This window comes from Pseudoclavibacter endophyticus, assembly GCF_008831085.1.
Lineage (GTDB): Bacteria > Actinomycetota > Actinomycetes > Actinomycetales > Microbacteriaceae > Pseudoclavibacter > Pseudoclavibacter endophyticus.
This window is the reverse complement of the sequence record NZ_WBJY01000002.1, coordinates 113,080-228,422: the sequence shown is the minus strand read 5'-3', so window position 1 is coordinate 228,422 and position 115,343 is coordinate 113,080. Positions and strand designations below refer to the sequence as shown.

Annotated in this window: 101 protein-coding genes, 4 tRNA genes, 1 other RNA gene and 2 pseudogenes (1 of these 108 running past the window's edge); 45 read left to right on the top strand and 63 right to left on the bottom strand. The window is 69.5% G+C overall.

Annotation, left to right across the window (positions count from 1 at the left end; all coding sequences use genetic code 11):
• The first annotated feature begins 94 nt into the window (after positions 1-94).
• Positions 95-1,327 carry an MFS transporter gene (locus F8O04_RS10760; protein ID WP_158029383.1) on the top strand — a complete coding sequence of 411 codons (1,233 nt, stop codon included), beginning with the start codon at positions 95-97 and terminating at the stop codon, positions 1,325-1,327.
• Positions 1,328-1,425: 98 nt separating this feature from the next.
• Here the strand turns inward: F8O04_RS10760 and F8O04_RS10755 are convergent, their stop codons facing one another.
• From F8O04_RS10755 to F8O04_RS10715, 9 genes are all read right to left on the bottom strand, one after another.
• On the bottom strand, positions 1,426-2,508 hold the full coding sequence (locus F8O04_RS10755) for a helix-turn-helix transcriptional regulator (protein WP_158029382.1): 1,083 nt from the start codon (positions 2,506-2,508) through the stop codon (positions 1,426-1,428).
• Positions 2,509-2,571: 63 nt separating this feature from the next.
• Complete coding sequence (locus tag F8O04_RS10750) at positions 2,572-3,927, bottom strand: thymidine phosphorylase (RefSeq protein ID WP_158029381.1); 1,356 nt, start codon at positions 3,925-3,927, stop codon at positions 2,572-2,574.
• An 81-nt stretch (positions 3,928-4,008) separates the two neighbouring features.
• On the bottom strand, positions 4,009-5,067 hold the full coding sequence (locus F8O04_RS10745; protein ID WP_158029380.1) for an endonuclease domain-containing protein: 1,059 nt from the start codon (positions 5,065-5,067) through the stop codon (positions 4,009-4,011).
• Positions 5,068-5,464: 397 nt separating this feature from the next.
• Positions 5,465-5,869 (bottom strand): cytidine deaminase, encoded by a 405-nt coding sequence (locus F8O04_RS10740; RefSeq protein ID WP_158029379.1) that lies wholly within the window; start codon positions 5,867-5,869, stop codon positions 5,465-5,467.
• A 7-nt stretch (positions 5,870-5,876) separates the two neighbouring features.
• Entirely contained in the window at positions 5,877-7,217 is a 1,341-nt protein-coding gene (locus tag F8O04_RS10735) for an ABC transporter permease (protein WP_158029378.1), read from the bottom strand.
• Positions 7,214-8,512 (bottom strand): ABC transporter permease, encoded by a 1,299-nt coding sequence (locus F8O04_RS10730; RefSeq protein WP_158029377.1) that lies wholly within the window; start codon positions 8,510-8,512, stop codon positions 7,214-7,216. Before F8O04_RS10730 ends, F8O04_RS10735 begins: the two co-directional genes overlap by 4 nt.
• Complete coding sequence (locus F8O04_RS10725; protein ID WP_158029376.1) at positions 8,509-10,008, bottom strand: ABC transporter ATP-binding protein; 1,500 nt, start codon at positions 10,006-10,008, stop codon at positions 8,509-8,511. The genes F8O04_RS10730 and F8O04_RS10725 overlap by 4 nt, the downstream gene beginning before the upstream one ends.
• Before the next feature lie 99 nt (positions 10,009-10,107).
• Positions 10,108-11,226 (bottom strand): BMP family lipoprotein, encoded by a 1,119-nt coding sequence (locus F8O04_RS10720; RefSeq protein ID WP_225735012.1) that lies wholly within the window; start codon positions 11,224-11,226, stop codon positions 10,108-10,110.
• Between the two features lie 207 nt (positions 11,227-11,433).
• Positions 11,434-12,579, bottom strand: a complete 1,146-nt coding sequence (locus tag F8O04_RS10715; RefSeq protein ID WP_158029374.1) for a mannose-1-phosphate guanylyltransferase — start codon at positions 12,577-12,579, stop codon at positions 11,434-11,436.
• Between the two features lie 101 nt (positions 12,580-12,680).
• On the opposite strand from F8O04_RS10715, the gene F8O04_RS10710 reads away from it, so the two are divergent.
• From F8O04_RS10710 to F8O04_RS10685, 6 genes are all read left to right on the top strand, one after another.
• On the top strand, positions 12,681-13,859 hold the full coding sequence (locus tag F8O04_RS10710; RefSeq protein ID WP_158029373.1) for a glycosyltransferase family 4 protein: 1,179 nt from the start codon (positions 12,681-12,683) through the stop codon (positions 13,857-13,859).
• A 329-nt stretch (positions 13,860-14,188) separates the two neighbouring features.
• Complete coding sequence (gene sdhC / locus F8O04_RS10705) at positions 14,189-14,521, top strand: succinate dehydrogenase, cytochrome b556 subunit (RefSeq protein ID WP_158029642.1); 333 nt, start codon at positions 14,189-14,191, stop codon at positions 14,519-14,521.
• Between the two features lie 13 nt (positions 14,522-14,534).
• Positions 14,535-14,978: a succinate dehydrogenase, hydrophobic membrane anchor protein gene (gene sdhD / locus F8O04_RS10700; protein ID WP_158029372.1), complete on the top strand. Its 444-nt coding sequence runs from the start codon at positions 14,535-14,537 to the stop codon at positions 14,976-14,978.
• A 34-nt stretch (positions 14,979-15,012) separates the two neighbouring features.
• A complete protein-coding gene (sdhA, locus tag F8O04_RS10695) occupies positions 15,013-16,815 on the top strand; it encodes a succinate dehydrogenase flavoprotein subunit (RefSeq protein ID WP_158029371.1) in 1,803 nt (600 codons plus the stop codon).
• Between the two features lie 10 nt (positions 16,816-16,825).
• Positions 16,826-17,581, top strand: coding sequence for a succinate dehydrogenase iron-sulfur subunit (locus F8O04_RS10690; RefSeq protein ID WP_158029370.1), 756 nt, complete (start codon positions 16,826-16,828; stop codon positions 17,579-17,581).
• A 319-nt stretch (positions 17,582-17,900) separates the two neighbouring features.
• The gene (locus F8O04_RS10685; protein WP_158029369.1) at positions 17,901-18,266 is read left to right on the top strand and encodes a VOC family protein; all 366 of its coding nucleotides are present in this window, start codon (positions 17,901-17,903) and stop codon (positions 18,264-18,266) included.
• Here the strand turns inward: F8O04_RS10685 and ptsP are convergent.
• Positions 18,263-19,921 carry a phosphoenolpyruvate--protein phosphotransferase gene (ptsP, locus tag F8O04_RS10680; protein ID WP_158029368.1) on the bottom strand — a complete coding sequence of 553 codons (1,659 nt, stop codon included), beginning with the start codon at positions 19,919-19,921 and terminating at the stop codon, positions 18,263-18,265. The two genes, F8O04_RS10685 and ptsP, sit on opposite strands and share 4 nt — an antisense overlap.
• Positions 19,922-19,994: 73 nt before the next feature.
• Here ptsP and F8O04_RS10675 point away from each other — a divergent pair, with 73 nt between their 5' ends.
• The gene (locus F8O04_RS10675) at positions 19,995-21,215 is read left to right on the top strand and encodes a YihY/virulence factor BrkB family protein (protein WP_158029367.1); all 1,221 of its coding nucleotides are present in this window, start codon (positions 19,995-19,997) and stop codon (positions 21,213-21,215) included.
• 74 nt (positions 21,216-21,289) lie between these two features.
• On the opposite strand, the gene F8O04_RS10670 is transcribed toward F8O04_RS10675, so the two are convergent.
• The 3 genes from F8O04_RS10670 to F8O04_RS10660 all read right to left on the bottom strand — a co-directional run bounded on the left by F8O04_RS10670 (position 21,290) and on the right by F8O04_RS10660 (position 24,550).
• A complete protein-coding gene (locus tag F8O04_RS10670) occupies positions 21,290-22,291 on the bottom strand; it encodes a hypothetical protein (protein WP_158029366.1) in 1,002 nt (333 codons plus the stop codon).
• An 86-nt stretch (positions 22,292-22,377) separates the two neighbouring features.
• Entirely contained in the window at positions 22,378-22,923 is a 546-nt protein-coding gene (locus F8O04_RS10665) for a hypothetical protein (protein ID WP_158029365.1), read from the bottom strand.
• A gap of 106 nt (positions 22,924-23,029) precedes the next feature.
• On the bottom strand, positions 23,030-24,550 hold the full coding sequence (locus F8O04_RS10660) for a WXG100 family type VII secretion target (protein WP_158029364.1): 1,521 nt from the start codon (positions 24,548-24,550) through the stop codon (positions 23,030-23,032).
• Between the two features lie 151 nt (positions 24,551-24,701).
• Between F8O04_RS10660 and F8O04_RS10655 the strand changes: the two genes are divergently transcribed.
• The 7 genes from F8O04_RS10655 to F8O04_RS10620 all read left to right on the top strand — a co-directional run bounded on the left by F8O04_RS10655 (position 24,702) and on the right by F8O04_RS10620 (position 32,396).
• Positions 24,702-25,955, top strand: coding sequence for a DUF6177 family protein (locus tag F8O04_RS10655; protein ID WP_158029363.1), 1,254 nt, complete (start codon positions 24,702-24,704; stop codon positions 25,953-25,955).
• Entirely contained in the window at positions 25,945-26,340 is a 396-nt protein-coding gene (locus tag F8O04_RS10650) for a hypothetical protein (RefSeq protein WP_158029362.1), read from the top strand. Before F8O04_RS10655 ends, F8O04_RS10650 begins: the two co-directional genes overlap by 11 nt.
• A gap of 10 nt (positions 26,341-26,350) precedes the next feature.
• The gene (locus tag F8O04_RS10645; protein WP_158029361.1) at positions 26,351-27,193 is read left to right on the top strand and encodes an exodeoxyribonuclease III; all 843 of its coding nucleotides are present in this window, start codon (positions 26,351-26,353) and stop codon (positions 27,191-27,193) included.
• 107 nt (positions 27,194-27,300) lie between these two features.
• Complete coding sequence (gene trpS, locus F8O04_RS10640) at positions 27,301-28,314, top strand: tryptophan--tRNA ligase (RefSeq protein WP_158029360.1); 1,014 nt, start codon at positions 27,301-27,303, stop codon at positions 28,312-28,314.
• A 25-nt stretch (positions 28,315-28,339) separates the two neighbouring features.
• Entirely contained in the window at positions 28,340-29,116 is a 777-nt protein-coding gene (locus F8O04_RS10635) for a polyprenol monophosphomannose synthase (protein WP_158029359.1), read from the top strand.
• Complete coding sequence (ribA, locus tag F8O04_RS10630; RefSeq protein ID WP_158029358.1) at positions 29,113-29,799, top strand: GTP cyclohydrolase II; 687 nt, start codon at positions 29,113-29,115, stop codon at positions 29,797-29,799. The genes F8O04_RS10635 and ribA overlap by 4 nt, the downstream gene beginning before the upstream one ends.
• A 521-nt stretch (positions 29,800-30,320) precedes the next feature.
• Entirely contained in the window at positions 30,321-32,396 is a 2,076-nt protein-coding gene (locus F8O04_RS10620) for an ABC transporter ATP-binding protein (protein WP_158029357.1), read from the top strand.
• Positions 32,397-32,407: 11 nt separating this feature from the next.
• Here the strand turns inward: F8O04_RS10620 and ykgO are convergent, their stop codons facing one another.
• The gene (gene ykgO / locus F8O04_RS10615; protein WP_158029356.1) at positions 32,408-32,530 is read right to left on the bottom strand and encodes a type B 50S ribosomal protein L36; all 123 of its coding nucleotides are present in this window, start codon (positions 32,528-32,530) and stop codon (positions 32,408-32,410) included.
• A gap of 70 nt (positions 32,531-32,600) precedes the next feature.
• Here ykgO and F8O04_RS10610 point away from each other — a divergent pair, with 70 nt between their 5' ends.
• Complete coding sequence (locus F8O04_RS10610; RefSeq protein ID WP_158029355.1) at positions 32,601-33,638, top strand: GTP-binding protein; 1,038 nt, start codon at positions 32,601-32,603, stop codon at positions 33,636-33,638.
• A gap of 133 nt (positions 33,639-33,771) precedes the next feature.
• On the opposite strand, the gene F8O04_RS10605 is transcribed toward F8O04_RS10610, so the two are convergent.
• The 8 genes from F8O04_RS10605 to F8O04_RS10570 all read right to left on the bottom strand — a co-directional run bounded on the left by F8O04_RS10605 (position 33,772) and on the right by F8O04_RS10570 (position 40,742).
• Entirely contained in the window at positions 33,772-33,927 is a 156-nt protein-coding gene (locus F8O04_RS10605; RefSeq protein WP_188726392.1) for a zinc transporter permease, read from the bottom strand.
• On the bottom strand, positions 33,924-34,250 hold the full coding sequence (locus F8O04_RS10600; RefSeq protein ID WP_158029353.1) for an ArsR/SmtB family transcription factor: 327 nt from the start codon (positions 34,248-34,250) through the stop codon (positions 33,924-33,926). Before F8O04_RS10600 ends, F8O04_RS10605 begins: the two co-directional genes overlap by 4 nt.
• A 135-nt stretch (positions 34,251-34,385) precedes the next feature.
• Positions 34,386-34,979: an isochorismatase family protein gene (locus F8O04_RS10595; protein ID WP_158029352.1), complete on the bottom strand. Its 594-nt coding sequence runs from the start codon at positions 34,977-34,979 to the stop codon at positions 34,386-34,388.
• 42 nt (positions 34,980-35,021) lie between these two features.
• Positions 35,022-36,524 carry a D-alanyl-D-alanine carboxypeptidase/D-alanyl-D-alanine endopeptidase gene (gene dacB / locus F8O04_RS10590; RefSeq protein WP_188726391.1) on the bottom strand — a complete coding sequence of 501 codons (1,503 nt, stop codon included), beginning with the start codon at positions 36,522-36,524 and terminating at the stop codon, positions 35,022-35,024.
• A 113-nt stretch (positions 36,525-36,637) separates the two neighbouring features.
• A complete protein-coding gene (locus F8O04_RS10585) occupies positions 36,638-38,212 on the bottom strand; it encodes a gamma-glutamyltransferase (protein ID WP_188726390.1) in 1,575 nt (524 codons plus the stop codon).
• A 41-nt stretch (positions 38,213-38,253) separates the two neighbouring features.
• Positions 38,254-39,048, bottom strand: a complete 795-nt coding sequence (locus F8O04_RS10580) for an amino acid ABC transporter ATP-binding protein (RefSeq protein ID WP_158029349.1) — start codon at positions 39,046-39,048, stop codon at positions 38,254-38,256.
• Positions 39,045-39,839 carry an amino acid ABC transporter permease gene (locus F8O04_RS10575; RefSeq protein ID WP_158029348.1) on the bottom strand — a complete coding sequence of 265 codons (795 nt, stop codon included), beginning with the start codon at positions 39,837-39,839 and terminating at the stop codon, positions 39,045-39,047. The genes F8O04_RS10580 and F8O04_RS10575 overlap by 4 nt, the downstream gene beginning before the upstream one ends.
• A gap of 39 nt (positions 39,840-39,878) precedes the next feature.
• Positions 39,879-40,742 (bottom strand): transporter substrate-binding domain-containing protein, encoded by an 864-nt coding sequence (locus F8O04_RS10570; protein WP_158029347.1) that lies wholly within the window; start codon positions 40,740-40,742, stop codon positions 39,879-39,881.
• Between the two features lie 187 nt (positions 40,743-40,929).
• Here F8O04_RS10570 and F8O04_RS10565 point away from each other — a divergent pair, with 187 nt between their 5' ends.
• Positions 40,930-41,664, top strand: a complete 735-nt coding sequence (locus F8O04_RS10565; protein WP_188726389.1) for a FadR/GntR family transcriptional regulator — start codon at positions 40,930-40,932, stop codon at positions 41,662-41,664.
• Between the two features lie 39 nt (positions 41,665-41,703).
• Here F8O04_RS10565 and F8O04_RS10560 read toward each other — a convergent pair whose 3' ends face one another.
• Entirely contained in the window at positions 41,704-42,285 is a 582-nt protein-coding gene (locus F8O04_RS10560; protein ID WP_188726388.1) for an SMI1/KNR4 family protein, read from the bottom strand.
• Positions 42,282-43,043 (bottom strand): Pr6Pr family membrane protein, encoded by a 762-nt coding sequence (locus tag F8O04_RS10555; RefSeq protein WP_225735010.1) that lies wholly within the window; start codon positions 43,041-43,043, stop codon positions 42,282-42,284. Before F8O04_RS10555 ends, F8O04_RS10560 begins: the two co-directional genes overlap by 4 nt.
• A 92-nt stretch (positions 43,044-43,135) precedes the next feature.
• Between F8O04_RS10555 and F8O04_RS10550 the strand changes: the two genes are divergently transcribed.
• The gene (locus F8O04_RS10550) at positions 43,136-43,840 is read left to right on the top strand and encodes a hypothetical protein (RefSeq protein ID WP_158029344.1); all 705 of its coding nucleotides are present in this window, start codon (positions 43,136-43,138) and stop codon (positions 43,838-43,840) included.
• A gap of 251 nt (positions 43,841-44,091) precedes the next feature.
• Here the strand turns inward: F8O04_RS10550 and F8O04_RS10545 are convergent.
• From F8O04_RS10545 to F8O04_RS10500, 10 genes are all read right to left on the bottom strand, one after another.
• Positions 44,092-44,164 (bottom strand) — tRNA-Thr (locus tag F8O04_RS10545).
• A 182-nt stretch (positions 44,165-44,346) separates the two neighbouring features.
• Complete coding sequence (locus F8O04_RS10540) at positions 44,347-45,951, bottom strand: alpha/beta hydrolase (protein WP_158029343.1); 1,605 nt, start codon at positions 45,949-45,951, stop codon at positions 44,347-44,349.
• A gap of 80 nt (positions 45,952-46,031) precedes the next feature.
• Positions 46,032-47,201 (bottom strand): DNA polymerase III subunit delta', encoded by a 1,170-nt coding sequence (locus tag F8O04_RS10535; protein ID WP_158029342.1) that lies wholly within the window; start codon positions 47,199-47,201, stop codon positions 46,032-46,034.
• A complete protein-coding gene (tmk, locus tag F8O04_RS10530; RefSeq protein WP_158029341.1) occupies positions 47,198-47,857 on the bottom strand; it encodes a dTMP kinase in 660 nt (219 codons plus the stop codon). The genes F8O04_RS10535 and tmk overlap by 4 nt, the downstream gene beginning before the upstream one ends.
• Positions 47,854-50,718: a type I DNA topoisomerase gene (gene topA, locus F8O04_RS10525; RefSeq protein WP_158029340.1), complete on the bottom strand. Its 2,865-nt coding sequence runs from the start codon at positions 50,716-50,718 to the stop codon at positions 47,854-47,856. The genes tmk and topA overlap by 4 nt, the downstream gene beginning before the upstream one ends.
• A gap of 151 nt (positions 50,719-50,869) precedes the next feature.
• A complete protein-coding gene (locus F8O04_RS10520; RefSeq protein ID WP_188726387.1) occupies positions 50,870-51,247 on the bottom strand; it encodes an Rv3654c family TadE-like protein in 378 nt (125 codons plus the stop codon).
• A gap of 5 nt (positions 51,248-51,252) precedes the next feature.
• Positions 51,253-51,606, bottom strand: coding sequence for a TadE family type IV pilus minor pilin (locus F8O04_RS10515; RefSeq protein ID WP_225735009.1), 354 nt, complete (start codon positions 51,604-51,606; stop codon positions 51,253-51,255).
• A 2-nt stretch (positions 51,607-51,608) separates the two neighbouring features.
• Positions 51,609-51,863, bottom strand: coding sequence for a DUF4244 domain-containing protein (locus F8O04_RS10510; RefSeq protein WP_158029338.1), 255 nt, complete (start codon positions 51,861-51,863; stop codon positions 51,609-51,611).
• A 74-nt stretch (positions 51,864-51,937) separates the two neighbouring features.
• The gene (locus F8O04_RS10505; RefSeq protein WP_158029337.1) at positions 51,938-52,864 is read right to left on the bottom strand and encodes a type II secretion system F family protein; all 927 of its coding nucleotides are present in this window, start codon (positions 52,862-52,864) and stop codon (positions 51,938-51,940) included.
• Complete coding sequence (locus F8O04_RS10500; protein ID WP_158029336.1) at positions 52,861-53,967, bottom strand: TadA family conjugal transfer-associated ATPase; 1,107 nt, start codon at positions 53,965-53,967, stop codon at positions 52,861-52,863. The genes F8O04_RS10505 and F8O04_RS10500 overlap by 4 nt, the downstream gene beginning before the upstream one ends.
• Before the next feature lie 185 nt (positions 53,968-54,152).
• On the opposite strand from F8O04_RS10500, the gene F8O04_RS10495 reads away from it, so the two are divergent.
• From F8O04_RS10495 to acs, 6 genes are all read left to right on the top strand, one after another.
• Positions 54,153-55,892 (top strand): dihydroxy-acid dehydratase, encoded by a 1,740-nt coding sequence (locus tag F8O04_RS10495; protein ID WP_158029335.1) that lies wholly within the window; start codon positions 54,153-54,155, stop codon positions 55,890-55,892.
• Entirely contained in the window at positions 55,889-56,755 is an 867-nt protein-coding gene (locus tag F8O04_RS10490) for an NAD(P)-dependent oxidoreductase (protein ID WP_158029334.1), read from the top strand. The genes F8O04_RS10495 and F8O04_RS10490 overlap by 4 nt, the downstream gene beginning before the upstream one ends.
• A gap of 132 nt (positions 56,756-56,887) precedes the next feature.
• Entirely contained in the window at positions 56,888-57,499 is a 612-nt protein-coding gene (locus F8O04_RS10485) for a TRAP transporter small permease (protein WP_158029333.1), read from the top strand.
• Positions 57,496-58,977, top strand: a complete 1,482-nt coding sequence (locus tag F8O04_RS10480) for a TRAP transporter large permease (protein WP_158029332.1) — start codon at positions 57,496-57,498, stop codon at positions 58,975-58,977. Before F8O04_RS10485 ends, F8O04_RS10480 begins: the two co-directional genes overlap by 4 nt.
• 131 nt (positions 58,978-59,108) lie before the next feature.
• A complete protein-coding gene (locus tag F8O04_RS10475) occupies positions 59,109-60,263 on the top strand; it encodes a type 2 periplasmic-binding domain-containing protein (RefSeq protein WP_158029331.1) in 1,155 nt (384 codons plus the stop codon).
• A gap of 455 nt (positions 60,264-60,718) precedes the next feature.
• Positions 60,719-62,683, top strand: coding sequence for an acetate--CoA ligase (acs, locus tag F8O04_RS10470; protein WP_158029330.1), 1,965 nt, complete (start codon positions 60,719-60,721; stop codon positions 62,681-62,683).
• Positions 62,684-62,846: 163 nt separating this feature from the next.
• Here the strand turns inward: acs and F8O04_RS10465 are convergent, their stop codons facing one another.
• Both F8O04_RS10465 and F8O04_RS10460 read right to left on the bottom strand, forming a co-directional pair.
• Entirely contained in the window at positions 62,847-63,308 is a 462-nt protein-coding gene (locus F8O04_RS10465) for a RidA family protein (protein ID WP_158029329.1), read from the bottom strand.
• Positions 63,305-63,472: a DUF4177 domain-containing protein gene (locus F8O04_RS10460; RefSeq protein WP_158029328.1), complete on the bottom strand. Its 168-nt coding sequence runs from the start codon at positions 63,470-63,472 to the stop codon at positions 63,305-63,307. Before F8O04_RS10460 ends, F8O04_RS10465 begins: the two co-directional genes overlap by 4 nt.
• Positions 63,473-63,570: 98 nt before the next feature.
• On the opposite strand from F8O04_RS10460, the gene F8O04_RS10455 reads away from it, so the two are divergent.
• The 3 genes from F8O04_RS10455 to F8O04_RS10445 all read left to right on the top strand — a co-directional run bounded on the left by F8O04_RS10455 (position 63,571) and on the right by F8O04_RS10445 (position 67,217).
• The gene (locus F8O04_RS10455; RefSeq protein WP_158029327.1) at positions 63,571-66,099 is read left to right on the top strand and encodes a transglycosylase domain-containing protein; all 2,529 of its coding nucleotides are present in this window, start codon (positions 63,571-63,573) and stop codon (positions 66,097-66,099) included.
• A 97-nt stretch (positions 66,100-66,196) separates the two neighbouring features.
• A complete protein-coding gene (locus F8O04_RS10450) occupies positions 66,197-67,066 on the top strand; it encodes a metallophosphoesterase (protein ID WP_225735008.1) in 870 nt (289 codons plus the stop codon).
• Between the two features lie 74 nt (positions 67,067-67,140).
• Positions 67,141-67,217 (top strand) — tRNA-Pro (locus F8O04_RS10445).
• Between the two features lie 255 nt (positions 67,218-67,472).
• Here the strand turns inward: F8O04_RS10445 and F8O04_RS10440 are convergent.
• The 4 genes from F8O04_RS10440 to F8O04_RS10425 form a co-directional block, all read right to left on the bottom strand.
• On the bottom strand, positions 67,473-68,744 hold the full coding sequence (locus F8O04_RS10440; RefSeq protein ID WP_158029325.1) for an ArgE/DapE family deacylase: 1,272 nt from the start codon (positions 68,742-68,744) through the stop codon (positions 67,473-67,475).
• A gap of 57 nt (positions 68,745-68,801) precedes the next feature.
• Positions 68,802-70,136 (bottom strand): MFS transporter, encoded by a 1,335-nt coding sequence (locus tag F8O04_RS10435; RefSeq protein ID WP_158029324.1) that lies wholly within the window; start codon positions 70,134-70,136, stop codon positions 68,802-68,804.
• Between the two features lie 122 nt (positions 70,137-70,258).
• On the bottom strand, positions 70,259-71,425 hold the full coding sequence (locus F8O04_RS10430) for a helix-turn-helix domain-containing protein (RefSeq protein ID WP_158029323.1): 1,167 nt from the start codon (positions 71,423-71,425) through the stop codon (positions 70,259-70,261).
• A gap of 50 nt (positions 71,426-71,475) precedes the next feature.
• The gene (locus tag F8O04_RS10425; protein ID WP_158029322.1) at positions 71,476-72,426 is read right to left on the bottom strand and encodes a TetR/AcrR family transcriptional regulator; all 951 of its coding nucleotides are present in this window, start codon (positions 72,424-72,426) and stop codon (positions 71,476-71,478) included.
• Positions 72,427-72,525: 99 nt separating this feature from the next.
• Here F8O04_RS10425 and F8O04_RS10420 point away from each other — a divergent pair, with 99 nt between their 5' ends.
• The 3 genes from F8O04_RS10420 to F8O04_RS10410 all read left to right on the top strand — a co-directional run bounded on the left by F8O04_RS10420 (position 72,526) and on the right by F8O04_RS10410 (position 74,850).
• A complete protein-coding gene (locus F8O04_RS10420; protein WP_158029321.1) occupies positions 72,526-73,446 on the top strand; it encodes an ATP-binding cassette domain-containing protein in 921 nt (306 codons plus the stop codon).
• Positions 73,443-74,294 (top strand): ABC transporter permease, encoded by an 852-nt coding sequence (locus tag F8O04_RS10415; protein WP_158029320.1) that lies wholly within the window; start codon positions 73,443-73,445, stop codon positions 74,292-74,294. Before F8O04_RS10420 ends, F8O04_RS10415 begins: the two co-directional genes overlap by 4 nt.
• A 157-nt stretch (positions 74,295-74,451) precedes the next feature.
• Positions 74,452-74,850: an MmcQ/YjbR family DNA-binding protein gene (locus F8O04_RS10410; protein WP_225735007.1), complete on the top strand. Its 399-nt coding sequence runs from the start codon at positions 74,452-74,454 to the stop codon at positions 74,848-74,850.
• A gap of 30 nt (positions 74,851-74,880) precedes the next feature.
• On the opposite strand, the gene F8O04_RS10405 is transcribed toward F8O04_RS10410, so the two are convergent.
• From F8O04_RS10405 to pta, 10 genes and pseudogenes are all read right to left on the bottom strand, one after another.
• Positions 74,881-75,501, bottom strand: coding sequence for a thymidine kinase (locus F8O04_RS10405; protein ID WP_158029319.1), 621 nt, complete (start codon positions 75,499-75,501; stop codon positions 74,881-74,883).
• 43 nt (positions 75,502-75,544) lie between these two features.
• Positions 75,545-77,047 carry a malate:quinone oxidoreductase gene (locus tag F8O04_RS10400; protein WP_158029318.1) on the bottom strand — a complete coding sequence of 501 codons (1,503 nt, stop codon included), beginning with the start codon at positions 77,045-77,047 and terminating at the stop codon, positions 75,545-75,547.
• 36 nt (positions 77,048-77,083) lie between these two features.
• Positions 77,084-78,151, bottom strand: coding sequence for an aspartate-semialdehyde dehydrogenase (locus F8O04_RS10395; protein ID WP_158029317.1), 1,068 nt, complete (start codon positions 78,149-78,151; stop codon positions 77,084-77,086).
• Between the two features lie 187 nt (positions 78,152-78,338).
• Entirely contained in the window at positions 78,339-79,262 is a 924-nt protein-coding gene (locus tag F8O04_RS10390; RefSeq protein WP_158029316.1) for an alpha/beta fold hydrolase, read from the bottom strand.
• 20 nt (positions 79,263-79,282) lie between these two features.
• The gene (locus F8O04_RS10385) at positions 79,283-80,554 is read right to left on the bottom strand and encodes an aspartate kinase (protein ID WP_158029315.1); all 1,272 of its coding nucleotides are present in this window, start codon (positions 80,552-80,554) and stop codon (positions 79,283-79,285) included.
• A gap of 228 nt (positions 80,555-80,782) precedes the next feature.
• Positions 80,783-81,367, bottom strand: a pseudogene (recR, locus tag F8O04_RS10380) (recombination mediator RecR); the annotation flags it as partial.
• A 2-nt stretch (positions 81,368-81,369) separates the two neighbouring features.
• Positions 81,370-84,096, bottom strand: coding sequence for a DNA polymerase III subunit gamma and tau (locus tag F8O04_RS10375; protein ID WP_158029313.1), 2,727 nt, complete (start codon positions 84,094-84,096; stop codon positions 81,370-81,372).
• A 25-nt stretch (positions 84,097-84,121) separates the two neighbouring features.
• A complete protein-coding gene (locus tag F8O04_RS10370) occupies positions 84,122-85,390 on the bottom strand; it encodes an MFS transporter (protein WP_158029312.1) in 1,269 nt (422 codons plus the stop codon).
• A 130-nt stretch (positions 85,391-85,520) separates the two neighbouring features.
• Positions 85,521-86,759, bottom strand: a complete 1,239-nt coding sequence (locus F8O04_RS10365) for an acetate/propionate family kinase (RefSeq protein WP_158029311.1) — start codon at positions 86,757-86,759, stop codon at positions 85,521-85,523.
• Entirely contained in the window at positions 86,756-88,924 is a 2,169-nt protein-coding gene (gene pta / locus F8O04_RS10360) for a phosphate acetyltransferase (RefSeq protein ID WP_158029310.1), read from the bottom strand. The genes F8O04_RS10365 and pta overlap by 4 nt, the downstream gene beginning before the upstream one ends.
• A 101-nt stretch (positions 88,925-89,025) precedes the next feature.
• Between pta and ffs the strand changes: the two genes are divergently transcribed.
• From ffs to F8O04_RS10325, 7 genes are all read left to right on the top strand, one after another.
• An RNA gene (ffs, locus tag F8O04_RS10355) (signal recognition particle sRNA small type) lies at positions 89,026-89,122 on the top strand.
• A 72-nt stretch (positions 89,123-89,194) separates the two neighbouring features.
• Positions 89,195-89,704, top strand: coding sequence for a mycothiol transferase (locus F8O04_RS10350; protein ID WP_158029309.1), 510 nt, complete (start codon positions 89,195-89,197; stop codon positions 89,702-89,704).
• Positions 89,705-89,790: 86 nt separating this feature from the next.
• The gene (locus F8O04_RS10345; protein ID WP_158029308.1) at positions 89,791-90,441 is read left to right on the top strand and encodes an NAD(P)H-binding protein; all 651 of its coding nucleotides are present in this window, start codon (positions 89,791-89,793) and stop codon (positions 90,439-90,441) included.
• Positions 90,442-90,487: 46 nt separating this feature from the next.
• Positions 90,488-90,572 (top strand) — tRNA-Ser (locus F8O04_RS10340).
• Between the two features lie 167 nt (positions 90,573-90,739).
• On the top strand, positions 90,740-92,833 hold the full coding sequence (locus tag F8O04_RS10335) for a RecQ family ATP-dependent DNA helicase (protein ID WP_158029307.1): 2,094 nt from the start codon (positions 90,740-90,742) through the stop codon (positions 92,831-92,833).
• A 133-nt stretch (positions 92,834-92,966) separates the two neighbouring features.
• Entirely contained in the window at positions 92,967-93,956 is a 990-nt protein-coding gene (locus F8O04_RS10330) for an ATP-binding cassette domain-containing protein (protein WP_158029306.1), read from the top strand.
• Entirely contained in the window at positions 93,953-94,789 is an 837-nt protein-coding gene (locus tag F8O04_RS10325; protein ID WP_158029305.1) for an ABC transporter permease, read from the top strand. The genes F8O04_RS10330 and F8O04_RS10325 overlap by 4 nt, the downstream gene beginning before the upstream one ends.
• 9 nt (positions 94,790-94,798) lie before the next feature.
• Here the strand turns inward: F8O04_RS10325 and F8O04_RS10320 are convergent, their stop codons facing one another.
• The 7 genes from F8O04_RS10320 to rplJ all read right to left on the bottom strand — a co-directional run bounded on the left by F8O04_RS10320 (position 94,799) and on the right by rplJ (position 102,390).
• A complete protein-coding gene (locus tag F8O04_RS10320) occupies positions 94,799-95,917 on the bottom strand; it encodes an Rv2578c family radical SAM protein (protein WP_158029304.1) in 1,119 nt (372 codons plus the stop codon).
• A gap of 134 nt (positions 95,918-96,051) precedes the next feature.
• The gene (locus tag F8O04_RS10315; RefSeq protein WP_158029303.1) at positions 96,052-97,020 is read right to left on the bottom strand and encodes a hypothetical protein; all 969 of its coding nucleotides are present in this window, start codon (positions 97,018-97,020) and stop codon (positions 96,052-96,054) included.
• Positions 97,021-97,137: 117 nt separating this feature from the next.
• Entirely contained in the window at positions 97,138-98,814 is a 1,677-nt protein-coding gene (locus F8O04_RS10310) for a polysaccharide deacetylase family protein (RefSeq protein WP_158029302.1), read from the bottom strand.
• On the bottom strand, positions 98,811-99,590 hold the full coding sequence (locus F8O04_RS10305) for a hypothetical protein (protein WP_158029301.1): 780 nt from the start codon (positions 99,588-99,590) through the stop codon (positions 98,811-98,813). The genes F8O04_RS10310 and F8O04_RS10305 overlap by 4 nt, the downstream gene beginning before the upstream one ends.
• Positions 99,591-99,761: 171 nt before the next feature.
• On the bottom strand, positions 99,762-101,138 hold the full coding sequence (locus F8O04_RS10300; protein WP_158029300.1) for a hypothetical protein: 1,377 nt from the start codon (positions 101,136-101,138) through the stop codon (positions 99,762-99,764).
• A gap of 298 nt (positions 101,139-101,436) precedes the next feature.
• Positions 101,437-101,829, bottom strand: coding sequence for a 50S ribosomal protein L7/L12 (rplL, locus tag F8O04_RS10295; RefSeq protein ID WP_158029299.1), 393 nt, complete (start codon positions 101,827-101,829; stop codon positions 101,437-101,439).
• Between the two features lie 45 nt (positions 101,830-101,874).
• Entirely contained in the window at positions 101,875-102,390 is a 516-nt protein-coding gene (gene rplJ / locus F8O04_RS10290; RefSeq protein ID WP_158029298.1) for a 50S ribosomal protein L10, read from the bottom strand.
• Positions 102,391-102,745: 355 nt separating this feature from the next.
• Between rplJ and F8O04_RS10285 the strand changes: the two genes are divergently transcribed.
• From F8O04_RS10285 to F8O04_RS10275, 3 genes are all read left to right on the top strand, one after another.
• Complete coding sequence (locus F8O04_RS10285; RefSeq protein ID WP_158029297.1) at positions 102,746-103,774, top strand: 1-phosphofructokinase family hexose kinase; 1,029 nt, start codon at positions 102,746-102,748, stop codon at positions 103,772-103,774.
• Between the two features lie 95 nt (positions 103,775-103,869).
• The gene (locus tag F8O04_RS10280) at positions 103,870-104,685 is read left to right on the top strand and encodes a YqaJ viral recombinase family protein (protein ID WP_225735006.1); all 816 of its coding nucleotides are present in this window, start codon (positions 103,870-103,872) and stop codon (positions 104,683-104,685) included.
• Positions 104,686-104,744: 59 nt separating this feature from the next.
• A complete protein-coding gene (locus F8O04_RS10275; protein ID WP_188726386.1) occupies positions 104,745-105,776 on the top strand; it encodes an NADP-dependent oxidoreductase in 1,032 nt (343 codons plus the stop codon).
• Between the two features lie 105 nt (positions 105,777-105,881).
• On the opposite strand, the gene rplA is transcribed toward F8O04_RS10275, so the two are convergent.
• The 5 genes and pseudogenes from rplA to F8O04_RS10250 all read right to left on the bottom strand — a co-directional run bounded on the left by rplA (position 105,882) and on the right by F8O04_RS10250 (position 109,139).
• Complete coding sequence (gene rplA, locus F8O04_RS10270) at positions 105,882-106,571, bottom strand: 50S ribosomal protein L1 (RefSeq protein WP_158029296.1); 690 nt, start codon at positions 106,569-106,571, stop codon at positions 105,882-105,884.
• 126 nt (positions 106,572-106,697) lie between these two features.
• Positions 106,698-107,129, bottom strand: a complete 432-nt coding sequence (rplK, locus tag F8O04_RS10265; RefSeq protein ID WP_158029295.1) for a 50S ribosomal protein L11 — start codon at positions 107,127-107,129, stop codon at positions 106,698-106,700.
• 129 nt (positions 107,130-107,258) lie between these two features.
• Positions 107,259-108,179: a transcription termination/antitermination protein NusG gene (nusG, locus tag F8O04_RS10260; RefSeq protein ID WP_158029294.1), complete on the bottom strand. Its 921-nt coding sequence runs from the start codon at positions 108,177-108,179 to the stop codon at positions 107,259-107,261.
• Between the two features lie 147 nt (positions 108,180-108,326).
• Positions 108,327-108,593: pseudogene (gene secE / locus F8O04_RS10255) on the bottom strand (preprotein translocase subunit SecE); the annotation flags it as partial.
• Positions 108,594-109,066: 473 nt separating this feature from the next.
• Positions 109,067-109,139: transfer RNA gene (locus F8O04_RS10250), tRNA-Trp, on the bottom strand.
• 268 nt (positions 109,140-109,407) lie between these two features.
• Here F8O04_RS10250 and F8O04_RS10245 point away from each other — a divergent pair.
• The gene (locus F8O04_RS10245; protein ID WP_158029293.1) at positions 109,408-110,622 is read left to right on the top strand and encodes a pyridoxal phosphate-dependent aminotransferase; all 1,215 of its coding nucleotides are present in this window, start codon (positions 109,408-109,410) and stop codon (positions 110,620-110,622) included.
• Positions 110,623-110,744: 122 nt separating this feature from the next.
• Here the strand turns inward: F8O04_RS10245 and F8O04_RS10240 are convergent, their stop codons facing one another.
• On the bottom strand, positions 110,745-111,566 hold the full coding sequence (locus F8O04_RS10240) for a hypothetical protein (protein ID WP_158029292.1): 822 nt from the start codon (positions 111,564-111,566) through the stop codon (positions 110,745-110,747).
• 137 nt (positions 111,567-111,703) lie between these two features.
• Here F8O04_RS10240 and F8O04_RS10235 point away from each other — a divergent pair, with 137 nt between their 5' ends.
• From F8O04_RS10235 to F8O04_RS10220, 4 genes are all read left to right on the top strand, one after another.
• Positions 111,704-112,594, top strand: coding sequence for an ABC transporter ATP-binding protein (locus F8O04_RS10235; RefSeq protein ID WP_158029291.1), 891 nt, complete (start codon positions 111,704-111,706; stop codon positions 112,592-112,594).
• Position 112,595: 1 nt separating this feature from the next.
• Positions 112,596-113,396, top strand: coding sequence for an ABC transporter permease (locus F8O04_RS10230; RefSeq protein ID WP_158029290.1), 801 nt, complete (start codon positions 112,596-112,598; stop codon positions 113,394-113,396).
• Positions 113,397-113,467: 71 nt separating this feature from the next.
• Positions 113,468-114,826 carry a sensor histidine kinase gene (locus tag F8O04_RS10225; protein ID WP_188726385.1) on the top strand — a complete coding sequence of 453 codons (1,359 nt, stop codon included), beginning with the start codon at positions 113,468-113,470 and terminating at the stop codon, positions 114,824-114,826.
• Positions 114,823-115,343: the 5' portion of a response regulator gene (locus F8O04_RS10220; RefSeq protein WP_158029288.1), read on the top strand. 148 nt of this gene lie beyond the right edge of the window; only the first 521 of its 669 coding nucleotides appear in the window; it begins with the start codon at positions 114,823-114,825; the stop codon falls past the right edge of the window. Before F8O04_RS10225 ends, F8O04_RS10220 begins: the two co-directional genes overlap by 4 nt.

The window sequence follows — 115,343 nt, the reverse complement described above, 5'->3', positions numbered from 1 at the left end:
CAGCGCCGAACGGTTCGCCGGATCCCGGACGCCTGGTCGCGTTGTGCGGACGTTGCGTCACATACCGGCCAATCGCCGCCGCCATGCTGAGCGCATGCCAACCGAAACCACGCCTATCCCGACCGTCGCCGCCGTGAATGCGGCCGCCGGCCCCACCGCACTCGAGCGCCCTGCCGGCATCCGCTGGCTCGCTCTCGTGGCGCTCATGGTGACGAGCTTCACACTCGTGACGGCCGAGTTCCTCCCGAGCGGCATCCTCACCGAGATGGCGGCCGACCTCGGCGTCACCCCCGGCCAGGCGGGACAGAGCGTGACCGCGACCGCCGTCGTGGGCTTCCTCGTGGCGCCGACCATCAGCATCCTGACGCCCGGCATCGATCGCCGCACGCTGCTCGTGTGGTTGACGGTGATGGCGGCCGCGTCGAACCTCATCGTCGCGATCTCGCCGAACCTCGTCCTGCTGCTCGTCGCGCGATTCCTGCTCGGCGCCGCACTGAGCGGATTCTGGGCGATGTCGCTCACGATCACGGCCAAGCTGACGGGGCCGGAGCGCCTCGGCCGCGGCATGATGCTCGTCAACGCGGGCACCTCGATGGCGACGGTCGCCGGCGTCCCGATCGGCGTCGTGGTCAGCTCGGCCTTCGACTGGCGCGTCGCGTTCATCGCGGCGGCCGTGGTCTCGATCGTCGTCGCGCTCGCGCTGCGGCTCCTGCTGCCGCGCGTGGAGGCGGCGAAGGCGCAGAGCCTGCGCCTGCTCGGCGACACGCTGCGCCGCCCCGCCCTCGGTGTCGGCCTGGCCGGCCATGTGCTCATCGTGCTCGGGCACATCACCGCCTACACCTTCATCCGCCTCGCGCTCGGGCGCGTGGACGGGCTCGACGAGGGCGGTGCCGCGTTCATGCTCGTCGCGTTCGGCATCGGCGGCCTCGTCGGGACGTTCGTGATCGGCATGCTCGTCGACCGGTACCTGTCGGTGCTCCGCTCCGTCGTTCCCGCGCTCATCGCCGTCTCGGTGCTGATGTTGGCGCTCATGTCCTCGTCGCTCGTGCTCGTCGCGATCGCGGTCTTCGCGTGGGGCATCGGATTCGGCGCGTGGCTATTGACGGTCACCACCTGGATCGGCCGTCAGGCCCCCGACCGCCTCGAGGCCGGCGGCGGGCTCGTCGTGGCCGGGTTCCAGGGCGCCATCGCGCTCGGCGCGGGCGTCGGCGGCCTGCTCGTCGACCTCCTCGGCATCTTCCCCACACTGCTGGTCGCAGTCGGAGCGCTCATCGTCGGCGGGGCGATGTTCGGGAGCGCGGGGCGCGGAGGGCGACGCCGCCGGTAGCGGACGCGGGGGCGACGGCGCCGCGCGGCGAACCGCCGATGGGGCTTCCGGCTTCCGCCGCGCGTGCCCCGGCACGTGGCGAGCCTCGGCCTGTCCGATCAGGAGGCCTCCGCGACGGTCACGGCCGTGGCGCCAGCGACCGCGCGCTGGCGCCACGCGGCCGGCGGGTGCCCGGTGTGCCGCCGGAAGGCCCGGCTGAACCCAGCCTCCGACTCGTACCCCAGCTGATGCGCGACCGCCGCGACGCTCAGCCCGTCGCGCTGCAACATGGCCTTCGCGTGCGCCATTCGCACCGCCGTGAGGTAGCTGGCCGGCGATTGGCCCACGAGGTTGCGAAAGCGCTCGGCGAACACCGAGCGCGACATGGCGCCGACGGTCGCGAGCTCGCCGACCGACCAGGCGTGCCCGGGGTCGCCATGGATCGCGTCGAGCACCCGCGCGAGGCGCGGATCGTCGGTTCGCAGGAGCCAGTCGCCCGGCGCGCAGCCGAGCTCGCTCCAGGCGCGCACGGCGACCGCGACGACGGTGGTGGCGATGTGCGCGCACACGACCGAGTCGGCGATGCGGGAGCGGCGCTCCTCGCAGCTGTTCCCCATGGCCGCGGCGAGGCCCGCGACGGCGGGTTCATGGGTCGCGAAATCGCGGACGACGAGCATCGATGGCAACGTTCCCAGGGCGAACGGGGCCGTGCCCGCGAACGCGAGATCGCTCAGAATCACGTGCGCGGCGGGATCGTCGGCGACGAGCTCGAAGGGGCGGCCCGCAACCGACAGTGCGAGGTCGCCGGCGTTCAGCTCGCGCGAGCAGCTCGCCAGCTGGCCGTCACCGGGGCCGCGTGTGCCGACCGCAGGGCCGACCGCCGCGCCGTCAACCTCGGCGACGACCCGCTGTCGCACGCGGACCGAGCCGCCCGTTACGTAAAGCATCACCGGGTGCCCGCCCCGGTGCCACGCCGGCCCATCGAGGCTCGGGTCGATGACGCGAGTTTCCGTGACGCGCCACTCGAGCGCGCCGAGAACGCGCTCGAGGGCACGCCCGGCGACCGTCGACGCGGTCGCGTCACCGGGAGCCGCGCCGAACGGCGAGGCGGTCGCGCTGGCGCGGGCGGTCCCGGTTGCGGTGAGGCCTGGCGCGGCATCGACACCGGCGCGAACACGCGACGGCGAATCGGCGATCGTCATGACCACGCCAACACCCCGGCGGTGCGGGCTATTCCGCCGGCCGCGCGGGCGGCCAGCCGGGTGCTACGCCCCGATGCGCCCCGCGATCAGCGGACCACCGTCCAGCACCTCCGACCCCTCGTCGCCGATCGCCCACGCGCCTTCGAGCGCCTCGAGGGCGCGCGGGAGGCGGGCGCCGTCGTCGGCCGACAGCGTGAAGAGCGGATCACCCGCGCGCACGGTGTCGCCCGGTTTCGCGTGCAGCTCGATCCCGGCGGCGTGCACCACCGGATCCTGCTGGCGCGCCCGACCGGCGCCGAGCCGCCAGGCCGCGACGCCGAACGGCAGGGCGAGCTGCGTCGTGAGCACACCGTCGCGCTCGGCGCGCACGACGTGCGTCTCCCTCGGTGCCGGAAGCGGGGCATCCACGTCACCGCCCTGCGCCGTGATCATCGCCCGCCACGCATCCATCGCCCGCCCCGACGAGATCGCCCCCTCGACGTCGGCGTCGGGCTGCCCCACCAGGCGCAGCATCTCGCGCGCGAGCGCGACGGTGAGCTCGACGACATCCGCCGGCCCGCCGCCCTCGAGCACCTCGACCGACTCGCGCACCTCGTTCGCGTTGCCGATCGCGCGGCCGAGCGGCACCTCCATGTTGGTCAGCAGGGCCGTCGTACGCACGCCGGCGTCCTCGCCGAGCGCGACCATGGTCTCCGCGAGCTCCCGTGACCGCTCGATGGCGCCCATGAACGAGCCCGAGCCGAACTTCACGTCGAGCACGAGCGAGCCCGTCCCCTCGGCGATCTTCTTCGACATGATGCTCGAGGCGATGAGCGGAATGCACTCGACCGTCCCGGTCACGTCGCGCAGCGCGTAGAGGCGCTTGTCGGCGGGCGCGAGCGAGGCGCCGGCCGCGCAGATCGCGCCGCCGATCGTGCCGAGCTGGGCGAGCAGCGCCTCGGCCGACAGCTCGGCCCGCCAACCGCGGATCGACTCGAGCTTGTCGAGCGTTCCGCCCGTGTGGCCGAGACCGCGGCCCGAGAGCTGAGGAACGGCGACACCGAACGACGCGACGATCGGTACGAGCGGAAGCGTGATCTTGTCGCCGACACCGCCCGTCGAGTGCTTGTCGACGGTCGGCCGGTCGAGCGTGCCGAAGCTCATGCGCTCGCCCGAGGCGATCATGGCGAGCGTCAGGTCGCGGATCTCGCGGCGGTCCATGCCGTTGAGGAAGATCGCCATTGCGAGCGCCGACATCTGCTCGTCCGCCACGTATCCGCTCGCGTAGCGCGAGACCAGCCAGTCGATTGCGTCGGTCGCGAGCTCGCCGCCGTCGCGCTTCGTGCGAATGAGGTCGACGGCGTCGAACGGCTCCGGCTGCGGCGCGTTGGCCGCGGCACCGCCGTCGGTGGGGGTTCCGGATGCCGTGGGCTCGGTCACGAGGTCTCCTTCGCTGCGCGCGTGGTTCCCCGTGCGGCCTCGCCGGCACGGGGCTTCTCAGGCTATCGGGGCCGTGCCAGCTCAGTGGCCCCTGCCTGGCATCCCGTTGGATTCGATCGTCCGCGACGCGACGTCGCGAGTCGCGGGACGAGCGGGGCGACAGCGAACGGCGAGTCGACCGGCCCCCGGGGGCGAGTCGACCGGCCCCCGGGGACTGCGGTCGATGCTGGGGCCGCGACCGCGCGCCAGATCGGGGACTGATGTGGCGAGCCTGCGGTCCCGTGACGACCACTTGTGGCATCCGGCGCGCAGCAGATGCTCGAGGACCGTCCACGTCTGCTGCCAGTCATGCCGGACCTGCTGAAACGTCAACCGGACGGTCATGTAACCGAGCGCGACAGCGATGAGGTCACGGCGCCGGTCCTCCGCGTGGTGCTCGTCTCGCGTGTGGAACGCGGCCGAGTCGCACTCGATGATCAGGCGGTCGCCGACCAGGAGGTCGACACGGCCGACTCCCTCGATCTCGGCCTGCGCGGTGAACGGCACGTTGCGGCCGCGCAGCGCGTTCCGCACGATCGTCTCCGTGCCCGACTGGCTGCGCCCGTCGGCGTGCAGAATCAGGCGTCGGACGCGTCTCGGTGCCGCGTTCGCGAGGAGATGCAACTCGTCGAGCGTGCGAAGTCGCTTGTTGACGATCGAGTCGGCCACGATGAGTGCGTCGAGGGGGTCGAGACAGCGAAACGCGCAGTGCAACGACACGTCGAGATCGTCGACCGAGTCTCGCCCGAGCGGCGAGTCATCCAACCGATGCGCCGTGACGTGGCCCGCGCGCGGCAGGGCGGCACCAGGGGCGACGCGCACATGGGTGCCACTCCGAACGGGCATCCAGACGTCCATCCGTTCTATGGTCGACACGCAGGTCAACCGTCCTCCGAGCCTGATGGCCGTCGCGATCTTCGGGTCGTGAGCTCGGAAGTGGTACCACCCGCGGTGGATGCGCCGCAGCTCCCCGCTGGCAAGCAACCCTTCGCGCTGCTTGCGCCCGATGCCCGCGTCATCGAGCGCTGCCGTCGAGACAACTCCCTCGCGACGCTGGCGAGCCAGTGCGCGCTGAAACAGTGTGATGTCATCGTCCTGCACCGCCCCATTCGAGCGACTCGGCAGACGTTGGCGCTAGGGCTCCGAGAAGTCTGTGGATAACTGCGCTGGATGACCCCGTGCGACCGCACGGCTTCGCGCCTCACCACCGCGACCCGCGCGCCCGCCGCCGCGCACGATAGAGGGGGCAGCGTGCCCACCCCGCCTCCCACAGACCACGCTCGGCAGCCCGCCCCCTCCAAACCGACGCTCAGTCGACCGGGCGCGCCCCGCCACAGCAGGACAGGCCCGGCGGACAGACCCCGCCGTCTCGTCCGCCACCGCGACCCGCGCGCCCGCCGCCGCGCACGATAGAGGGGGCAGCGTGCCCACCCTGCCTCCGACAGAGCACGCCCGGCAGCCCGCCCCCTCCAAACCGACGCTCAGTCCGCCGGCGCGACTACCGATCCGTGTAGTGGTCGAGGTCTGCCGGGCCGAACGCCTGCGGCAGCACACGCTCGAACGGCTGGATCCCGTGCGGCGTCTCGATCTCCATGCCCGGCGCCTTGAACTCGTTGAGCAGCTGCCGGCACCGACCGCACGGCATGATCACCTCGCGCGCCCCGTTGCAGCACGTGAACGCGACGAGCCGACCGCCGCCCGTCGCGGCGAGCTGCGACACGAGCCCGCACTCGGCGCACAGGCCAACCCCGTACGAGGCGTTCTCGACGTTCGCGCCCGTCACGATGCGGCCGTCGTCGACGAGCGCCGCCGCGCCAACCGGATAGTTGGAGTACGGCACGTAGGCGCGCCGCATGATGTCGTGCGCGGCCGCACGCAGCGCGTCCCAGTCGATCCCCGCCATGGCAGCCCTACCCCTTCACGTACGGGATGCCGTTCGCGGCGGGCGCGCGCGACTTTCCGACGAAGCCGGCGACCGCGAGGATCGTGACGATGTAAGGGACCATCGCCATGAACTCCGTCGGGATGTTCGCGCCCACCTGCGACACCAGTGAGTTGAGGTTGGTGGCGAACCCGAACAGCAGCGCCGCGAGCATGGCGGAGATCGGGTGCCACCGGCCGAAGATGAGGGCCGCAAGGGCGATGTACCCCTGGCCGGAGGTGATCTCTTGACCGAATGCGCCGACTGCGCCGAGCGTGTAGTAGCTTCCGCCCGCTCCAGCGATGACGCCCGAGAGCAGCACGTTCCAGAATCGGGTGCGGTTGACCTTGATGCCGACCGTGTCGGCCGCTTTCGGGTGCTCGCCGACGGCCCGCGTGCGCAGGCCCCACTTCGAGTGGAAGACCGCCCAGTACAGCAGCGGTACGAGGATGAACATGAGGAACGTGATGAGCGTGTTCGAGAACAGCAGTGGGCCGATGACGGGGATGTCGCTGAGCAGCGGTATGGACCACTCGGCGTACTTCGGCGGCTGATTGAACGCGCCCGGATCGCGCACCATGACCGCGGAGTAGAAGAAGTCGGTGAGCCCGATCACGAGCATGTTGATGACGACGCCGACGACGACCTGCGCGACGAGGTAATTGATCGAGAACACGGCGAGGATGAGCGACACCAGCACGCCTGCGGCCATCGCGCCCAGGAGCCCGAGCACGGGGTTGCCCGTGAGTGTCGCGATGAGCGCCGACGCGAAGGCGCCCGCGAGCAGCTGGCCCTCGATCGCGATGTTCACGACACCGACCCGCTCGCTCACGAGACCGGCCATGGCGCCGAAGATCAGCGGGGTCGAGATCGCGAGCGTGCCCGACAGGAGCCACGTGAGCGGCACGTTGGCGTCGGCGCCGATGAAAACGATGAGCCCGACGACCCAGAGGATGCCGAACACGATGAGCAGCCACAGCGGCGTCTTCTGGTCGCGAGCCGCGCGGGCGTACGCGAAGCCGGCGATGGCGAGCAGCACGAGGCCGAGGACGGTGTTGGTGCCGCTGGTGGGCAACAGCACCGGCGGCAGCTCGAACGGCACGAGCCGGTCGTTGAGGTCGATGCGGCTCGTGGCGTCGGCGGGGGCGAGCATGCCGAATGGGATCAGCAGGACGAGCGCGAACAGCGTGTAGGCGACCGGCGCCTTCCAGCTGCGCGTCGTCCGCACCTCGGCTTTGGTCTCGGCGTGCGCCGGGGCGACGGGGGCGGTCGACGGGATCGCCGTCTCGGCGCCGGCCGGGCCGCGCTGCTGCGGCGACTGCTCGCTCATTTCGACCCCTCCGTGCTCGACACCGTCGCGTGATCTTGGCCGTTGCCCCTTCTCGACTCGCGGGCCGCGCGAACGCGGTCAAGCAGCGAGACGCCCGTCGGCACGGGCAGGCGGAAGATCGCGCGGATCAGGGGCGGCGCCGCGATGAACAGCACGATGAGTCCCTGAATGACCGACACGATCTCAATCGGAATGCCCTCGACGATCTGCATCGGGAAGGAACCTGCCTTGAGCATCCCGAACAGCAGCCCGGCGAGCACGACGCCCACGGGGTGGTTCGCGCCGAGCAGGGCCACCGTGATCGCGTCGAAGCCGATGCCCGCGTCGACGTTCGGGTCGAAGCCCGTCGTCGCCCGGCCGAGCACCTGCGTCGCGCCCGCCAGGCCGAAGAACGCGCCCGAGATCGCGAGCGTGCAGAAGGTGGTGCGCTCGACGCTGATGCCTGCGGTGCGCGCCGCGTGCGGGTTGATGCCGACCGCGCGGATGCGGAAGCCGAGCGTCGTACGGTCCATGATGAACCAGAACGCGACGGCCGCCAGGATCGCGAGAATGAACCCGAGGTCGACGGCGCCGATGAGGTCCGGCAGGTGCGCGCTCTCGGCCACCGGTTTCGCCTTGGGGTTGCCGCCCGCGCCCTCGGCCTGGAAGACGGGGGTCTTCAGCAGGTAGGTGATGAGGTAATAGGCCACCCAATTGAGCATGATGGTGAGGATCACCTCGTGCGCGCCCGTCTGCGCCTTGAGCCAGCCGGCGATGCCCGCGTAGATGGCGCCGCCGCCGATGCCGGCGAGCACCGCGACGATGAGGTGCAGGCCCGGCGGGAGCGGCAGCGACGCCCCCACGAACCCGGCGAACAGGGCCGCGATGAGCATCTGCCCGCGCCCGCCGATGTTGAAGAGGCCCGCCCGGAAGCCGATCGCGACGCCGAGGCCGCCGGCAATGAGCGGGGTCGCCCACATGAGGGTCTGGGTGAGCGGCATGAACCCGGTGGCCGGGCTGAAGATCGCGCCCTCCCAGATCGACACGTAGGCACCGCGGATGACCTGCCACACGGCCGAGATCGTGTCGCTCGGCCGGTTGAAGAAGTACCCGGCGGCCTCTTGCACGTCTTCGCTCGTGACGACGACAAGCAGCGAGCCGATGAGCAGTGCGAGCAGGATCGCGAGCAAGGAGCGCAGCGTTCCCCCTCCGAGCACGTCGCGCCAGAATTCGTGCCAGGGATGCTCCGGGGACGTCCGTTCCGTCGGTTCCGTCGGCTCGGCCGTCGACGTTGTGGCGCGCGCAGGCTCGCTCATGCCTCGATTCCCGCCATCATCTTTCCGAGTACCTCTCTCGACGTCGTTGGTTCGACGATGCCGACGCTGCGGCCCTGATACATGACCATGATTCGGTCGGCGAGCTGCACGGCCTCGTCGAGCTCGGTGGAGACGATGATGACGGGGATCCCCGCGTCGCGCACCTGCACGATGCGCTCGTGCACGAACTCGATCGACCCGACGTCGAGTCCGCGCGTCGGCTGCGAGGCGATGAACATGCGCAGGTCGCGCCCGAGCTCGCGTGCGAGCACGACCTTCTGCTGGTTCCCGCCAGAGAGGCGGCCGGCCGCGGTGTCGATCGACGGCGTGCGCACGTCGAACTCCTCGATGCTTCGCTCGGCGAACGCGTTGATCTCGCCGAGCTTCACCACGCCGCCGACACTGAACGGGGCGCGATCGACCCGGTCGAGCACCAGGTTCTCGGCGATCGTGAACTCGCCGACGATGCCGTCGACCGTGCGGTCCTCGGGCACGAAGCCGAGGCCGGCGTCGAGGGTGCGCTTGACGGATGTGCCGATGAGCTCGCGACCGTCGAGCGTGACCGAGCCGAGCGCCCGCTTGCTGATGCCGAGGATCGCCTCGGTCAGCTCGGTCTGGCCGTTGCCCTGCACGCCCGCGATCACCAGGATCTCGCCCTGCCGCACGTCGAAGCTGAGGTCGTCGACCTGCTTGTTCCCGGCCTCGTCGAACACCGTGAGGTTCGATACGACGAACGTCGACTCGCCGAGTGTCGGCGGCTGCTTGTCGACCGACAGGTCGACCGACCGCCCGACCATCTTGGCGGCGAGCGCCTCGTTCGACTCGGTCGGCTCGGCCGTCCCGACGACCTTGCCGCGGCGGATGACGGTGATGCGGTCGGCGACGCGGCGGACTTCGCGCAGCTTGTGGCTGATGAAGACGATCGAGGTGCCGGCATCGCGCAGCTGCTCCATGATCGCCATGAGCTCGTCGGTCTCTTGCGGCGTCAGCACGGCGGTGGGCTCGTCGAGCACGAGCACTCTGGCGTCGCGCGCGAGCGCCTTGATGATCTCGACGCGCTGCTGCGCGCCGACCGGCAGGTGCTCGATGAGCGCATCAGGGTCGATGTTGAAGCCGAACCGCTCGGAGATCTCGCGCACGGTGCGGCGCGCGGCGTCGAGATCGAGGTGGCCGGCGAAACGAGTGGGCTCGTGGCCGAGCATGACGTTTTCGGCGACCGTGAAGACAGGAACGAGCATGAAGTGCTGGTGCACCATGCCGATGCCGGCGGCCATCGCGTCACCGGGTCCGGCGAAGCGCTGTTCGACGCCGTCGAGCAGGATGCTCCCCTCGTCGGCCTGGTACAGCCCGTAGAGCACGTTCATGAGGGTCGACTTGCCGGCGCCGTTCTCACCGAGCAGCGCGTGGATCTCACCGTCGTCGACGACGAGGTCGATGCGGTCGTTGGCCGTGAACGATCCGAAGCGCTTGGTGATGCCCTTGAGTTCGAGTTTCATCGTGTTCCTGTGTCGGCGGGGTCGAGTACCGATGCGTGAGCCTGCCGTGGGGATCGGGCTACCGATCCCTCCGGCAGGCTCACGGTACGGGGAAGGCCCCTACTCCTGCACCTCGGGCGACGCGTCCGAGATGCCGGTGATCGTGCCGTCGATGATGTCGGCCTTGATCTGGTCGAGCTCCTCGAGCATCCCCTCCGGCAGCTCGCCCTCGAATGCGCCGAAGCCCGAGAGGCCGACGCCCTCGTTCTCGAGCGTGCCCGTGTAGTAGCCGCCCTCGAACTCGCCGTTGAACGACTGCTCGATCGCCTCGAAGACCGTCACGTCGAGCCCCTTCATGATCGAGACCAGCACGATGTCGGCGTAGCGCTCGTCGGCGGCCGCCAGGTCGGAGTCGACGCCGAGGATCACGGCATCGCTCCCGGCGTCGAGGATCGCCTCGGCGCCGCCCTGGTACAGGGGCCCGCCGACGGGGAGGATCACGTCGGCGTTCTGCGCGAGGAAGCCCTGCGTGATCTGGTTCGCGCGCGCGTTGTCGCTGAAGTTGCCCACGAACTCGCCCGTCTGGGTGTCGGGGTTCCACCCGATCACCTGCACGTCGGTACCCTTCTGCTCGTTGTGGTACTCGACGCCCCTGGCGAAGCCGTCCATGAAGATCGTCACGGTCGGGATGTTGTCGCCGCCGTACGTGGCGACAGTGCCGGTCTTCGAGTACCCGGCTGCCGCGTAGCCGGCCATGAACGCCGCCTGTGCCGTGTCGTAGTTCAGCTGCAGCAGGTTGTCGCCCTCGAGGTAGTCGACGTCGACGATCGCGAAGTGCACCTCAGGGTTGGCGTCGGCCGCCGCCTGCGTCGCGTCGGCAAGGTTGAAGCCCACCGGCACGACGATGTTGCAGCCCTGCTGCACCATGGTCGTGAGGTTCGAGTCGTAGTCGTCGGGTGACTGCGACTCGGCCTCGAGCGTGCTGACACCGAGCTCCTCCTCGGCCTGCTCGAGCCCGTCGTGCGAAAGCTCGTTGAACGACTTGTCGTTGAAGCCGCCCTCGTCCGACACCATGCACGCGGTGAAGTCGCTGTTGTCTTCCGGTGCGGCGCCCTCGGATCCGGCGGGCGCCTCATCGGGCGCCTGGCCACACGCCGCCAGGGCGAACGCGACGACGCCCACGGCGCCGATCGCAGCGGTGCGCGTGAGCGCGGGGCGGGAGAGCAAAGAACGTGCCACGTGGCAACCTCCTGGTTGGGCTCGCCTGCCGCACGGCACCGGCGAGAACGCTGGGAATGCGATGACACTAGTCATTTCGGAGCCCGCCGGTTGCTCATTTGTGCACCTCGCAACACGACTGTTGCAAAGTTCCTCGCCGGTTCGTGCGTTCCGATGCGTTCCGAGTGCGCGCCAGCGACGTCGCTCCGTCACGCGGCACGGCGACAGCTACACCGTCGCCGAGTGCCCCGCCGTCTTGAGCGCGTCGACGATCTGCTTGACCGACTGCGCCTTTCCTCGCGTCGTCACGAGCAGCGCGTCGGGCGTGTCGACGACGACGGCGTCGTGGATGCCCGCGAGCGCGATCACGCGATCAGTTTCGGCCACCACGAGACCGGACGCATCCACGGCCACCACGTTGCGCTCGTCCGTGCCCATGACCGCGATCTCGCTGGCGCTGCCGCTTCGCGCGAGCTCTGCCTGGGCGAGGCGGGAGACGGATGCGAAGTCGCCGACGTCATCCCATTGGAAGTAACCGGGGATCACGGCGAGTCGCCCCTCGGCGGCCAGCGGCTCGGCGACGCTGTAGTCGATCGCGATCTTCTGCAGCCCCGGCCAGATGCGCTCGGTGACGGCGTCGCGCTCGGGGGTCGTCCACGCGTCGGCGATCTCGGCGAGGCCGCTGGCGAGATCGGGCGTGCTGGCCTCGATCGCGGCGAGCAGCGCATCGGCCCGCCCGATGAACATGCCCGCGTTCCAGAGGTACTCGCCCGAGGACAGGTAGGTGCGGGCCTTGGCCAGGCTCGGCTTCTCGACGAACGCGTCGACCGATCTGGCACTCGGTGCCCCGTCGACGGCGAGCGGCGCGCCGGTGCGGATGTACCCGAACGCCGTCGAGGGCTCGTACGGCTGGATGCCGAGCGTGATGATGCGGCCCGTGTCGGCGGCGGCGATGGCCTCGCGGACCGCGGCGCGGAATCGCACCTCGTTCCCGATGAGATGGTCGGCGGCGAACGAGCCGATGATCGCATCGGGATCGCGACGCACCAGGATCGCGGCGGCGAGGCCGATGGCCGCCGTGGAATCGCGGCCCTCGCGCTCAAGCACGACGTTGGCGTCGGCGAGCTCCGGCAGCTGCCGGCGCACCTCGGCGGCGTGCGAGCATCCCGTGACCACGAGCATCCGCGACGCCTCGCAGAGCGGCACGATGCGGTCCCACGTGCCCCGCAGCAGCGTCGCTCCCTGGCCGGTGACGTCACGCAGGAACTTAGGCGACGACGCACGTGAGAGCGGCCAGAGCCTGGAACCCACGCCACCGGCGGGAATCACGCCGTAGAACCGGTCGGCCGGGGAACGGTCGGAGGGGCTGTGCATGCGCGACAGCGTACGTGAACGCGCGAATGCCCCGAATTCGTCGCCGACCGTTCACCCGAGGGTCCATTGCGCGGCCGCACCGCCCACATACACTGAGCTTCATGCGCGTTGCCGTTGTCACCGAGAGTTTTCTTCCGACGGTCAACGGCGTCACCAACAGCGTGTGCAAGGTGCTCGATCACCTCGAGCGTCGCGGGCACGAGGCGATCGTCATCACGCCGGCCGCGGGGTCGCCGAAGCACTACGGCAGCTTCCGCGTGCACCAGGTGCCGGCATTCGCGTACCGGCAGTTCCCGGTGGGTCTCCCCTCGCCCCAGGTCCAGCGCCTCATCGACGACTTCGCCCCCGACGTGGTGCACGCCGCGAGCCCGTTCCTCCTCGGCGGACAGGCCCTCTTCGCGGCCAAGCTCCGGCGCGTGCCGTCGATCGCGGTATTCCAGACCGACGTCGCCGGCTATACCAAGCGCAACCGGCTCCGCGCGATGGAAGACTTCGCGTGGTGGGTCATCCGGCTCATCCACAACTCGGCAGACCTCACGCTCGCCCCCTCGTCGGCGTCGATCGCCGACCTCGAAGACGCCGGCATCGGCCCGCTCGAACGCTGGGGCCGCGGCGTCGATCTCGAGCGCTACCACCCGCGCAACAAGCTGACGGGCACGTCGCAGCGCCTCCGCAAGCGGCTGCGCGCCGACGAGAACGTCATTGTCGGCTACGTCGGTCGCCTCGCCCCGGAGAAGCAGGCCGAGCGCCTCGCGTCGCTCCGGGACATCCCGGGCATGCAGCTGGTCGTGGTCGGCGACGGCCCCTCGACCGAGTCGGTGAAGCGGGCGCTCAAGGGCATGCCGGTGCACTTCGCCGGCCGCCTCTCGGGCGCCGACCTCGCGCACGCCTACGCGAGCTTCGACGTGTTCGTGCACACGGGCACGGAGGAGACCTTCGGGCAGACCCTCCAAGAGGCACACGCCTCCGGCGTCCCCGTCGTCGCGCCGTATGCGGGCGGCCCCATCGACCTCATCGACCACGGCACGGACGGCTACCTCTTCAATCCGCGCAGCGAGGGCGATGCCGACCTGCGTCACTGGATCTCGGAGCTCGTCGCCGACTCGGACCTGCGTGCGCGCATGGGCGAGGCCGGCCGCCGCCGCGTGCTCGACCGCTCATGGGAACGCATCTGCGACGAGCTCATCGGCCACTACGAGCTGGTCATCGCCGAGCGCCAAGCGATCGAGTCGCGCCGCCCGGCCTCGCGGTTCTCGACGGCGCTGTCGCGCCGGCAGTAGCCGAATCGCGCCTTGTGCTGCGCGTCGTCGCGCACCGGACGGAGCGTCGCCAGCGCTCGGGCGAGCACGGTGCAGCCCGAGGCGGGCGGACCCACCAGGGCGCGAGCGGGAGAAGATTGAGAGTACCCTGAGAGTGTGACTCCGAACACGTTCGGGGTAAGCACTTCGGGCCCCGGCTCCGGCATGTGGGTCGTGTCTCACCGAACAGACGAAGGGGAAGTTCCGTGTCTACAGTTCAGGCGGAGCCGTCGAGCGCCCCAGGCGCCCCGGACAAGCCGGCGAAGAAGAAGAACAAGGTCGGTGGCACGCTCTACCGCGGCACCGAGGGCATGTGGTCGTGGGTGCTGCATCGCATCACGGGCATCGCTCTCTTCTTCTTCCTGCTCGTGCACGTGCTCGACACATCCCTGGTTCGGGTGAGCCCCGAGGCGTACAACGCGGCCATGCACGCGTACAAGACGCCCATCATGGGTGTCGGCGAGGTCGCCCTCGTCGGCGCGGTGCTGTACCACGCCTTCAACGGCATCCGCATCATCCTCATCGACTTCCTGCCCGGCGGCACGAAGCACCACCGGCTCATGTTCTGGATCGTCATCGCCCTCTGGGTCGTGTGCATGATCGGCTTCACCCCCCGCCACCTGATCAACGTGTTCAGCCACTAGGAGGGGGCGAGCAATGACGATTCAAGACATCGAATATCCCCGCACCGCCACGGCGGCACGTCGCGGGCCGAACTTCGAGAAGGCCGGCTGGGTCTTCATGCGCGTCAGCGGCGTGCTGCTCGTGATCCTCATCATCGGACACCTCTTCGTGAACCTCATGCTCGGCGACGGCATCTCGGCGATCGACTTCGCGTTCGTGGGGGGCAAGCTGTCGAACCCGTTCTGGCAGGTGTGGGACGCGCTGATGCTCGTGCTCGCGCTGATCCACGGCACCAACGGCATGCGCACGATCGTGAACGACTACGTCGCAAAGGCCACCACTCGGCGCGTGCTCGAGATCCTGCTCTACCTCGTGTGCGTCGTCCTCATCGTGCTCGGCCTGCTCGTGGTCTTCACCTTCGATCCGTGCCCGGCCGGCTCACCCGCAGACCTGCTCCCGAGCTTCTGCTCGGCCTAGCACCGACGCCTTCGACAGAGAGAACTCCACCGATATGGCAGAACAGTTGGCTGGCGACCGAGTCATCGACGGCGTCCACTACCACCAGAACGACATCGTGATCATCGGCGCCGGCGGCGCCGGCATGCGCGCCGCGATCGAAGCGGCGCAGGGGGCCGACACGGCGGTCATCACCAAGCTCTATCCCACGCGCTCCCACACGGGCGCGGCGCAGGGCGGCATGGCCGCGGCGCTCGCGAACGTCGAGGAGGACGGCTGGGAGTGGCACACCTATGACACCGTCAAGGGCGGCGATTACCTCGTCGACCAGGACTCGGCCGAGATCCTCGCCAAAGAGGCGATCGAAGCCGTGCTCGACCTCGAGAACATGGGGCTGCCCTTCAACCGCACGGAAGAGGGCAAGATCGACCAGCGCCGCTTCGGCGGACACACGCGCGATCACGGCAAGGCGCCGGTGCGCCGCGCCTGCTATGCGGCCGACCGAACCGGCCACATGATCCTGCAGACCCTCTACCAGAACTGCGTCAAACACGGCGTGAAGTTCTACAACGAGTACTACGCGCTCGACATGACCATGACCGAGGTCGACGGCGCCATGCGCCCCTCCTCCATCGTCGCGCTCGACCTCAAGACCGGCGATCTGCACGTCTTCCGGGCGAAGGCCTTCATCTTCGCGACAGGCGGATTCGGCAAGATCTACAAGACCACCTCGAACGCGCACACGCTCACGGGCGACGGCATGGGCATCGTCTGGCGCAAGGGCCTCCCCCTCGAGGACATGGAGTTCTACCAGTTCCACCCCACCGGTCTCGCCGGCCTCGGCATCCTCCTCACGGAGGGAGCCCGCGGCGAGGGCGCGATCCTGCGCAACGCCTCGGGCGAGCGCTTCATGGAGCGGTACGCCCCCACGATTAAAGACCTCGCGCCCCGCGACATCGTTGCGCGCTCGATGGTGCAAGAGGTCCTCGACGGCCGCGGCGGCGGGCCGAACAAGGACTACGTCTACCTCGACTGCACCCACCTCGGCGCGGAAGTCCTCGAGACCAAGCTTCCCGACATCACCGAGTTCGCGCGCACCTACCTGGGTGTCGACCCGGTCGTCGAGCCCGTGCCCGTGTACCCCACCGCGCACTACGCGATGGGCGGCATCCCGACGAACAACGAGGCCGAGGTGCTCGCCGACAACGAGACCGTCGTGCCCGGCCTCTACGCCGCGGGCGAGTGCGCCTGCGTCTCGGTGCACGGATCGAACCGGTTGGGCACGAACTCGCTGCTCGACATCAACGTGTTCGGCAAGCGCTCGGGTCGCAACGCCGTCGAGTACGTCAAGGCAGCCGACTTCGTCGACCTGCCCGACGACCCGGCGAAGTTCGTCCGCGAGCTCGTCGACCGCCTGCGCACGAGCACCGGCACCGAGTCGGTCGCGGGACTGCGGCGCGAGCTGCAGGAGACCATGGACATCAACGCCCAGGTGTTCCGCACGTCGGAGACCCTGACCGAGGCGGCGCGCGTCATCCACTCCCTGCGCGAGCGCTACCCGCAGATCTCGGTGCACGACAAGGGCAAGCGCTTCAACACGGAGCTGCTCGAGGCGATCGAGCTGGGCTTCCTGCTCGATCTCGCCGAGGTGCTCGTGTACTGCGCCATGAAGCGGGAGGAGTCGCGCGGCGGGCACATGCGCGATGACTTCCCGGAGCGCGACGACAAGAACTGGATGCACCACACGATGGCGTATCTCACGGGCGAGCCGACGAGCCCCGACCCGTCAGACCACATCCGGCTCGACAAGAAGGACGTGCGCTTCACGCGCTACGAGCCGACCGAGCGGAAGTACTAGGAGGAGACACATGTCTGACAGCGAACAGTCTGCCGACGCGGCCCCCGAGGCGCCGAAGTCGTTCACCGTCACCCTGAACGTCCGCAGGTACGACCCTGAGGTCGACACCGAGCCGCACTGGGAGTCGTTCGACGTCGAGATGTACTCGACCGACCGCATCCTCGACGCTCTCCACAGCATCAAGTGGAACCAGGACGGCTCGCTCGCGTTCCGCCGTTCGTGCGCGCACGGCATCTGCGGCTCAGATGCCATGCGCATCAACGGCCGCAATCGGCTCGCGTGCAAGACCCTCGTGAAAGATCTCGACATCACGAAGCCGGTCTACGTCGAGGCGATCAAGGGGCTGCCGCTCGAGAAGGACCTCATCGTCGACATGGAGCCCTTCTTCGACGCGTACCGCGAGGTGCGCCCGTTCCTCGTCGCGAGCGATAAGCCCGAGAAGGAGCGCCACCAGACGATCGCGCAGCGCGAGGCCTTCGACGACACGACCAAGTGCATCCTCTGCGCGGCGTGCACGAGCTCGTGCCCCGTGTTCTGGACCGACGGGCAGTACTTCGGCCCGGCCGCGATCGTCAACGCGCACCGCTTCATCTTCGACTCGCGCGACGAAGATGCGAAGGTGCGGCTCGACATCCTGAACGACAAGGAGGGCGTGTGGCGGTGCCGCACGACCTTCAACTGCACCGAGGCGTGCCCCCGCGGTATTCAGGTCACGAAGGCGATCGCCGAGGTGAAGCAGGCGACGCTCGGCACCCGCGGCGTGTAGCCCGCCGCTCGTTCGCGTCGCGCGGTGACGGCGTCGGCCCCGGATCGGCTCGATTCCGGGGCCGACGCCGTTCTCGTCACGGCGCGTGGAACGCTCCGTCGCAAGACATGAACCCCGCTCACTTGTTCACCCTCCGTTTACTCGCTAGGGTGGTGGGCATCCACCTGAGCGGCCTCCGATCCCTGCGGAGGCCGCTCGCTTTTTGCGCGCATCCTTTCTCGTGCATCGACGCATGACGGCGCCAATGCGGACGGAATCTGTCACCGGTCGGTGCGAGTGTCGGCGACGACGACCGCATCCGCTCCGAAAGGGACACCAGATGACCCCGCCGAATCTGTTTCTGGTCTACGTGACCGATGTCGATCGCTCGACGCGCTTCTACGCCGACCTCTTCGACATGGACCCGGCCATGGTCACCCCCAGGTACGTGTCGTTCGAGGTCGCCCGCGGCGTGCTGTTCGCCCTCTGGAGCGGGCGCCCCGAAGCCGCCGTGCCGTCGACACCGCGCACGAGCGAGGTCGGCCTCATGGTGCCGGGGGCTGCCGAGGCGGTGGATGCCCGGTTCGACGCGTGGCGTGCCAAGGGCGTCACCGTCGTCCAGGAGCCCGTCGACGAGGTCTTCGGGCGCACGTTCGTGGTTGCCGACCCGGACGGCAACCTCATTCGCGTGTCGCCGGTCGACTAGCGCGCGGCAAGCAGCTCGGCGCCGATCTCCCGCGCGGCTGCGGCGCTTGTCGCCTGGAGCACGGCGGCCGCGACCTCTCGCGCGCGCTCGAGCGTGACACGCCGCAGCGCCGCGCGGACCTCGGCGAACGCGGGCGGCGCCATCGACAGCGACCGCACACCGAGGCCGACCAGCACGACCGCGAGGCGCGGGTCGGCCGCCGCCTCACCACACACGCCGACGCTCTTGCCGGTCGCTTCACCCGCATCGCCCGCGATCTTGATGAGGCGAAGGACGGCCGGATGCCACGGGTCCTGGAAACCGGCGACGGAACCGAGCACGCGGTCGGCGGCCAGCGTGTACTGCGTGAGGTCGTTCGTGCCGATCGAGATGAAGTCGCTCGACTGCAGCACCTGCTCGGCGAGGATCGCCGCCGAGGGCACCTCGATCATCGAGCCCGCGACCTGGATGCCGAGCTCGCGCGCGAGCGACGTGAAGTACTCGCTCTCGGACGCCTCGGCGACCATCGGCGCCATCACCCACAGCTCGGCGCCCGTTGCCGCCTGGGCCGCCGCGAGGGCTGTCAGCTGGTCGCGCAGCACCTGCTCCCTCGACTTCAGCACCCGGATGCCGCGAAGCCCGAGCGCCGGATTGGGCTCATCGGAATCGGTGAGAAACGCGAGGGGCTTGTCGGCGCCCGCGTCGAGCACGCGCGCGACGACCTTCATCCCCGAGAAGTGCGTGAGCAGCTCGGTGTAGTCAGCGATCTGCTTCGCAACCGACGGCGCGTCGTCCGAGTCGAGGAACAGGAACTCCGTGCGGAACAGGCCGACGCCCTCGGCGCCGAGCTGCACGGCTCGCGGCCCGTCGCCGGGCTTGCCGACGTTCGCGAGCACCTGGATGCGCGTGCCGTCCGCGAGCGCGCCTGGCTCGATCGGTGCCGCGGCCAGCGCCGCCTGCCGGTCGATCTCGCGCTTCGCATTCGCGAGCTGCTGCTGGGTGGGGTTGACGAAGACGGCGCCCGAGCCCGCCTCGACGATGACGGTTGCGCCGTCCGCGATCCGGTCGGCCCCATTGACGGCCACGACGGCTGGAAGCCCCTTCTCAGCGGCGAGGATGCCCGTGTGCGCTTTCGGAGACCCGTCGCGGGTCACGAGAGCGAGCACCTTCGAAAGGTCGAGCTTGGCGGTGTCGGCGGGTGCGAGGTCGTGGGCGACGAGGATGAACGGCTCGTCACTGTGCGGCACTTCGGGTGCGGGTACGCCGAGAAGCCTGGCGACGACCCGCTGCGAGACGTCGCCGAGATCGGTCGCGCGCTCTGCCATGTACCCGCCCATGCTGCGGAGCGTTGCGCGAAAGCTCTCGAACGCCTCGAAGACGGCGCGCTCGGCGGTCTTGCCGATCGCGGTGCGCTCGGCGACGGCGTCCGCGAGACTCGGGTCGGCCGCCATCATGGCCGACGCCTCGACCACGTCGCGGGCCGGTCCATCGAGCTCTGCCGCGCGCGCCTGCAGGTCCCTTGCGACCTCCGAGAGCGCCGCGAGTGCGCGCTGGCGTTCGGCGTCGAGGTCACCGTCGACGCGCGCGTTCGCGTCGGGCTCCGGCAGCGGATCTGGCATTCGCACGACAGTGCCGACGGCCACCTTGGTTCCGACCCCGAATCCCGTAAGCTCCACGAGTCCTCCTCGACATGTCTCCGCCTCGCCGAAAGCGACTGCTGTCGCGGCCACTGCCGATTAGGGTAGTCCTGTGAACAGGCGAACGGCTCTCCGACGGCCGCGCGCGCTGCGCACGATTCTTCCGCCGCTGCCGAGACGACGCGACGAGGCGTCGTTCATGGACTGGGTGAAAGACTTCGTCACCTGGTACAACGCCACGCGGTTCGCCCGCACGATGAAGGAGAACTTCGACAAGGGCGCCCCGGTCATGGCCGGGGGCATGGCCTTCATGGGGATCTTCTCGCTGTTCGCCGGGCTCTGGGCCGTGTTCTCGGTGCTCGGCCTCGTGGTCGCCGGACGCGAGGACATCCAAATGTGGGTCATCACCTCGATCGACACCGCGCTCCCCGGTCTCATCGGTACGGGCGCCGCAATCGATCCCGACGTGCTGCTGAACGCGACCGTCTTCGGATGGACCGGCATCATCGCCCTCGTCGGAACGGTCTGGACAGCGCTGCGCTGGCTCGGCGGAACGCGCATCGCGATCAGGAGCATCTTCGAGCTGGCGCCGACGGGCGACATCCCATTCGTCCTCGCGAAGCTGCGCGACCTCGGGCTGATCATCGCTGCGCTCGTCCTGCTGCTGCTGTCTTCATCGTTCATCGCCGGCGGACAGGGAGCCGTGACGTGGGCGATGGAGACGTTCGGCCTCGCGGATCTCGGCGGCGCGCGGGAGGTCCTCATCCAGATCTCCAGTTCCATCATCGCGGTCATCTTCGACTCGGTGCTGCTCGCCGGCCTCGTGCGCGTGCTCGCACACCTGCACGTGCCGTGGCGCGTGCTGGCGCCCGCCGCCCTCGTCGGGGGCGTCATCCTCGGCGTGATCAAGATGCTCGCGGCTTCACTCGTCGGCGGCGCATCCGCGAACCCGCTCCTCGCGACGTTCGCGACGCTGGTGAGCGTGCTCATCCTCTTCAACCTCATGGCCACGGTGCAGCTGCTCGTCGCCACGTGGGTCAAGGTGTCGATGGACGACCTCGGCCTGTCGCCCCGCATGCTCACCGCCGAGGAGGCCGCGGAGGAGGCACGCGCGACGGCCATCCGAGCGCAGCAGGAGCTGCTCGCCGCCGAGGAACTCGCGCTGCGCGAGGAGCTTCGCACCTCGCACCGGTTCGGCGATCGCGCTGCGAAACGGCGGTTACGCGAGATCGAGGATGAGCGACGGACGCTCGAGAACGAAGACCTCGTCCTGCGCATGTGGAATGGCGATCGCCCGGCCTCGGTGCGCGCCACACACGTGCCGCGCGACTGACGCCTCGCCGAAGGCCTGCCGGCGCCGAGGAGCCGACGAAAGAGGCGTCACGGGGCAGCGCTCCCCCGGGGCGGCTACGAGACGGCGTCGAAGCGGTCGTCGACGTTGTCCTCGACCACGAGGCGCACGATCGATTCGAGACGCGCGCGCGTGACCCGCGCCGCGTCACCGACCTCCCCAGTGCGGTCGAGCAGTGCCGCGAGGGCGTCACCGCGATTGGCCGCCTCGAGATTCGCGGGCCCCCGCTCGCCGCGCACGGCGAGCCACTCGCGCAGCAACCGCACGGACGCAAGTGCGGGCGAACGATCGAGCACGAGCATGGTCGAGGCGACGGCGTCGTCGATGAGGGCGTCGAGCGCCGCGTCCCGCTCGTGATCACCGGTCTCGCCGAGCAGCGCGTCGGCCTCCCGGCCCTCGCGCCGGTCCATGTTGCCGAGCACCGCGTCGTTGATGCTGGCGAACACTCCGGGCCAGCCCCACGCATCCTGCAGCGGCTTCACCTCGTCGGGCAGCGAGACCGCGGCGTTCCGCGGCGTTTCGAAGCGGTCGTGATGATCGGGGTCGGCGCGGCGCGGGTCGAGGGCCGCGTCGTCGAGGCGTTCGCCGTCGACCACCCGGTGCCTCGGGTACCACGCGGGCAGGAACAGATGCTCGCGGGGGTAGCGCTCGAGCTCGTCGACGAACGCGTTGTCATCAGGAACGTCAGGCGTATCAGGGTCGGGATCCGGCGCCCACGGGCTGCCGGCGTGCACGCCCCAGTAGAAGCGCCGATCCCAGTTGAACGAGGCCTCGAGCACCCCGTCGTCGGTGAGCTTGAACTCGGACGAGATCCATGCACCTCGCTGCGGGTCGCTCATGGCGTCGCGCAGCTCATGGAGCGCCTCGTGGACGGCGGGAGGCTGCGAGAGCGGGTGCGCCTTGCCCTCGCGGTCGATCGCGGTCGTTTCGGTGTATACCGCCTTGCCCGCGGGCGCCCAGAACAGGTACGAAACGCTCCACTGCCCCTCGGGCATGAGCGGCAGCCAGCCCTCGGCGATCCGGCGGTGACAATCCTGGATGCGCGCGTCGTCGACCACGTGAGTCCTTTCGTTCGCGTCGCGCCACGTTAGCTGGCGCGGGTTTCACGACCGGGACGCGAGGCGCGTCCGTGCCGCCGGTCGGGTCAGTACTCGACCGGGTGACCGAACCGATGCTCGAGATTGCCATCGACGGCAGCGATGATCACGCGCTCGATGGGTTCCCACACCACATCGATCGGCGAATCGAACCTGGCCTCGCCGAGATCGCGGTCGTCGTTGGCAACGAGCGTGATGGCGCTTTCGACATCGTCGAGGGCATCTGCGGGGTCGCCCCCGTCGAGCACGGCCGCGACGGCATCGTCGTCGGACGCGGCCGCAAGCGCCCGCCACAGCGGCACGATCTCCTGGGCCTCGACCTCGTACAGCCCGTCGAAGGTGATGGCCTCGACGCAGCGTTCCGAGAGTTGGCCGAGCCGGTGCCCCCGCACGACCTCGCCCGCATCGTCGCGCCCGGTGAGCGTCGCGGCCTCGACCTCATCGTCGATCGCGTCGATCGCCGCGCGAACGGCCGCGTCGATCTCATCGAAGAGGGACCGCCAGGCATCGCTGCCGCCGAGGGCCGTCTCGATGGCGAGCTCTGGCGCGGCTGCTGCGCGAGCCTCGCGCAGCAGGTCTCGTGCTTCCGTCATGTCTGCTCTCCCCATCCCGTGCCGGCGCCTTGCCGCCTGCGTGCCGACGGTCCATTGTGGCGCGTCCGTCCGACATCCGGTACCGAGCCGGGCCGGGCCGGGCCGGCTACATCCGGTCGGGGAAGCTCGGATTGACCCCGAGGTCGACGACGTTGCCACTGGCGTCGGTGACGGTGAAGTCGTAGTGCGCCGCGTGGCCGTCGGGGCCGTATTGCACGTGGCGTTCGACGATGAGCGGCTGCTGGTTGTTCGCCGGCGAGTAGTAGTGGTCCGAGATGGCCATCTCGACCTGCGCCTGGTACGAGTTCGATGTCGCGCTCTGCGGGGGCGTATTGATGTCCTCGTTCGGGCCCCGGTGCTGGGCCGGTTGCGCGTGACCGCGGTTGTCACCAGGGTTGTACATCTCGTCTGGCCAATTTTTGGCGCTCGTTTGCGTGCCCGCCCGCCACGGGTCGCTCGAATAGCCACCCCCGGGTTTCTCGCCCCGGCCGTCCATCGTGTAGCGGGTGTAGTCGGGCCGGCCGAGCGCGTCGGTCTCCGTGACGGTCCGGCCGTCGTCCATGACGTAGCGGTGATTGGGCTCGAACGGCGTCGTGCCCTCGGCGGTCGACACGCGAAGGTCGGGGTTCGCGCTGCCGGTGGCGGAGGTGTAGTGGTTCGAGACGTCGTCGGGGCCGAAGGTCCGGCCCGACGTCGAGACGAGGTTGCCCGTCTCCGGATCGATCCTGGCGCCGGTTTCGTACGGGGGATCGTGCAGACTCATCTTGTGGTCATTGACGCCGTCGACCCGGCGTCCGTCGACCACGTCGGGCGAGCCGTTGGAGTTCCAGTGGCCGGCGTTCCCGGCGCGGCCCGCATCGGCGGCATCGTCGCCGACGCGGCCGGCCGCGGCGACCTCATCGCTCGAACGCGCGGTGGCACCGGCGACGTCATCGACGACCCTCCCGGCCGTGGCCGCGTCATCCGCGAGGCGGCCGACCGTACCGACGGTGCCGACCTTCCCGAGGATGCCGATGCCGCCGATGAAGTTGGAGCCGACGTTCCACAGCGTCGTCCCCGACGCGCCGGCATTGTCGTCTCCCCACTGGTCCCAGGCGATGATCGCCTTGCCGAGCTCGGTCCATGCGTCGCCGGCGAGGCCCCAGTTGCCCCAGGTGCCCTCCGACGGGTTGTAGCCGATCAGCACGCCCATGCCAGTCCACGTCTCCGCGAGGTTGTCCCACGACCACCCCCAGTTCTCGTCGAACCCGAGCAGACCCGCGATGCCTTGGACATCACCCCAGACGGCACCGAACAGGCTGCCGAAGAAGCTCGTGGTGCCGTTCCACGTCGACTGGAGGCACCCCTCGTCCTGGCCGGGCTCGCTCGCCTCGTCCTGCTCGTCGGCCTGCCGGTGCAACCGGTCGCGCGCGTCGCGCAGCGTGTTCCCGAGCTCCGTGGCGTCGAAGTGCAGCGAGGCGCCCCAGGTCTCGCGGTAGCGGTCGGCGTCCGGTCCGAACCACGAGACGCCGTCGATCTCGGCCCGCAGATCGAAGCCCGCTCGCTCGAGCACATCGCCGCTTCGCCGAAAGGTCGTGCCGATCGATCGCAACTCATCAGGGTTCGCCCCGAACATCCCAGTCGCCATGTCTCCCCCTGTGCGACGCTCGATCATCCACCGTCCGGCTGATGCGTCGGGCCCAACGGTACGCCCGGGCTCGGAGGCTGTCAGTGGGGAGAACTCCCCACCCTGGATGATGGCACCGGCTGTTCGCACGGGGTGGCTACGATTCCGCGTCATGGCACAGGGCGATGCGTTCCAGCGGCGCGGATCGTCGTATCCGTCGACTGCCGCGCCGCCACGGCGCCCCGAGCATCCGCGCTCGCGCATCGATCCCGCGACGAGCCCGCTCGTCGACCGCGTCGGCCCAGGTTGGGCGCTCAGCGAGAGCACCTCCCCCGTTCTCTACCTGTCCCCCGCCCGCCGCCGTTTCCTCGCGAGCACGGCAGCCGCCGGCGCCCGGCCGATTCTCGTGACGGGCGAGGAGTCGTCGCTCACGCTTGCCCTCGACGAGGCCCTGAGCTCGCTCGGTGGCGTCTGGGTCGTGCGCTCGGCGACCGGGTACCGAGACACGCGCATGGGTCGCCGCATTGCACGACCCGAGGACGCGTTCGCGCCGGACTTCGATCCCCGACCAGCCCCCGAGCACGTCCGGCCGCCCGCCGCGGAGACCACCCAGGTGGCCGTCTTGGCCTCCATCCGCCAGCGCAACCGGCGCAAGGCGACGTACGGCGCCTCCCTCGAGCTGCTCGCCGACCTCCTCGTCGATGATGCGGCCCTCGACTGGGGCGTCGCCGAGCCCGTCACGCTGCCGTGGGGCCTCGAGCGCGTCGGCGAATACGGGCGCGAGGCCCTCTCGCACAACCCGTGGCTCGTCGTCAACGGTGTGGGCGCGACCGGCAGGGCGGTCACGGCGACCCTGCGCCTGCGGCCGACGAAGCAGGGTGCCGAAGAAATCGTCAACCTGGTCGCCGACGTCGGCCCCGAGGGCGGCGAGGACGCCGCAGAGGCCCTCGCCGACGCGCCGGAGCTCCTCGCCGAGCTGTCCCTCGAGGGCGTGCCGCTCATCGCCATCGTCTTCGGCCGCGTCGGCCGTGCCGACCTGCACAAGGGGCCGACGCTCGAGCGCCCCGGCGCGCCGCTCGCCATCCTGATCGGCGCGCCGGGCGTCTCGCGCCTCGGGCTGCCGATCGCCGAGCTCGAGGCCCGCTTCGACGCCCGGGTCGTCGGCAACGACCGCGCCCCGTCGATCGTCGTTCCGCTCGGAGACGAGATCATGCCGCAGAACTTCGCGCGACTGCGCGAGGTGCTCTGGGCGCTGGATCCCGTTGCGCTCGCCGACGCGCTCGGCACCGACGCCATCGAGCCGCTGCTCGGACCGGGCTGGCGAGAGGAGGCGGCCTCGCGCGCCGCTGCCGCCTCGTCTCCCGACGTGCTTGGGCCGGATGCCGACGGCCCCGCCCAGGAGGAAGGTCACGACCATGCCACGTGAGGCCGTTCTGCTCACCACCGACCCGATTCGTTTGATGGAACTCGGCGAGGCCGTGCAACGCCGGCCCGAACGGCTGGGGGTGCAGGGCATCGATCGAGGGGGCTCGGCCGCGATTCTGCACCCCGATGGGCGCCTCGTCTGCAGCGTGCAGGCCCCCGTGCGCCTCGAAACGATCGACGAGGTGCACCGCTTACGGCCCGACGCGACGAGTGAGGTGTCGTTTCCGTGCTACTGGCATGACGCGTGGGTGGCACCGGACGACGAGCCACTCGGCGTCGCGTGCCTCGAAGCCCTCGCCTCGATGACGCGAGGTGTGCTCGTGCTCTCGCCCGCGGTATCCGTCCCCGACCGGCACCGTACCGAGGGTGTCGGAGGGCCGCCATAGACTTGTGACCATGCCACGCACCATTCGAATCGCGTCCGTGAACGTCAACGGCGTGCGCGCCGCATACCGCAAGGGCATGGGCGACTGGCTCGAGACGAGGGGCGTCGACGTGCTCGCGTTGCAAGAGGTGCGGGCGACTCGCGCCGACCTCGAGCCGCTCATCGGCGACGGCTGGCACCTGGTCAACGACGAGACGACGGCCAAGGGGCGAGCCGGCGTCGCGATCGCGTCGCGCCTGCCGATCGTCGAGTCGCGCACCGCTTTCGGCGCCGATGAATTCGACTCGGCGGGGCGCTGGATCGAGGCCGACGTCGACGTCGACGGCACGCCGCTCACGGTCGCGAGCGTGTATGTGCACTCGGGCGAGGCCGACACCCCCAAGCAAGACGAGAAGTGGAAGTTCCTCGACGCGCTGGCCACGAGGCTCCCGGAGCTGGCCGAGCGCGGGCGCGTCGTACTGCTCGGCGACTTCAACGTCGGCCACACCGAGCTCGATATCAAGAACTGGCGGGGCAACCGCAAGAAGGCAGGGTTTCTCCCCGGGGAGCGCGCCTACTTCGACCGATTCTTCGGTGAGATCGGCAGCGAGGTCACGTGCGTCGACGGCACCGTCGGCACGGGGCTCGGTTGGGTCGATGTGGGCCGCCGCCTCTCGGGCGAGGTCGAGGGTCCGTACTCGTGGTGGTCGAACCGCGGTCAGGCCTTCGACAACGACACGGGCTGGCGCATCGACTACCACATCGCCACGCCCCTGCTCGCGGCACGCGCGTCGAATTACCTCATCGACCGCGCCGCCTCGTATGACGCCCGCTGGAGCGACCACGCTCCCGTCGTGGCCGACTACGAGATCTAGCGAGCCGCCCCGGGCTGGTTCCGCAGTTCGAACACGCCGCCCGGCGGCACCGCGCGACCGCGCAGCCCCGGACCTCAGAGACCGTCACACGAAACGAGCACGCCATCATGACCAAGCCCGCTCTCTACTCCGCCATGCAGCCGAGCGCCGATTCGCTGCACCTCGGCAACTACGTCGGCGCGCTCACGAACTGGATCACGATGCAAGACGAGTTCCGCGCCGTCTATGCCGTCGCGAACCAGCACGCGATCACCGTGCCGTTCGAACCCGCCGAGCTGCGCGATCGCACGCGGGCCACCGCTGCACAGTTCATCGCGGCAGGTATCGACGCCGACAGGTCGGTGCTGTTCGTGCAGTCCGACGTGCCGGCGCACGCGGAGCTCACCTGGGTACTCAGCGCCATCACCGGCTTCGGCGAGGCCGGCCGCATGACACAGTTCAAGGACAAGTCGCAGCGGCACGGCACCGATGCGCAGAACGTCGGGCTCTTCACCTATCCGATCCTCATGGCCGCCGACATCCTGCTCTATCAGACCGAGCGGGTGCCTGTGGGCGAAGACCAGCGGCAGCACGTCGAGCTCACGCGCGACCTCGCTCAGCGGTTCAATGCACGCTACGGCGAGACGTTCACCGTGCCGCAGGCGCACATCGTCAAGGAGTCGGCGAAGGTCTACGACCTGCAGGAACCGACCGCCAAGATGTCGAAATCGGCGGCCTCCGACGCCGGTCTCCTGCGCGTCCTCGACGACCCCAAGGTCACGTCGAAGAAGATCATGCGAGCGGTGACCGACGCCGACGGCGAGATCCGGTTCGACCGCGAGACGAAGCCAGGGGTCTCGAATCTGCTCACGATCTATTCGGTACTCAGCGGCACGCCGATCGACGGTCTGGAGCGCGAGTACCAGGGCCGCGGCTACGGCGACCTGAAGAAAGGCCTGGCTGAAGTCGTCCAAAGCGTGTTCGCCCCGATCCGCGACCGGGCGAACGAGCTGCTCGGCGACCCGGCGGAGCTCGACCGGTTGCTGGCGCGAGGCGCTGAGCAGGCGAACGAACTCGCCGAGGGCACCATCGCCGACGTCTACGAGCGAGTCGGATTCCCTCGACCGACCCGGCGGGTATAGGCCCGCGTCGGGCTAGCATGGTCCGATGCCCCGGGCACTCGTCATCATCCCGACGTACAACGAGCGCGAGAGCCTCGAATCGATCGTCACCCGCGTCGTCGCGGCCGACCATCGCGTCGACGTGCTCGTCGTCGACGACGCCTCGCCCGACGGCACTGGAGATGTGGCGGACGCGATCGCCGCGCGAGAGCCGCGCGTCACGGTGCTGCACCGCGCGGGCAAGCTCGGGCTCGGCACCGCCTACGTCGAAGGATTCCGCATCGCGCTCGATCGCGACTACGACGCCGCCTTCGAGTTCGACGCCGACGGCTCCCATCCGCCGGAGCGCCTGCCATCTATGCTCGACGCGCTCGATGACGGCGCCGACCTCGTGATCGGCACGCGGTGGATGCCCGGCGGGCGCACGGAGAACTGGCCGCTCCAACGCGTCCTGCTGTCACGCGGCGCATCGCTGTACGCACGCACGCTGCTGCGGTCGAGCATCCGCGATATCACCGCCGGCTACCGCGGCTACCGCGCCGACGTGCTGCGGGCGTTCGACCTCGGGGCGATCAGGTCAAACGGCTACTGCTTCCAGATCGAGACGGCGTGGATGGTGGAACGTGCGGGCCTGCGTATCGACGAGGTGCCGATCACCTTCACCGAGCGCGAGGCGGGCGCATCGAAGATGTCGCGCGCTATCGTCGTCGAGGCCGTGTGGCGCGTCGCAGCCTGGGGCATCGGCTCACGGCTGCGAGACCTGCACGGCCTCGTGCCCGCCCCGCTCGGCGGGCCGACCGTCATCTCCGAAGGCCAGCTATGAATGACAGCAGCCCCGAGCGCGATCCCTCGGCCGCGCCCGTCACCCGCTTCGAGGTCGAGACGACGATTCCGACGACGCATGGGGCGTTCCGCGTGCGTGCGTACACCACCACGATGGGCGATTCGGGGCCGGACCTGACCAACCTCGCAATCGTCGCGGGTGAGGTCGCCGACGGGGCGCTCGTGCGCGTGCACTCGGAGTGCATCACGGGAGAGGCGTTCCACTCGCTGAAATGCGAGTGCGGCCCGCAGCTCGACGCCGCACTCGATCGCATCCACGCCGAGGGCGGGGTCGTTCTGTACTTGCGTGGGCACGAGGGCCGCGGGATCGGCCTGCTCAACAAGCTCCGGGCGTATGCGCTGCAGGAGCAGGGGCTCGACACGGTCGATGCCAACACCGCCCTGGGCCTGCCCGCCGACGCGCGCGACTACTCGTCGGCCGCCGCGATGCTCGACGACCTCGGACTGCCGCGCATACGCCTGCTCACCAACAACCCCACCAAGCAGCATGCGCTCGAGTACTACGGCATCGAGGTCGTCGAACGCATCCCGCTCGTGGTCGGCCGCAACGACGTCAACGCCGCCTACCTCGACACGAAGGCCGCGCGCATGGGCCATCGGTACGAGCCGGATGTCATCTCCGGCCACGACACCCACACGGGCACGGGTAGCCACGCGATCTAGCATCCGGCTGGCCCTGTGGGCGATCGGCAGGCTGACGACCCTCAACGTCGTGCTCGCCGTGGCCTGGTAGCGGGGCGCCGGGAAAGCCACGTGGGGCGGTGCGAGATACGCACCGCCCCACGCCATTCCCCCCAGAATGTCCACCCGCTCTCGGCGGGCGGAGGACCTCTGCGGCGCGAACGCCGCGGGAACCGGGCCCCCCGGCCCGAGTTCCGAAGACACACTACGACGAACTCGCCCTTGTGGCGACTCAGATTCACCCCTTTGTGAATGGAATTCACCCACCATACTGGTCGATCGACCAAGTTTTCCCGCTCTCATCGGGAATTCCGGCGTGAGCAGGGCTTGTCTGTGCCGTCAAGCGAATTTCGCGCGCGGACTTCGATCGGCGTGTCGCGCGACCCGGCGGGCGCGGCCACCACCACCGCCCCGGCCACGGCCCTGACCCGACCCCCGACCCCGGCTGCGGCTGCGGCTGCGGCTGCGGCTGCGGCTGCGGCTGCGAAGTACTGTTGGAGGTCATGAGCGCCGTCAACGAGCATCCCGATCCAGAAGTCTCCGATCGCGCCGAAGCGAACGGCACGGCGACGGGTGTCGACGGCTCATCGGGCGCCGGCCGCCGCGAGCCGCGCGGCCGACGCCGCGCACGGAGCGGGCGTCCCGGCGACACGGAACAGCGGCCCCGCGCGACCTTCGGACAGCTCCTCCCCTACCTCCTCGAAAGCCCCGGCCTCATGGGCGGGATCGTCGCGATCTCGATCGTCGGCGCCGTCTTCTCGCTGGCCCAGCCGCTGCTCGTCGGCGTGCTCATCGGACAGGTCGAGGCGGGGACGCTTGCGCAGTGGCTCCTGTGGGCACTCGTGGGCGTCGTCATCATCGGGGCCCTGTTGCAGGGATTCCAGCACTACCTGCTGCAGCGCACGGGCGAGTCGATCGTGCGCACGACGCGCCGCAAGCTCGTCGCCAAGCTCCTGCGCCTGCCGATCACCGAATTCGACGCGCGCCGCACGGGCGACCTCGTCTCGCGTGTCGGCAGCGACACGACCCTCTTGCGGGCCGTGCTCACGCAGGGGCTCGTCGAGGCGGTCGGCGGGCTGCTCACCTTCGTCGGCGCAGTCGTGGCGATGGTCATCCTCGATCTCGTACTCTTCGGCGTCACCGTTGGCGTGGTGGTCGCCGCGGTCGCCGCAGTCGTCCTCCTGTCCGGCCGCATCCGCACCGCGAGTGCCGCGGCGCAGGCGAAAGTGGGAGAGCTCACGTCAGCCGTCGAGCGATCGATCTCGTCGGTGCGCACGATCCGCGCGTCGGGAGCCACCGAGCGCGAGGAGCGCCTCGTCGCGGATGACATCGAGGGCGCATACCGCCGAGGCCTCGATGTCGCATCGGCGTCCGCCCTCATCGTCCCGGTCTCCGGCGTGGCGATGCAGGGCGCGCTCATCGCCGTCCTCGGCCTCGGTGGCCTGCGCGTCGCGGCCGGCGACCTCTCGATCGCCAGCCTCATCGCGTTCATCATGTTCCTGTTCATGATGATCATGCCGCTCGGCCAGTTCATCGGCGCGATCGCGGCTGTCAACTCCGCGCTCGGTGCGCTCGGGCGCATCCAAGAGATCATCGACCTGCCCGAAGAGGGGCACGACGACCGCGACCACGGGCCTGTCGTGGAGGTGCGCGGGGCGGCGAACGTCGAGGACCGTCCGGATGCTCCCGCACTGGCGTTCGATCGCGTCTCGTTCCGCTACCCCGACACCGTCGTACGCGCCCGCACGGCGAGAGCCCGCGCAGCGGCGAGACTCGATCGCTTCGCGACGGGTCGCCGCCGAGGCGGCGCCATGTCGCTCGGCGGCGACGACAGCGGACTCGATGAGCTGTTCCGCGCTGACGACGAAGCTGCGGCACCGGCCTCCCCACTCGTCCTCGACGACGTGTCGTTCGAGGTGCCACGCGGCACGCGGGTGGCCCTCGTCGGCCCGTCCGGCGCCGGCAAGTCGACGTCGCTCGCCCTCATCGAGCGGTTCTACGACCCCACCGAGGGGAGCATCCGGCTCGGCGGCATCGATCTGCGCAACATCGACCGCGCCGACCTGCGTCGGCAGATCGGCTACGTGCAGCAGGACGCACCCGTGCTGGCCGGAACGCTCGCCGAGAACCTGCGGCTCGGCCGCCCCGACGCCAGCGATGACGAGTGCGAGGCGGTCCTGCGCGAAGTGAACCTGGGCGGCGTGCTCGATCGCTCCCCCGAGCGCCTCGCGGCGGCGGTCGGCGAAGCCGGCGTGATGCTGTCTGGCGGCGAGCGTCAACGCCTCGCGATCGCCCGCACACTGCTCGCGGCCTCGCCGATCCTGCTGCTCGACGAGTCGACGTCGTCACTCGACGGCGCGAACGAACGGGCGATGCGCGACGCGATCGACCGCGTCGCCGAGGGCCGCTCGCTCATCGTCATCGCGCACCGCCTCTCGACGGTGGTCGATAGCGACGAGATCGTCGTGCTCGACCGCGGCCGGGTGGTCGGCCGCGGCACCCACGAGCAGCTTGTCGAATCGACGCCGCTCTACCGGGAGCTCGCGCAGCACCAGCTGCTTGTCCCCGCGGAGCGCTGAGTCGGGGGCGCCTACCCCTGGCGCCCCTTGAACCGGGGATGCTGCCTATTGATGACGTAGACCCGACCGTGGCGACGCACGATCTGCGCCCCCGGTTGCTGCTTCAGTGACTTGAGCGAGGCTCGAACTTTCACATCTTCTCCTTATTGGGAACGGTTATCATTACAAGCTAACCACTCGTCGAACCGGATTGCGAGCCCACCCATGAGGACACCCGTCGACATCGTCGCGGTCGTCGGCCCCGACACCCCCCAACGCAGCGCGTACGCGGGAAGCCGAGCGCGGCGCGACGGCAGACCCGTCGTCATCTCCGCCGACGCCCTGCGTCACACGCTCGACCCGATCGAGGCAGCCATCACCATGCTCGAGCACACGCCGGCCGACCGCGTCGTCATCGAGCTGCCCGGCCACCTCTTCGCGCCGCACGTCATCGGCACCTTCGCCGACCATGGCGACGCGTTTCCCCTCACCGAGATCGTGTGCATCGTCGACGCCGCGCTCGCCCTTCCGACACTCAGCGGCATCGAACCGCCGACCGGGTTTGCAGCACCATGGGCGGTCGCGCGGCCACCGCAGTCGCCGGCCGTCGCGGTGAGCCAGATCGAGTTCGCCTCGACGCTGCTGCTCGTCAACTGGGAGGCGGTCCCGACCACCGAGCTCTCGATGCTCATGGCCCTTGTCAATCACCTGGCGCCGACGGCCCGCCTGTGCATGCGAGCCCACGAACCCGCCGGCGTGTGCGATCACGGGCACGTCACTCCATACCCGGCCGCGCAGGAGCGGCCAGGCTGGGTGGCACTCCTGAACGAGGAGTTCGCGCCCCACATGACCGACCCCCGCGTGCGTGCGTTCCGCTACGAGCAGTTCCGCCCATTCCACCCCGGCCGTCTCAAACGCCTGCTCGAACGAGAGATCGGCACGGGGGCGTTCGGCACGGTCATCCGCTCAGCCGGATTCTGCCGGCTCGCGACCCGATCCCACCTCACGGCGCAGTGGAACCACACCGGACCCAGCATCTCATTCACGCCGCTCGCGAACGACGGTGACCTCGACGAGCACGACCTGCTCTCCGTCGGGCAGGATCTCGCCTTCATCGGCCTCGACCTGCGCGAGGGCAAGCTTCGCGCGGCGCTCGACAGCGCGACCCTGACCGACCACGAGTTCGCCGACGGTCCGGTGACGTGGCGCGACTACCCGGACCCGCTGCCCTCTTGGGAGCCGGCTCCACGCGCCAATGACTGAGCCAGCCTCCCGAGAAGGGTCGCCAGCCCCGCCACGAGGGGTGCCCCACCGGGCCGGGAGTGCGGAAGGGCACCGCCGTTCGTACGGTGGTGCCCTTCGGGTGAGCGCGACGGCGGGGCCGAGAGCCCTGGGCTCAGTGCTCGTCGTAGTGGTCGTCGTGTTCGGCGTGCTTGTGGCCGTCGTGCAGGTAGTCGACGTGACCTTCGTGCTGCACGGCCTCGTGGCCGCAGTGCTCGCTGTGCTCGTGCTCGGTCTTGGTGTGCTCTGCGCGGGTTTCGGTCGCGGTCATGATGCTGCTCCTTCGTGTGTGCGTTCCTTGCCCGATTCGGGCTCATTCACGTGCGCGAGGGCGTCGGCCACGACGTGTGCCACGTGGTGATCGGCAAGCCGGTACTCGACCGCCTTCCCGTGTCGCGTCGATGAGACCAGCCCCTCCTGCCTCAGCGTCCGCAGATGCTGCGACACCAACGGCTGCGAGTAGCCGGACTCCCGCGAGAGCGCCCCGACCGTTTTCGGTTCGTGTTCGAGCAGCCGCAGCAGGAGGAGCCTCGACTCGTTGCCGAGGATCTTGAACAGCTGGGCCGCCTCGGCGAGCCCGCTCTCTTCGCGCACAACAACACCTCACCATATATATGCAGTAATTGCAATATGTTTATATTATCGAGAACGGATGTCATGTGCAACTGCGCGACCGGAGTTCAGCTCGCGTGGGCCCAGCGCAGGCCGGCGCAGGCCGAGTTCACCGGCTCAGGCCGGCGTCGACGGCTCGCCCTCGATCTCGATGCCGGCGACCTCGAGCGCGCGCAGGGTCTCGCCGACGCGGGCCGGGTTGACGGCCGCGGTGAGGTTCGCCCGCACACGAACGTCGAAACCCGCGCGTTTGGCGTCGAAGGCCGACTCGCGCACGCAGTGGTCGGTCGCGATGCCGACCACGTCGACCCGCGTGACGCCGACGTCGCGGAACACGGCCGCAAGCATCCTGCCGTCGTCGGTCGTCCCCTCGAACGCGGAGTACGCCGGCAGCCCCTGGCCCTTCCGCACGTGCACCCGCACGCGCGAGAGGTCGAGCTCTGGGTGGTACTCGGCGCCGGGAGTGCCGGCGACGCAGTGCACCGGCCACGTGTCCATGTAGTCGGGCTCCTCGTCGAGCGCGAAGTGGCCGCCGTTGTCGCCCTCGGCGTTGTGCCAGTCGCGCGACGCAGCCACGACGCCGTAGCGGTGCGCATCTCGCTCGAGAAGCGCCGAGATGCCACGGGCCACGGCGGCACCGCCCTTCACCTCGAGCGCTCCGCCCTCGGTGAAGTCGTTCTGAACGTCGATGATGAGCAGCGCGGAAGTCATGCGGCCATGATGCCAATCGACGCTGACCGCTCGAGCAGACGTCTACCAGTCGGCCAGCCCACCGCCGCATCGATACGTCGCGGCAGCGATCGAGTCGAGCACGTCGCGGTTGGAGATCTGCACCGGGCCGGCCACGTAGTACGCGAACGTGATGCGGGTGCCGTCGGCCGAGTCGATGAAACCCGCGAGCCCATACACCTCGTCGATCCACCCGGTCTTTGCTCGGATCGACGCGGCCGGAACACCGGAGGAGGCCGGGTCGAAGCGCGTATTGAGCGTGCCGCTGATGCCAGAGGCTGGCAGGTCGTCGAGTATGCGGCCGAGCCCGAACTCGTCGCCGCCGACGAGTTGGAGCAGTGCGACCTCGAGCCTGGCGGTCACGCGATTGTCGCGGCTGAGGCCGGAGCCGTCCATCGCGGTGAACCCCGCGGCGTCGAGCCCGAGGTTCTCGACGGCCTGGGTGAGCGCGGGGTTGATGGCGTTGTAGGTGTTGCCCGCGCCGGACTCGATCGCCACGAGGCGCGCGAGGGTCTCGGCCACGACGTTGTCGCTGTCGAGCAGGGCATAGCGGATGAGCTCGGAGACGGGCTGCGACCAGACCTCGGCCAGCATCGGCGCGCCCTCGGGCACGCGCTGCGTGCCGAGCACGTCTGCCGCCGACAGTCCGAGCCGTTCGGCGAAGTGTGTCACGGCGCTCTCGGCCGGCTTCTCGGTGCGCAGCGATACGAGCGACTGCGGCCCCTGGCGGCCGCCGTCGACCATGAGCGCCGAGATCGGGGGCATGTAGCCGTCGAGACGGTCCTGCTCGTTCCACGTCTGGTGCCACTCGTCGCCGTCGTAGAACGAGTCGTCGTAGCTGACGGCCCTGATCGCCTGGTCGCCCCGCGCCTCGAGCGTCTGGTTCGCGAGGTCGCTGAGGTACGCCGTCGCACCGTTGTAGTAGCTCGTCTGGCCGGGCGAGAGCGACGTGAGCGTCACGTCGCCGTAGCCGACGATGATCACCTCGCCCTGCAGCTCCCCCGCGTACACGCGGGTCGGGATGCGGTAGTCGGGCCCGAGCACCGTGAGCGCGGCCGCCGCCGTGATGAGCTTCATGGTGGATGCCGTCGGGTTCGGGCTGCCCGCCCGCCGGTCGAACAGCACCTCGCCCGTCTGCGAGTCGATCGCGTAGCCGTGGAACTCGAGGGCGCCGGGCTGGGCGGTGATCTCGTCGAGGGAGCACGTGCGCAGCGGCGCCGCCCCGGGCGGCCTCTCGGGCGCGAGCTGCGCGGAGTCATAAGCCTTGGGCGCCGACGTCTCGCCGGCGGCGACGGTAGTTGATGCGGCGAACGCCGATCCGCCGGCGAATGCGGCGCCCGCGATGAGCACCCCGACGAGCACGACGACGATCGCGAGCGGCACCGGCACGGCACGCGGTTCGCGGCGTTTGCGCGCGTCGGTGACCGTCCAGGGCGGCGGGGCGGCAGCGGCGTTCGTCCGCCCGTCGCGCCGCGTCGTCACCGGTCGCCGGGTCTGCCCCGTGTTCTGCTCACCGCCCTGCCGCACCGTGCGATGATCCCACGACCGATCGACGTCTGCATGACGTGCCGACCATGCGACATCGCCCGGCCGCCCACCCCCCGTGACCATCACGGTGCCGAGGCGGCACGGCAGGTCGCCTATCCCGCCCGTTGAACCGCCTCGGCACCCTCAAGGTCCTCGCCCTCGGCGGGCGCGGCGACGTACGCCGCGCCGTCGCTGCGCGGGTCGGCGGCCGCGTCGAACCCCGTCCCGACGCGCCGCACCACGTTGGAGTGACCGAGCATCTCGGTCAGGGGCGGCACCGTCACGATCGGGTAGCCCTCGTCGTGCAGCCGAGCGACCACCTCATCCGGAACGTCGGCCTCGGCGTAGACCGAGTCCGATCGATCTCCCGGCGCGTACGCGCCCACCGTCCACCGGGGTGCCGCGACCGCCTCGGCCGCCGACGCCCCGCCCGCCAGTCGCAGCAGCAGTTGCGTATGGATCTGCGCCTGTGCCTTGCCCCCCATCGTCGCCTGCACGAACGCCGGCTCACCCGCCGCGTCGGTGACGACGACCGGCATGAGGGTGTGCGCCGGGCGCACGCGCGGCCCGAACCGACCGGGCGCGGCGGCGTCGAGCGAGAACGAGTAGCCCCGGTTATGGAACAGGATGCCCGTGCCCGGGTCGTAGACGCCCGAGCCGAAGAGGTGGAACTGGCTCTGCACGAGCGAGACCGCCCAGCCCTCGGCGTCGGCCGCCGCGATCCCGATCGTGTCGCCTCGTGCAAGACGCGGGTCGGGAACCGTCGCCGGCTCGGGCAGGTCAACGTCGCCGTGGACGAGGGGCGCGATGTCGACGGGCGCGTGCCGCGGGTCTCCGAGCGCGGTGTCTCGAAGGTGATTCGCCTCGGAGAAGAGCCGAGCGATGAGCTCCGGCGCCTCACGCTCGCTCGTGTCGAGCGCCGCGGCGGCCCGCAGCAGCCCGAAGCCCTGCGTGTTCGGCCCGAGCGTGCTCACGCGCAAGCCCCGCCAGTCGATCCCGATCGGGTCGGTGCGGTCGGCCGCGAACGATGCGAAGTCCTGCGCCGTGAACCGTGCCCCCTTGGCCGCGAGGCCGGAGACGACCTCGTCCGCCAGCTCCCCCTCGTAGAAGGCGTCGAACCCGTCGCGTTCCAGCAGTTCCAGCGTGCGGGCGAGCGCCGGCTGCATGAGCCGCTCTCCACGGCGCAGGGGCCGGTCCTCGATGCCGAGCGCGGCTCGAGCATCCGGGTCGTCGAGCGTCGCCCACTCGGCCGCGAGACACATCGCGAGCGACGACGAAACCGTCACGCCATCGCGGGCGGCCTCGATGGCGGTGCCGAGGTGCGCCGAGCGGCCGAGTCGTGCGCCGACCTCGGCGAGCACCGCCCAGCCGCGCAGCGCGCCCGGCACGGTGATGGGGCCGACGCCCCGGCGCGGAATCTCGGCACCGTAGCGGTCGACGAGCTGCTCGAGGCTCTCGCGCTCCGCCCCCCACCCGGTCGCGTTGACCCCGTGCAGCCGCCCGTCCGGGTCGCGCACGATGGCGACGAGGTCGCCGCCGATTCCGGTGTTGTGCGGGTAAACGACGGCAAGCGTCGCGGCCGCGGCGAGCGCCGCGTCGACGGCGGTTCCCCCGCTGCGGAACGCGAGTTCGCCCGCGCGGGTCGCGAGCCGGTGCGGTGTCGCGATGGCCCCGTTCGTCGGCGTCATGGTGGCGTTGGTCCCTCTCGGTGGTGGGTCGCTTGCGTGCGTCATCGGACCTGGGCCAGGAACGACGCCGTGCGAGGGCTCTTCGGGTTCGAGAAGAGCTCGGCCGGCGGAGCCGTCTCGATGATGCCGCCCTCGTCCATCACGACGATGCGGTCGGCCACGTCGCGCGCGAAACCCATCTCGTGGGTGACGACGATCATCGTCATGTGCTCCCGGGCGAGGTCTTTCATGACCGCGAGCACCTCGCCCACCATCTCGGGGTCGAGCGCGCTCGTCGGCTCGTCGAAGAGCATGAGTTTCGGCTTCATGGCGAGCGCCCGGGCGATGGCGACGCGCTGCTGCTGCCCACCCGAGAGGTTGCGGGGGTGGGCGTCGGCCTTGGCCGCCAGGCCGACGCGCGTGAGGAGCTCGTGCGCCCTCGCCTTCGCCTCGGCCGGGCGCTGCTTGAGGATCCGCACGGGCGTGTGCCAGACGTTCTCGGCGGCCGTCATGTGGGCGAACAGGTTGAACTGCTGGAACACGAAGCCGATGTCGCGCCGCTGGGCAGCGATGGCCTTCGATGACAGCTCGGTCCGTTTGCTGCCGTGACCCTGGTAGCCGATACGGTGGCCCGCCACGTGGATCTCGCCGGAATCGTGCGGCTCGAGCCGGTTGATCGTGCGCAGTAGCGTGGTCTTCCCCGCGCCCGACGGGCCGATCAGCACGACGACCTCGCCACGGTTCACGTCGAACGAGCATCCGGTCAGGATGCTGTGCTCGCCGATGCGTCGCGACACGTCGCTCACGCGGACTAGGGGCTCGGCCGACGCCTGCGGGGGCGCTGATTCGTTGCTCATGCGTTTGTCCTCTCAACACCGCCGACGCGGGGGACGGTCGTGAAGCGTGTCCATGCTCGGGCGGCCAGGCTCTGCGGCACCGGGATGCCGACGCGCCGGTTGAGCGCGCGCTCGATGGCGGCCTGGATGAACGTCCAGACCGTCGTGAGCAGCAGGTAGTAGATCGCGACGACGATGAAGATCTCGAAGGTCAAGAACGTGACCGAGCTGATCGACTGCGCCACGAGGAACATCTCACTGACGCCGATGATGCTCAGGATCGACGTCATCTTCATGAGGCTGTTGAACTCGTTGCCGAAGGGCGGCACGATCGTGCGGAGCGCCTGCGGCAGGATGATCCAGCGCATTGACTGCGCCGGCGTCATACTCAGGGCGGCGGCCGCCTCGAGCTGCCCCCGGTCGACGGCCTCGAGGCCGGATCGGATGATCTCGGAGATGTACGCGCTCTCGTGGATCGTGAGCCCGACGATCGCGGCGATGACCGCCCCTCGCACGAGGAAGCCGAACACGTACTGGTCCTCGAACCGGAAGACGCCTGCGGCCGCAAGACCGAGGTAGATGATCACGAGCTGCACGAGGAGCGGCGTGCCCCGGATCACCCAGATGTAGATGCCGGCGAGAACCCGCAGGATCGTCCAGCGGGAGCGCCCCGCGATGGCGATGATGAGCCCCACGATGACGGCGAGGATCATCGACGCGATCGAGATGACGATCGTGAGCCCGAAGCCCGCGAGGAACGGGCCGGACGGGGTGAGGAGGCTTTGCCAGAAGAATGGCCAGTCGAAATTCATAGGCGTCCCTTATTCATGGGCGTTCCTTCGATGGCCGCGCTACGCAAAGTACGAGATGGCTTCGAGGCTCTCGCTCGCGAGGATCCCGTCGTACGTGCCGTCGGCGACCATGTCCTCGACCGCCTGCTCGACCGCCGCCTTGAGCTCGGTCGAGTCCTTTCGCACGGCGATGCCGATGTCGAACGTTTCGAAGGGCTCGCCGGCGACGCGCAGGGCACCCTGGGACTCCGCCTCCATGTAGTACATGTCGGCCATCGAAAGGGACAACACGTCGAGCTGGTCGTTCAGCAGCATCTGCCGGCCCGTTGCGGCGCTGTCGATCTCGGTGAGCACGAGCTCGTTGCCCGCGTCGCACTCGTCGAATGCCTTCAGCGCGGCCGACGCCGAGGTCCCCGTGAGCGTTCCGACGCGCTGGCCGCACAGCTCCGGACCGAACTCGCTCACGGCGTCTTCGTCGTCCGAACGAACGAGGAGGCCTGACCCAGATAGGAGGTACGGCACGAAGTCGACGACCTCCTGCCGTTCTTCCGTGATGAACAGCGATCCCATGACGAGATCGCACTGTTCCGCCTCGAGCGATGGCACGAGCGAGGGGAACTGGGTCGACACGGCCCGGTACTCGAGCCCAAGCCGGTTCGCGATGTCGCGCGCCATGTCGATCTCGATGCCCTGCGGTTCCTGCGCCTCGTCGAAGTAGAAGAGCGGCATAGCGGCAAGGCCGAGGGCGGTGCACACCGGGAGCACGCCGGCCTCGCTGATCGCCGGCGGCGAGAGCAGCGGTTCATCCGGCGTGTCGGCGCCGTCGACCTCGGAGGCAGGGGTGCAGCCGGCGATGGAGATGACAACGAGGGCGGCACCCGCGACAGCGGCCGCGCCTCGGAACGAGAAGCTACGGGAGAGCATTTGGACTCCTTAGTGCATTGGTAGAACCAATAGATGGGAGAGTGTTTCGGTTGGAGCACGCGTTACTAGGATGCCCCTTCGACCCACAACGCGCGTTACGGCAGTGTTTCGCTTGCGTTATGTTTGGATTGTCACGCTAGTCCAGCTGCGAGCATTGCACAATTGGTTCAATCAATTGGAGTCGACCATGACCGAGATCGACTGGGAGCGATTGCGGGAACCCCGGCCTTCACTCACCGACTCGCTCTCGTTGTCGCTTGAACGACTGATCCTCGAGGGCGGGCTCAGCGACGGCGATCGCCTGCCACCCGAGCGCGAGCTCGCCGAGCGCATGGCCGTGTCGCGAGGCTCGCTCCGCGACGCGCTCCGCACGCTCGAGTTGCAGGGGCGCATTGAACGTCGGCAAGGGCGAGGCACCATCGTGCGCGACGCGAGCCAGTCGGCGGCCGGCGAGGCGCTCGTGTCGGGCTTGGCCCTCTACTCCGACGATTTCGCGCAAGCACTCGAGGTGCGGGCCTGCATCGAGCCGCCGATCGCGGCGCTCGCCGCCAGGCGAGCGACCGAGCTCGAGATCGAGCAGCTGCGCAGGATCCTGGATGACATGGCGCGTGACAACGACCGGGCCGAGTTCAGCCGGCTCGACCGCCTGTTCCACCGCGCCATCGCCCAGTACACCGACAACCCGTTGCTGCTGCGGTTGCTCGACCGGGTCTCGGAGATCCTCGACGTCACGCGGGCCTCCCTTCCGATCACTCGCGTCACCCGCCGGCTCGCGCTGCGCGACCATCACGCGATCCTTGACGCGATCGCCGCCCATGACCCCGAGGCGGCCGAGGCTGCGGCAGCGTCCCATATCGCCGGCATGTGGTCGAGCGTCGCGGAGGAGCGGCGACGCGCCATCGACGATGCGCCGGTTCCCTGACATCCGCCGCGCCGGCTCGCGACGGACGCTCGAATCGGCTCAGTCGCGCGGCTCCGGCGCGCCCATGCCGTCCCGGCCCGCGACGCGCAGGAGATCGACGAAGGCGCGGAACGAGGTCGCGACCGGCGTGAGCCCCCGTGCGCGGCCGCCGGCATCGACGGCTCGCTCGGCTTCGTGATCCCAGAACCCGATCGCCCCGATGTCGTCGACCTCGCGGCCCCGCGCGCCGCGTGCTGTGCGGAGGCAGAGCTGGTTGCCGCCGGCCGCGTCACCGATCGGCAGCCACCCGGGCGGGATGCGCCCCTCGTAGGCGGCGACCGCCTCGAACACGCTCCGCCCGTACGAGCTCGTCAGCCCGTGCATCCGCTCGATGCCGTCGGCGCCGCCGACCGCCCAGGCGGAGGGCATCGCCGCGACGAACTCGACGTCGTCGTCGTCGAGTTCGATGTCGCCGCCGTAACGCTCCAGCACCTCGAGGTAGTCGTCGGGCATCGGGCCGACGAGCGACGTCAGCTCATCGATCAGCTGCCGGACGCGCTGGGGTGGCACCGGCGTGATGGTCGCGCCGAGCGCGTCAAGCCGCCGCCAGACCTCGGTCATTCGGTGGACGTCCTCGCTCATCGGAACATCCTCCATGACCGCCGGCCACATCGGCCGCGGCCCCGATCGACCTGATGGGCTTGGTCGATCACCGGTATTCGCTCTGCCTTCCTGGCGCCTGCTGCCGGTTCCACGCCGTCTCCTCCGCGCCGCAAGACGATCCCGGGCGAGCGCGTCGCAGCCCACACGATCGCACCGGCCGCGACGAGCGCGACGAAGAGTCCCATGACGTGAGCGATGAGCGAAGGGATGCCCCGTTCGGGCAGCAGGAAGCCGTACGGCACCCAGCCGTCAGTTGCTCCGCGGATCAGAACGACGGTCACCCACACGACCGGGTACGGGAGAACGACCCAGAGCTGCCTCCACGGCAACCGGCCACGATCACCGACCGACAACCAGTCGATGGCGACGATGAGCGGAAGGAAGATGTGGAGAACGGCGCTCACCCAGGGTGGCGCCGATGCGGTACCGGGGACGAGTCCGTTGTAGACCACGGCGACGATGAGCAGACATGCTGTCGCGACCCCGCGCGCCACTGTCAGCCATGCTGGGACAGGACGCCCTGACATCATGAGCGTGCCCGTGGTGATGAGAACGCCGCTCGTCAAAAGACTGCTCAGGTTGGTGAAGTAGCCGAAGAAGTCGAACGGGTTGCTGTCGCCCACGGCGACGCGACCGGCGAACGTGGCGAGGAGCATGAGGATGACGGCCGTGCCAACACCAGCGCGCGCGAGCCCAACGGCGAGAACCGTGTTCCGCGTGGCTGATGCGTGGATCACAGCGGTCAGCCTAGAAGATCGACGCCATCGGACACTGCTGCCACCTGCCACTGCGCCACGTGAGAATCAACCTGTCTGGGATGATGAGTGGCATGGAACCTCTCCTCTCGGAGCTCCGCGTGATCGAAGCGGCTGAATCGCTTGCGCGGACTCTCGGAAGTGGTCCGAACCACACTGTTGCCGCGGCCGCCCTCGATACCCGAGGCCGCATTCACACAGCAGTGAATGTCTTTCACTTCACCGGCGGACCATGTGCGGAGCTGGTCGCGATTGGCGTTGCTGCCACCGCTCAGTCTGGGCCACTCGTCGCAATGGCAGCGGCGGGGAACCAGGAGCGCGGACTGATTCCGCCCTGCGGTCGTTGCCGACAAGTCATGCTGGACTTGCACCCTGACGCGCTGGTGGCTGTGCCCAGCCAGGACGGGCCGCGCATGCGGCCGATCGCGAAGCTACTGCCTGACACCTATTTCTCTCCCGACGCGGACGCGCAGCGGGTCTTCCGTCTCAACAAGCGATATCGCGACGCCGTCACGGACGGGAGCAAGTCCTCATCGGTTCGCTGGGACGAGTCCTGGAATGCAGGACCGGTGATCATCTACTTCGAGAACGATGAAGGCGCACCGCTGCCGGGAGAGATCACCGCCGTAAAGCGCTACCGCCTCAGCGAGCTCACGCAGGAACGCTTGCGGATCCGGCCCGACCAATCCGTCGAGGACTATGTATTGGGACTGCGCCGACACTACCCGCTGATGCCGGACGACGCCGTAGTCGATGTCGTTGACTTTTCGCTCCGGTAACAGTCAGTGAGGGGCCTGCTTACGGTTTGAACGCAGCGTAGACCTGATGCAGGAACAACTTGGCGACGTCGAGCACCCGGCCTGGCCATGTGCTGATGCAGGCCGCCACGTCGTCGAGGTCGGGGAGCGAGAAATCACAAAGGTCGGCGCCCATGGCGAGTTACAGACGCAGGAGTCTGGTCAGCCAATGCGGGACGGCGTCAACGAAAAGGGCCCCCGCCGGCGCCGGGAGCGCTGCGGGGGTCGATCGGGGCCGCCTGTGGGAATCGAACCCACGACCTATTCATTACGAGTGAATCGCTCTGCCGACTGAGCTAAGGCGGCCTACGCGCTGCGCGATTCCCCGCACAACGACACTAGAGCATAGCCCATGCGCGCAATGCCACGCGAATCGCAGCGCTCACGGGCCACGCCCTCCAACGCCCCTCAGACGCCGTCCGGCGGCGCGACCATCACGTGCGAGCATTCGGCAAACCTCGGGCGCCAAGTCGCACCGCCGCGGCCGGCTAGCAGACGGGCTCACCCTCGGGAACGTCGCCGTCGACGAAGTAGCGGTCGACGATGTCGTCGATGCACGTGCTCTTTCCGCCGTAGACGGTGTGCCCCTCGCCCTCGTACGTCACGAGGATGCCCGACTCAAGCTGGTCGGCGAGCGCGATGGCCTGCTCATACGGGGTCGCCGGGTCACCGGTCGTGCCGATGACCAGCACGGGCCCCGCCCCGGCGCCCGACACCGGCCCGGGCGTCGCCCGCGACTCGAACGGGAACTCCTGGCACGTGAGGTCGCCCACGGTCTCGAGCCCGGGCCTCGCGAACGGGTCGAGCTCCTGCATGGCCTCGTTGTAGGCCGCGATCGCCGCCTCGTCGGTCTCGGCGGGAGCATCCATGCAACTGATCGCAGGGAACGCCTCCTGAATATTGGACGTGTAGGTGCCATCAGGGGCTCGGTCGTTGTAGGTGTCGACCAGCGAGAAGAACCCGCTCGGGTCGCCCGACGCGTCGTATGCGCTGAAGGCGTCGCTGAGCTGCGGCCACATCGACTCGTCGTACATGCTCGCGCTGATGGCCATGTTGATCACGCTGCTCGTCAGCGTGCGGCCATCGGTGTGCTTCGGGAGCGCTTTGTCGACGGCGTCCATCGTGGCCCTGATTTCCTCGATCGCGTCGTCATACGTGCCCGTGAACGGGCACTCCGGCCCGCTGAGGCAGTTGTTGATGTACGACTCGGTCGCCGAGATGAACCCCTCGCGCTGCGCGAGCGAGCTTTCGAGCCGGTCCAGCGACGGGTCCACGGCCCCGTCGAGCACCATGCGCCCGGCGCGCTCCGGGAAGGTGTCGATGAAGTGCGCCCCGAGCTCGGTGCCGTACGAGAAACCGAGGTAGTTCAGCTGCGCGTCGCCGACGGTCGCACGCAGCATGTCGAGGTCGTGAACCGTCGAGATGGTGTCGACGAACTCGAGCATCGGGCCAGTCTTCTCGAGGCACCCCTCGCCGAACGCCCGCTCTCGCTCGGTCATGATCTCGATGAGCTCTTCCTCCGACATGGACGCTTCGGCCGGGTCCGGCGTCGGGTACAGGTAGTCGTCGAGCTCGTCGTCGTCGAGGCAATCGATGGCCGTCGATTGGCCGACGCCGCGCGGATCCCAGCCGACGATGTCGTAGTTGTTGAGCACATCGCGACCGAAGAGGTACTCGGCCGCGGCGGCGAGCTGGACCCCGGATCCGCCGGGCCCGCCGGGGTTGACGAAGATCGTGCCCAGCGGGTCGCCCGAGGCGGGCACCTTCAACATGGCGAGCTCGATATCGCCTTTCGACGGGTCGTCCCAGTCCATCGGGGCCGACGCCATCGTGCACTGGAACCCCTGGCAGTCCCACCAGTCGAGCTCCTGCTCGGAGTACGACCTGACGTCGTCAGGCAGGTCTGGGTCGATGACGTCGAGTCCGTCGGCGGAGCCGTTCGAGCCGTTCGGGGTTTCCGATCCGCGGTCGGCGATGGTCGTCACGAGCGTGCATCCGCTGAGCACCACGGTTGCGAGCATCGCGACGGCGGCGACCGCGAGCGACCGCCCGCGGGACACCCGTGACTGCGTGGGTCGATCTGTGCGCGACATCGCTCCTCGTTTCGTCAGGGCCCGGTGCTCTTCTCGTGCGGTTGTGCCTCGAACCTGGTCTCGCCGCCGCGGGGCGGACGCTATGGGTGCCGCCCCGCGCGAGGGATCATGGCGATAAGCAGCGCCTCGATCGCCAACACCGGCGGAACGTTCGCGGCGATGCGCTCACGTGCCTCGCGGATGCTGTCCATGGTACGGAGCGAATGCTCGGAGGTCGTCCCCCTGGCCACCGTCTCGATTTCGCCGCTGCGCCGCTCGTTGATGAGGTCGGCGCCCAACTCGAGTTGCACGGTGATGACGTCGCGCACGAGCGACTGGATATCGGTGAGGATGCGGTCGATACCGTCGACCTGCGATCGTTTCGCCCGGCGTTTCTGGTGGTCTTCGAGGTCGCGGATCGTGCCGCGCAACTGCCTGGGGACGGCCGCGCCCTGCTCGATGCCGAGCGAACGGAAGGCGTCGGCCCGTTCCCGCTCGTCGCGATCGGCCGACTGCGCGGAGCCGTCTTCGTCGGCGAGTTGCACGAGCTGCGCCGCCTTCCGCACCGCCTCGCCGGTCGTTCGCAGCGCTAGCACGCCGTCGAGCGACGCATCGCGCCTCGCCCAGGCCTCGGGCGAGGTCGCAAGGCGGCGCGCCATGCCGATGTGGCTCTGCGCCTCGCGTGCGGCACGTGCGGCGTCATCGACCGGAATACCGTCTCGCTCGGACAGCAGCCGAGCGACCTGGTCGACCGGCGGCACCCGCAGGCCGATGGTGCGCACGCGGGAACGGATCGTCGGCAGCAGATCCGTCTCGCTCGGCGCGCAGAGCACCCACACGGTCGACGCTGCGGGCTCCTCGATCGCCTTGAGGAGGGTGTTCGACGTGCGCGCGACCATGCGGTCGGCATCCTCCACGACGATCACCCGGTACCTGGACGACATCGGCGACCGCGACGCCCGTTCGACGAGCTCCCTCGCGGTGCCGATATCGAGCTGCACGGTCTCGGTCACGACGGCCGTGAGGTCGGGGTGGGAGCGAGCCCGCACCTGCGCGCACGACGGGCACCGGCCGCAACCATCCTCGTCGCACAGGAGCGACGCGGCGAACGCGTACGCCATCGTGCTTCTCCCCGAACCAGCCGGCCCGGTGATGAGCCACGAGTTCGTCATGCCACCGGGCTCGGCGGCGCCGGGCCTCGATGCTGCCGCGGCCCGCTGGAACACGTCGATGGCGGACTCTTGTCCCCGCAGCTCGTCCCACACGCTCACGACGACGCGTGCCCCTCGCTCGTCTGCCCGCGCTGGGCGGCGAGCAGCGTCTCGAGCCGCTCGGCGATGCGGGCGGCCACCTCGTCCTGGGGCCTCGATGCGTCAACGACGAGGAATCGCTCGGGTTCGAGCGCCGCGACGCCGAGGAAGGTGTGCCGCACGCGCTCGTGAAACGCGACCGTCTCGGCCTCCAGACGGTCGAGGCCGCTGCGGCCGGCGAGCATTCGCCTGCGCCCCTCGGCCACGTCGAGGTCGAGCAGGACCGTGAGATGCGGCGTCAGCTCGCGCGTCGCCCATTCGCTCAGCGCGCGCACGTCATCGGACCCGAGGTCGCGTCCGGCGCCCTGGTACGCGACGGACGAGTCGATGTAGCGGTCCTGGATGACGCACGCGCCGCGCTCGAGCGCGGGCCGCACGACTGTCGCCACGTGATGCGCCCGGTCGGCGGCGTAGAGCAGGGCCTCGGCGCGCGAGTCGATGTGACCGCGGTGATGCAGCACGATCTGGCGGATCTCGGCACCGAGCTCTGTGCCGCCCGGCTCCCTCGTGCGCACGGTCTCGATGCCGCGGTCGCGCATCCAGGCCTCGATGCGTCGCGCGTGCGTCGATTTGCCGACGCCATCGCCGCCCTCAAGGGTGACGAAGAGACCGGTCACGCGTCGCTCGCCGGCTTCTTGGCGGCGGGCGTGCGGGTCGTGGGCTTCTTCGCGGCGCTCGAGGACGAGGTCGCGGCGGACGTCTTCGGTGCGGGCTTCTTGGCTGCCGGCTTCTTGGCTGCCGGCTTTTTCGCGGCCGGCTTCTTGGCAGCCGGCTTCTTGGCGCCGCCCCGGGCGGGCTTCGCCGGCCCCTTGGCGCGCTTGTCGGCAAGCAGCTGGGTCGCCCGCTCGAAGTCGAGCTCGTCGGGGACCTCGCCGCGCGGGATCGTCGCGTTCGTCTCGCCGTCGGTCACGTAGGGCCCGAACCTGCCATCGCGCACGCGAACCGTCTTGCCCGAGACCGGGTCGGCGCCGAACTCCTTGATGACGCTCTTCGACTGTCGATTCGCGAACTTGGGCTGGGCGAAGAGCTCGAGCGCCGTGTCGAGGTCGACGGTGAAGATCGCGTCTTCGCTCGGCAGCGAGCGCGTCTCGGCCTTCTTCTCGTCGCTGTCGGCGCCCTTCTTGAGGTAGGGGCCGTAGCGCCCGTTCTGCGCCGTGATCTCCTCCCCCGACTCGGGATCGGTGCCGACGACCCGGGGCAGGCGGAGCAGCTGCAGCGCCTGCTCGAGCGTGACCTGCTCCTGCAGCATCGAGGCGAAGAGCGATGCCGTGCGCGGCTTGGGGCCCGCTGGCTTCTTCGTTCGGCGCTTCGGCGCCGAGTCGCCGGCGTCGCCCTCGCTCGCGTCCGCGTCGTTCGCCGGCTCCGGGAACACCTCGGACACGTATGACCCGAAGCGGCCGTCCTTCACCACGATTGTGTTGCCCGTCTCGGGGTCGACCCCGAGCTCGCGGTCTTGCGGGATCGGCGCGTCGATGAGTTCGCGCGCCTTCGCTTCCGTGAGCTCGTCGGGGGCGAGGTCCTCGGGCACGCCGATGCGGCGGGGCGTGCCGCCGGTGCCGTCGGTGACCTCGAGGTACGGCCCGTAACGCCCGACGCGGAGGGAGGCGTCCTCCGTAATCGGGATGGTGTTGATCGCCTTCGGGTCGATCTCGCCGAGATTGTCGACGACGGGCCGCAGGCCCGGGTAGTCGTCGGTGCCAAAGTAGAAGGCGCGAAGCCAGTCGTTGCGGTCGCGCTCGCCACCGGCGATGCGGTCGAGGTCGGCCTCCATCTGGGCCGTGAAGTCGTACTGCACGAGCTCGTTGAAGTTCTCTTCGAGCAGCCGCACGACGCTGAACGCGATCCAGCTCGGCACGAGCGCCGACCCCTTCGTGTGCACGTAGCCGCGGTCCTGGATCGTCGCGATGATCGACGCATACGTCGACGGGCGGCCGATGCCGAGCTCGTCGAGAGTCTTGACGAGGCTCGCCTCGGTGTATCGCGGCGGCGGCGACGTCTCGTGCGACGACGCTTCCGCCTCAGCGGTCGACAGCGCCTGACCCACCTCGAGCGGCGGGAGCTTCGCCTCGGCGTCGTCGCGGTTGCGCGGCTCGTCCTGCCCCTCCTCGTAGGCGGCGAGGAACCCGCGGAACGTGATCACGGTGCCCGAGGTCTGGAACTCGCAGGCGACCTGCTGCACCTCACCCTGCGCCGTCGGCACCTCGAGGGGCGATGCGCCCAGCGTCACGGTCGCGGTTTGGCCCTTCGCGTCGGCCATCTGCGAGGCGACCGTGCGCTTCCAGATCAGGTCGTAGAGCTTCGACTCGTTCGGCGACAGCGATCGCTGCAGTTCCGACGGGAGCGCGAACTGCGAGCCGGCGGGGCGGATCGCCTCGTGCGCCTCTTGCGCGTTCTTCGACTTCGACCCGTAAAGGCGGGGCTTCTCGGGGATGCTGTCGGCGCCGTACAGCTTTGTGGCCTGCGAGCGCGCCGCCGCGATGGCCTGCTGGGAGAGCGAGGCCGAGTCGGTACGCATATACGTGATGTGCCCGTGCTCGTAGAGCGATTGGGCGACGCTCATCGTCTGCCGCGCCGAGAATCGAAGCTTACGGCCGGCCTCCTGCTGGAGGGTCGACGTCGTGAAGGGTGCCGCGGGCCGGCGCGTGTACGGCTTGGTCTCGAGGCTGAGCACCGTGACGGGTGCCCCGTCCTTGAGCTGCTCGGCGATCGACTCGGCCGCCTCCTCCACGAGCACGGTCACGTCGTTCTTGAGGTTGCCATGGTCGTCGAAGTCGCGGCCGGTCGCGATGCGCTGCCCGTCGACGCGGGTGAGGCGCGACGCGAACGCACCCCCGGCATCCGGCTCGAACTCGGTCTGCACGCCCCAGTACGACGCCTTCACGAAGGCCATGCGCTCGCGCTCGCGCTCGACGACGAGGCGCGTCGCGGCCGACTGCACGCGACCGGCGCTGAGCCCGACGCGCACCTTGCGCCAGAGGACGGGCGAGAGCTCGTAGCCGTAGAGGCGGTCGAGAACGCGGCGGGTCTCTTGCGCATCGACGAGGTTGACGTCGATGTCGCGCGTTGCGTTCTTCGCCGCTTCGATGGCCTCGCGCGTGATCTCGTGAAACACCATGCGCTTGACCGGCACCTTGGGCTTCAGCACCTCGAGCAGGTGCCACGCGATGGCCTCGCCTTCGCGGTCTTCATCGGTGGCGAGGATGAGCTCGTCGGCGTTTTTCAGCGCGCGCTTGAGCTCGGCCACCGTTTTCTGCTTGCCTTCGGAGATCGTGTAGTAGGGCTCGAAGTCGTTGTCGATGTCGATCGAGAACTTTCCGAGGGCGCCCTGCTTCTTCTCTGCCGGCAGGTTCTTGGGTTCGATGAGGTCGCGGATGTGGCCGACCGAGGCCATCACGGTGTAGTCGTCGCCGAGGTACTGAGAGATGCTTTTTACCTTCGTCGGCGACTCGACGATGACCAGTTTGTTGGAGCCAGACACGCGGGGTGTGTTCCTCGCTTCAGAAGAGGTGGTGGATGCGGAGCTGCGCGGTGAATGAGCGCTTCGCCGACAGACGAGCGGAGGTTCGCCAGACGTTGCGGGAGCTCGCCGGGCGAGCGGGGGTTCGTCCGCGCCATTATAGGTACGGGCTTCATGACCGCAAGGCGGGTGCTGGACCCGCGAGCGCGGCCGCCGAAACCGTAACCCATCCGGCAGACAGATCGACGACGACCAAGGCTTCGACCCCGTCGAGTTCGCAGCTTCGCACGGATGCCCCGTTTGCGGTCGCGAGTTCGGTCGCGCGGCCGCACGGGTCGCCGCTCACGCGGCCGGAGAGCGTGTCGGCCGCGGCGAGCGCCGCCGCATCGGCCGCCGCCTGCACGCGTTGGTGGGCCGAGAGCGCCGCGAACACCTGCACGAGCGCGATCGCGAACGCGAGACTTGCGGCGATGAGCGCGACGGCGAGCACCGCGCCCGCCCCTCGCTCGCCGTGCAGGCGACCGAGCGGGCGCGGGACTCGCGTCGCCACGGGAGTCACCGCCCGCCCGCGAGCGCGCACGAACGCGCGCCCACGGGCAGGCTGAAGAGTCCGGCGACGGCGACCGATCCCGTCAGCGTCGCGCAGACGAGCTCGCCCTCGTCGGTGACGGCCAGATCGACCCCCGCAGCGGCGCGCTCGACGCGCGCCGCTGCGGCCGCGAGCGAATCACCGCGTGCGACGATTCTCGCGGCGTCGGCGGCGGCATCCTGTAGCCGTACCTGCATGCCGCCGACCTGCAGCGCGCCGAGGCAGACGGCGAGCACGAGCACGACCGCGGGCAGGCTCGCGGCGAACTCTGCCGAGACCGAGCCCCGCTCCCCCGCCCGCGGCCGCGTCGCGCGTCGCACGATCAGCCCGCGAACGTGAGCGCGCGCGCGACGAGGTCTTCGAGCATGGCGCGCACGGTGTCGCTCTGCATGATGGCGACGAGCAGCCCCGCGAAGGCCACGGCGGCCATCGTGGCGATCGCGTACTCGGCGGTTTCGGCGCCGCGCTCGTCGCGAAGCGCCGCCCGCACACGCGCGCCGTGCGACTGGCACGATGAGCCCGAGGCTTCCAGAGCTGGTTCGGAGGTCGCGGCGGTCGCGGCAACGATAGTGGTCATGGTGAACACTCCTTCTTTGTCATGGCCCGAGCGGGCCAGCTGGCGGCACGAACGCGTGATGGGGCGGCGCCGTCTCAGGGCGCCACGTCGAGAGGGCCGATGACGTCGCCGAGGATCGCGAGAATCAGTGGCGCCACGCCGAGAGCGATGAAGGCCGGCAGCACGCACACGCCGAGGGGCAGCATGAGCGACACGCCGAGCCTGGCCGCGCGCCGCTTCGCCGACGCCCTGGCGATGACGCGCACGAGGGCGGCCTCGCGCCGCAGGAGCTCTGCCGGCGGCACGCCGGCATCGGCGGCGAGGTCGAGCGTGCGTCCGACTTCCGCGGCCGCTCCGTCGCGCAGGTCGTACTCGCGCATGGCGGCGGCGACGGTGGCGGCGATGTCTGTCGCCGCCCCGCCGCCACGCAGGCCGAGCGCGACGAGATCGAGGGCCAGGCCGGGGTGCGGGTCGCTGACGCGGGCCCGTCGGACGAGCGCCCGCATCCACCACCACGCACCCGCCATGAGCGCCGCTCCGGCGACCGAACAGGCGATGCCGAGCGGCGTCGTCGTGAGCACGCCGAGCGTGTCGACGCCCATCACGAGGCCGAGGCCGAGGCCGACGAGCGGCAGCGCGATCACGATGCGGCTCGTCGAGTTCGGTCCCTCGAGCGCAACGCGCACGTCGCGCTCGGCCTCGCCGACATCGCGAAACCCGTCGGCGAGCCCGGCGAGGCTGCGGGCCAGCGGGGCGCCCGTTCGGCCCGCGAGCGCCCACGCGCACCCGAGCGCGCGCCACGGGGCCTCGGCGCGAGCCGCCAGCACCTCGCCCGCATCGCCGCCTGCGGCGAGCACGCCCGCGACCTTGCGCACGACGTCGGCGGTCGATTCGTCGGCCCTCCCGTGCTTCGCCAGCAGCCCCCATGCGGTCGCCGGCGCCGCGCCTCCCCGCAGCAGCATGGCGAGGCGGTCGAGCACGGCCGCGACCACCTCCGTCGGCGAGAGCTCGCGCCCGCTCACGCGGCCCTTCCGTTCGTTCGGCCGGCCTCGCCAGCGCCCGTGCCGCTGATCGCCGTGACGGTCAGGCGACCGTCGCGGTCGAGCCCGAACTCGCCGAGCTCAGCGACGCGCCGTCGCCCCGCGCGGCGTTCCACGTGCACGACCATGCCGATCGCCGAGACCGCCTGTCGTGCGACCGCGCGCGGATCGAGACCAGCGAGCGCACCGAGCGCCTCGAGCCTGCTCGGCACATCGGCGAGCGAGTTCGCGTGCAGCGTGCCGGCGCCGCCGTCGTGACCCGTGTTAAGGGCGGCGAGCAGGTCGCGCAGCTCGGCGCCCCGGCATTCGCCGAGCACGAGACGGTCGGGGCGCATCCGCAGGGCCTCGCGCACGAGCCGGGGCAGCCCGACCTCGCCGGCGCCCTCGATGTTCGCCTGGCGCGACTCGAGACCGATGACGTGCGGGTGGGCGATGCGCAGCTCGGCGACGTCTTCGATGGCGACAATGCGATCGGCGGGCTCGGCGCAGGCGAGCAGCGCCGCCAGCAGCGTCGTCTTGCCGCTGCCGCCCGCACCCGTGATGAGCACGTTGGTGCGGGCCGCGACGGCGGCACGCAGGGTGTCTTCGATGCCGTCGCCGAACGCCCCCCGCCCTCGCAGCTCGCTCATCGTCGGCGGCTCGGTGCGCGGCAGTCGGATGCTCAGAATGGTGCCGCCGGTCGAGACGGGCGGCAGCACGGCATGCACCCGGATGCCGTCGCCGATGCGCACGTCGACGCACGGCTCAGCCTCGTCGAGGTGCCTCCCGCCACGGGCGATGATGCGCACGGCGAGCGCTCGCAGCGCCTCGTGACCGGTCGCGGACCAGTCGGGCTCGAGCCCCGCGCCCGTGCCCCGGTCGACGTAGAGCGAGTGCGGGCCGTTGACGAACACGTCCGTGACCTCCCCGTCGGCCACGAACGGCGCGAGCGATCCGAAGGCCGCCGCGTCGTCGCGGGTGATGGTGCGGCGCGATCTCGGCCCGCGCCACCCGTCGCCCCTCGGTGGCAGCGCGACGGTCGCGGGGCGCTTGCCGGGTGGCACGGCGACGTACCGGTTGCGCTTCGAGGTCGGCGGCTGCTGCATGGCCACGACGGTATGGATGCGCGCCGCCGCCCCGCAGAAAACGGCCGGCCGCCTGTGGATGGGGCACGAACCGGGGTTTCCCACAGGCGCGCGGCGAGCATCCGCGGGCAGCGCGACGTCGGCTACGATGCCGTGCGGGCATCACGCAACGACGCGCGGATGACCGAACCCCCCAAGGAGCGTCCATGTCGCAGGAGAACATCCATCGGCTCGACGGCAGTATCTTCGGCGAGGACAGTGCCGACGGTATGGTGCACCGCGCATTCCTGCGAGCCGAGGGCTTCAGCGCCGACGCCGTGCGCCGAAGGCCGGTCATCGGCATCTCGACGAGCTGGAGCGAGCTGAATCCGTGCAACAACGGGTTCCGCGAGCTCGCCGCCGCCGTCAAGCGGGGTGTCGAGGCCGCGGGCGGGCTCGCGCTCGAGTTCCCGTCGATCTCGATCAACGAGCCGTTCAGTCGTCCCTCATCGATGTACCTCAGAAACCTGATGGCGATGGACGTGGAAGAGACGATCCTGGCCTCCCCGATCGACGGAGTCGTGCTGCTCGGCGCCTGCGACAAGACGGTTCCCGCCGTGCTCATGGGCGCGATCAGCGCCGGCACCCCGGCTGTGCTGGTCACCGGCGGCCCGCGCCCGGTCGCGTGCTGGGAGGGGCGGGACATGACCGTCGACGAGCAGTGGGAGGTCATCGACCGGCGACGCGTCGGCGAGGTGAGCGACGAGGACTGGCGCGCTTTCGAGGGCGTCATCCACGGCGGCCCCGGCAGCTGCAACGTCATGGGCACGGCGACGACAATGGCCGCGATCGGCGAGCTACTCGGCTTCGCGCTGCCGGGCTCGAGCCTGCCGCCCGCCGCAGCATCGAGGCGTCAGCTGGTGGCCGAGGCCTCCGGCCGACTCGTCGTCGACGTCGTCGCCCGACAGATCGTGCCGCGATCGCTGGTCACGATGGCGGCGCTGGAGAACGCCGTGCGCACGACCTGCGCGCTCGGCGGATCGACGAACGCACTCATCCACCTCGAGGCGATCGCGGGACGCGCGGGGCTGCGGATCGGCGTCGACCGGCTCCGCGAATGGTCGAGCACCACGCCCTTCATCACCGACGTCAAGCCGAACGGCCGCGCGCTATTGAGCGACCTGGATGCCGCGGGCGGCATCCCCGCGGTCGCCGCCCGCATCCGCCACCTGCTGCACGAGGACGTGCCGACGGCGGACGGGCGCACCTGGGGCGAGGTGTTCGACGGGCTCGGCACGCCGCAGGCCGGCGCCCCGATCGCGGACCCGGCCGCACCGCTCACCCCGGACGGCGGCATCACGGTGGTGCGCGGCACCCTCGCGCCCGACGGCGCGGTCATGAAGATCGCTGGGGCCGCGCCGAGCAAGCGACGCCACCGCGGGAAGGCCGTCGTGTTCGACGGCGTCGCCGACATGTGGTCGAAGATCGACCGCGAGGATCTCGCCGTCGACGAGTCGAGCGTGCTCGTGCTCCGGGGCGTCGGCGTCCGGGGAGGCCCGGGCATCCCCGAGGTCGGGCACGTCCCGATCCCGGCGAAGCTCTTCACGGCCGGCGTGACCGACATGCTCCGTGTCACCGACGCACGGATGAGCGGCACCTCAAGTGGCAGCGTCGTGCTCCACGTCTCGCCGGAGGCGGCGGTGGGCGGGCCGCTGGCGTACGTGCGCGACGGCGACGAGATCGAGCTCGACGTCGAGCAGGGACGGCTCGATCTACTCGTCCCGCCCGACGAGCTCGCCCGGCGCACGCCGGTGGGTGCGAGCGCTGCGCCCCCGGCGCGAGGCTGGGGCCGCCTCTACGCGAGACACGCCCTGCAGCCCGACGAGGGGTGCGATTTCGACTTCCTTCTCGACGAGTCGCTGCTCGACGAGACACTGCTCGACGAAACGAATGCGGGTGGATCATGACGACGATCGGGTTTATCGGGGTCGGCGCGATGGGCCGGCCGATGGTCGAGCGGCTTCTGGCCGCCGGGCACGACGTCGTCGTCTGGGGGCGCACCCCCGAAAAGCTGCAGCCGGTCGTCGACGCCGGCGCGCGGCTCGCCGAGTCGCCCGCGGCGCTCGCCGCGCAGGCGGATACCGTGCTCGGCTGCCTGCTCGACGGGCCGGCGATCGAGGAGATCTACCTCGGGCGGCTGCTGGAGGCGGCCCGGCCCGGCCAGTTATTCGCCGACCACGGCACCTACGACCCGCGCATCGCCGAGAAGGTCCACGCCGCCTTCGCCGAGAAGGGGGCGCACTTCGTCGACGCACCGGTCAGCGGTGGCCCCATGGGCGCCGAGGCCGGCACCCTGGTGTGCGCCGCGGGCGGCGACGCCGCCGCCGTCGAGCTCCTGCGGCCCATCGCTGCGGCCTACACCGGCAGGATCGCGCATATGGGCGCCGCCGGGCGCGGCCTCATGCTCAAGCTCATCAACAACTACCACGTGTCGATCAACTTCGTTGCCGCGGCCGAAACGGCCTGGCTGATCGAGCGGCTCGGCCTCGACGCGCAGGAGTCGATGGCGATCCTCTTCGGCGGCTTCGCCGACAGCGCCTGCCTGCGGATGGGGCTGCCGAAAGCCCTGGCCGGTGAGTACGAGGCGGGCGGGATGCCGCTCGGCGGCCTCGTCGAGGTGCAGCGCAACATCGCCGATCTGCTCGAGTCGAACGGGTTCGCCTCGGGGCTTTTCCCATATGCGAGGCAGGTCTTCGCAAACGCGGCGGTCACCGAGGCCGACCAGCACCCGTCTGCGCTGGTGCACTGGCTTCCCGGGGTGCAGGAATGACACTTCCGTTTTGCCTCTACGCGAACGCCGTCCATGGCATCCGCGCACTTCAGGCGAGATCGGTCGTCGCGCGCACGTGATTGCCATAGTGTTCGAGCGTAAGAGCCAAGCCGCGATCAGTGAGGATGGCGAATGACTGCTCCCGGATTGCGCAAAGATGCGCTCCCGTTCGAGAACGTGGTGGTCTGGATCGCCGCGGTCTTCGGCATCATCTCGGCGATCGCGGTCGTCGTGACCATGGTCGCGATCGCGACCCAGGTCGTGGTGCGATGGGTAACGGGCTTTTCACTCCCCGGGCTCACCGAGCTGTCCCAATCGTGTCTGGTCGTGTCGATCTTCTGCGCGCTCGCCTGGGCCGCGGTCCGCGGCGAGCACGTCTCGGTGCGATTGGTCACTTCACGCCTGCCGCAGAAGGCGAACCGGGTGATCGATGTCATCGTCTGGTCGTTGAGTACCCTCTTCATGTTCTGGCTCACGGCCGCGGCGTACATGCGCGCCCTGGAGTCGACCGAGGACGGCGAAGCCGGCCCCAACATCACGCTCGTCTGGTACCTCTGGCCATGGCGATGGGTCATGGCCGTCGGCCTCACGGTGTTCACCCTCGTGGCGATCACGAACCTGATCCGTTCGCTCGTCGGCCGACGGCCCTATGAGGATGCCCCGCCCGAGGAACAAGGACAGGCATACGAGGAGATACCCCCCGATTCAGGGGCAGCAGGAGACGAGAAAGAGGTCCGGCCGTGACCGTTGAAATTGTCATCCTCCTGACGATCGTCCTGCTGTTCGCCCTGCTCGCCGTGCGGTTCCCGATCGCGCTCGCGCTCGGGATATCGGGGTCCGTCGGCCTCATCCTCCTCCAGGGCACGAACTATGCGACGGCCTCGATCGTCGGCCCGACCTTCGCGAACGCGTTCAATTTCACCTTCACGATCATCCCGATGTTCATCCTGATGGGCCTGTTCGCCGTCAGGGCGCGGGTGGCGGAGTACGTCTTCCAGATCGCCGCCTACGTCACGCGGAAGGTGCCAGGAGGGCTCGGCGTCGCGACCGTGATGGCGTGCGCCGGGTTCGCGGCGGTGTCCGGGTCGAGCATCGGCACGGCGGCGACGATGTCGAAGCTCTCCGTCGGCGAGATGCGCAAGCACGGCTACCCCGCCAGCTTCGCGTCTGCGCTGGTGGCGGTCTCCGGAACGCTCGGCGTCATGATCCCGCCGAGCACCTTCCTCGTGCTGTACGCGATCATGACGGAGACCTCGGTCGCGCAGATCCTCGCCGCCGGTGTCCTGCCCGGTCTGCTGTCGGCCGCCGGCTATGTGGGCTACATCATGGTGCTCGGGCAGCGGAAGATCGGCCGTTCCACCGACAAGGATGACATCGAAGCAGGCCTGGTCTCGGCGAGCACCGAGTTGAAGTCGAAGCGGGCGGCGGGCGCGGCACGGCGTGAATCGGCGACCGTGGTCGGGGACGACCCGTCGAAGCCGGGCGTCTTGACCACGGTGAACGTCGCCTCCAGTTGGCGAGAGCTGCCCTGGCGAGGTCTGCTCTACATCGTGATCCTGTTCGGCATCGTTCTTGGCGGCATGTATTCCGGTGTCTTCACCGCGACGGAGTCCGCCGCGATCGGCGCGGTCGCAGCGGTCCTCATCCTGCTGTGGGAGCGGCGCAAGCTCGGTCTGAAGGGCCTGTTCCGCCAGGTGCGCGAGGCGCTGCTGGACACCGGTGCGACCACATCGATGGTGTTCTTCATCGTGTTTGGCTCCGTCATCCTCTCGCAGTTCTTCGTCGCAGCGAGGGTTCCGCAGCTGGTTCGAGATGCCGTGCTGAGCTGGAACATCCCGCCGTTGGTGGCCATGGGGCTGCTACTGCTGTGCATCATCCCGCTGGGGATGTTCCTCGAGTCGCTGTCGATCCTGGTGATCACCGTGCCGATCCTCTGGCCAATCGCCCTCGAGTTCGCGGGTGATCTGCTGCCAGGGCAGGAGTCGATGGTGACCGTGTGGCTCGGCATCCTCGTCGTCAAGCTCATTGAAGTCGGGATGGTCACGCCGCCGGTGGGCATCAACGCCTTCGTGGTGGCCGGCGTGACGAGGATCCGCAGCGAGACCGTCTTCAAGGGCGTGCTCCCGCTGTTCATCGTCGATGTCTGCGTGCTGTTGCTGTTGTTCTTCATCCCCGCCATCTCGCTCTTCCTGCCGTCGCTCGTGTCGGTGAACGCAGGATGACATGGCGATGAGGATGCGATTTGTTGACGTCCGGCGCACGCCGGGAGCGCGGGCATGGGCCGCTCCGGCGGCGCAGCACCACGTGGCCTGTACGAACGGTCCACCCGATTACGAGTGATTGGAGAACAGCGGTGTTTTCTACAAGGAAGAGACGGCAGGCTTTCACGGGAGCCCTGGCTGTCGGCGCGATCGTCGCGCTGGCCGGATGCACCGGCGGTGTCGTCGACAGCGGCGGCGGTGGCGAGGGTGACGAACAGACCTGGAACATCACGGAGGTGTCGGTGGCAGCACCGACCTCCGTCATGCGCCCTTGGCACGACTGGTACCTCGATCAGGTCGAGGAGCGCACCGACGGCCGCATCACCTTCACCCGCACGGAGCCGAACGAGATCTGCGGCATCCTCGATGCCGGTGAATGCCTGTTCGATGGGCGTGCGCAGTTCCTGACCCAGGTTCCCAACTATCAGCCGTCATCGTTCGCAAGCCTGTCGATGCCGGAGATCGTCTTTGGCTCGGACAACCTCGCCGCCGCGTCGGCCGCGGTGTACGACGTCAACAAGAACAACCCGGATGCGCTCGCCTACCTCGAAGAACAGGGGCTCCACCACGTGAGCACCTTGCCGGTGGGACGTGTCGTGATCGGCACGAGTCAACCGGCGGAATCGGTGGCCGACCTGAACGGCGAGGCCGTGCGCGCCTCCGGGGTACTCGTCACTCAGGACCTCGAGGCGGTCGGTGCGTCGATCGTCAATGTCGGTGCACAGGAGGCCTACCAGGCGGTGCAGACGGGCTTGGCGACCTCGGTCGCCGGCGCAATGGACTTCCCGGTGGTGTTCAAGATCGGCGAGCTGCTGCCGTACTGGTCCGACCCCGGCCTCGGCAATTACTCGGAGTTCTCGATGTTCTGGGATCTCGACACCTGGAACGAATTCCCCGATGACATCAAGCAGACCTTGACGGAGATCGAGGAAGAGATCAACGGCGGCGTCGGCGCGGACCTCCTCTACGACGCGTCCTTCGAGCAGTGCACCGCGCTCGCAGAGATGGCGAACGTCGAGTCGTTGACCACCTGGTCCGAAGACGCGACGCAGGAGTGGTACGACATGGTCGGTGAGACGAACGATGAGAACTGGGTCAGCCTCGCCGGTGACCACGGCCTGGAGAATGCCGATGGCGTCTTGACCGACTACCGAGCGGCCGTTGAGAAGTATGAAGGGGAGCACCCCGACTACGTCGACGCCGTGATCGAGTGCGCCGAGAGCGGGTTCGAAGAAGCGCGGAGCTGAGACTCGCGCACAGCACAGCACAGCACAGGAGCGGGGCCCGCACGGGCTCCGCTCCTGTGCTGTTGGCACGGGCGGGTGCGGTCGTGAAGCGATAGGAGCCGGTAGGCCTCGGTAGGCCCCGCCAGGCACCGAGCGAAAAGAAAGGAGGCACCCGGCAGGGGGATGCGCGGGTGCCTCCGCCACGCTCGATCGCAAGGGGAGGATCGGCGGGCCACGACAGACTCAGCAGAGAGCGGGCTGTCGAGAGCAAGGGTAGGCGATCCGGGTACATGATGCCAGTCCGGGCCGGGCGGTGCGGCGTGTCGTCGAGAAGGCTCCGCAGCGCGCCGCGGCCGGCGCGCTGAGCGGCCGAACGACGCGTCAGACGCAACCTTGGCGCAACCTCTCGCTCGCTAGAATGTCGCCGCAGTGGGGCAACCGGCCCCGGGGATCGCAACGATGCGAAAGGGGTCCGCATGCCGGACAAGATCGACCACCTCCTCGAAGACGTCGAGACGTTCCCGCCCTCGGCCGAGTTCGTCGCCGCCTCCCCCGTTCCCGCCGACCTGTATGAGCGGGCCGAGGCCGACCGGTTGGGGTTCTGGGCCGATCAGGCCCGCGAGTTGCACTGGCACACGCCGTTCACCGAGACCCTCGACTGGTCGGGGGCCCCGATCGCGCGCTGGTTCGGTGACGGCGAGCTCAACGTGGCGTACAACTGCGTCGACCGGCACGTCGCGGCAGGCAACGGCGACCGCATCGCGATCCACTGGGAGGGCGAGCCCGGCGACACCCGCACGATCACGTACGCCGACCTGCTCGGCGAGGTGAAGCGCGCGGCCAACATGCTCGAGAGCCTCGGCGTGACGGCGGGCGACGTCGTCGCGATCTACCTGCCGATGATCCCAGAGACGGTCATCGCCATGCTGGCGTGCGCCCGGATCGGTGCGGTGCACTCGGTCATCTTCGGGGGTTTCTCGGCGGATTCGATCCGCCAGCGGGTCGAAGACGCGAGCGCGAAGCTCGTCATCACCTCGGACGGCTCGATCCGCAAGGGCAAGGTGCTGGCGCTCAAGAACACCGTCGACGAGGCCTTATCGAAGGGCGCCGCCTCGGTCAAGCACGTGCTCGTCGTCAAGCGCGCTGACAACGAGGTCGCCCTCCAGAAGGGCCGCGACCTGTGGTGGCACGACGAGATCGCGCAGGTGAGCGACGAGCACGTGGCCAAGCCGTTCCCGTCCGAGCATCCGCTGTTCATCCTGTACACCTCTGGCACCACGGGGAAGCCGAAGGGCCTGCTCCACACTTCGGGCGGGTACCTCACACAGACCGCGTACACGCACCGGGTCGCGTTCGACCTGCGGCCCGAGGAGGACGTGTTCTGGTGCTCGGCCGATGTCGGGTGGGTGACCGGCCACAGCTACCTCGTCTACGGCCCGCTCGCGAACGGCGCCACGCAGGTGATGTACGAGGGAACGCCCGACACGCCGGATCTCGGGCGCTGGTTCAAGATCATCCAGGATTACAAGGTCACGATCTTCTACACCGCGCCGACCGCGATTCGCAGCTACATGAAGGCGGGCCGACAGATCCCGGCGAAGTACGACCTGTCGTCGCTGCGCGTGCTGGGTTCGGTCGGCGAGCCGATCAACCCCGAGGCGTGGCTCTGGTACCGCGAGGTCATCGGCGGCGGGCGCACGCCGATCGTCGACACCTGGTGGCAGACGGAGACGGGCGCGCACATGATCGCGCCGATCCCCAGTCAGGTCGCGCTCAAGCCCGGCGCCGCGCAACGGCCGATCCCCGGCATCGTCGTCGAGGTCGTCGACGACGACGGGAACCGCGTCGACCCCGGCCAGATGGGCCTGCTGACCATCTGCGAGCCGTGGCCTTCGATGGCGCGCGGCATCTACGGCGACCCGGAGCGTTTCGCCGACACGTACTGGTCGCGGTTCCCCGGCGTCTACTTCGCCGGCGACGGCGCGGGCGTCGACCGCGACGGCGAGCTGTGGCTGCTGGGCCGCGTCGACGACGTCATGAACGTCTCCGGCCACCGCCTCTCGACCACCGAGATCGAGTCGTCGCTCGTCGACCACGAGTTCGTCGCGGAGGCCGCGGTCGTGGGCGCGAAGGACGAGACCACGGGGCAGGCCGTCGTGGCGTTCGTCGTCCTCAAGCGCTCGAAGTCGGAGGAAGCGGCCGCGGTCGACACGCCGCAGGTGCTCCGCAGGCACGTCGCGGACGACATCGGCGCATTCGCGCGACCCCGCGAGGTGTACCTGGTCGACGAGCTGCCCAAGACGCGCTCGGGCAAGATCATGCGGCGCCTGCTGCGCGACGCGGCCGACGGCAAGCAGATCGGCGACACCGCGACGCTCACCGATGCGTCGGTCATGGCGACGATCCAGGCCGGGATGACCTCGGGGGCGGACGACGAGTAGCGCCGCAGTCGGCGATGCCCGGGTCGCGTTGCGACCCGGGCATCGTGCTTCCCCGTTGCGCTGCAGGCCGGCCGGTTCGGTGGTCGATGAAACATCCGGGCCGTATTGCGGCTTCGCCGTGCGATCTCCCAACGGGAAGGATCAGCAGCCGCCGGCGTCGGCGCTACTCGTACGCGACGACGAGCTCAAGCTCGACCGGCGAGTCGAGCGGGAGCACGGCAACGCCGACGGCGCTTCGCACGTGCTGCCCGGCTTCACCGAAGGCGGTGCCGAGCAGCTCGCTCGCCCCGTTCGCGACGCCGGACTGGCCGGTGAAGTCAGGGGTGGAGGCGACGAAGACGGTGACCTTCACGACGCGCGTGACGCGGTCGAGGTTGCCGATGATGCTCTTGACCGCGGCGAGCGCGTTGAGCACGGCGACCTGCGCGAGCGCGGTCGCTTCGTCGGCCAACACCTCCGCGCCGACCTTGCCGGTCTCGGGGAGCGCCCCCTCGACGAACGGCAGCTGGCCCGAGGTGTACACGAAGCCCTCGATGTCGAGCGCCGGAATGTAGTCGGCGACGGGCGCGGCAACCGGCGGCAGCCCGAGCCCCATCGCCCCGAGGCGCTCTTCGACCTTGCTCATGAGCCGGCCTCGCTGCCGAGCGGCCGCTTGAGGTAGGCGACCGAGCCGCCGTCGGCGTTCATGATCACCTGCACGAGCTCCCAGCCTTGCTTCCCCAGGTTGTTGAGGATGGCAGCCGGAGTGTGAAGGGGAAGGGGCGTGATGAAGTACTCCCACTGTTGCACGTGGTCCTCCTGGGCGGGCGACCCGCCGTTGTTTTGCGAGATCGGCGTTCGTCATGGATTGCGACGAGCCAGTTCCTCGGTGACTTACCCTTGAGTCTATGTCTGCATCGAATTCGACGGCTTCCGGAGGCTCCATCGTCTCGAGCCTGCTGGGAATCCTCGGGATGAGCGGTATCGCGGGCGTGCTCGTCGCCGCCATGGTGACGCCGCTCATCGCTGTCGTCGGCATCGCCGCGAACAGCACGATCACGCTGTTCGAGAGCCTGCCCGACTACCTCGAGATCACACCCCTACAGCAGAAGACCGAGCTGTACGCGATGTCGAACGGCGAGCCCGTGCAGTTCGCCGAGTTCTACGCACAGAACCGCGAAGAGGTGCCGCTCGACAGTATGTCCGAGGACCTCCAGGACGCCGCGATCGCGACGGAGGACCCGCGCTACTACGAGCACGGCGGCGTCGACGTCATCTCGGCGGCCCGCGCCGCGCTCGAGGTGCTGATGAATACGGGGGACGCGGGCGCTTCCACCATCACGATGCAGTACGTGCGCAACATGCGCATCGCGACGGCCGAGTCGATCATGGACCCGGCGGCGCGCGACGCGGCCTACAACGAGGCCATCGAGGTGTCGATCGGCCGCAAGCTGCAGGAGATGCGGCTCGCCATCGGCGTCGACAAGCAGTTCTCGAAGGACGAGATCCTGCAGGGCTACCTCAACATCGCGCTCTTCGGTGGCACCGTCTACGGCGTCGAGTCGGCGGCCAACTACTACTTCTCGAAGTCGGCAGCCGATGTGACCCTGCCCGAGGCCGCGAGCCTCATCGCCATGGTGCAGGAGCCGAACGCCTACCGACTCGATGTGCCGGAAAACATCGAGCCGAACAAGGAACGGCGCGACTACATCTTGAGCCGCATGCTCGACGAGGGCAAGATCACCCAGGCCGAGCATGACGAGGCGGTCGCGTCGCCGGTCGAGCCGAACATCACCCAACCGACGCACGGCTGCCAGTACGCGGGCGGCAACGCGAAGTACTTCTGCGATTACGTGCGCAACGTCATCCTCAACGACACGACGTTCGGCGCGACGTACGAGGAGCGGCTCTTCAACTTCCAGACCAAGGGCTATCAGATCTACACGAGCCTCGACCTCGACCTGCAGCAGACCGCTGAGGCCACGATGGAGTCGGCCGTGCCCGCCCACGTCGAGGGCATGTCAATCGGGTCAGGGGCGTCGATGGTCGAGAACGGCACCGGCCGCATCCTGGCCATGGTGCAGAACACCGAGTTCGACGAGACGCCCGAGGCGGCCGAGAGACCCGGCCACACGTCGGTCAATTTCAATACCGACTACAACTACGGCGGCTCGACCGGGTTCCAAACGGGTTCGGCCTACAAGATCTTCACGCTCGCCGAGTGGGTGGCCTCTGGCCGCTCGATCGGCGCGACCGTGAATGCGCAGACACGGCCGTTCAACCTCGCGAACTTCCAGGACTCGTGCAGTCCGGACGCTCCGTACGGCGGCAGCTTCGAGTTCACGAACGACGGCGGCGCGCGCGTCGGCAACGTCTCCGTATTGCAGGCCACGACCGCCTCGCTCAACACCGGCTACATGGCCATGGCCGAGCAGCTCGATCAGTGCCGCATCCGCGACACGGCGATCGCGCTTGGCGCGCATCGTGCCGACGGCGGCATGAACGTCTCGTACCCCTCGGCGGTGCTCGGCATCAACGAGATCGCGCCCCTGAGCATGGCGACCGCGATCTCTGGCCTCGCGAACAACGGAATGAGTTGCTCACCGATCGCCATCGACCGCATCGAGCTGCGCGACGGCAGCGAATTGACGCCGCCGGCCTCGGATTGCAGGCAGGCGGTAACGCCAGATGTCGCGGCCGCAGTCAACACGGCGCTTGTCGCGACCGCGAACGGCGGCACGGCGGCGCCGTCGAACCCCGGCATCGCGCCCATGACCGGGAAGACGGGGACGAATGACGATGCCGTCCACACCTGGGTCGTCGGCGGGACGACCGAGGTCGGCATGGCAGTGTGGGTGGGCAACGCGACGGGACAGACCTCGTTGTATAACGTCGGGCTGCCGCGCGCACAGGCCTCCCAGACCAGGCACGTGATCTTCAACGAGATCATGGCCGACGCCATGAATCGCTACGGCGGCGGGCAGTTCCCGCCCGCGAACGACGAGTCGACCCGCCCCGACAAGGCGACGATCCCCGACCTGTCGGGCCGCACTACGGCCGAGGCGAAGCAGGTGCTCGAGGAGCTCGGCTTCCAGGTAGCCATCGGCGACGCCGTCGCATCTGAGATGCCGGCGGGTACCGTCGCGTCGACGATCCCATCGGCAAACACGCAGGTCGACACGGGAACCACGGTGACCGTCAGCCCCTCGAACGGTGCGGCGGAAGCCGGCACCATCACCGTGCCGAACCTGCGGGGCATGACCGATGCCGAGGCCGCTCAGGCGTTGGCCGACGCGGGCTTCACCGGCACGATCTTCAAGCTCACCGAATCGAGCGCGGACGTGCCACAGGGGCAGGTGGTCAGGTCCGACCCGGCTGCCGACACCCCGGTCGCGGCGAATGCCGACGTGATGATCTATGTCTCGTCGGGTCCGTAGCATCCGCAACGCACCGGAACAGTCCCGGGGCCGGCGCGCAGCTCGCGCGGCCGGCCTCGGCGTTTCAGCGGCGGTCACCTCGGGCCTGGCAACGGGCATGTACGCGTGGGCGGTCGAGCGCGTGCGGTTTCGGCTGCGACGGGTCGCAGCCCCCGTGCTTCCGCCAGGCAGCGCTGACGTGCGCGTACTGCACCTGAGCGACCTGCACCTGGCCCCGTGGCAGACGATGAAGCACGACTTCGTGCGCTCGCTCGCCGACCTCGGGCCCGACCTCGTCGTCAACACGGGCGACAACCTCGGGCATCCCGACGTGCTGCCGCAGCTGCGAGAGCTGCTCGCCCCGTTCCGGGGCGTGCCCGGGGTCTTCGTGTACGGCTCGAATGACTACTTCGGGCCCACGCTCAAGAACCCCTTCACGTACTTCTTCGCTCGCACGCCCGGCGGGACAAAGGCGCCCCGGCTCGACGTCGACGGTCTTGACGCCCTGCTCGACGAACTCGGCTGGGCCTCGCTCAACAACGCCGCCACCCTCGTCTCGGCCGGCGGGCGGCAGTTCCGCGCCGTCGGCGTTAACGACCCGCATATCGGCTACGACCGGCCGGATGCCGCAATCGCCGCCCTCGGGTCGCTCCCTGCCGCCGACGCGTCAGGCAACGAATTGCCAGTGCTTGCGCTGGCGCACGCTCCGTACCGGCGCATCCTCGACGAGTTCACGCGCCGGGGCGCCGCCGCCATCTTCGCTGGCCACACCCACGGCGGGCAGGTGTGCCTTCCCGGATACGGAGCGCTCGTCACCAACTGCGACGTGCCGCGCGAGCAGGCGCGCGGCCTCACCGCATGGCGAGCGGGCGGGCGCGAGACCGCCCTCCACGTCTCGGCGGGCCTCGGTACGTCGATCTACTCGCCCGTCCGCTTCGCCTGCCCGCCCGAAGCGACCCTCGTGACGCTCACCGCGCGAAGCGCCTGACACGGCACGCGGCGCGTTTGGCCGGATGCTCGGGGTCGGGTAAGGTTGTCGAGTTCGCGCGTCAGCGTGGGCATCGGGGTGTGGCGCAGCTTGGTAGCGCGCGTCGTTCGGGACGACGAGGTCGCAGGTTCAAATCCTGTCACCCCGACCAATCTACGAGGCCACAACGAGGTAGCCCGGAGGGCGAACCGCTGGCGCGATTCGGGTTCAAATCCTGTCACCCCGACCAATCTACGAGGCCACAACGAGGTAGCCCGGAGGGCGAACCGCTGGCGCGATCCGGGTTCAAATCCTGTCACCCGACACTGCGATGCTTCACGACACGGCAAGGGCCCGAACCCACAAAGCGTGGGGTCGGGCTCTTCGTGATGCGGCCGTTGCGACTCAGCTCCTCCGGATTCCGCCGCTAGCGCCGCTCGGACACGCCACACCACGACGCAAGGAACAGCGCAATCGACTTGGTGCACTTCCTGATGGACTCGACGCTCACCCGCTCATCGAAGGCGTGGATGTTCTCCGAAACCGGCCCGTAGACCAGCGTCGGGATATTGCCGTAGTTCACGAAAACGCGCCCATCGAGATAGCCGGGAGTCGTGAAAGACGTCAGCGGTGACGCGAACGTGGCCTCGTGCGTCTGCTCCAGCAGCGCCTCCGCGTCGCTCCCGGGCTCGAGCACGTAGCCATCGGCGTAGAAGCCGTCGGGCGTGAGCTCCACATCGAACGGTGCACCCTGGGATGCCTGCTCGACGCGGCGAACGATCTCGCCCCACGCCTCATCAGCCGTCGTACCCGGGTATGTCGCGACGCGCACGCGGACCTCGCACCAGGCGGGAACGCTCGAAGGCCAGTCGCCGCCCTGGATGCAACCGATATTGAAGTTGATGGGATGTTCGAGGTCTTCGAAGTACCGGTGGTTCCCCTTGTCGCGGTTCCAGGATTCCTCGAGCTCACGCAGAGCGGCAACAACGTCATAGGCAGCGTCGATCGCGTTGAACCCGTTGGCCATTTCGCGCGGATGCGTCGGGTTTCCGGTGACGCGCGCCGTGAACCACAGCACGCCGACGTTGGCACGCACCAGCGCGTCGTCCTCGGGCTCCGGGATGATCACGGCGTCGGCTACGTAGCCGCGCAGCAGCGCGGCCAGCGAACCGTTCCCCGTGCACTCCTCCTCGACAACCGACTGGAGGTGCACCCGGCCGGTCAGCTCGAGGCCGGCCTTGCTGATCGCGTCGAAGGCGAAGAGGTTCGCGATAAGCCCGGCCTTCATGTCGCCGGCCCCGCGGCCGTACATCCAGCCATCGCGCACCTCCGCATCCCACGGCGATCGCGACCACTGCGCCCGGGGGCCTTCCGGCACCACGTCGATGTGACCGTTGAGGATGAGCGAATTTCCGCGTTCCTGGGCAGGCCGGTACGTGCCGACAACATTCGTCATGACGTTGTAATCGACGGTCGGCGGGCCGTAACCGGGATGCTTCTCGAGATCTGGCGACGCGAGGGTCCAGCGGTCGACTTCGAGGTCGAGGGCGCGGAGGCGCTGTTCGATGAGGTCTTGGGCCGCTTCTTCGCCGGCCCGAAGCGAGGGGCAGGCGACCAGCTCGGCAGTCGCGTTCAGCTGCTCATCGAACTGCGTGTCGACGGCGGCGAGGATGCGACCAGAGAGTTCGTTGTTGATCACGTGTTGCGTCCTTATCGAGGGTGAAGGGTCGAAATCGGAGTGAAGGGTCGAAGGCGCTTACTTGTCGTCGACGACGATGCGCTTGTCGGCGACGCGGAGACGCTCGCCGATGAAGCCACCGAGTGCCGTGAGTATCGCGATGATGACGAGGATGAGGGCCGCGCCCCACGAGGCGTCGTTCGAGACCGTCAGCATCGCCGTGGCGACGAACGGCAGTGCACCGCTGATGGCGCCGGCAATGTTGTAACCGAGCGCGACGCCCGAATAGCGCAGCTTTGGTGGGAACAGATCAGAGAGGAGGGCGCCGGACACGGCATACGCGATGGTGATGAGCACGATGCCGAGGGTGATCGCGACCGTGATGACCAACGGCGACCGCGTATCGATCAGCAGGAACAGCGGGAAGGCGGCGACGGCCGTCAAAATGCCGCCCCACATGGTCATGCGCCCGGGGCCGAAGCGCTCAGACATGCGCCCCGCGATGACGGTGACGAAAATCTGCGCGACCGCGGCGATCAACGTCGCGTTGACCATGATCTGCCGGTCGACACCGAGCGTATTCGCACCGTAAGAGACCACGAACGTCGTGATCATGTAGAAGCCGCCGACTCCCAGCAGCGCGCCGAGCACGGCCACGATGAGACGCCGCCACGCCGTGCGGAAGACGTCGAGGGAAGGCACCTTGACGGTTTCCTCCTCATTGACCAGATTCCGGAAGATCGGCGACTCCTCGACCTTCATCCGGATGTACAGGGCGATGAGCAGCAGCGGGAAGGCGAACAGGAAGGGAAGCCGCCAGCCCCAGGAGTCGAACGCATCGGCCGGCAACAGCAGCACGACGGCGAATGCGCCCGAGGACAGCAGCGTGCCGACTGGTGAGCCGATCTGCACGAGCGCGGCATAGCGGCCGCGCTTCTCGACCGGCGCATGCTCGACGGCGATGGTGACCGCGCCGCCCCATTCGCCGCCGACGGCGAGCCCCTGCACGAGACGGAGGATGGCGAGCAGCACTGGGGCCAGGAGGCCGATGTTGCCGAAGTCGGGCAAGAGGCCGATGAGGCCCGTCGCGACGCCGATCATCACAATCGTGGCGATCAGTGCGGGGCGACGCCCCACACGGTCCCCGATGTACCCGAAGACCATCGCCCCAATCGGACGGGCGAAAAAGCCGACGCCGAACGTGGCGAAGGCGGCGAGTAGGGCTGCCGTCTCGTCGAGTTCCGTGAAGAAGAGCCGGTTGAAGACGAGCGCCGCGGCAGTTCCGAAGAGAAAGTAGTCGTACCACTCGAGCGCCGTACCGACGAATGCCGCGCGAGCGATTCTGCCGGCGTCGGCTCCGCTGACGGTCGGTGTTTCGGTGGGGACTCGAGGATCATTCTGGGAGTGAGACATCTGCGTTTCCGATCGTGGCGGTGTTGCGCGACCGAGCCCGAGTTCAACGTCGATCGGACCAGCCAGCGAAGCTCCGGTGCTTTGAGCAACGCGACCGACACTACGTCCGCCGTCACGCGCCGTCAGTGGCGCGACGTCGCCGGATTCGTCCCGTCGGTGTTGATTTCAACACCGGATCCTGCCCCTTGCACGAGGAAGAGCGCGATTGCCGCATCCCTCGGCACCATCAGGTCGAGGTCAGTTATCGATTCGAACGCTCGGATGCGCTTGAACACCGTATTGCGGTGCACGAAAAGCCGGTCGGCGGTCTCCTGCACCGAGCCGGTTCGGACGAATTCGCGCAGGGTCGCTTGGAACCGTGCGCGTTCATCGGAATCCGACTCGTGGAACCGCCCGATGAGCTCGTGCTCGAATCCCGCGACCTGGGACCGCACTGTCTCGCCCGCGAGGAGATGAAAGCCGTCCTTGAGCGTGAACGCGCCCGTGCCTGAGCTCGGGTACACGCCCACGAGCCGTTTGGCGAGCACCGATGCCGCGTGAAGATGCCCGATCCCCGGAATCCGCGCGAGATATGCGCCATCGATGTGGGGCACGGAGACCCGCCAGTCGACTGGCCCCCTAGCGCGAATCAGGAAGGTGACTTCGCCGTCGTCGTACGCGAGCATCCGCCCCTCACCGAGCTGCGTCGCCTGCTCCGCTCGCCACGATTCCGATGGAAGGGCAAACATCTCGTACGTGTCGTTCACCGTGAGGCTCAGCGTCTCGGCGATCTGCCGGGCGTCGGCATCGGCCGCGGGCCCCGAGAACAGCCGCGCCAGCGAGCGTTCCTGCGCCGTGCGATGGAGATCGGCCATCCGTTGGGTCTCGTCGGAGAACGCCTTTTGCACATCCGTTGCGTACCGCTCAACCACGGTGAGCACCTGCTCGCCGTTCGCCATGAGCTCTTCGACGAGGTCGGGCTGCGCGGCACGATGCAGCGCTCGCCAGAGCAATCGGAAATTGATGCGAACGGCGTCGGTGAACTGGTCGATGCGGAGCCCCTGACGCGCACGCCGCTGACCCAATTGCGTCGCGAAGGCCAGCGCTGCCTCGTTGCCGTCGTCGTTCTCGAGACGAGTAAGCAACAACTCGAACGCCTGCACGGCGGTGCGCTCAAGATCGTCCCGCGGAAACTGCGCATCGGCGTAGCCATCGTGCTCCGCGAGCTCGGCGAGGAACTCATCGAGCATCCGGGGGACGTCCCGCCGCACGCGCCCCAGCAGTTCCTGCCAGCGCGTGCGGTCCACCATCTCGTCTCCCTACTCGTGCATGTCAACCGTGTTCGTGCGGACCCGACTGCTCAGTCGCGTTTGCGAGCGCGAGCCTCCTTGAGCGCCTGCGCCTGGGCCTTGCGCGCCTGACGCAGGACCTTCTCTGCCTGTAGCACGGCTTTCTCGGCATCCGCGGCCGCCTTCGTCGCCTGCCGGTACTTCTTGTCGTCGGCGACGTCAGCGTCCTCCAGCACCTCGACCTCGTCGGCGAGTCGGTGCGGCTCGCCTCGGTCAAGCGACGCCATGTACGCCTCGACGCCGTCGAGGGCACGCTCGATGCCGAACACGAACGGGTCGTAGGGCGACGCGAACACCCCCGCCTCCGCGGCGGCGTGCAGGCGCGGGTAGGCCTCGGGGGTCACGAGAGCCTCATACAGCGCCTGCTCATCGGCGGCGACCTCCGCGGCGGTACGGCCCGAGCGTCGCGCCGCATCGCCGTACCCGGTGAGCACGATCCCGTTCCACCGCGACAGGCCCGTCACGATAAGCCACACCGCGAGCTTCTCCTCGGCGAGCAGCGGCGTCTCGTCGAGGGCCGTCAGGCCCGCCTCGACCCACTCCGAGTTGTTGGGCGTGGCGGGCGAGCCGGTTACGGGAATCTGCAGCAACCAGGGATGCCGCGCGTAGACCGCGACCAACTCCCGATACAGCATGAGCAGCCTCTCGCGCCACCCGTCCGCCTCCCGCCAGGCGTGCGATGGAACCCCCGTCCCCTCCTCCATCATGAGCAGCAGCAGGTCGTCCTTCGCGCTCACGTAGCGGTAGAGCGACATGGGCGTGAACCCGAGGCGCTTCGCGACCGCCGCCATCGACACGGCGCCGAGTCCCTCCGCGTCGGCGAGCTCGACCGCCGCGTCGACGATGCGCTCGACGCTCATCTCGCGCTTAGGCCCGCGCTGCGGCGAGGCCGCGACGCCCCAGGCGAGCGCGATGCCGCGCGGCAGGTCGAACTCGGCGGGTACGTCGCGGTCATCAGGCATGCATCCCATCATAGCTCTGTCTATGCCGTAAACCGTGTGTTACCGTCATAAACAGTGTCCCCCATACACCGTGGGGCATTGGGAGAAGGGAATGGATGCATGACTCACGCGATCGACGTGCGCGGGCTGCGCAAGCGGTTCGGAACGAACACGGTGCTCGACGGGCTCGATCTGCGGGTTGAGCCCGGCGAGATCTTCGCGCTGCTCGGCCCGAACGGCGCAGGAAAGACGACGACGATCAACGTGCTCACGACGCTGGTGCGGCCTGACTCGGGCACCGCCTCGGTCGCCGGCTTCGACGTGGTGCGCTCGCCGGGCGACGTCAGACGACGGATCGCACTGACCGGGCAGGCCGCCGCGGTCGACGAGGCCCTGACCGCGCGCGAGAACCTCGTGATGTTCGGCCGCCTGTCGGCCCTTCGTCGGCGAAGCGCCGGCGCACGCGCCGACGAGCTGCTGGAACGGTTCCGCCTCACCGCCGCGGCGCGGCGCCGCGTCGCCACCTACTCGGGCGGCATGCGCCGACGTCTCGATCTCGCGCTCAGCTTTGTCGCCGAGCCGCAGGTGCTCTTCCTCGACGAGCCCACGACGGGTCTCGACACGCGCAGTCGACGCGAGCTGTGGGGCGTCATCGAGTCGCTCCCGAAGCAGGGCACAACGGTGTTCCTCACGACCCAGTACCTCGAGGAGGCCGACCAGCTCGCCGACCGCATCGCCGTGCTCTTCGGCGGGCGCGTCGCCGCGCTCGGAACCGCCGACGAGCTCAAGGCGCGAATCGGCGGCGACACCGTCGAGTTGCGCGCGCCCGACGGCACGCCAGTGCGGCAGATCTCCACCGACGGCACGGTACGCGGTGTCCGCCGGGCGATCGATGCGTTCGACGCCGAGGGCCTCGAGGGCACCGTCACACTCACGCGACCGACGCTCGACGACGTCTTCCTCGCACTCACAGAGCAGGACGCGGACCACGCCCCTCGTGCGCGGCACGACGCACGCTTGACCGAAACGGAGGCGGCATGACCACCAACGCACATCCCCACGTCAGTCGCGATCCGCGTACTCCCGTCACCGCCGCCACCCGTGCGCCCGCAGGTCCGCCCGCGCGTGCCCCGCGCGGCCTCACCGCGGAGGCGATTTTCATCGGTCGCAGCCTGCGCCACAGCGCGCGCGATGCCGAGTCGCTGCTCATGTCGATCGCCCTGCCCGTGATGCTCATGCTCATGTTCACGTTCGTCTTCGGTGGCGCCATCGACCCCACGGGCGAGTACGTGAACTACGTTGTACCCGGCACCATCCTCACCTGTGCCGGGTTCGGCGCGGCGACGACGGCGACGTTCGTCGCCAACGACATGAAGCTCGGCATCATCGATCGGTTCCGGACCATGCCGCTGCGCGCCGGCGCCGTTCTGACGGGGCACGTGGTCGCGAGCCTGGCGCGCAACCTGCTCGCGACGGCAGTCGTCGTGGTCGTCGCGCTGCTGATCGGTTTCCGCCCCGAGGCCGGCGTGCTCGGCTGGCTCGGTGCGTTTGCGCTGATCACTCTCTGGATCCTCGCGATCACGTACTTGTTCGCGGCCATCGGCCTCGCAGCCGGGTCGGCCGAGGCCGCGAGCGGCTACGGGTTCATCCTGCTGTTCCTGCCCTACGTCTCGAGCGGCTTCGTGCCGCTCGAGACGATGCCGCAGTGGCTTCGCGTTGTCGCCGAGGTCCAGCCGCTGACGCCGGTGATCGAGGCGGTGCGCGCCCTGCTGTTCGCGGGCGACGCCGGCTGGCATCCGCTCTGGGCCGTGCTGTGGTGCATAGGGATCCTCGCCGTCGCGGCGGCATGGGGCGCCTGGCTCTTCGCCAGGAAAGCCGGACGCCGATAGGCGGTGGCGCAGGAGCCCGCCGTCACGTGACGGCGCGGAGGGACCAGAACGACTACCAGCACGCTCAGCCCGCCTACTCGGCGCCCTCATCCCTCACCCGGGCAGCGCGGACTCGATGGGCGCCGCGCTCGCCAGGCGCTGGGGGGATACTGGCCGCATGCACGAGATCATGTTCGACGACGACGACCAGCTGCTCGCCCGGGTGCGCGAGATCTCGCTCGCGCTCCCCGGAGCGAGCGAGCGCATCTCGCACGGTCGACCGTGGTTCTTCACGAAGTCGGGATTCGCGATCTACGGCGGCTCAGTCAAGGGCGATGGCGGATGGGTGCAGCATCCGACGGCGCTTCTCGTGAAGGCTGATCCGTCCGAGCTGCCGGCGTGGCTCGATGACGACCGCTTCTTCGTCCCCGGTTACGTGGGCCCGAGCGGCTGGATCGGCCTTGACCTCGACGACGATACCGACTGGCGCCTCGCGTCCGAGCTCGTCGAGACGTCGTATCGACTCACGGCGCCGGCGAGGTATGTGCGCGAGCTCGACGAGCATCACCCCGCCTGACCGTCGCGGCCGGACGACTTCCCTCCGAGGTCACCGAGGCGATCCCGGTGCCGGCGCCGCGTTCGCCAGGCGCCCGCCGGAGGCCGTGAGGTAGCACGAGCCGCACAGCGCCTCGTAGGTCACGTCGCCCTGGTCGATCGCGATCTGGCCGCCGTCGAACACGAACGCCCCGCCGACGATGCGGCCGTTGAAGATCGCCTTGCGGCCGCACCGGCAGATCGTCTTAAGCTCCTCGATGGTGTGCGCGACCTCGAGCAGCCGCTGACTGCCGGGAAACGCGACGGTCTGGAAGTCGGTCCTGATGCCGTACGCGATCACTGGCGTCTCATCCAACACCGTGATGCGCAGCAGTTCGTCGATCTGCCACGGCGTGCAGAACTGCGCCTCGTCGAACAGCAGGCACGAGATTCGGGGGCCGGATGCCGCGAGTTCGGCCAGGCGTTGGCGCGGGCTCTCGTGGGCGCCGAGCAGGAGGTCGACCTGCCTCACCATGCCGAGCCGCGAGGCGATGTGACTGTCGGCCTTCGCGTCGACGCTCGGCTTCGCGAGCACGACGCGATGCCCGCGCTCCTCGTAGTTGAACGCGGCCTGCAGCAGCGCCGTCGACTTTCCCGAGTTCATGGCACCGTAGCGAAAGTACAGCTTGGCCATGTTCCTCGTGTCCGGTCGGTGCTGCGTGCTTCGGTGGTCGCGACTACTGGTGCCGCTGCGCTTTGCCGAGGCGCAGCGCGGCACCCGTCTTGGCGAGCACCTCGTCGGCCTTCTCCTGCGAGTCGTTGACCCTCGTGCCGTAGGTGGGCACGAGTTCCGTCAGGCGTGGCGTCCACTCGTCGACCCGCGCGGGGAAGCACTTCTTGAGCAGGTCGACCATGACGGGCACGGCGACAGAGGCTCCCGGGGAGGCGCCGAGCAGGCCCGCGATGGTGCCGTCGGCCTTCGCGACGACCTCGGTGCCCATCTGGAGCACTCCGCCCTTCTTCGGGTCGCGCTTCATAACTTGCACGCGCTGCCCGGCCGTGATGAGCCGCCAGTCGGCCGGATCTGCTTCGGGGAAGAACGACTGCAGCTCCGTGAACTTCTTCTTGGGCGTCGCGAGCAGTTGGCCGACGAGATACGAGACGAGGTCGAAGTTGTCTTTCGCGACCGCGAGCATCGGCACGATGTTGTGGAGTCGCAATGAGCGGAAGAGGTCGAGGAAGCTGCCGGTCTTGAGGTACTTCGGGCTGAAACCCGCGTATGGCCCGAACATGAGGGCGGGCTTCCCGTCGACGATGCGAGTGTCGAGATGGGGAACCGACATCGGCGGCGCACCCACCAACGCCTTGCCGTACACCTTTGCGTGATGCTTGGCGACGACGTCGGGGTTGTCGGTGCGGTAGAACTGGCCAGAGATGGGGAAGCCGCCGTACCCGCGGATCTCGGGGATGCGCGCCTTCTGCAGCAAGGGCAGGGCGCCGCCGCCGGCGCCGACGAAGACGAACCGCGCGCGAGTGACGTTCTTACGGCCCTGCTCCGGGCCCGAGGCGACGCGCGTCGCGACCTGCCACACGCCATCGCGCTGCTGGCGAAGGCCCGCGACCTCGGTGCCGAGGCGGACGACGGCGCCATTGTCGATGAGGCCCTGCACGAGTTGACGGGTCAGCGAGCCGAAGTCGACGTCGGTGCCCGATGCGACGCGGGTCGCGGCCACCTTCTCGGTCTTGTCACGCCCGACCATCAGCGCGGGGGCCCACTCGAAGATGACGGCGGGATCTTCCGTGTACTCCATGGTGGCGAACAGCGGCTCGGCCCTGAGGAGCTCGTAGCGACGGCGCAGATAGTCGACGTTCGCCTCGCCGCGCACGAAGGTCATGTGCGGCACGTCGTTGATGAAGGCGCTCGGATCGGGCAGCTCGCCCGACTCGACGAGCGATGCCCAGAACTGGCGGGAGACGGTGTACTGCTCGTTGATGGCGAGCGCCTTCGTCGTGTCGATGACGGCGTTCGTCTCGGGCGTGTAGTTGAGCTCGCACAGCGCCGCATGACCGGTGCCCGCGTTGTTCCACGGGTTCGAACTCTCCAGGGCGACGTCGTCCAGACGCTCGATGAGCTTGATCGACCAGCTCGGTTCGAGCTTCGAGATCAGTGTGCCGAGTGTGGCGCTCATGATGCCGCCGCCGATGAGGACCACGTCGTAGATCTTCTGCGTTTCCGTCACCCGGCCATCCTATGCCGCCCCCTCGCGGGGTCGCGCTCAGGCGGGTTCGACGACGAGACGCTTCGCGAGCGCCTCGGCCAGCTGCACGGTGTTGAGCGCGGCGCCCTTGCGCAGGTTGTCATTCGAGACGAACAGCACGAGCCCGCGCTTGCCGGGCACCGACTGGTCCTGGCGGATGCGACCGACGTAGGTCGGATCCTGCCCCGCGGCGTCCAGGGGGGTCGGCACATCGGCGAGCGCGACTCCCGGCGCGTTCGCCAGCAGCTCGCGCGCCTGCGCGGGCGTGATGTCACTCGCGAACTCGGCGTGGATTGCGAGCGAGTGGCCCGTGAAGACCGGCACGCGCACGCAGGTACCGGCGACAGGCAGGTCGGGAAGGCCCAGGATCTTGCGCGACTCGTTGCGGAGCTTCTGCTCCTCGTCGGTCTCGTCGCTCCCGTCGTCGACGATCGAACCGGCAAGCGGCACGACGTTGAACGCGATGGGCTTGACGTAGGTCTCGGGGGCGGGCATGTCGACCGCGTGTCCGTCGTGTACGAGTCCGAGAAGGTCGTCATCGCCCGAGACCGCGGCCGTGGCCTGTCCGGCGAGCTCTCGCGCGCCGGCAAGGCCCGAACCCGAAACCGCCTGGTAGGTCGCGACGACGAGTCGCTCGAGGCCGGCCGCGTCGTGCAGCGCCTTGAGCACCGGCATGGCGGCCATCGTGGTGCAGTTCGGGTTGGCGATGATGCCCTTCGGACGGTTGTCGAGCGCATCCGGATTGACTTCTGCGACCACGAGCGGAACCTCGGGATCCTTGCGCCACGCGCTCGAGTTGTCGATGACGATGGCCCCGGCCGCGGCGAACCGCTCGGCCTGCGCGCGCGAGGTCGCGCCGCCCGCCGAGAAGAGGGCGATCTCGATGCCGTCGAGGTCGGCGGTCTCGAGGTCTTCGACCGTGATGTCTCGACCCTTGAACGGCAGCGTCGTTCCCGCCGAGCGGGCGGACGCGAAGAAGCGGATGCCCGCGATCGGGAATTCGCGCTCCTCGAGCAGACGCCGCATGACGGCACCGACCTGGCCGGTGGCGCCGACGACGGCGACGTTGAACTGCTTGGTGCTCATGGCGCTCCCTCGATTGCTCGCGCTGGCGTTCGGGGCGATGACCGCGAGGCCGCGCGTGAATGCGCCCCGTTGCGGGCGCGTGAAAAGTCCGGGTTCTCCAGGGTAGCCCCCGGGCCCGCGGGCCGCGAGACCGGGCGGCCGCGTTCGCTCTCGGCGACGCTCACACGGCCCGTGCGGGTGGCGGCCCTTATCGCTCCCGCGACGCTCGCGCGAGTCGCATGATCGTGTCGGCAACGAGTTGGGCGTCCGTGAACGGGACACCGTGCGCCGACGCGGGGGCGTCGATGAGCTCGCCGTCGAGGAACGCGGCCGCCGACCTGCGGTGCGCCTCGCGCAGTTGCGCTCGTATCGATGCGACGCCGTAATCGGCGCGTATGCCCGACACGATGCGCACGGGCACGTTCCCGAGCTCGAGGGGCGACGTGCGCAGTGCCTTGAGATCGCCGAGAAACGCCGAGGTCTCGGCACTGATCGCGCGGGCGGCGGCGAGCGTCGCGGAGTCGGCGGCGGTCTCCCGGCGCAGCTTGCGGGGAAGCCTGAGGAGCGACCCGGCGACGAGCGGTCGCAGCAGACCGGCACGGGCGAGAGGCGCCATCAGGCGCGCCTGCAACAGGTCTATTCGGCGTGCCCCGGCCGCGAAATAGAACTCGGCGTGCTCGTCGCTCGGGTCGACGAGCACGAGGCCGTCGACGCGCTCGCCCGCCGCGATCCGGGCGGCCGCAACGGCGCGCACGATGACCCCGCCCCAGCTATGACCGACGAGGATGATGGGGCCCGTACCGGTGGCCGCGTCGTCACCGAGCACGGCGTCGCGAATGACGGCGAGCAGGTCGTCGCGCAACTGTTCGAGGCCGCGGGGCGTGGCCGCCCGGGAACTGCTCGGCACCGGGTCGCTCGCGCCGTAGCCGGCGCGGTCGTAGGCGAGAACGCGAGCGCCCGGCGCGAGCCGGTGAAAGACGCTCGCCCACGAACGCCCGCCCGCGCCGAGCCCCGACTCGAGCACGACGAGTGGTGAGCCCCCGCTCGATCGCCCGGAATGGTAGGGCCCCGCGTCGAAGACGCGAAGGCGGCGGCCGGCGTCGAGCGTGACGAAGCGCGAGGACTGCAGCACCGCGACGGCCGATCGCGAGACTACCGGCCGGTGCCGGCGTACACGACGGCCTCGTCTTCGCCGTCCAGCTCGAACGCCGTGTGGATCGCGTTCGCGACCTCGGCCACGAGGTCGGCCCGCACCACGATCGAGATGCGGATCTCGCTCGTCGAGATCATGTCCATGTTGATACCGGCGTCTCGGAGCGCCTCGAACAACCGGGCGGAGACCCCGATGTTGGTGCGCATGCCCGAGCCGACCAGCGAGACTTTGCCGATCTGGTCGTCGTGCGCGAGCGACGCGTAGCCGATCTCGTCCCGGTGCGTCTCGAGCGCCTGCGCGACCCGCGCCGATACCTGTTGCGGCAACGTGAACGAGATGTCGGTCGTGCCGGAGGTGGCGCTCGACACGTTCTGCACGATCATGTCGACGTTGGCGCCCTGGTCGGCCACGAGCGAGAAGATCTCGGCGGCCTTGCCGGGCACGTCCGGCACACCGACGATCGTGATCTTGGCCTGGCTAAGGTCGTGGGCGACGCCCGCGATCATCGGTTCTTCCACGGTGAACTCCTCTTCGCGGTCGGGGTTGTAGACGACGGTGCCCGGGTTCGTCGAGAACGACGAACGCACGTGCAGCGTGACGCCCTGGCGGCGCGCGTACTCGACCGCGCGGATGTGCAGCACCTTGGCGCCGTTCGCGGCGAGCTCGAGCATCTCCTCGCTCGTGATGTGATCGAGTTTGCGCGCCTTCGGCACGATGCGCGGGTCGGCGGTGAACACGCCGTCGACGTCGGAGTAGATCTCGCAGACATCGGCATCCAGCGCGGCCGCGAGTGCGACGGCAGTCGTGTCGGATCCGCCGCGACCGAGCGTCGTGATGTCTCGTGAGTCGCGGTTGAATCCCTGGAATCCGGCGACGATGGCGATCGCCCCGTCATCGAGGGCCTCACGAACGCGCACGGGCGTCACGTCGACGATGCGTGCGTCGCCGTGCTTGGAGTCGGTGATCATGCCGGCCTGGCTGCCGGTGTAGCTGCGCGCGTCGTAGCCCAGGCCCTTGATCGCCATGGCGAGCAGCGCCATCGAGACGCGCTCGCCCGTGGTGACGAGCATGTCGAACTCGCGCGGGTCGGGCATAGGGGCGACCTCGTGAGCCAGATCGATGAGGTCGTCGGTCGTGTCGCCCATCGCGGAGACGGCCACGACGACCTCGTTGCCGCCCCGCTTCGTGTCGATGATTCGCTTCGCGACGCGCTTGATGCTTTCGGCGTCGGCGACCGACGAACCGCCGTACTTCTGGACGATAAGACTCACGTGTTCGGCTCTCCCAGGGGTTGTCGCGGCGCGCCCGTCGGGGGTGGGCACGGAGAGCAAGTCTAGTGCCGCCGGGCATTGCCGCGAATCGAGGGGTGTGGTAGCGAGTCAGGCAGGGTCGGCCGGAGCGTCGTCCGGAGGCGGGGGCGTCGGCTCTTCGGGCGGCGGGGCGCTGGCCCAGCCGCCGACGGCCGGACGGGTCGGGATGCTCCGCCGGTCGCCCATGGCCTGACGCCCCGCAAATGCCCGGCCGAGCGTGACCTCGTCGGCGTACTCGAGGTCGCCGCCGACCGGCAGACCCGACGCGAGGCGGCTCACACTCACGCCGACGGAGCGAAGCAGTCGCGACAAATAGCTCGCCGTCGCGTCACCCTCGAGGTTCGGGTCGGTGGCGACGATGATCTCGGAGATATCGCCGGATTCGAGGCGGTGCAGCAGCGATCGGATGTTGAGATCGTCGGGCCCGATGCCTTCGATGGGGCTGATCGCGCCGCCGAGCACGTGGTAGCGGCCCTGGAACTCGCGGGTGCGCTCGATCGCGGCGACGTCCTTCGGCTCCTCGACGACGCAGATGATCGTGGGGTCCCGCCGCGGGTCGCGACAGACGACGCACTGCTCGCGCTCCGAGATGTTGCCGCAGATCTCACAGAACCGGATGCGTTCGCGGACCTCCATGAGCACGCCCGCGAGGCGTGTGACGTCGAAGTTGCGAGTCTGCACGATGTGGAACGCGATGCGCTGCGCCGACTTCGGGCCCACCCCGGGAAGCCGGGCGAGCTCGTCGATGAGTTCCTGAACGATGCCCTCGTACACGGTCAGTCGTCCTCCGGTGGCGGGGCGTCGTCCGGCGGCGGGGCGTCGGCGTCCGACGGCACCCACTCGCCGTCTGCGCCATCCCCGGCCGTGCTGCCGGCCGTACTGTCGATGGCGCCGCCCATCGGCGGCACCGGCTCTGGCAGGGCTTCTTCGCTGACGAACCGGGCTCCGAGCAGTTCGCGAATCACCGACTCGCCGTACCGCTCGACGCCGTTGATGCCGGGGGCCGGCTCTGGCGGACGGTGCAGCACGGGCGGCGAGCCGGGTGCCGAGGCGCGTTTCGTCGACGCGAACTCGGGCCCTTGCTGGCCCGATGTTGTGCCCGGCTGCATCACCGCCCATGGCTCGCTCGTCGCGGCCGGCGACGGGCTCGCCGCGCGCGCGTCGGCGGGGACGGGCTCGGCGGCGGAGGGATCGGCGGCCGCATCGTCGGCCTCTTCACGACGCCGTGCCTCGAGGTCGCGCAGTGCCACCACTTCAGGTGCCCGGTCGAGATCGAACGGCCGGGCTTGGTCTGCGCCGGAAGCACCGGGGGTGACGCCTGCGCCGGTCGTGGCCGCGTCGTGCTGCGTGCGGTCGCCGCCGGTGCGGTCGGCATCATCCGGCTCCCGCATGATGGGTGCGGGGGCCGGAGCGGACGGCGTCGCCGGCGAGGGCGTCTCCGCCACGACCGGGACGGGAGGCGCTGCAGCGGCCTCCGACGACGTGGCGGCCTCGGCCCACGCCGAGCCGGGACCGTCGTCGACCTCCCGGTTCGAGCCGGGAATCGCCGCGACCGTCCAGTTCAAGCCGACCGGACCGCCGCCTCGGCCGTTCGAGGATGCCGCGGCCGAGGGCGCAGAGGACGTGGGCGCAGAGGACCCGGGCGCCGCGTCCGAGGACCCTCGTGCTCGGTGCTCGTCGGCGTCGCCGCCCGAACCGCCCGCGCCCTTGCCATCCGAGGCGTCGGCGCCTTCCCTGCCTGCGGCCCTGCGGGGCTTGAACTTCACCGTCACCCCGAAGAGGTCACGGATCGCCGTGCGCACGAGGTCGCTCGGAGCCGGTCCACCGCCGTGCGGAGGCGTGCGGAATCGGTCGAGCTTCTGCTTGTCATCGACCTCGAACGACAACACGTCGTCGGAGAGGTCTCGGGGATGGATGAGCTGCGCCGCCGTCCAGGCGGGCGTGCCGCCGTCGCGCTTGACGCGGTCGAGCACGGTCGGCCAGGCGTCGCGCAGCTGCGCGAAGCTCAACGGGCCGGATGCCACGGGTTGCGTTCCAGCGTGGGTCCCGTCGCCGCCTGCTTCCGGCACCGTCGTTTCGGCGGGCGGCGGCTCGGCCGCGGCGGGCGTCGGCGGCTCGGCCGCGGGCAAGGGCTCCGCCGCGGCGGGCGACGATTGGGGCGCGGGTGAGGACGCGGGTGAGGGCGCGGGTGAGGGCTCGGGCTCGGCCGACGCGCTCGTCGGCCCCGGCGCGGAGGCCTCCCCCGGCCGGGGCGTCGAAGGCACGGACGTCGCCGTCGTCGCCATCTCTGACGCCGACGAACCGGCGCCCGACGCGACGTGGTCGTCTGCGCCGCCGGCGGCATCCGGCCGTCGCTCGATCGACGCGATGGCACCGGCCCCGGCATCGCCCGCGAACACGGCCTTCGACGCGACGAGGATGCGCGCCGTCATGAGTTCGAGGTGCAGGCGCGGCGACGTGGCGCCGGTCATCTCGGTCAAGGTCTCGTTGACGAGGTCGGCCATCGCCGTGAGTCCCGCCGGCGAGAACCGACCGGCCTGCTCACCGAGGCGGTCGAGCTCGGCCGGGCTCGCGCCGTGCAGTACGCGCTCGGCACCCTCGCCCGTCGCTTTCACGACGATGAGGTCGCGCACACGCTCGAGCAGGTCCTCGACGAATCTGCGGGGGTCCTGCCCCGACTGCACGACGCCGTCGACGGTGCGGTACGCGGCGGCAGCGTCGCCCGCCGCGAAGGCATCGATCGTGCCGTCGAGCAGCTCCGCCGCCGTGAAACCGAGGAGCGCGGCGGCGCGCTCGTAGTCGATGCGATCGCCCTCCGAGCCCGCGATGACCTGGTCGAGGAGCGAGAGCGTGTCACGGGCCGATCCGCCGCCGGCGCGAACGACGAGCGGGAGTACTCCGGGATCGGCGGCGACGCCCTCGGAGCCGGACAGCTGCTCGACGTACTCGAGCATGACCGCGGGCGGGATCAGCCGGAACGGGAAGTGGTGCGTGCGCGAGCGGATGGTGCCGATGACCTTCTCGGGCTCGGTCGTCGCGAAGACGAACCGAACGTGCTCCGGCGGCTCCTCGACCACTTTGAGCAGGGCGTTGAACCCGGCCGACGTGACCATATGCGCCTCATCGATGATGAAGACCTTGAAGCGGTCACGGCTCGGCGCGAGCACGGCCCGCTCGCGCAGATCGCGGGCGTCGTCGACCCCGCCGTGGCTCGCCGCGTCGATCTCGATGACGTCGAGCGAGCCGCTGCCCCCCGTCGCGAGCTCGATACAACTGTCGCACTCGCCGCAGGGGGCATCGGTCGGGCCCTGCTTGCAGTTGAGGCAGCGCGCGAGCACGCGCGCCGACGTGGTCTTCCCGCAGCCGCGCGGGCCCGAGAAGAGATAGGCGTGGTGGACACGACCGGTGCGCAGCGCCGTGCGCAGCGGCTCGGTCACCTGCGCTTGCCCGATCATGTCGGCGAACGTGTCCGGCCGATAACGGCGGTACAGGGCGGCGACCATGCCGACCATCGTAGGGTCTTGCCGCTCAGCGCGCGGGGCCGCTCGGCAGCTCGTCCTCGATCATGCGCGGGCGGGTCGCCAGCCAGCCGCAGACGAGCGAGACCGGCACGGTCAGCATCAGCAGCACGACGGGAAGCAGCCACCCGTGGCTCACCGACCGCGCAAGGCCGATGCCGAGCGGGCCGACCGACGCGACGAGGTAGCCGACGCCCTGCCCGAAACCCGAAAGGCCCGCCGCGCCGGCGCGAGTGCGCGAGCGCAGGTTCATCAGCGTGAGCGCGACGGGGAAGTTGTTGAGGCCCACGCCGATGAGCACGACCCACAGCACGGGCGCGGCAGCAGGCGCCAGCAGCAGCCCGAGCAGACCGATGAGGATGCTGGTGACGAGCGAGGCGACGAGCATGTACGGCCGGGCGAGCCGCGCCGTGACGGCGGGGCCGATGAGCGACCCGACCGTGCCGAGTACCGCGAAGATCGACAGCATCGTGGTCGCGAAGGTGAGCGTGAAGCCCGCGTCCGTGAGCAGCCCGGGCAGCTGCGCCTGCAGCGTGTACGTCATCAGCGCGTTCATCGAGAACAGGCCGGTGATGCCCCACGCGAGCCGTGACCGGAGTAGCAGCCCGAACCGGATGCGCGGCTCGGGCGTGAGCTGTTCGATCGGCCCGGTCGCGGGGTCGCGATCCCACCGGCGCACGACGACGACCTGCACGGCCCAGGCGGCGAGCGCGAGGACGGCGGGAATCGCCCAGACGCCGGTCGCGAGGCGCCACCCGGCGTCGCGCTCGATCATGACCGCGACGATGACGGGGGCGGCGATGGGCCCGATCTGCATCATGCTGAGGTAGAGGCCGTTCATCAGGCCGAGGCGGTGCGCGTAGTACTGCTTGATCACCGGCACGAGGACGGCGTTCGCGATGCCGATGCCCGCCATCGCGATGGCGAACGTGAGGCCGAGCTGCCACACGTCGTGCGCGAACGACCGCAGCACGATGCCGACGGTCATCGCCGCGGCGCTCGCAGCGAGCATCATCTCGCCGCCGGCGACTCGGAACAGAACCGGCCCCGCGAGTGCCATGACGCCGAACACGAGCGTGGGAATCGTGGCGAGCACACCCGCGGCGGCCGTCCCGTAGCCGAGGTCGTCGCCGATGACGTCGAGCACGGGCACGAAGCCGAGCACCGCGGTGCGGAGGTTGAATGCGATGAGCACGACCGCCGCGAACACGAGCCACGTCCCGCGGGGGCCGCCGGCGCCCGTCCCAGCCGCGCTTCTCGATCCGCCCGTTCCGGCCATCGGCTCGACCTCCCCACCGCTCCTTCCGGCCGGTTCCGGCCGACCGACGACTGTACTCCCGTGATCGCCCCTCGATCGATTCGGGTGGGGTGGCCCGGTCACGGCCTCAGGAGGCGCGGGAGGTCACACGTCATCCGCGGCGGTGGGTATCCGTGCCCGTCTCCGCTTGCCCGTTCGCCGAGATGCCCGCGGTCTCGAGCGACTGCTGCGCGATCTCGAGCTCCTCGTTGGTCGGCACCACGAGCACCGCGGTGCGGGATGCGTCGGTCGAGATGACGCGCGTGCCGCGCGCCGGCGAGGCGTTGCGCTCGGCGTCGAGCTCGATGCCGAGCCACTCGAGGTCCGCGACGACCAGCCGGCGGATCGGCGCGGCGTTCTCACCGACGCCCGCCGTGAACGCGATCGCGTCGGCCCCGCCGAGCCCCACGAGGTAGGCCCCGAGGTAGCGGCGGATACGGTGCACGTACACGTCGATCGCGAGCCTGGCATCCGCGTCGCCCCGGTCGGCCGCCCGCAGCACGTCGCGCAGATCGCTGGAGCCGGCGAGGCCGAGCAGGCCGGACCGCCGGTTGAGGAAGTCGTCGAGCTCGTCGAACGACATACCGGCGTGGTGGTGCAGGTGCACCAGCACGGCCGGGTCGATGTCGCCCGAGCGCGTGCCCATGACGAGGCCCTCAAGCGGCGTCATGCCCATGCTCGTATCGATCGATCGGCCGCCGCGCACGGCGCACGCCGAGGCGCCGTTGCCGATGTGCAGCACGATCGTGTCGATCTCGTCGATCGGGCGTCCGAGGAAGGCCGCGGTCTGGTTGGCAACATAGGCGTGACTCGTGCCATGGAAGCCGTAGCGCCGCACACGATGCCTCGCCGCGACCTCGCGGTCGATCGCGTAGGTCGCTGCGGCCTCCGGGATGCTCGCGTGGAAGGCCGTGTCGAACACCGCGACATGCGGCAGGTCGGGGAACGCGGTGCGAGCCGCGCGGATGCCCTCGAGGTTCGCCGGATTGTGCAGCGGCGCGAGCGGCTCGAGCTCCTCGATGTCGCGCTCGACGCGATCGGTCACGATCGCCGGCCCATCGAAGCGACGACCGCCGTGGACGACCCGGTGGCCGACGACCGAGGGGCGTCGCCCCTCAATGTCGGGGCCGTGCTCCGCGAACGCTGCCATCATCGCGGCGAATGCCGCGATGTGGTCGGCGATCGGCCCCCTGCTCTCGTACCTCGCGTCACCGACGCGATGCGCGATGTCGGCGGTTTCTTCCCCGATGCGCTCGATGAGGCCCTGCCCGAGCACTCCGCACGTCACCATGTCGAGCACCTGGTACTTGAGCGATGACGATCCCGAGTTGATGACGAGCGCGACGGTCATGCGGCGTCCACCGCTGCCGGGCCCACCGCGCCGGTGGGCGTCGGCGCTTCGTTCTGCGCCTGGATCGCCGTGATGGCGACCGTGTTGACGATGTCGCTCACGAGCGCGCCGCGCGACAGGTCGTTGATGGGCTTGTTCAGGCCCTGCAGGACGGGGCCGATCGCGACCGCGCCCGCCGAGCGCTGCACCGCCTTGTAGGTGTTGTTGCCCGTGTTGAGATCGGGGAAGACGAACACCGTGGCCTGCCCGGCGACGAGGCTGCCGGGCAGCTTTTTCTCCGCGACCGCCGCGTCGATGGCCGCGTCATACTGCAGCGGACCCTCGACGGCAAGATCGGGTCGCCGCTCGCGCACGATCCGTGTCGCTTCGCGAACCTTCTCGACGCCGGCGCCTGAGCCGGAGTGGCCGGTCGAGTACGACAGCATCGCCACGCGCGGCGTGATGCTGAACTGCGCGGCCGTCGCGGCCGACGAGATGGCGATGTCGGCGAGCTCCTCAGCGGTCGGATCGGGGTTCACAGCGCAGTCGCCGTATACGATCACGCGGTCGGCGAGCGACATGAGGAACACGCTCGACACGATCGACACGCCCGGTTTCGTCCGCACGATCTCGAAACCGGGGCGGATCGTGTGGGCCGTCGTGTGGGCCGCGCCCGAGACCATGCCGTCGGCGAGGCCGAGATGCACCATCATCGTGCCGAAGTAGCTGACGTCCTGCACCCGGTCGGCCGCGGCCTCGACCGTCATTCCCTTGTGGGCACGCAGGCGCGCGTACTCCTCGGCAAAGCGCGCGACGAGCGCGGGGTCGTCCGGGGACAGCACCCGGGCGTCCGAGATGTCGGCGCCCAGCTCTGCGGCCCGCGCCCGCACCTCACTCTCGTCGCCGAGGATCGTGAGCCGGGCGACTTCGCGCGCGAGCAACGTGCCCGCAGCGAGCAGGATGCGGTCGTCGGCCCCCTCCGGGAGCACGATGTGCTTGCGGTCGCGCCTCGCGCGATCGAGGAGCGTGTACTCGAACATGAGCGGTGTGACCACGCTCGAGGGCGCGACGTCGAGCAGCGCGCGGATCTCATCACCAGGCACGCTGCGCTCGAAGGATGCGAGCGCGACATCGATCTTGCGGCGGGAGGTCGCCGCGAGGAAGCCGCGCGTCTGCATGACGCGCTGCGCGGTCTCGAACGTCCCGGTGTCGCAGCGGATGATCGGCAGGTTCGAGTCGACGCCGTCGAGCAGCTGCTGGATGACCGGTGAGAACGCGAACGGCCCGTTGACGATGACGCCGGCGAGGGAGGGAAACGTGTCGGCGGAGTGGGCAAGGAGGACTGCCAACAGGGTCTCGGTGCGGTCGGCGGCGACGATGACGACGCCGCCCTCGATGAGGCGCTCGAGCACTCGTTCCATGCCCATGCCCGCAACGACGACGCCGAGCGATTCACGGTCCAGCAGGTTCTCATCGCCCGAGTGCAGCGTGCCGTCGACCGCCTCCACGAGGTCGCGCACCGTCGGCGCGCTCAGCAGCGCCTGCTCGGGCAGCACCCACACGGGCGCCCGGGCGTCGTCCCCGGCGGCGCGGTTCCGCACGACCGCCGTGACGGCCTCGGCGATGGCGTCTGCTGCCTCCTCATCGGCGCGATTGACGAACACGCCGAGCAGGCTGGCGTGCGACGCGACGAATTCGGGGAGCACGACCTCGAGCGCCGCAGCGACGTCCTCGGCCGGCCTCGCGCCAAGGGCGTCATCGCGGCCGGAGAGCACCATGAGCACTTTCGCCCCCATATTCGCGGCGATGCGCAGGTTATAGGCGAACTCGGTCGGATGCGCCACATCCGTGAAGTCGCTCCCGACCACGACGATCGTGTCGCAGCGGCGCTGAAGCTCGTGGAACTTCGACAGGATCACGCCCAGCGCCGCATCCGGGTCGGCGTGCACGTCGTCGTAGGTCACGCCGGAGGCGTCCTCGCCGGTCAGCCCGATGCTCCGGTCGGCGCGTTCGAGCAGCAACTCGAGCACGTGGTCGCCGCGGGCGTCCCGGTCGTCGGTCCGGATGACGGGCCTGAAGACGCCGACCCGTCCGGCCGTACCGCTGAGGGCGTCGAGGATGCCGAGGGCGACCGTCGACTTGCCGGAGTATCGCTGCGACGAGGTGAGATAGATGCTCGAAGTCACGCGGCGCATCCTACGTGCGGCCAATGTCGATGCGCCCGCGTCGGCGCTCTCGCGGCCGTGAGCGCGCGTGCGTCGCGCGGTGCGTTCGGGTATCGTTGGCCGTCGGCTCCCCGCGTGGCGCCATCCAGGCCAACTCCCCCAGGGCGGAAACGCAGCAAGGGTAACCAGGCTCTGGCGGGTGCGCGGGGGGTCCTTTTTCTTCCGCGCCCCGTGCCCGCGTGCCCGTCCATCATCGCGTGGCGTGCATCCGGTCGGCGTACCCTCTGCCGCATGGATGCCATCGACGTTCTCCGTGATCTCGCCAATCGTCCGCGGCGCGCCGCCGAGGCGCTTCGCGACCGCCTCGACCCGGAGGTGCTGAACGCGCACCCGGGCGGGCACGACAACTCGGTCGCGTGGCTGCTCTGGCACAGCGGGCGCGAGATCGACGCGCAGCTCGCGCCACTCAGCGGCGCCGATCCCGTCTGGTCGACGCAGGAGTTCGACCAGCGGTTCGACCTCGGCCCGCTCGGCGAGACCCACGGCTATGGGCATACGCCGGAGCAGGCCCACGCGATCGCGGTCGATGACGCCGCCCTGCTGCTCGACTACCTCGGCGCCTGCTTCGACGCCCTCGACGCCTATCTCGGCACGCTGGACGAAGCGGCCCTCGACGAGGTCATCGATCGCAACTGGCAGCCGCCCGTCACGCGGGGCGTGCGGCTCATCAGCCTCATCGACGACGCGGCCCAGCACATCGCGCAGGCCGCATACGTGCTCGGCATGCCGCGGCGAGACTGACCGGGTGGGCGAGCTGTCGGTCACGGGGCCGGGGCGACGCAATCGGCAGGATGCGTGCATCCAGGTCGGTGCGGTTGTCTAGCGGCATGAAGGTCGCCATCGTCGGTGGACACGGTCAGATCGCCCTCCGCCTCACGCAGTTGCTCCACGCCCACCAGCACGAGGTCGTCGGTCTCATCCGCAACCCGGACCACCAGGGTGACGTGCGCGCGCATGGCGGCGAGCCATGGGTGGTCGATCTCGAGCGGTCGCACACGGGCGAGGTGGCCATGGGCTTGTCCGGCGCCGACGCGATCGTGTTCGCCGCGGGCGCCGGCCCGGGCTCAGGTGCGGCCCGCAAGATCACGATGGACCGGGACGGCGCCGTGCTCACCGCCGACGCGGCCCGGCTCGCCGGCATCAAACGGCTCGTGATCGTGTCGTCCATCAACGCAGATCGCCACGACGGCGAAAGCGACGACGTCTTTCAGGTCTACCTGCGCGCGAAGGCGGAGGCCGACGACGAGATCCGCGCTCGCGCCGACCTCGAGTACACCATCGTGCGGCCCGGCAGCCTCACGAACGACGCGGGCACCGGGCACGTCACCGTCGGGCAGGGTCTCGACGCGTCGCCCGTCACGCGCGATGACGTGGCGCTGGTCCTTCGCGAGGCGCTCGAACAGCGCGCGGCGATCCGCATGCAGTTCGATCTCGTGAACGGCGACACCCCGGTCGGCGAGGCCGTCGCCTCGCTCTAGCTCCGGCTGCCGTATGATGGTCGCTGGCCTGCGCTTGCGCAGCCTTGGAGGATTCGCCTAGTGGCCTATGGCGCACGCTTGGAAAGCGTGTTGGGTGCAAGCCCTCAGGGGTTCGAATCCCCTATCCTCCGCCGCTTGCCCCCCAGGCGATCTGCCCACCCTCCATGGGCGCCCACACCAACGCGGCCTGCCTCGCGCTCCGCGCTCCGGGGCAACGCGATGCGTTGCCGGGGTTCGAATCCCCTCTCCTCCGCCGGCACTCCTGTCGGATGTCGGACGCTGCTGTCAGGCTGAAGGCATGATCGGCAGCGCACTCGAGACCACGGCCCGTTCCGCACTGCGCGCACTCGTCGGGCGCGACGACGCCGAGTTCCACGAGGGGCAGCTCGAAGCGATCGACTCGTTGGTCGAGGGCGGGCGCCGCGCCCTCGTCGTGCAGCGCACCGGCTGGGGCAAGTCGGCCGTCTACTTCGTCGCGACGAAGCTGCTTCGCGATCGCGGGGCCGGTCCGACCGTGCTCATTTCACCGCTGATCGCGCTCATGCGCGACCAGGTGCAGGCCGCCGAGCGCGCGGGAGTCCATGCGGTGGCGATCAACTCGACCAACCAGCACGAGTGGGGCGACGTGCGCGCCCGGCTCGACGCCGACGAGGTCGACGTGCTGCTCGTGTCGCCCGAGCGGCTCGTCAACCCCACGTTCCGCGAGGAGCAGCTGCCCGAGCTCGTGCGTCGCATCGGCATGCTCGTCGTCGACGAGGCCCACTGCATCAGCGACTGGGGGCACGACTTCCGCCCCGACTACCGGCGCCTCCGCGAACTCATCTCCCAGATTCCGGGCGCCGTGCCGGTGCTCGCGACCACGGCGACGGCGAACTCGCGCGTGGTCGCCGACATCGTCGAGCAACTCGGCGGCGACGAGGTGACGACCATCCGCGGGCCGCTCGCGCGGGCATCCCTGCGCCTCAGCGTCATCGACCTCCCCGACTCGACCGCCCAGCTGGCGTGGTTGCTCGACCACCTCGACGAGCTGCCCGGCTCCGGCATCATCTATACGCTCACCGTGGCGGGCGCGAACGACACCGCTCGTGCGCTCCGCGAGCGCGGGCACGAGGTGCGCCCCTACACCGGCCAGAGCGACGCCGACGAGCGTGCCGAGTCGGAGCGCATGCTCAAGGGCAATGAGGTGAAGGCCCTCGTCGCCACCAGCGCCCTCGGCATGGGCTTCGACAAGCCCGACCTCGGCTTCGTCGTGCACCTCGGCGCGCCCTCCTCGCCCGTCGCCTACTACCAGCAAGTGGGCCGCGCGGGGCGATCCACCGAATCCGCCGACGTCGTGCTCCTCCCTCGCCCGGAAGACGCTGAGATCTGGCACTACTTCGCGACCACCTCAATGCCAGACCGCGAACGCGCCGAGCGGGTCTTGACCGCTCTGGCCGACGCGTCGGCCCCCCTGTCGACCGCGACGCTCGAGAGCCTCGTCGACATCCGCCGCTCGCGCCTCGAGCTGCTGCTCAAAGTGCTCGACGTCGACGGCGCGGTTCGCCGCGAGCGCGGCGGTTGGTCTTCGACAGGCAATCCGTGGACGTACGATGCGGAGCGCTACGAGCGCATCGCCAAGACACGGCGCGCCGAACAGCACGACATGCTCGCCTACGCGACCACAACGACGTGTCGCATGGCCTACCTGCAGCGCTGCCTCGACGACGACGCCGCGACGCCCTGCGGCCGCTGCGACAACTGCGCGGGCGCCTGGCTCTCGGCAGACGTCGGCGAGACCGCCTCGGCGAGCGCCACGGCCGCCGTCGACCGCGTCGGCGTCGAGATCGAGCCGCGCCGACAGTGGCCATCGGGCCTCGACCGGCTCGGAGTGCCGCTGCGAGGCCGTATCCCCGCTGACGAGCAGGCGGCGCCCGGTCGCGCGCTCGCCCGGCTCACCGATCTCGGCTGGGGCGGCCCGCTGCGCGAACTGTTCGCAACCGATGCCCCCGATCAGCCGGTGCCGCCACGCCTGATCGACGGATGCGTGCGCGTGCTCGCCGAGTGGGGCTGGCACGAGCGCCCGATCGCCGTCGCCGCCGTTCCCTCACGGTCGCACCCCGCACTCGTCTCCTCCCTCGCCGGCGAGATCTCGCGCATCGGCCGGCTCCCGCTGCTCGGCGCCCTCGAGCTCGGCGAGTCGAATCGACAAGCCCGTCCAGGCGGCAACAGCGCGTTCCGCGTCGCCGACCTCCACGGTTCGTTCTCGGCCGGCGCGCTCTCCGTTCCGGCCGGGCCGGTGTTGTTGGTCGACGACATCGCCGACACCCGCTGGACCCTCACGCTCGCCGCCCGCGCGCTTCGCCGGGCGGGCGCCACCGCCGTCTTCCCGTTCACGCTCGCACTCCGGGCGTGACGAGTTTCCCGCGCGACTCACGGGGCTCGACAATCGCGCCGCGGAGGGGCAGAATCGACGTGTCTACGCCGTGGACATGCCTGTCGCCGCGATGCGGGTGACGTTCGCATTCCACGATCCACGAAGGAGCACCATGGCCGACCTCGCCATCGAAACGCACGGGCTCGTCAAGACGTTCGGCAAGAACCGGGCCGTCGACGGCGTCGACCTCGCCATCGCTCCCGGTGGAGTGCACGGCTTCCTCGGACCGAACGGCGCCGGCAAGACCACCGTGATCCGCATGCTCGCCACCCTGCTCCGGCCCGATGCCGGAACGGCGACCGTGCTGGGCCGCGACGTGGTCCGCGACGCCACGGAAGTGCGCCGGCGCGTCAGCCTGACGGGCCAGTTCGCATCGGTCGATGAAGACCTCACGGGCCGCGAGAACCTGCGGCTCATCGGCCGCCTCTTCGGCTACACGGGCGAAAGCGCGCGACAGCGCGCTGATGAGCTCCTCGAGGCATTCAGCCTCGCCGACGCGGGCAATCGACAGGTCAAGAAGTACTCGGGCGGCATGCGGCGCCGGCTCGACATCGCGGCGTCGATCACCGTCACCCCCGAGCTGCTGTTTCTCGACGAGCCCACCACGGGCCTTGATCCGCGCGCCCGAAACGAGGTGTGGGGCATCATCCGCGCCATGGTGGCGAGCGGCACAACCGTCTTGCTCACGACGCAGTATCTCGAGGAGGCCGACCAGCTCGCCGACAAGATCAGCGTTATCGACTCGGGCAGGATCGTCGCGGAAGGCACCTCGCCCCAGTTGAAGGCGTCCGTCGGCACCGGCTCGCTCGTCGTGCGTGTCATGGAGGCCGACGAGCGCCCACGCGCCCGCGAGGTGCTCGAACGGGCGCTCGGCATCGAACTCCGCGAAGAGACCGACCCGACCGGGCTCACCGGCTCGGTGTCCGGCACGGCGGCCGTGAGCACGGCGCTCGACGCGCTGAAGACGACCGGCATCGAGGTCGCTCAGCTCTCCCTCGGCCAGCCGACCCTCGACGAGGTGTTCCTCGCGATCACGGGGCACACGGCCGAGCCCTCGGCGAGCGATGAACACGAGAATACGACGGACGGGGCCTTGGCGTGACCGCAACATCCACCACGAACGACGTCGATCGCGGCGCGATCCTCGCGGCGCTCGCAAGCCGCGAGCGCCCGCCCCGACCGAACGCACTGTCGACCTCGCTGACATTCGGCTGGCGCGCGCTGCTGAAGATCCGTCACGTCCCCGAGCAGCTGTTCGATGTGACGATCTTCCCGATCATGTTCACCCTCATGTTCACGTTCCTCTTCGGCGGCGCGCTCGCCGGCAGCGTCGAGGGCTACGTGCAGTTCCTGCTGCCGGGCATCCTCGTGCAGACCGTCGTCATGATCACGATGTACACGGGCACGACGCTGCGCACCGACCTCGAGAAAGGTGTGTTCGACCGATTCCGGTCACTGCCGATCTGGCGGCCGTCGCCGCTCGTCGGCATGCTGCTCGGCGACGCGGCGAGGTTCTCGCTCGCCTCGCTCATCATCTGCCTGCTCGGCCTCATCATCGGCTGGCGACCAGAAGGCGGATTCACGGGCGTCGTGCTCGGCGTGCTGCTGACGCTCGTGTTCTCGTTCAGCATCGGCTGGGTGTGGACCTTCATCAGCCTCATCGTGCGCTCCGCCAACGCCGTCATGGGCGTGAGCATGATGGTGATCATGCCCCTCACGTTCGTGAGCAACATCTTCGTCGACCCGTCGACCATGCCGGGGTGGCTGCAGGCCTTCGTGAACGCCAACCCGATCTCGCACCTCGTCACCGCGGTGCGCGATCTCATGGGCGGCACGCCGGTGGGCATCGAGCTCGCCATGACGCTGATCTACTCGGTCGCGCTCGTGATCATCTTCGGCTCGCTCACCATGTGGCGCTATCGCGACGCCAAGTAAGCTCCGCGCTCAGAACAGCGTCGGCTGAGGTGCCGGGTGGAGCGCCGCGGGACCTGACCCGATGAGTTCGGCACCGCGGCGCACGCCGCCCGCGGCGGCGCGTGCCGACGCCGCCTGCGCCGACGCGAACCGGCGCTGCTCGGGCTGATCCTCGTCTTCGTGCGCGTCAAGCCCGTGGCGACGCAGAAGCGGTCGTACACGGCGCGCGAGCTCGCGGCGATATCCAGCCGGCGCATACGACGACGAACCGTAGAACCGCCGATACCCCGTCTGCAGTTCCGGGTGCTCCCGGGCGATCCACTCGAGGAACCACTCTTTCGCACCCGGACGCAGGTGGAGCGCACCGAAGACCACTCGCGCGGCGCCGGCCTCGGCGATACGAGCGAGCGCCGAATCGAGCTGGTCATCGCGATCGGTGAGCCAGGGCAGGATCGGCATGAGGAACACCGTGACTCTGAACCCCGCGTCGGTCGCCGCCCTGACGGTCGCGAGGCGCGCTGCCGTGCTCGGCGTTCCCGGCTCGACCGCACGCTGGAGCTCGTCGTCGAACACGGCGATCGACATCGCGATTTCGATCGGCACCTGCGTCGCCGCCTCGCCGAGCAACGGCAGGTCTCGCCGGAGGAGCGTGCCCTTCGTGAGAATCGACATCGGCGTGCCGCTGTCGGCCAGCGCCGAGATGATGCCCGGCATGAGCGCGTAACGCCCCTCGGCGCGCTGATACGGGTCGGTGTTCGTGCCGAGCGCCACGCTCGCGCGGCACCACGATCGCTTCGACACCTCGGCCCGCAGCACGTCGGCCACGTTGACCTTCACGACGACCTGCTGATCGAAGTCGCTCCCCGCATCGAAATCGAGGTAGCGGTGGGTGTTGCGAGCGAAGCAGTACACGCACGCGTGCGAGCACCCGCGGTACGGGTTCACTGTCCACCCGAACGGCATAGAGCTCGAGGCCGGCACCCGGTTGAGCGCCGACTTCGCGAGCACCTCATGGAACGTGACCCCGCTGAACTCGGGCGTCTGAACGCTGCGCACGAGCCCGCGCAGCGCGAAGAGACCGGGCGCTGCCGCGCCATTCGCAGCGGCACCCTCGTCACGCTTATCGATCACTTGTTCTGCCCAGCGCATGACCACATTGGAACATCATTCCGACTGGTCGTCAAGCTCCGGTGTCGAGCTCCGGGAACGCCGAAGGCCCGCCGCGGGGGCGGCGGGCCTTCGTGGCCGGGAGTGGACGCGCCACCCGAGGCCGTGCGTGTCGACTACTCGGCGCGGCGAGCAGCCAGGCGGCGATTGAGCGCGAGGGCGCCAACACCGAAGCCGACGACGAGCAGGCCGAGGCCCGCGATGCCGAAGACGTCGTCAGAGCCCGTGGGAGCGAGCGACGAGTCGTCGCCAGCCTGGGGCGCCTCGCCCTCGCCGGCCGACTCGCCGGCGATGGTGAACGTGAACGTGACCGTGTTGCCGGTCCCGGCCTCGGTCACGGTGACGGTGTACTCGCCGACGGGGAAGTCGAGGCGGCGGATGATGTCGCCGGTGACGGCGTCGTACTCGTTGTACGTGATCTCACCGGCGTAGGTGCCGTCTTCACCGATCGTGATCGGCAGCGAGCCGTCGATGGGACCCGTGATGGCGACCTCTGCCTCGGCGCTGGGGGTGAAGTTGGCGAGCGTGTAGGTGACGACGTCGCCGGGAGCGAACACTTCCTGCGTGGCGTTGCCGATGGGGCCCTCGTACGTGGGCGTGGTGGTCTCGCCGGCCGCGGCGACGACGACGTCGACGGAGGCCGACAGCGCGCCCTCACCCTCGCCCTGCGTGAACGTGAAGGTGTACGTGCCCTCGACGGGCAGACCCTCGTCTTCAAAGGTGACGGTGTAGCCGAACGTGCCGTCTTCCGCGACCGTGGCTTCCGCGGGGAGATCGGCGCTATCACCGGCGGCAGCGACGTTTACCACGACGGGGTCGCCGACGGGGTCGAAGCCGCTACCGGCGAAGGTGATGCCGTTGGCGGCGAAATCCTCGGGGGTCAGCTCGGTGGCGTCGGCCTGAACAGCCGGGGCGAGGACGGGAGCCTCGGTGGTCTCGGTGGGCGTCGGGGCGTCGGTGGTCGGGTCGGTCGGGCCGGTCGCGAACGCGGGCGTGGCCGAAAGGAAGGCACCGCCGGACACGACGGCGAAGGCGAGCGACGCGGCCGCAACGCGGCGGCGGATGGGCGAAGTCGAAGCAGTCATGGGCATAACAATGCCATATACCCAGCGTTCTGTCAGGTCCTGCTCGGCAAAAGGTCGACGGATCCACCCACGGAGTGATGGGGACCGCTCCCCATGGCGTCGGACCTCGCGCGTGTGCTAGAACCCGTCCCCACCTCGGATCGCCCCTCCCGGCACGTCGCCGTTGAAAAGCTGCGTGACCGTGACGACCTGCAGCCCGCGGTCCGCGAAGCCCGCGAGCACGCCGGGGGTCGCGTCGATGGACGACTGGTGCGTCGAGTGCAACAACACGATCGACCCGGCGACGCTGTCGCCCACCGCCCGATCAACGACGACGTCGACGCCTGGCAGTTCCCAGTCGAGGGTGTCGACGTCCCACAGAATGACGGGCATCGAGGTGGCCTCGAAGATGCGGTGGTCGTACGCACCGTACGGCGGCCGAAACAGGCTCGGCGTCACGCCCGTCACAGCCTCGATGGCCGAGGTGCACGAGGCGATCTCGGCGCGCATGGTTTCGAGGTCGGCGCCGGGGACGTACGGGGCCGGCGCGGGAGCCGGCGTCCCGGCGGGCCCGGGGGTTGGGGCGGGAGCCGGTGGCGTTGGAACGGGAACGGTCGAGAAGTCGATGTGGGTCTGGCTGTGGTTGCCGATCTCATTGCCGTCGGCGACCACGGCCTGCAACTCAGCCGCGGCGCCGTTGACCTTGTTCCCGAGCACGAAGAACGTGGCAGCGGCATGCGCGTCGCGAAGGTGACCGAGCAGTTCTGGCAGCGTCGAGTCGGGACCGTCGTCGTAGGTCAGCGCGACACAGGCCACGAGCGTGCAGTCGTACGCCTCGGCGCCGGCGGCGACCGGCGCGGGCCCCGAGTAGTCGGCGTCGCCAGCAGCCGCCTCGATGGCGCGCGCCCCAAGCGGGGCGATGACGCCGAGCGCCTCATCGCTTGGCACGCGGAACGAGAATGGTTCGGCAGCGGCCTCCCGATGCTCGAGGCCCTCGAGCTCGGGGGCGGAGACGCCGTTCGGCGCGGTCGCCGTGAGTCCGCCGGCGGGGTCAAGGCTGAGCGCGGTGAGCGATTCGAGGAACGCCTCGAGTACGTCAGCATCGGGCGTCGAAACTTCGACGTCCCAGAGCGCCCCGGCGTGGTGCCGCGCGGCCAGGACCGCGGCGCGCCACAGCGCCGGTCCGGCATCCGCTGTCAACAGGTCGGCGACGGTGCCGGTCTCGCCCGTCGACGTGTCGCTGATCACGGTGACGGTGCGATCGGTCGTCACCTCATCCTCCGTACCCTCGACCATGCGGAGCCGCTCGCCGACGATCGCGCCCGCTGCGAGCACCACGTCGCACACCACCACGAGGCCGGGCGACGACGGGTCGGCGGCGGCGAAGCGGGGATCGATGAGGAGTTCGGCTGCGCTCAGCGCGCTCGACCCGGGCACGCACCCGCGGTCATCGAACCCGGCCCCCTCCGGCTGAGCGCGGGGCGCGTAGGGCGCTGAGCCATTGGCCTCGGCGAATGCGCCGATAGCCGCACGCACCTCATCTTGGATGCGCGTGTTGAAGGCCGTCGATCCCGGAAGCGCGGTCCAACGGGCAGCCACGTTGGGATCCTCGGCGCGGAGGCGGTGTCCCGTCGCACCGGGCAACGACGCCGGGTCGATCGTGTTCGTGGCCTGGTCGACGACGATCTCGGCGAGGGGCGGCCGGGGTTCCCACTCCGGGTCGGGCGCGGGTGCGCAGCCGGACAGCAGCCCGCAGACGGTGACCAGCGAGATGCCGAGCGCCGTGACCGGCCGGCGCCGCTGCGGATGGCTCACGACGCGAACTCCATGCGTTCGACGATGTCCGCGAACTCCCCGAGGTAGGGGCCGATCGGCACGTCACTCGTCACGCGCACGTCGACGACGGCACCGGATGCCGCGGGCGGCTCGTGCGCGATCGTCGCCACGATCCCGGTGTGCGCCGGCGAGCCGTCGGCGAACAGATTCATGCCGAGCACGCCGCCCCCCGCTGGCCGTTGCGCCGACACGTCGGCGGGCTGATCGACGTGCGCGTAGATCGCCGTCAGGGTCTCGGCCGGGTGCTCGGTGCGCCACTCGAGCCCACCGGCAGCATCCGCCTGTCCGGGAGGTGGACCGCCACCGGAGCGGTGCGTCAGCGTGAGCGCGATCTCGACCAGCCCGTCCGGCGTCTCGAGCGCGACCTCGCTGCTGCTGCCGAGCGGGCGGACCACGTGCCACCCCTGTGGCGCCGTCACCGTGACTGCGTCTTCGGCGGCGGTGAGCGTCACCGCCGTGTCGACCTCGGCCACCGAGGTCGACAGGTTCCTGGCGATCTGGGGGCCGAAAGCGGCGCCGACGAACACCAGCACGACGACCACGGCGACGGCACCGGCAAGGAGCGCCGTCCGGCCACGAGAACGGTGCACCGCCGCGTCCTCAGCGGCAGCCTCGGCCCCGCTGCGGGCCCCCGGTTCGGGCTCCGCGACTGACGGAGCCGCGGGGCGCGCCTTCCGAGGAGCCGAAGCCTCGCGCTCCGTTCCGGGGAGCTCCTCGTCCGGGAGCAGGCCGAGCCAATCGTCGTCCGTCGCCACAACGCACCTCTCGCCGTCGGCACCGCGGGATCGGGGGCTCACCGCCGTCGCGCCGATCCCCATTGTCACCCGCCAACGCGCCGCGGCGGCGCGCAAGGAGCCGTGTCACCGAAGTGAGACGGCCCCTCGTGCGTGCCGGCCGCGACTGCGCCGACAGTGCAGCATGGTTGCTTAGGAGTTCCGGCGCCGGCCGAGGAATCGGGCGCCGACGATCGCAGCGGTGCCCGCGCCGAGCACGAGCAGGCCGAGCCCGGCCGCGCCGAAGACGTCGCCGCCGTCGGTGCGCACGAGATCGCCTCCGCTGGAGCCCGACGTGGTGCCGGTGCCGTTGCCGCTGGTTCCAGCGCCAGCTGCCTCGATGGTGAAGGTGAAGCTCGCCTCCTGAATGGGCGCGGGCTCGCGCACGGTCTCGCGCGCCTCGCCGTCGGTGCCACTCGTCGCCGCTGCGGCATCGTCGGAACCGGTCGCGTCGTCGACATCGTCGGCACCGGATGCATCGTCGGCGCCGGATGCATCGTCGGCGCCGGATGCATCGTCCGCACCGGTTGCATCTTCGGCACCGGATGCATCGTCGGCGTCAGCCTGGGCGTCGCCGCTCGGCGGGGCGCTCGGCGGCACGAGGTCGATCGGGATCTGCTGCCCGTCGACCGTGCGCAGCGTGGCCGCGTACTCGCCGGCCGGCCACTCCCCCGAGTACGTGATGACGCCCGTATAGGTACCGTCGGCATCCGGAACGATCGGCTCGAGCGACGCAAACTCGGCCTGCTCGCCGGTCGGCAGCGTCAGCACGAGCTGGAGCTCAACACCCGGGGTGAACCCCTCCAGGTGGTACGTCACACCTTGGGCTGCGGCGATAGCTGCGGTGTACGACGACTGGTCGGTCCAGGCGCGGGGCTCCGTGACCGTGGCCGGCTCGGTTTCGGCCGGCGTGGTGTCGACGGGCTGCGTCTCCGCAGGTTCGCTCGTGGCGGGCGGCTCGACCGGCTCGACGGGCACGACCGGCTCGGTCTCGATGGGCTCCGTCTCGACGGGCTCGGTCGTCTCGGGCGCCTCGGTCGTCGGCTCCGCGGTCTCCGTCTCGGTCGGTTCGCCCGTCTCGGTCGGCTCGCCCGTTTCGGTCGGCTCGGCGGTCTCGGTCTCGTCGGCGGCCTCCACGACCTCGACCGAGAACGACTGCTGCAGCTCCTCCGACTCGAAGAGCGTGATGGTGTAGGTGCCGGCGTCCCAGCCCTCACCGCTCACGATCTCGCCCGCGACCGTGCCGTCGTCGGCGACGGTGTACTCGGTCGACTGCCATGAATAGTTCGTGAAGCCGGACGGCGCCTGCACCTGCACGTAGACCACGTTGCCGGGCGTGAAGCCGCCGGCTGAGAACGGGATGCTCGTGCTGTCGGTCGTCAGATTGTCGGCCGACGCGCCGGCACCGTCTTCCACCGCGGTCGCGATCTGCGGCACGGCGACGAACGCAACGCCCCCAGCGACGACGCTGAAGGCGACAGCGAGGGCAGCGGCACGCGCGCGCGGAGAGGAGAATCGTTCAGCAACCATGGAGGCAAGCTAACACGCGGAAAATAGCTGTGGAAGGCCTGGTCAGCGCACAAGTGCGGCAACCGGATCGCAAATCACATCGACCACAGGGGCCACAAGTGCCACAAGATGAACAGGAAACCCGCGGTCAGGGGCCGAATCACAGGCGTCACACGAGACTCACGCACCACGTTCAAGTCGCGCGCGCACGCTCGAAAAAAATCTTGAAAAAACTGCGGGGCCCGCATCCGGGATGGATGCGGACCCCGCAGGAGGTCACCGGCCGGATGCGCGCATCCCGCCAGCATGTGAGGCGTGACTACTTGAGGTTCACCGTGGCGCCGGCGCCCTCGAGGGCCTCCTTGGCCTTTTCGGCGGCTTCCTTGTTGACACCCTCGAGGACGGGCTTGGGAGCACCGTCGACGAGCGCCTTCGCGTCACCGAGACCGAGCGACGTGAGCGCGCGCACCTCCTTGATGACCTGGATCTTCTTGTCGCCGACCGATTCGAGAATGACGTCGAACTCGGTCTGCTCCTCCTCGGCGGCCGCCTCGTCGCCACCCGCGGCGGCGGGCGCGGCACCGGCAACGGCGACCGGGGCGGCAGCCGTGACCTCGAAGGTCTCCTCGAACTTCTTGACGAACTCCGACAGCTCGATGAGCGTGAGCTCCTTGAACGCCTCGATGAGCTCTTCAGTGGTGAGCTTGGCCATGCGTGTTTCTCCTTGTTTGCTTCTGTCGACTGACCGCGCCCGGGGCTAGGACGCGGACTCCTGCTTGTCGCGCAGCGCGTCGACCGTACGAACGGCCTTCGACGCGGGGGCGGTGAACATGTATGCGGCGCCGTACAGCGAGGCCTTGAACGCGCCGGCAAGCCTGCCGAGCATCGTTTCGCGGGACTCGAGGTCGGCGAGCTTGTTGACCTCTTCCGGGCTGAGCGGGTTACCGTCGAAGTACCCGCCCTTGATCACCAGCAGAGGGTTGTCCTTGGCGAAGGCACGCAGCGACTTGGCCACGGCGACGGGGTCTCCGTGCACGAACGCCACAGCGGTCGGGCCCTTGAGGTCGTCGTCGAAGGCCGAGATCCCGGCCTTGTTGGCCGCGATCTTCGTCAGCGTGTTCTTCACCACGGCATAGTTCGCGTGCTCACGAATGCCGTCGCGCAGCTGCTTGAGCTGCGCCACGGTGAGCCCGCGGTACTCGGTCAGCAGAACGGCGGTCGAGCTCTCGAACTGTGTCGCGAGCTCGGCGATCGTCGCCTCCTTGTCCGCCATGGCACTCCTCTCTGTCATTGCGCGCCGACCGCGGGTGCCGTCGGCGCACCGCCGGGGAGCACGCGGATGCGCGACTCCACCCGGAAACGAGAAAGCGCTCCGGCGCAGGAGGCCGGAGCGCGAACATGCCGGTGCAAGAATGCACACAGAGCACGGGAGTGCTTCGATCACCTACGCGGGTCGTTCTCACGAAACCTTCGCCCGGTGTGCATGCACACCAAGGACCAGCGGTCTAAGGCTTCGTCGATCCTAAGCGCGCGACCGCCGAAGCGCAACCTCGGGCTGGCGCGCGGCGAAGACAACCCGCTCGGGTAGCGTTCACCGCAGCCGTGTCCGACCGAGTGGAAAGGCAGCCATGCCCTCCGTCGTCACCCTCACGCCCGCACCCGTCATCGATCGCACGTACTTCGTCGAGCGATTCGACGAGGGCAAGGTCAACCGCGCCACCGATCAGGTCGAGTTCCTCAGCGGTAAGGGCCTCAACGTTTCCCGCACGCTGCACCTCGCCGGCGTCGCCACGAGCGCCGTGCTGCCGATCGGCAAGGAGGACGAGCATCTGCTCTTCCGCACCCCGAACCCGCAGTTGCTGCGCATCCTGCGCGTTCCCGGTCGCATCCGCGTCAACACGCAGATCCTCGAACCGAGCGGGCGCACCACCAACATCAACCAGAAGGCCGTGCCGATTCCCGCGGACGACTGGGATGAGGTCGTGCAGATGACAATCCGCGAGCTGCGGGCGCTCGCCGCCGACTGGCTCGTCGTGTCCGGCTCGGTGCCGAGGATGGCCGAGACGGGAGAGCACCTCGACTTCGACCGCCTGTTCGCCGAGACTCGTCGGCTCGGCACGCGCATCGCCCTCGACACGTCGGGGTCCTCGCTCGCCCGCCTCGCACGCAGCGAGCACATCAATCTCATCAAGCCCAACGCCGACGAGCTCGCGACGCTCGTGGACCGTCACCTGCACACGGTCGGCGACGTGCTCGAGGCCGCGCACGAGGTGATCGAGCGCAACGGCCTGGAGGTCGCCCTCGTCTCGCTCGGGGGTGACGGCGCGGTCGCTGTCACCGCACGCGAGACGCTCTGGGGCCATGCGACGGCGCCGCGGGTGGTCAACACGACCGGCGCCGGCGACGCGACGCTCGCCGGCTTCGTCGGATCGTCGATTCAGGGGCCCGGCCGGACGGGCGGCCGGGCCGACTTCTCGGAGCTTCCCCGGCTCACGGTGAAGCGCGCGCTCGGGGCCGCCGTCACCTACGGGGCCCTCGCCGTCTCGGTCCCGACGACGATCATGGACTCGCTCGATGACGCGCCGACGCCCGTGGTCGAGGCGCCCGACCCCGAGCGCGAGCTCAGCGAGCCGACGAAGGTCTTCGACGTCAAGTGATCGGGGTGCGCCGTCGCGGGCGCGCGAACGCGTGAGCGACGCCGGCCGGGCGTGCCGGTGCGGCGGTGTGGGCGGGATGCGCCACAATGTTCGACATGGTCGCGTTTCTCCCCTCGTTCGCCGTTGCGGGCGAGGTCGACCGGGAGGCGATGCGGCCGGCGGCACTCGCGACGTACGCACGCCCCGAGACGAAGCCGCATCCGTCGGCCCACGCGGCCCTGAACCGGCCGGCCGCGCAGGCCGCGCAGCCCACGCTCGCTCCCGCGCCCGCCGGGCTCGCCCAGTCGTCGCCGACCGCCATCGGCGTCGCGGTCTGGCGCCCGGGCCGCGCACGCCCGCACGACGCTCGAGTGCTCGCCGATTCGGCGGAACGCGAGGCGTGGCTGCGCGCCCGCGTCGGCGGCATCACGGCGACGGACGCAGCCAAGCTCGCAACCCCGAACTCCGTTCGCCAAGTGGTGCGCGACAAACTCGATCCTTCCGGCTTCTCGGGCAACGCATTCACGGAGCACGGGCGGCAGCGCGAGCCGCACATCGCGTCGTGGGTGCTCGAGCGCCACGGCATTCCCGCGTGCGGCCTCCTCTACCACGCGCAGCGATCGCTCCGTCACCTGGCGACGCCCGACGGCCTCTACGCCGACGACGAGCGCCTCCTGCTCGCCGAGATCAAGACGACCGGCAAGCCGTGGAAGCGCATCCCCCGCTCGTACCTGCGGCAGGTGTGGTGGCAGCAGTATGTGCTCGGCGCCGAGCGCACGCTGTTCGTGTGGGAGCAGCACGCCGACTTCATCGTGACCGAGCCCGAACCGCGCTGCGTATGGATCGAGCGCGACGAGACCGAGATCGAGAGGCTCGTCACGCTCGCCGATCTCGCCCTCGCCGAACTCGACCGCTGCGCCGTCGAGTTCTGAGGGCCCGGCCCGTCCGGGCGAGCGACCTCCTCCGAGCGCGCCGCGGCACAATAGGGCACATGACCCAGCACGACGCAGCAGCCCTCCGCCCGTCATCTGACCGGATGCGCGCATCCGTCATCACCGCCATCGGCGGGCCCGAGGTGGTGCAGCCGGGAGACGTTCCCGTGCCCGACGTCATGAACAGCGACACGCTCGTGCGCGTCAAGGCCGCGGGGGTGAACCCGATCGACGGCAAGATGCGGTCGGGCAAGGGCAACATGCTCACGGATCGCGTTCCGTGCGTGATCGGTGGCGAGTTCGCCGGCGTGGTCGTGCAGGCCTCCTACGAGCTCGCACCGTTCCAGCCGGGCGACGAGGTGTGGGGTGTCCTCCTGACGCCGCGCTACCCGGGCGCGCACGCCGAGTACGTCGCCTGCCCCTTCATGAGCATGGCGCGCAAGCCCTCGAACCTGTCGTTCATCGAGGCCGGGGCCGTGCCCCTCGCCGTGCTGACGGCCTGGGCCGCCGTGATCGACGCCGGCCGGGTGCACACGGGCCAGCGCGTGCTCATCCACGCCGGGGCAGGCGGTGTCGGCCATTTCACCGTGCAGCTCGCTCACTACTACGGCGCGCACGTGATCGCCACGGCGTCCGAGCGCAACCACGACCTGCTGCGCGACCTCGGCGCCGACGAGGCCGTCGACTACTCGGCTGGCCCGTTCGAGTCGGCGCTGGACGAGCCGGTCGACGTCGTCGTCGACCTCATCGGCAACGCGAAGGGCGACCGCACGGGTTCACGGTCGCTCGATGCCCGGGTGCTGCGCGACGGCGGCACCTACCTTTGCGTGCCGACGGGGGCCTTCCCGGAGATGCACGACGAGGTGGCCGAGCACGACCGCGGCCTCGTGGCCTCCGGCATCAAGCTCTCGCCAGATGGGCGCACGCTCGAGACCGTCACGCAGTTGTTCGAGCAGGGCGACCTGCGCGTCGAGCTCGAGCGCGTGTTCCCACTCGCCGAGGCGGGCGCCGCGCAGGCGATGGTCGACGGCGGCCACGTGCGCGGCAAGGTGGTGCTCGACATCGACGCGGAGCGCAACGGCGGCTCCTGAGCCGCAGCCGACGCGCAGCGAAATCAGCCCGACGCACCGGCGCACGCACGAAGGGTCCCGTCGAGCACAGCTCGGCGGGACCCTTCGTGGTGCGTTCGGCGCGGCCTACATGCCCGAGACGTCGACGGGGATGCCGGGGCCGAAGGTCGTCGAGACGACGGCCTTCTCGAGGTAGCGGCCCTTCGCGCTCGACGGCCGGAGACGAACGACCTCGTCGAGCGCGGCGCGCAGGTTCTGCTCGAGCTGCTCCGTCGTGAAGCCCGCCTTGCCGACGATGAAGTGCACGTTCGAGTGCTTGTCGACGCGGAACTCGATCTTGCCGCCCTTGATCTCGGTCACGGCCTTCGCCGGATCGGTCGTGACGGTGCCGGTCTTCGGGTTGGGCATGAGGCCGCGGGGGCCGAGCACCTTCCCGAGCCGGCCGACCTTGCCCATCATGTCGGGCGTCGCAACGGCAGCGTCGAAATCGGTCCAGCCGTCGGCGACGCGGGCGATGAGCTCGTCGCTGCCCACCTCGTCGGCGCCGGCGGCCATCGCGGCCTCGGCGTTCGCGCCGTTGGCGAAGACGATGACGCGGGCCGTCTTCCCCGTGCCGTGAGGCAGGTTGACCGTGCCGCGCACCATCTGGTCGGCCTTGCGCGGGTCGACGCCGAGACGAAGCGCCACCTCGACCGTGCTGTTGAACTTCGAAGAGCCGGTCTCGCGCGCGAGTACGACGGCCTCGCCGATCGAGTACTGCTTGCCCGGCTCGAGCTTGTCGGCGGCGTTGCGGTACGCCTTGGACTTCTTTGCCATCTTGCTTCTCCTTCGAGAGAGTGCGGTAACGAGCCTGGCCGGCTCTCCCGCGCAGTTCGTGTGCGCCGGCCGGTGCCGGGCGCGGTGCGTCGCGCGCCGCCAGAAGGCGGGCGCGACGGGGAAGGACTAGCCCTCGACCGTGATGCCCATCGAACGGGCGGTGCCGGCGATGATCTTCGCGGCCTGGTCGACGTCGTTCGCGTTGAGATCGGTCTTCTTGGTCTCGGCGATCTCGCGCACCTGGTCCATCGTGATCTTGGCGACCTTGTCGGTGTGGGGCGTCGAGGAGCCCTTCTTCACACCGGCGGCTTTCTTGATGAGCTCTGCGGCGGGCGGGGTCTTGAGGACGAACGTGAACGAACGGTCCTCGTACACGGTGATCTCGACCGGCACGACGTTGCCACGCTGCGTCTCAGTCGCCGCGTTGTACGCCTTGCAGAACTCCATGATGTTGACGCCGTGCTGACCGAGCGCGGGGCCGATCGGCGGCGCTGGGTTGGCGGCGCCAGCCTGGATCTGCAGCTTGATCAGACCCGAGACCTTCTTCTTGGGAGCCATATGGGTTTCCTTTTCTGTGTTCGAACCGCGGGCATGCCCGACGGCTCTCCCGGGGGTTCGGCCGTTCCGAACTCCGGTGGTACGTCACGCGACCGGATGCGGTGACGCTCACGCGCATCCGGGACGCGGCTACAACTTGGTGACCTGGTCGAACGACAGCTCGACGGGCGTCTCGCGCTCGAACAGCGACACGAGCACCGTGAGCTTGCCGCTCTCGGGCTTGATCTCGTTGATCGTGCCGGTGAGGCCCGCGAACGAGCCCTCTTTGATGGTGATCGTCTCGCCGATCTCGAAGTCGATCTCGGCGACGGGGGTGCGCGGTGCGCCGCCCTCGGCGGTCGGCGCGGCTGCGGCCGTGCCGGGCTCGATTTCGACCAGACTCTTCAGCATCTCAAATGCTTCGTTGAAGCGCAACGGCGTGGGGTTGTGGGCGTTGCCGACGAAGCCCGTCACGCCTGGCGTGTGGCGCACGACCGACCACGAGTCTTCGTTGAGCATCATGCGCACGAGCACGTAGCCGGGGATGCGCACGCGGGTGACCATCTTGCGCTGGCCGTTCTTGATCTCGACGACATCTTCCATGGGCACTTCGACCTGATAGATGAAGTCGCTCATGTTCATCGACTCGGTGCGCTGCATGAGGTTCACCTTCACGCGGCGCTCGAACCCGGCGTACGTGTGAATCACGTACCACTTGCCGGGCTTCATGCGCAGTTCCTTCTTGAACGCCTCGTAGGGGTCGTTCTCCGGGTCCTGCTCCGACGCCTCGTCGCTCGTCGCGGCGGCCGCGGCGTCGGCCTCTTCGGGGCTGTCGACATCAAGCACGTCGGTCACGAGCGAGTCGACCTCCGGGTCGGCGATGTCGGCGCCCTCGCCGTCGTCGGCCTCGTCGTCGCTCACGAGCTCGCCTTCGCCCTCGAGCACACTGTCGAGGTCTTCTGCGACGGCGTCGGGGTCACGATCGCCCTCCTGCGCCTCGGCGACCTCTGAGTCTTGTTCGAGCGCAGTGTCGAACAGGCCGTTGTGGTCGGCGGCGTTCTGGTCAGACACGTGAATTCCTCTTTCGATATGTTGCGGTTCTGGTGCTCGCGGCCTCGTCGGGCCGCATCGCTAGGGAGCCGGCGCCGCCGGATCCGCGGGCGCGTCGCCTCCACCGAACAGGTTGCTGAAGTCGGGCCACTGTACTTCGGTGCCCGTGCCGAAGACCCAGGATGCTCCCCAGCCGAAGAGCAGATCGAGGCCGGTCACGAGCAGCATCATGATGATGACGAACACCAGCACGACGCCCGTGTAGCGGAACAGCTCGGAGCGGGTGGGCGTGACGACCTTCTTGAGCTCCGCCATGACCTGGCGGAGGAACAGGGCGATGGTGCCGAAGAATCCGCGGCGCTTCTCGACATCGTCGCGCTTCGACGGGGTCTTGCTGAGACCGGTCGTGGCGGGCTCCGACGCTGTGTCCTTCACGCTGGCTTTGGCCCTCGTGGTGTCGTCGGCGCTGCCCTTGGCGTTCGTGGTCGATGCGGCCTTCGAACCGGTGCTCGCGCGCCGCTTCGCTGAGGAGGACGGAGTCGAGTCCTTCGAGGCGGCCGCGCCCTTTGAGCCGGACGACGTCGAGGCCCGTTTCGTCGGCGCGTCGCTCGACGCCCGCTCGGTCGACTTGCCGGTCGTCCGGTCGGCCGCGGCATCCCGGCGGGAGGCGGACGACGAGCGCGTCGGCCGTTTGGCCGCCGAGTCGTCGCCGGGCTTCGACGCCGCGGCGCCTGACGCTCGCTTCGACGACGAGTCGGCGCCTTCTGCCTTGTCACCCGACGAATCAGACGAGGTTCGAGCCACGCGATGTTCCCTTCACAGCTTGGGCGTGACAGCGCACGCACCGCGCGCGAATGGTCACGTCGGGCATCCGGCCCCACACGATGCTGCCGCGCAACACCGATGTGCAGGGCGGACAGGACTCGAACCTGCAACCTGCGGTTTTGGAGACCGCTGCTCTACCAATTGAGCCACCGCCCTTCGCGCAACGCCGGCGAGCCGCTGTCGTGCGAATGTGCCACAGTGCGGAGGCTTCACCGGCTTCCGGGCACGACTCAGCTTGTCGCATTGTGGCAACCCCGCAAGCATACGCCACCCGCCGCGGGCCCGCCAACCTGGTCGCCGAGCGGGCGGGAGAACGGCTCGGACGGCGCGACACCACCGGCCGTCCCGGCGCCACACGCGCGACTCGCCGCGGTCGCACGGGCGGGTTCCGCCGCGTTACCGGGCCGAACTAAGCTCGGGAGACATGGGAATCCTCGCTAGCCCACTGTCCCCGCGCATCACGGCGATCGCCGAATCCGCCACGCTGAAAGTCGACTCCAAGGCCAAGGCGCTCAAGGCCGACGGCCGCCCGATCATCAGCTACGCCGCGGGCGAGCCCGACTTCCCCACGCCCCAGTACGTGCTCAATGCGGCACTCGAGGCGACGGGCGACCCCCGCAACCACCGCTACACCGCGGCCGCAGGCCTGCCCGAGCTGCGCGACGCCATCGCCACCAAGACGCGACGCGACTCGGGCATCGACGTGCCCGCCAACCGCATCCTCGTGACCAACGGCGGCAAGCAGTCGGTCTTCCAGGCCATCAACACCGTCATCGGCGAGGGCGACGAACTCCTGCTTCCCGCCCCGTACTGGACCACGTATCCCGAGGTCGTTCGCGTCGCCGGCGGCACGACGGTTCCGGTGTTCGCCGGCGCCGACCAGGGCTACAAGGTCACGGTCGAGCAGCTCGAGGCCGCTCGCACGCCCCGCACGAAGGCGCTGCTGTTCTGCTCGCCGAGCAACCCGACCGGTGCCGTGTACAGCTACGACGAGACGAAGGCGATCGGCGAGTGGGCCGAGTCGTACGGGCTGTGGGTGATCTCGGACGAGATCTACCAGAACCTCACCTACGGGGGCGTCAGGGCCACGTCCATCGTCGAGGCCGTGCCGACCCTCGACGACCAGTGCATTCTCGTCAACGGCGTCGCGAAGTCGTTCGCAATGACCGGCTGGCGCGTCGGCTGGATGGTCGGGCCCCGCGAAGCCATCAAGGCCGCGACCAATCTGCAGACGCACCTCACGGGCAACGTCAACAACATCGCCCAGCGCGCGGCCGTCGCGGCGCTCACGGGCCCCGCGACGGAAGCCGAAGCGATGCGAGTGGCATTCGACCGCCGTCGTCAACTCATGGTGCAGGAGCTCTCACAGGTGCCCGGCTTCGTCGTGCCCGTGCCAGAGGGGGCGTTCTACGTCTACGCCGACGTCACGGCGCTGCTCGGCCGCGAGTACGGCGGGCGCCGCATCGACACGAGCCTCGAGCTCGCCGACTACCTGCTCGAAGCCGCAGAGGTGGCCGTCGTTCCCGGCGAGGCCTTCGGCCCGTCGGGCTACGTTCGACTCAGCTACGCGCTCGGCGACGACGAGCTCGTCGAGGGCATCCAGCGCATGAAGCGCGTCTTCGCCGACGTCGAGAGCTGAGGCCCGACGCGCCCATCGAAATCGAGGGGCCGGATGCTCGGCAGATCGAGCATCCGGCCCCTCGTCGGTGGCCGGTCATGCGTCCACGTCGCACGGCACGGCCGCACGGCGCGGCGACACGCTCAGGGCACCGTGAACGTCAGCTGATTGAGCTTCTGCCAGAGCCGCGAGTCGGGATCATCCACGTCGGCCGGGTTCCGGGCGATGACGAAGATGTGAATCGCGACACCCGTCTGCGGCATCAGTCGCTCGATCGTGAGGGCGACGCTCGAGCTGGTGGACCACTCAACGCGCTGCACGAGCAACTCGAGCTGGTAACCGGCGCCCGGCACCATCCAGGACACCGGCGAGCCGGCGTTGCCGGCCGAGCCCGTGTAACCCATGTACGCCGTGTTGAGCGACGCCTCGGTTACGTCTTGATCGCGGTACGAGCTCGACGGCTGGCCCGTCTGCAGGAACTGGATGTAGGCGCCCGAGATCGGGTCCTCCATCACGACGGCGTCCGGCTGTCGATCGACCGTGCCCTCGCTCCAGTCGCCTGGGGACGGCATGACGAACGTCATGCCGTCCGGGAATTCGACGTCCATCGAGATGGGAATGGTCGACCCGGGCGGCGGCGAGGTCGGGGCGGCTGGCTCGAACGAGCTCGTCGGATTGGCCGTCGCCGGCGGCTCGTTGACGGGACCGACCTCCGGGTCGGCCTCGATCGGGTTGGGGGCGCTGAACGACGAGATGATGATGGCGACCACGAGCACGACGACCGCGGTCGCCCCAATGCCGCCGAGCAGCCACGGAAGCCACCGGCGCCGCTTCGACCGCTCGAGCGCCGGGTCGGTGCCGAGGTCGCGGCGCCGCGGCTCATGCGTGTGCTGCGTGGGTGGCGTGAACCGCCCAGGGGGCACACCGAAGGGGCCCGATTGGGGCGGAGGCGGCGGCAGCGTCATGGGTCCGAGCGTATCGCCGGGGCGCCCGGCAAAGCCCGATTGCCGCCCGTCGGATGCCGCGCATCCGTCGATCGGTGGATGCGCGTCGCCACGTTCACGGACGGCGCCCGGCCGCCGTTGCCCGTTGACTTGGTCGCATGACTGAACACAGCATCGCCGGGGGCGACAGCGCCCCGGCCGACGACGCGATCGTCGTCACCGGCCTCGGTAAGCGGTACGGGGAGCTGACGGCCGTCGACGATGTGTCGTTCACGATCGCTCGAGGCGAGGTTTTCGCCCTCCTCGGGCCCAACGGCGCCGGGAAGACGACCACCATCGAGTTGCTCGAGGGGTTCCGAGTGCCGAGCTCGGGCCGCGTGCGCGTGCTCGGCGTCGACCCCGCGCGCGGTGACGCCGACTGGCGGGCCCGCATCGGCGTCGTCAGCCAATCGTCGGCCGACATCGAGCGGTTCACGTGCCGCGAGATCCTCGCGCACTTCGCGAGCCTGTACCCCCGCCCCCGAGACGTCGACGAGGTGCTCGAGGCGGTCGGGCTCACCGAGAAGGCGCGCACGAGCGTGCGCAAGCTCTCGGGCGGCCAGCAGCGCCGACTCGACGTTGCGCTCGGCATCGTGGGGCGGCCGGAGGTGCTCTTTCTCGACGAGCCGACGACGGGGTTCGACCCCGAAGCACGGCGACAGTTCTGGCGCCTGATCGAGCGGCTGCGCGACGAGGGCACCACGATCCTCCTGACGACGCACTACCTCGACGAGGCCGAGCACCTGAGCGACCGCGTCGGCGTCATCGCGCGCGGCCGGCTCATAGATCTGGCCACCGTCGCGCTGCTCGGCGGAGCCGAGGCCCGAACGCCCATCGTGCGCTGGACAGCGGCGAACGGGGAGCGGCGAGCGCAGCGGACCGAGACGCCGGGGACGCTCGTGGCTTCGCTCGTGACGGCGGCGGGCGCCGAGCCCGACGGGCTCGAGATACACCGCCCGACCCTCGAAGACATCTATCTCGATCTCATCCACAACGCAGAGGACGCCTGACATGCGCATCGTCGATCACGGCCTCAAACGGATCGGCTTCGAGGTCCGCGGCTATTTCCGCGCTCCCGAGCAGGTCTTCTTCACCTTTCTCTTCCCCGTGCTGATGTACATGCTGTTCGGATCGATCTTCAGCTCGGAAACGATCCCGCTGCCCGATGGTGAGATCACCATGGCCGAGTACTACCTCCCCGCCATGGTCACCATGGCCGTGCTGCTCGCGGGCACGCAGAACCTCGGACTCGACATCGCCACGGAACGCCTCGAGGGTGGCCTCAAACGCCTCGGCGCGACACCGCTGCACCCGGTCTCGTTCTTCATCGGCAAGTTCGGGCAGGTCTTCGTCACGTGCCTCGTGCAGGTCGTCCTCGTGGTCATCACCGGTCTCCTGCTGTTCGGCGCCGAGCTGCCCTCGACCGCGTCGCAGTGGACGACGCTCGCCTGGCTCTTCCTGCTCGGCCTCGCCTGCTTCTCGGTGCTCGGCATCGCGCTCTCGGCCGTGCCTCGCTCCAGCCGGACGGTCGCGGCGGTCGTGATCCCGGTCGTCCTGCTGCCCCAGTTCATCTCCGGCATCTTCCTCCAGTGGTCGGCGTTGCCCGACTGGCTGCAGACGGTGGCCGCGGTGCTGCCGCTCAAGTGGCTCGCGCAGGGCATGCGATCGGTTTTCCTGCCGGATGCCATGGCGGCTGCCGAGCAGACGGGCGCGTGGGAGCTCGGCCTCGTTGCGATCGTCCTGGGCGCGTGGTTCGTCGCCGGTGCCGTGCTCACGGCGTTGACGTTCCGATGGACCCGAGGGCGCGGCTGAGACGCGGCACCGACGGCAGGCATAATGCCGCCGTCGGGCGCGAAGCCGCTGGATTCTGCGAAGCTGTCGACATGACCGAGCACCGCGAGTCGGGTCTCCCGGGTGCGCAGGCCGCCGCGGTGCCTGCCCGTTCGACGTCCCTCGAGCGTGTGCCGTGGTGGGACATCATGTTTACGGCGGTACCAGCCGTCTCGGCCGTCGCGCTCTGGCTCTACGCCATGGCGGAACCGCCCGATGACCAGTGGCGCTGCTGGCTCGCGGCCGGCCTCGTTGGCCTGCTCGTCGGGTTCTGGTTCGCCATCGCGAGGCGGCGCGTCGGCCCGACGCCGGCCGGCTACGCGTCGTTGCTCGTCTTCTCGCTCATCATCGCCGCCTGTATCGTGCTCGTCCCCGTGCTCGGCATCCTGCAGGCCGTGCTCTACCCGTATCTGTGGACGACGCTCGACAACACCGCGCGCAGCATCGTCGCCACGCTGAGTTTCGCCCTCGGGGTCGCCCTGGCCGCGGTGCTGTTCGGGGGCCTCGACGAGGCGCTCGTGACGATCTTCGCGCAGATCCTCAGCGTCATGCTCAGCATCGGCATCGGCCTTGCGTTGACGTACGCCTGGAACGTGGCCGAAGAGCGCCAGTTGCTCGTCGACGAACTGACGCGCACGCAGGAGCGGCTGCGAGAGCTGTCGCGGCAGACCGGCGTGTCGCTCGAGCGCGAACGACTTTCCCGCGAGCTGCACGACACCCTCGCCCAGACGCTCGCCGGGCTCTCACTGCTGTCGGAACGCGCCGCCCGTGGGGCGCACCGGCGGCTCGACGGCGACGACCCGGTGCTCGCCCAGCTCGACCAGCTCGCCGACCTCGCCAAGACGGCGCTCGCCGAGACGAGGGCGCTCATCGCGGAATCGGCGCCCGTGCACGACGATTCGGGCACCACCCTGGAGGAGGCGATCGATCGGCTCGTCGAGCGCTTCCGGCGCGAGACGGGGATCGGCATCGAGGTCGAGCTGGGCCGAGACGACACGGGGCTCCCCGCGCTTCCGCGCGACCACGAGGTCGTGCTCCTGCGATGCCTGCAGGAGTGCCTCGCCAACGTTCGGCGCCACGCGCGGGCCACGCGCGCCCGCGTCCGTCTCACGACCTGTTCTGCTCGGAGACCCGGTCAGGGGCTCGGCGGCGCGACGGCAGCCGAGGTCGGATCGGCCGGGGGCGGCGGTCTCGCCGTCCGCCTCACCGTCGCCGACGACGGTCGCGGCTTCGATCCCGCCGAGTCCACCGCCGGTTTCGGCCTGCCGAGCCTCCGCGAGCGAGCCCGGCTGCTCGACGGCGAGGTCGAGATCGACTCGAGACCAGGCGAGGGGTCGACCGTCACGATAACGCTGCCGTTCCCGGGGTCGTCGGCGAGCCACGGCCACGAGATGAACGGAACGGCAGCATGACCGAGGCGAACGCGAGCATCCGGATCCTTGTCGTCGACGACCACCCGCTCGTGCGGGCCGGGCTCGCCGGCCTGATCGACGACGAGGCCGACCTCGAGGTCGTTGGCGAGGCTTCGACCGGCGAGGCCGCTGCCGCCGTCGCCCGGGCGGTTGCACCCGACGTCGTACTCATGGACCTCCGCATGCCCGGCATCGGCGGAGCCGAGGCCACGATCGCGGTGCGCGAGGCGGCACCCGCTTCACGCGTGCTCATCGTGACGAGCTACGACACCGACGACGAGATCCTGAGCGCCATCGACGCGGGCGCCAGCGGATACGTGCTGAAGTCGTCGCCGGCCGACGAGATCCTCGAGGCGGTGCGGCGCGTCGCCGCCGGCGAGGTCGCCCTCGCCCCGACCGTCGCCGCCAAGCTCCTGGAACAAACCCGGCGCTCGCGGGCGCGCGGGCATGAGCCCGACGGCTCGGATGCTCGGCGAGCGCTGAGCGCGCGCGAGACCGAGGTGCTGCGTCTCGTGGC

Bases quoted from the DNA above. Each gene is read 5' to 3' on its own strand.
- F8O04_RS10760 (WP_158029383.1), top strand. From the start codon at position 95: ATGCCAACCGAAACCACGCCTATCCCGACCGTCGCCGCCGTGAATGCG.
- F8O04_RS10755 (WP_158029382.1), bottom strand. From the start codon at position 2,508: ATGACGATCGCCGATTCGCCGTCGCGTGTTCGCGCCGGTGTCGATGCC.
- F8O04_RS10740 (WP_158029379.1), bottom strand. From the start codon at position 5,869: ATGGCGGGGATCGACTGGGACGCGCTGCGTGCGGCCGCGCACGACATC.
- F8O04_RS10735 (WP_158029378.1), bottom strand. From the start codon at position 7,217: ATGAGCGAGCAGTCGCCGCAGCAGCGCGGCCCGGCCGGCGCCGAGACG.
- F8O04_RS10730 (WP_158029377.1), bottom strand. From the start codon at position 8,512: ATGAGCGAGCCTGCGCGCGCCACAACGTCGACGGCCGAGCCGACGGAA.
- F8O04_RS10725 (WP_158029376.1), bottom strand. From the start codon at position 10,008: ATGAAACTCGAACTCAAGGGCATCACCAAGCGCTTCGGATCGTTCACG.
- F8O04_RS10715 (WP_158029374.1), bottom strand. From the start codon at position 12,579: ATGCACAGCCCCTCCGACCGTTCCCCGGCCGACCGGTTCTACGGCGTG.
- F8O04_RS10710 (WP_158029373.1), top strand. From the start codon at position 12,681: ATGCGCGTTGCCGTTGTCACCGAGAGTTTTCTTCCGACGGTCAACGGC.
- sdhC (WP_158029642.1), top strand. From the start codon at position 14,189: ATGTGGTCGTGGGTGCTGCATCGCATCACGGGCATCGCTCTCTTCTTC.
- sdhD (WP_158029372.1), top strand. From the start codon at position 14,535: ATGACGATTCAAGACATCGAATATCCCCGCACCGCCACGGCGGCACGT.
- sdhA (WP_158029371.1), top strand. From the start codon at position 15,013: ATGGCAGAACAGTTGGCTGGCGACCGAGTCATCGACGGCGTCCACTAC.
- F8O04_RS10690 (WP_158029370.1), top strand. From the start codon at position 16,826: ATGTCTGACAGCGAACAGTCTGCCGACGCGGCCCCCGAGGCGCCGAAG.
- F8O04_RS10685 (WP_158029369.1), top strand. From the start codon at position 17,901: ATGACCCCGCCGAATCTGTTTCTGGTCTACGTGACCGATGTCGATCGC.
- F8O04_RS10665 (WP_158029365.1), bottom strand. From the start codon at position 22,923: ATGACGGAAGCACGAGACCTGCTGCGCGAGGCTCGCGCAGCAGCCGCG.
- F8O04_RS10660 (WP_158029364.1), bottom strand. From the start codon at position 24,550: ATGGCGACTGGGATGTTCGGGGCGAACCCTGATGAGTTGCGATCGATC.
- F8O04_RS10655 (WP_158029363.1), top strand. From the start codon at position 24,702: ATGGCACAGGGCGATGCGTTCCAGCGGCGCGGATCGTCGTATCCGTCG.
- F8O04_RS10650 (WP_158029362.1), top strand. From the start codon at position 25,945: ATGCCACGTGAGGCCGTTCTGCTCACCACCGACCCGATTCGTTTGATG.
- F8O04_RS10645 (WP_158029361.1), top strand. From the start codon at position 26,351: ATGCCACGCACCATTCGAATCGCGTCCGTGAACGTCAACGGCGTGCGC.
- trpS (WP_158029360.1), top strand. From the start codon at position 27,301: ATGACCAAGCCCGCTCTCTACTCCGCCATGCAGCCGAGCGCCGATTCG.
- F8O04_RS10635 (WP_158029359.1), top strand. From the start codon at position 28,340: ATGCCCCGGGCACTCGTCATCATCCCGACGTACAACGAGCGCGAGAGC.
- ribA (WP_158029358.1), top strand. From the start codon at position 29,113: ATGAATGACAGCAGCCCCGAGCGCGATCCCTCGGCCGCGCCCGTCACC.
- F8O04_RS10620 (WP_158029357.1), top strand. From the start codon at position 30,321: ATGAGCGCCGTCAACGAGCATCCCGATCCAGAAGTCTCCGATCGCGCC.
- F8O04_RS10610 (WP_158029355.1), top strand. From the start codon at position 32,601: ATGAGGACACCCGTCGACATCGTCGCGGTCGTCGGCCCCGACACCCCC.
- F8O04_RS10605 (WP_188726392.1), bottom strand. From the start codon at position 33,927: ATGACCGCGACCGAAACCCGCGCAGAGCACACCAAGACCGAGCACGAG.
- F8O04_RS10595 (WP_158029352.1), bottom strand. From the start codon at position 34,979: ATGACTTCCGCGCTGCTCATCATCGACGTTCAGAACGACTTCACCGAG.
- F8O04_RS10585 (WP_188726390.1), bottom strand. From the start codon at position 38,212: ATGACGCCGACGAACGGGGCCATCGCGACACCGCACCGGCTCGCGACC.
- F8O04_RS10580 (WP_158029349.1), bottom strand. From the start codon at position 39,048: ATGAGCAACGAATCAGCGCCCCCGCAGGCGTCGGCCGAGCCCCTAGTC.
- F8O04_RS10575 (WP_158029348.1), bottom strand. From the start codon at position 39,839: ATGAATTTCGACTGGCCATTCTTCTGGCAAAGCCTCCTCACCCCGTCC.
- F8O04_RS10570 (WP_158029347.1), bottom strand. From the start codon at position 40,742: ATGCTCTCCCGTAGCTTCTCGTTCCGAGGCGCGGCCGCTGTCGCGGGT.
- F8O04_RS10565 (WP_188726389.1), top strand. From the start codon at position 40,930: ATGACCGAGATCGACTGGGAGCGATTGCGGGAACCCCGGCCTTCACTC.
- F8O04_RS10560 (WP_188726388.1), bottom strand. From the start codon at position 42,285: ATGAGCGAGGACGTCCACCGAATGACCGAGGTCTGGCGGCGGCTTGAC.
- F8O04_RS10550 (WP_158029344.1), top strand. From the start codon at position 43,136: ATGGAACCTCTCCTCTCGGAGCTCCGCGTGATCGAAGCGGCTGAATCG.
- F8O04_RS10540 (WP_158029343.1), bottom strand. From the start codon at position 45,951: ATGTCGCGCACAGATCGACCCACGCAGTCACGGGTGTCCCGCGGGCGG.
- F8O04_RS10510 (WP_158029338.1), bottom strand. From the start codon at position 51,863: ATGACCACTATCGTTGCCGCGACCGCCGCGACCTCCGAACCAGCTCTG.
- F8O04_RS10500 (WP_158029336.1), bottom strand. From the start codon at position 53,967: ATGCAGCAGCCGCCGACCTCGAAGCGCAACCGGTACGTCGCCGTGCCA.
- F8O04_RS10495 (WP_158029335.1), top strand. From the start codon at position 54,153: ATGTCGCAGGAGAACATCCATCGGCTCGACGGCAGTATCTTCGGCGAG.
- F8O04_RS10490 (WP_158029334.1), top strand. From the start codon at position 55,889: ATGACGACGATCGGGTTTATCGGGGTCGGCGCGATGGGCCGGCCGATG.
- F8O04_RS10485 (WP_158029333.1), top strand. From the start codon at position 56,888: ATGACTGCTCCCGGATTGCGCAAAGATGCGCTCCCGTTCGAGAACGTG.
- acs (WP_158029330.1), top strand. From the start codon at position 60,719: ATGCCGGACAAGATCGACCACCTCCTCGAAGACGTCGAGACGTTCCCG.
- F8O04_RS10465 (WP_158029329.1), bottom strand. From the start codon at position 63,308: ATGAGCAAGGTCGAAGAGCGCCTCGGGGCGATGGGGCTCGGGCTGCCG.
- F8O04_RS10455 (WP_158029327.1), top strand. From the start codon at position 63,571: ATGTCTGCATCGAATTCGACGGCTTCCGGAGGCTCCATCGTCTCGAGC.
- F8O04_RS10450 (WP_225735008.1), top strand. From the start codon at position 66,197: ATGTACGCGTGGGCGGTCGAGCGCGTGCGGTTTCGGCTGCGACGGGTC.
- F8O04_RS10435 (WP_158029324.1), bottom strand. From the start codon at position 70,136: ATGTCTCACTCCCAGAATGATCCTCGAGTCCCCACCGAAACACCGACC.
- F8O04_RS10430 (WP_158029323.1), bottom strand. From the start codon at position 71,425: ATGGTGGACCGCACGCGCTGGCAGGAACTGCTGGGGCGCGTGCGGCGG.
- F8O04_RS10425 (WP_158029322.1), bottom strand. From the start codon at position 72,426: ATGCCTGATGACCGCGACGTACCCGCCGAGTTCGACCTGCCGCGCGGC.
- F8O04_RS10420 (WP_158029321.1), top strand. From the start codon at position 72,526: ATGACTCACGCGATCGACGTGCGCGGGCTGCGCAAGCGGTTCGGAACG.
- F8O04_RS10415 (WP_158029320.1), top strand. From the start codon at position 73,443: ATGACCACCAACGCACATCCCCACGTCAGTCGCGATCCGCGTACTCCC.
- F8O04_RS10410 (WP_225735007.1), top strand. From the start codon at position 74,452: ATGCACGAGATCATGTTCGACGACGACGACCAGCTGCTCGCCCGGGTG.
- F8O04_RS10405 (WP_158029319.1), bottom strand. From the start codon at position 75,501: ATGGCCAAGCTGTACTTTCGCTACGGTGCCATGAACTCGGGAAAGTCG.
- F8O04_RS10395 (WP_158029317.1), bottom strand. From the start codon at position 78,151: ATGAGCACCAAGCAGTTCAACGTCGCCGTCGTCGGCGCCACCGGCCAG.
- F8O04_RS10375 (WP_158029313.1), bottom strand. From the start codon at position 84,096: ATGGTCGCCGCCCTGTACCGCCGTTATCGGCCGGACACGTTCGCCGAC.
- F8O04_RS10370 (WP_158029312.1), bottom strand. From the start codon at position 85,390: ATGGCCGGAACGGGCGGATCGAGAAGCGCGGCTGGGACGGGCGCCGGC.
- F8O04_RS10365 (WP_158029311.1), bottom strand. From the start codon at position 86,759: ATGACCGTCGCGCTCGTCATCAACTCGGGATCGTCATCGCTCAAGTAC.
- F8O04_RS10350 (WP_158029309.1), top strand. From the start codon at position 89,195: ATGGATGCCATCGACGTTCTCCGTGATCTCGCCAATCGTCCGCGGCGC.
- F8O04_RS10345 (WP_158029308.1), top strand. From the start codon at position 89,791: ATGAAGGTCGCCATCGTCGGTGGACACGGTCAGATCGCCCTCCGCCTC.
- F8O04_RS10335 (WP_158029307.1), top strand. From the start codon at position 90,740: ATGATCGGCAGCGCACTCGAGACCACGGCCCGTTCCGCACTGCGCGCA.
- F8O04_RS10330 (WP_158029306.1), top strand. From the start codon at position 92,967: ATGGCCGACCTCGCCATCGAAACGCACGGGCTCGTCAAGACGTTCGGC.
- F8O04_RS10320 (WP_158029304.1), bottom strand. From the start codon at position 95,917: ATGCGCTGGGCAGAACAAGTGATCGATAAGCGTGACGAGGGTGCCGCT.
- F8O04_RS10315 (WP_158029303.1), bottom strand. From the start codon at position 97,020: ATGACTGCTTCGACTTCGCCCATCCGCCGCCGCGTTGCGGCCGCGTCG.
- F8O04_RS10300 (WP_158029300.1), bottom strand. From the start codon at position 101,138: ATGGTTGCTGAACGATTCTCCTCTCCGCGCGCGCGTGCCGCTGCCCTC.
- rplL (WP_158029299.1), bottom strand. From the start codon at position 101,829: ATGGCCAAGCTCACCACTGAAGAGCTCATCGAGGCGTTCAAGGAGCTC.
- rplJ (WP_158029298.1), bottom strand. From the start codon at position 102,390: ATGGCGGACAAGGAGGCGACGATCGCCGAGCTCGCGACACAGTTCGAG.
- F8O04_RS10285 (WP_158029297.1), top strand. From the start codon at position 102,746: ATGCCCTCCGTCGTCACCCTCACGCCCGCACCCGTCATCGATCGCACG.
- F8O04_RS10280 (WP_225735006.1), top strand. From the start codon at position 103,870: ATGGTCGCGTTTCTCCCCTCGTTCGCCGTTGCGGGCGAGGTCGACCGG.
- F8O04_RS10275 (WP_188726386.1), top strand. From the start codon at position 104,745: ATGACCCAGCACGACGCAGCAGCCCTCCGCCCGTCATCTGACCGGATG.
- rplA (WP_158029296.1), bottom strand. From the start codon at position 106,571: ATGGCAAAGAAGTCCAAGGCGTACCGCAACGCCGCCGACAAGCTCGAG.
- rplK (WP_158029295.1), bottom strand. From the start codon at position 107,129: ATGGCTCCCAAGAAGAAGGTCTCGGGTCTGATCAAGCTGCAGATCCAG.
- F8O04_RS10245 (WP_158029293.1), top strand. From the start codon at position 109,408: ATGGGAATCCTCGCTAGCCCACTGTCCCCGCGCATCACGGCGATCGCC.
- F8O04_RS10240 (WP_158029292.1), bottom strand. From the start codon at position 111,566: ATGACGCTGCCGCCGCCTCCGCCCCAATCGGGCCCCTTCGGTGTGCCC.
- F8O04_RS10235 (WP_158029291.1), top strand. From the start codon at position 111,704: ATGACTGAACACAGCATCGCCGGGGGCGACAGCGCCCCGGCCGACGAC.
- F8O04_RS10230 (WP_158029290.1), top strand. From the start codon at position 112,596: ATGCGCATCGTCGATCACGGCCTCAAACGGATCGGCTTCGAGGTCCGC.
- F8O04_RS10225 (WP_188726385.1), top strand. From the start codon at position 113,468: ATGACCGAGCACCGCGAGTCGGGTCTCCCGGGTGCGCAGGCCGCCGCG.